The sequence below is a fragment of the Bradyrhizobium sp. cir1 genome, from assembly GCF_014198245.1.
GTDB lineage: Bacteria > Pseudomonadota > Alphaproteobacteria > Rhizobiales > Xanthobacteraceae > Bradyrhizobium.
On sequence record NZ_JACIHE010000001.1, the window covers coordinates 1 to 113,917 of the forward strand.

Genomic DNA, 113,917 nt, shown 5'->3' on the forward strand with positions numbered 1-113,917 from the left:
TTACGATCTCGGCTATTTCGATCTCGAACAGAAGACCTTGCAACCTCTCGACAACCCGTTCGGTCCGAAGCCCATCACCGATGTCTCAGCCACGACCACGGCGCCCTGACGGAGACGCGCTCTTGTGCATTCTTGGCATGGAAGGCCACTTGCTTGGCTCCGCTGTCGCGGTCAACCCCCGGAGCCCGAAGGGGCGCGGCACGCGCGGGGTTGACGGCGATAGCGCGAGCCGAGCAAAAATAGCCGTGCCATGAATGCGTCACGCTGAAATGCAGCAGATTGCAGGCCATCGGCCTCAATTTGAAGCGAACTTGGAGCAGACGACTTTGAAACCCCGCGACAACCCGATCGGCACGAGGTTGTCACCCATCTCTTAGGTACGTTTCGTTACCCATGTCTCCGGGCCGGACAGAGCGAAGGCTGGTGGGCGGTCACGGATTCGAACCGCGGACCCTCTCGGTGTAAACGAGATGCTCTAACCAGCTGAGCTAACCGCCCCACGGCGCCTCTTTAGCGCTCCGGCGGGGGGAGGAGCAAGGGGCGAGCGCGCCGCGAGCTGGCCCCAATTTGCGGCTCGGTCAGGGTTTTCAGACCGGACACGAGCAGCCCTGCGACGAGCCCGCTGCAGGGGGAACTCACTTTCGCAAGCGCGTTTCGCGTCGTCCGACCAAGGAGGCGGCAATGGTGCTCGCCGCCGCTGTGCGGTGCCTCGGCCTGGAGTTCCACGTCAGGCCGTCTTGGTGAACATCGTCAGGACACCGTCGGCGATGTTGATCGCGACGACCTGTGACGAGCTCAAGCCCTTGGCCTTGAGCACGGAGGCGGCCTGCGGTGTGGCGTCGATGGACTTCCGGAGCGACTGGATGTCTTCATCGCTTGTGTGCGCCACGAGTTCATCGACCTTCGCGCGCACGGCCGGCTGCAATTCCTTGACGTCCACAACCTGTATGCTCCGGATCACCGTGCTGGACTGTGTGGACGGCTGTTCCGTGCCGGGTTGCGACGATGCGCCCTGCGCCTGCACCAGAGCAGGTGTTCCGAGGGAGAGAGCTGCAACGATGACGGATGCCGTGAAGCTGCGCATGGTCATGCCTTTCCGGTTTGAGGAACGGCGAAACCTATCGACGAAATCTGGTTGGCATCTGGTTCCGATGCGGCCGTTCGGTGAAACCAATGCGGCCGTAGTGTGCACAGATGAGACGCGCTGCGCGGGCTCCGGTGATGTCTAAGGCAAGGGGTTAGCTCAGCTGGTTAGAGCATCTCGTTTACACCGCGAGGGTCCGCGGTTCGACTCCGTGACCGCCCACCATTGCGACTGGCCTGGCTGGCAAGCGGCGGTCAATTGCAGATTTCTACGTTGCTGCCAACGTCACAGGCGGCCGCGCGGGCGTAGGCCGGAGCGCAGCCGGCAACTGGCGTTGGTTCCGGAAAGAGTGCGCCAAGCATCCCGACGTGATATCGCCGCTATGCCGGTGCATGCGACCCGACCGGGGTGGCGGCGGGCATCGCGCGGACGGGAACGATCGGGGACATTATGCAACAGCCAAGCGGACACGAGCAAAACGCCGACCAGATCGCCTATTGGAATGGCCCTAGCGGGCAGCGCTGGGCCGACCGGCATGCGGTGCAGGAGAAGCTGCTCGGGCCGATCGCCGATGTGCTGATCGACCGCGCCGGACCAAGTCCGGGCGAGCGCGTGATCGATGTCGGCTGCGGCTCCGGTGCGGCGACGGTGGCGTTCGCAAAGGCGGTGGCGCCTGATGGCTTCGCGCTCGGGCTCGATGTGTCCGAGCCGATGCTGTCGCAGGCGCGGGTGCTGGCGCCAAAGGGGCTGCCGCTCGATTTCGTGCTGGCGGATGCGACGGTGCATCCGTTCGAGCCGGCGAGCTTTGACCTCCTGGCCTCGCGCTTCGGCGTCATGTTCTTTGCCGATCCCGTCGCGTCCTTCGCCAATCTCCGCCGTGCACTGAAACCCACCGGGCGGCTCGCCTTCGTCTGCTGGCGCGAGCCGAAGGAAAATCCCTGGATGATGGCGCCGCTGATGGCGGTCTATAAGCACGTGCCGAAGATGCCGCCGGTTGGGCCGGAGGAGCCGGGCCCGTTCGCCTTCGCATCCGAAGAGCGCGTGGTGCGCATCCTTGAGGGTGCCGGCTTCGTGGACGTCGCAATGGAGCCGCTCAATCTGGCGATGGATATCGCGATCGGCGGCGGCCTCGACGCCGCCGTCGAGGGCTCGCTCCAGATCGGCCCGGCGAGCCGTGCGCTGCAGGGCCATCCGCCGGAAACCTATGAGGCCGCCAAAGCCTCGATCCGCGAGGTGCTCGCGCCGTTCCTGAAGGGGCAGAACGTGGCGCTGCAGGGCGCAATCTGGATCGTGACGGCGAAGGCGGGGTAGGCGCCGCTCTCACCACGCCGTCATTGCGAGGAGCGCTTGCGACGAAGCAATGCAGACCGTTTCCGCGGAGACAGTCTGGATTGTTTCGCTACGCTCGCAATGACGACGTGGATGGACCTGTGAGCCCTCACACCACATCATCCGGCGCCAGCGCGCAGCCATTGTCGGGATGCGTCTCGACCTGAAGTGTGGTGTGGCCGATGCGGAAGGATGCCTTGAGCATCCGCGCGGTCTCCATCAGGAACGCATCGCCGGCCCCGTCGGGCATGACGAGATGGCAGGTCAGCGCCGTCTCGGTGGTCGAGATCGGCCAGACGTGGAGATCGTGGATCGCGGACACGCCCGGGCGCGCCAGCAGGAGCGCCCTGATCGCGGCGAGGTCGGTGCCCTTGGGCGCGGCCGCCATCGACATGTCGATCGAGCCGCGCAAGAGGCTGGTGGTGCTCCAGAGGATGGTGGCGCAGATGACGAGGCCGGTGACGGGATCGAGCCAGAGCCAACCGGTCCAGACGATCAGCGCGGCCGAGACGACGACGCCGAGCGAGACGGCGGCATCCGCCGCCATGTGCAAGTACGCGCCTTCGATGTTGATGTCGTCCTTCCGTCCGCGCGCGAACAGCATGGCGGTGAAACCGTTGATGAGGATGCCGATGCCGGCGACCACCATCACCGTGACGCCCGCGATCGGCTCCGGCTCGCGCAGGCGCAAAATCGCTTCCCAGCCGATCGCGCCGGTCGCAACCAGCAGCAATACTGCATTCGCCAGCGCCGCCAGGATGGTGGAGGCGCGCAGGCCGTAGGTGAAGCGGCCGCTCGGCGCGCGCCGCGCCGCGATCGAGGCGCCCCAGGCAACGACGAGGCCGAGCACGTCGGAAAGATTGTGGCCAGCATCCGCGAGCAGGGCAGTGGAGTTGCCGATATAGCCATAGACCGCCTGGGCCACGACCAGCGCGGTGTTGAGGGTGATGCCGATGGCAAATGCTTTGCCGAAGCTGGCGGGCGCATGGACATGACTATGGCTGTGGTCGTGACCATGGCCGTGATCATGCGAATGGCCGGCATGGTCATGATGGTGATGGCCGTGATGGTCGTGGCTGCCCAAATCTAGCGCTCCCCGGACGCCGCCAAATCAGGCGCTATTCTAGGCGTTTCGTGCGCGCCGTCACGCCGGAACAGCAGGTAGAGCGCCGGCAGGACCAAGAGCGTCAGCACGGTCGAGGAGATGATGCCGCCGATCACGACGGTTGCGAGCGGCCGCTGCATCTCGGCGCCGGCGCCGGTGGCGAGCGCCATCGGCACGAAGCCGAGCGAGGCGACGAGGGCCGTCATCAGCACCGGGCGAAGGCGTGTCAGCGCGCCCTCGCGCACCGCCTCCGCAATGGGCCGCCCCTCGCTGCGCAGCCGCTCGATGAAGGCGATGATGACGAGGCCGTTGAGCACGGCGACGCCCGACAGCGCGATGAAGCCGACCCCGGCGCTGATCGACAGCGGAATGCCGCGCAGCAGCAGCGCCGCGACGCCGCCGGTCAGCGCCAGCGGCACGCCGGAGAACACCAGCGCCGCATCGGCCGCCGATCCCATGCCCATGAACAGCAGCAAAAACACCAGCAGCAGCGCCACCGGCACCACGATGGTTAGCCGTTTGGTGGCGGAGACCAGCTGCTCGAACTGGCCGCCCCAGCCGATCCAGTAGCCCGGCGGCAGCTTGACCTTCTCGGCGACGGCCGCTTGCGTCTCGGCGACGAAGGAGCGCAAATCGCGTCCGCGGACGTTGGCCATCACCACGACGCGGCGCTTGCCGTTCTCGCGGCTGATCTGGTTGGGGCCCGGCGTGATCTCGATCGCCGCAACGGACGAGAGCGGCACGTAGCGCGGCGTCGTCCCTGATGTCCCCGGCCAGGCGGTTTTCGTGACGGCCGCGACGTCCTCGCCCGGCGGCAGCGGGATCGGCAGCGACTTGATCGTATCGGGGTTGGCACGCAGGCTTTCCGGCAGCCGCACCACGATGTCGAAGCGCCGGTCGCCCTCGAACAGCTTGCCGACCGGCTTGCCGCCGATCGCGATCTCGACGAGGTTTTGCACCTCGCTGAGGCTGAGGCCATAGCGCGACAGCGCCTGGCGGTCGAGCTTGACGGTGAGGATCGGCAGGCCCGCGATCTGCTCGGTCTTGACGTCGGCGGCGCCCTCGATGCCGCGCACGACGCCGTTGACCTGCTGGGCGATGCCTGCAAGCACGTCGAGATCGTCGCCGAAGATCTTGACGCCGACGTCGCTGCGAATGCCGGCGATGAGCTCGTTGAAGCGCATCTGGATCGGCTGGGTCATGCCATAGGCGGTGCCGGGCAGGGTATTGGCGGCACGTTCGAGCTCGGCCACGACCTCGTCCTTCGGCTTGGCCGGGTCGGGCCATTCCTCGCGCGGCTTCAGCGTGACATAGGTGTCCGCGACATTCGGCGGCATCGGGTCGTTGGCGATCTCGGCGGTGCCGATCCTGGAGAAGATGGTCGCGACCTCCGGCACCTGCTTGACCGCCTTCTCCAGCCGTAGCTGCATGTCGGCGCTCTGGGTCAGGCTGGTGCCGGGAATCCGGATGGTCTCGATGGTGATGTCGCCTTCGTCGAGGCTCGGAATGAACTCGCCGCTCATGCGCGTTGCGGCAAAGATGCTGCCGGCGACGATCAGCACTGCGCCGAGCGCGACACTGCCGCGATAGCGGATCGCGCGGTCGAGCAGCGGCACATAGAACCGCTTGGCCGCCCGCATGAAGACGTTCTCCTTCTCCGAGACCTTGCCGGTGACGAAGATGGCAACCGCGGCCGGAACGAAGGTGACCGACAGCAGCGCCGCGCCGGCGAGCGCCATCAGCACGGTCAGCGCCATCGGCGTGAACATCTTGCCTTCGGTCCCGGTCAGGGTGAGCACCGGCAGGTAGACCACGGCGATGATCAGCGTGCCGAACAGGCTCGGCTTGATGACCTCGCTGGCACCAGTGCGGATGGTCTGCAGGCGTTCGTCCAGCGTCAGCAGCCGGCCCCGGCGGTGCTGCTCGGCGGCGAGCAGCCGCAGGCAGTTCTCGACGATGATGACCGCGCCATCGACGATGATGCCGAAGTCGATCGCGCCCAGACTCATCAGGTTGGCGCTGACCTTGCTCTCGACCATGCCCGTGATCGTGAACAACATCGACAGAGGGATGACGCAGGCGGTGATCAGCGCGGCGCGGATGTTGCCGAGGATCAGGAACAGCACCGCGATCACCAGCGCCGCGCCCTCGATGAGGTTCTTCTCGACGGTCTGGATGGTGGCTTCCACCAGGTTCGTGCGGTCGTAGACGGCACGCGCGATCACGCCGTCGGGGAGCGATTTCGCGATCTCGCTAAGCCTGGCCTTCACGCGCTGGGCCACAGTCCGGCTGTTCTCGCCGATCAGCAGCATGGCGGTGCCGAGCACGGTCTCGCTGCCATTCGTCGAGGCCGCGCCACTGCGCAGATCCTGACCTTCCTGGACGTCGGCGACGTCGCGGATGCGCACCGGCACGCCGCCGCGCGAGCCGATCACGATGTCCCTGATGTCCTCGATATTGGCGACCTGACCGGGCGCGCGAACGAGATATTGCTCGCCGTTGCGCTCGATATAGCCGGCGCCGACATTGGCATTGTTGGCGGCCAGCGCCGTCATGATGTCGCGGAAGCCGAGCTTGTAGGCCATCAGTCGGCCCGGGATCGGCAGCACGTGGAATTGCCGCTCATAGCCGCCGATCGAGTTGACCTCGACCACGCCTGGAATGGTGCGCAGCTGCGGCTTGATGATCCAGTCCTGGATGGTGCGCAGCTCCGTCGGCGTGAATTCGACCCCCGTCGGCGACTTCGCGCCCGCCTTGGCCTCGACCGAGTAGACATAGATCTCGCCGAGCCCGGTCGAGATCGGCCCCATAGCGACCTCGGTGCCTGCAGGAAGCTGCTCCTTCGCCTGCTGGATGCGCTCGTTCACGAGCTGGCGCGCGAAATAGATGTCGGTGCCGTCCTGGAACACGACGGTAACCTGACTCAGGCCGTAGCGCGAGATTGAGCGGGTGTAGTCGAGCCTGGGCAGGCCGCCCATTGCGGTCTCGAGCGGGAAGGTGATGCGCTGCTCGGCCTCGAGCGGCGACAGGCCCGGCGCGCGGGTGTTGATCTGGACCTGGACATTGGTCACGTCGGGGACGGCGTCGATCGGCAGGCGCGTGAAATTCCAGGCGCCAAGGGCACCGGCCGCGAGGGCGAGCAGGACCACCAGCCAGCGCTGGCGGACGGAGAAGGCGAGGAGGGCGTCAATCATGATCGGCATCTCCCTTGCCCATCTCCGCCTTGACCACAAAGCTGTTCTCGGCGACGTAGCGCTCGCCGGTTGAAAGGCCGGCGCGGATCTCGACGAATTTCGGGTCGGCATCGCCAAGCTCCACCGGGCGCGCCTCGATCTTGTCGCCGTCCTCGCGGACGAACACGATGGTCTTGTTCTCCAGCGTCTGGATCGCGCTTCGGCGCACGGCGACCGCGACATTGCGGGCGGCGAGGATCAGGCGTGCCGTGACGAACAGACCGGGGCGCAGGCGGCCGTCGGGATTGGGCAGCACCACGCGGGCCAGCGCGGTCTGGGTCTCGCTCGAGCCGATCGGCGCCATGTAGGTGATCGTGCCCTTGATCTCGCCGCGGCCGTCGTCGGGGTCGATCAGAACTTCGTCGGTGATGCGGACGCGCTTCAAATCCTGCCGGTAGATCGACAGATCGACCCAGATGGTGGAGAGATCGGCGACGACGAAAGCCGGCTTCTGCTCTGAAGCATATTCGCCGAGCGAGATCTGCCGCTCGATCACGGTGCCGGCGAGCGGCGCCTTCAGCTCGTAGACCGTGAGGCTCTGGTTGCTCTCGATCGCCGCCAGCAGGTCGTCCTTGGCGACCTTGTCGCCGATCCGTTTCTGGATCGATTTTGCAATTCCGGGAAAGCGGGGAGTGACCTGAACGACCGCCTCCTGGTTGGCGCGCAGGATGCCGTTGAACGACAGCGTGTCGGTCAGCGTCGCGCTCGCGGCCTCTTCCAGCGTCACGCCGGCGGCCGCCAGCTTGACGTCCGAGATGCGGATGCGGTCGGCGCCGTGCTCGTCCTGCTCGACATGGTCGTTCGGTTTCTCCGGCTTCTTGTCAGCGGCATGCTCCGTCGGCGCGCTTTTGACTGGGGCAAGCAGGGAGTAGCCGTAAGCACCGAGCGCGGCCGCAATGATGGCGACGAGGATGGTGGAGGATGTCTTCATCGCGCGCTCTCCCGGGCCAGCGCAAAGGGATTGCCGACGAGGCCTTCGATGGTCGCAACGCCGGCATGGAAATTCTGCAACGCCTCCTGCTCGCGCAGCCGCGCCTGGGTGACGCTCGCCTGAGCGTCGAGCACCTCGAGCAGGGTGAAGCGGCCCTGGCCGTAACCTTGCGAGATCGCCTCGGACGCCTCGACGGCCTTGGGGATGGCGGTCTCGCGCAGCACCGTGAGCTCGCGCAGCGAGCCCTGCAGCGAGTCGTAGGCGCGGCCGGCAATCACGATCAGCGTGTTGCGGTTGGCCTCGCGCTCGGCTTTGGTCTTGGCGAGGCTCTCCTGCGCGGAGAGGATGTTGCCCTGGTTCTGGTCGAACACGGGGATCGGCACCGAGACGGTGAGGCGTGCCGCGTCGTCATTGGTCTCGTTGAAATGACGCCAGCCCGCAGCGATCCGCACGTCTGGATAGGGTTTGAGCCGGGCCATCAGCAACTCGGCATTGCGCTGGGCATAGACGGCGGTCCAGCGCACCAGTTGCGGATTGGCGTCGATGGCGGTGACCACCGACTGGAACGTGGGCGGGCGCCCGGTGGTGTCGAGCCGGCCGGAGACCTCGCCGAATTTCGCCGAGGGATCGCCCATCAGCACCGCAAGCTCGCGCCTGGCGCTCGCCAGCGTCGCCTTGAGGCGTTCGCGGTCGGCCTTCACCAGCGCGGAGGCGACCTCGGCGCGGCCGGTTTCGGCCGGCGAGGAGGCGCCGGCTTCGACGCGGCGGCGGAGCAGCGGCGTCAACTGGTCGATCGCGGTAATCTGCTCGTCGAGGATCTGGATCCGCCGCTGTGCGCCGAGCACGCTGAGGAAGGCGATCGCGGTCTCCGACAGCACCTCCAGCCTGACCGCCTTGCGCTGGATCGCGGCGACCTCGATGCCGGCCTGTCCGGCGGCGATCCTGGCGTCGCGCTTGCCGAACAGCTCAAAGGCCTGGCTGATCTGGAGCGTCGTCTCGGCCGACCTGGTGCCGCGATAGATGCCGGAGCCGAACGAGTTGTCCTGCTCGTACGACAATTCCGGATTGAGCAGCGCGCCCGCCTGGATGCGCTGACCCGTGGCGATGCCGACATCGCGCTCCGCCGCCGTCAGGCGTGGGCTCGCGGCCAGCGCGCGCGAGAGCGCCGCGCGCATGGTCAGCGTCTGGGCGTGGGAGGTAAGCGCCAGGGGCGGGCTGATGAGAATAGCCAGCGCGCACGCGATGCGCGCAGCCGTTCGTCTGCGAAACATGAAAAAGACCCGTGAAGAAGAACCGATGGGCGCGCGCGGCGCCCGGCTGATCCGTTCAGGTCAGGTGTTTTGGAGGCGGGGAGTCGGTATCGGGCGCGATGCCGGCAAGCGACGGCTGCCGCTGCGGGACCGGCGGGCCCATCACGTCGGCCGCGGCGTCCGACTGCACCGGCTGTACCGCGGCGACGGAGAAGCAGCCGTGGCAGTGATGGCCGGCGAGCGCCTTGTGGTCGCCATGGCCGGCCGGGCCGTCGCCGAGGATCGAGGCGATCTCCGAGCCGCCGGAGGGGCTGGTCACATCGATGTCATGGGCGCCATGAAGCGCGCCCGAGAGCAGATACAAGACCGCGACGACCACAGCCACGAGCCCGCGCCAATTGCGCGTCGAGCTCAGTCTGAAGGGCCGGCGGTTCAACACCACGAATTCACTCTCGCTGTCGGTCCGGCTGGCCTAGCATGGCAGCGGGAACAGTGTCGACCCGCAATAGTGTTACGTGTGGGGGAACTCAACGTCGCAGCCGCACAGGTCTCATGCGACTGCGACCGGCTCGCGACATGGCCGAGCTCATTCGGCTGCCTCCCGGACTTGCTCAGATGCGACAACCGCGTCGCCTGAGCGCAGCCCAAATCCCTTCACCAGCCCGAAAATCGCGGGGATCACGATCAGCGTCAGTAGCGTCGACGAGATCATGCCGCCGATCATGGGCACGGCGATGCGCTGCATGATCTCCGATCCCGTTCCGCTGCTCCACATGATCGGCAGCAGGCCGGCCATGATCGCCACCACCGTCATCATCTTCGGGCGGACGCGCTCGACCGCGCCTTCCATGATGGCCTTGTCGAGATCCTCGCGGGTCAGGACGCGGCCGGCGCGCGCGCAGCGCGCTTCGGTTTCGGCAAGCGCGTGGTTGAGATAGATCAGCATCACCACGCCGGTTTCGGCCGCCACGCCCGCGAGCGCGATGAAGCCGACGGCGACCGCGACCGAGAGGTTGAAGCCGAGCCACCACATCAGCCACAAGCCGCCGACGAGCGCGAAGGGCAGGGACAGCATCACGATCATGGTCTCGGTGATCGAACGGAAGTTGAGATAGAGCAGCAGGAAGATGATCAGCAGCGTCACCGGCACCACGATCTTCAGCCGCGCGGTGGCACGTTCCAGATATTCGTATTGTCCGCTCCAGACCACGTAGTAGCCGGGCGGAAACTGGATGCTCGCCTGCACCGCTGCCCGCGCATCGGCGACATAGCCGCCGAGGTCGCGGTCGCGGATGTCGACATAGATGTAGGTGGCGAGCTGCCCGTTCTCGGTCCGGATCGAGGTCGGCCCGCGCGCCGGCGTGACGCTGGCGACCTCGCCGAGCGGGACGGCGCCGCCTGATGGCATCGGCACCAGGATGTCGCTGGCGATGGCTTTCGGATTGTCGCGCAGGTCGCGCGGGTAGCGCATGTTGACGGTGAAGCGCTGCCGGCCCTCGACCGTCGTCGTCACGGCCTGGCCGCCGAGCGCGGTGGCGATCGTGTCCTGCACGTCCTGCACCGCGATGCCATAGCGCGACAGCGCCTCGCGGTCCGGCGTGATCTCGAGATAGTAGCCGCCGAGGCTGCGCTCGGCATAGGCCGAGGACGTGCCGGGCACGGCCTTGAGCACCTGCTCGATCTGCCGGGCGAGCTTGTCGATCCCGACGAGATCGGTGCCGATGACCTTGACGCCCACGGGCGTGCGGATGCCGGTGGAGAGCATGTCGATGCGCGCCTTGATCGGCATGGTCCAGGCGTTGGAGACGCCGGGGAACTGCAGCGCCTTGTCCATCTCGGCGATCAGGCTGTCGATGGTCACGCCGGCGCGCCATTGCTCCTTCGGCTTGAGGTCGACGATGGTCTCGAACATCTCCGACGGGGCCGGATCGGTCGCGGTGGCGGCGCGGCCGGCCTTGCCGTAGACCGAGGCGACTTCCGGAAACGAGCGGATGATCCGGTTCTGGGTCTGCATCAACTCGGCGGCCTTGGTCACGGAAATGCCGGGCAAGGTCGTCGGCATGTAGAGCAGCGTGCCTTCGTTGAGGTTCGGCATGAACTCGGAGCCGAGCCGGCCGGCCGGCCAGATCGAGGCGGCGAGTACGCCGAGCGCGAGCAGGATCACCGGGATCCGCGCCCGCAGCACGCCTGATATCACCGGCCGGTAGATCCAGATCAGGAAGCGGTTGATCGGGTTCCTGTGCTCCGGGATGATCCTGCCGCGGACGAAGATCACCATCAGCGCCGGCACCAGCGTCACCGACAGCAAGGCTGCCGCCGCCATCGCAAAGGTCTTGGTGAAGGCGAGCGGGCTGAACAGCCGGCCTTCCTGCGATTCAAGCGTGAAGATCGGCATGAACGAGACGGTGATGATCAGGAGGCTGAAGAACAGCGCCGGGCCGACCTCGGCGGCGGCCTCGATCAGGATCGCGACCCTGGATTGGCCGGGCTCGGCGCGCTCGAGATGCTTGTGCGCGTTCTCGATCATGACGATGGCGGCATCGATCATGGCGCCGATCGCGATCGCAATGCCGCCGAGGCTCATGATGTTGGAGCCGATGCCGAGCAGCTTCATGGCCCCGAAGGCCATCAGCACGCCGACGGGGAGCATCAGGATGGCGACCAGCGCGCTACGGACATGCAGCAGGAACACGATGCAGACGAGCGCCACCACGATGCTCTCCTCGAGCAGCGTGTGCCGGAGCGTGTCGATCGCGGCCTTGATCAGGTTGGAGCGGTCGTAGACCGGGACGATCTCGACCGATTTCGGCAGGCTGGTCGCGATCTCCTTGAACCGCTTCTTGACGTTCTCGATCACGTCTAGCGCGTTCATGCCGAAGCGCTGCAGCACGATGCCGCTAGCCACCTCACCCTCGCCGTTGAGCTCGGCGATGCCGCGCCGCTCGTCCGGCCCGAGCTCGACGCGGGCGACGTCGCGCAGCTTGACCGGCGTTCCGTTGTCGGTCTTCAGCACGATGTTGCCGATGTCGTCGACGCTTTTCAGATAGCCCTTGCCGCGGATGACATATTCGAACTCGGACAGCTCGACGGTGCGGCCGCCGACGTCGGCATTGCTGGCGCGGATGGCCTCGCGCATCTTCTGCATGGTGATGCCGAGGTCGCGCATGCGCTGCGGATCGAGGATGACGTTGTACTGCCTGACGAAGCCGCCGATGCCGGCGACCTCAGCAACCCCTTCCGCCCTGGCGAGCGCGAATTTCAGATTCCAGTCCTGGATCGTCCGCGTTTCCGCAAGGTTCAGCTCCTTGGACATCACGGCGTATTGGTAGACCCAGCCGACGCCGGTGGCGTCGGGTCCGATCGTGGGCGTGACGCCGGCGGGCAGTCGGGAGGCGGCGCCGTTGAGGAATTCGAGCACGCGCGAGCGGGCCCAGTAGATGTCGGTGCCGTCCTCGAAGATGACGTAGACGAAGGAGACGCCGAAGAAGGAGAAGCCGCGCACCACTTTCGACTTCGGCACCGTCAGCATCGCGGTGGTGAGGGGATAGGTGACCTGGTCCTCGATCACCTGCGGCGCCTGTCCCTGATATTCGGTGTAGACGATGACTTGGGTGTCGGAGAGGTCAGGAATGGCGTCCAGCGGCAGATGGAGCAGGGCATAGAAGCCGGCGGCTGCGGCAAACCCGGTGCCGAACAGCACCAGCAGCAGGTTGCGTGCCGACCAGGCGATGATGCGCGCGATCATGGCTTGGCTCCCATCGCGTGGCTGGCGTGCGCGTCAGTGCCTTGCGCGTTGGTGCCTTGAGCATTAGCGGGTTGGGCGTTGCCGCCTTCGGCGAGCCCCTTGAGGGCTGCCTTGAGGTTGCTCTCGGCGTCGATCAGGAAGTTGGCGGAGGTGACGATGGCGTCGCCCTCAACAAGGCCGTCGCGGATCTCGACATAGCCGTCACCGCGCCGCCCCAGCTTGACCTCGCGCGGCTCGAAGCGGCCCTGTCCCTTGTCGACCAGGACGGCCTGGCGGCTGCCGGTGTCGAGCACCGCGCTTTCGGCGACGCTGAGCACCGGCGCCGGATTGCCGGTATCGATTTCGGCATCGACATACATGTCGGGAAGCAGCGCAAGATCGGCGTTGGCGAGCTCGATCCGCAAGCGCGCCGTGCGCGTCTCCTTGTTCAGCTGCGGGTAGATCACGCTGATCCGGCCCTTGAAATCCCGGCCTGGATAGCTGCGCGCGCGTACCGTCACGGGCTGGTCGACGGCGATGCCGCCGAGGTCGCGCTCGGCGACGTCGACGGTGGCCCACACCAGCGAGATGTCGGCGATGCGAAACAGGATGTCGCCGGGCTGGGCGCGCATGCCGTCGATCGCGTTGCGCTGGAGCACGATGCCGTCACGCGGCGACGACCACTGGATGGTGATCGGGACCGAGTGGCTCTTCTCCATCTCGGCGATGACGGGCTCGGGGACGTCGAGGTTAACCAGCCGCTGCCGCGAGCCCCGGCCGTAGGGCTCGATGCCTGCGGTGGTCTTCGAGGTGATGGTGGCAAGATATTCGGCCGCCGCGGACGACACCGCCGGACTGTAGATCTCCATCAACGGCTGCCCCCTGGTCACGCGGCTTCCGGTGGTGACGTCGGCGACCTTCTGCACAAAACTCTCGGCGCGCATGGCAATCACCGAGATCCGGCGCTCGTCGAGCTGGATCGTGCCGGGCGCGCGCACCAGCATCCGCAGCCGGCGCAGTTCGGCCGGCTCGGACTTGACGCCGCTGCGCTGGATCTTGCCGGGCGACAGCTTCACCGAGCCGTCGTCGATGTCGTCGCCCTCATAGACGGGGATGTAGTCCATCCCCATCGAGTCCTTCTTCGGCACCGGCGAGGTGTCGGGCAGGCCCATCGGGTTGCGGTAATATTTGATCTTGCGATCGCCCTTGTGCTCAGTCCCGTGCTCGGCTGTGCTCATCGTTGCCGGCTGGTCGGAGGCGTCGGACGGCGCCGGCACGGCGACATAGTCGCGGCCGTCGTCGGTCTTCTTCGGCGTCGGCGAATAGAGCGGCTTGCCGTCCGGGTCCTGGTAATAGAGCGGGGCGGGCGCATCCGCCGCGTTGGCGGCGGACAAGACTGGATCGTCGTTCGGCGGCAGCCGGCTGCCGGCGAACAGCGCGACGCCTGCCGCTGCGACAACCGCAGCGGCACTGCCGATAAGGCGGCTCCTGCTCATTGCTCGGCCGTGACGACGAGCTTGTTGTCGACCGTGCCGCTTTCGCCCTGCACCTTGGCGCCGAGCGAAAGCTGCCAGCGTCCGGCCATGCCGAAGGTCGCCTTGAAACGGTAGGTGCCGGGCTCGCTGCCCGGCACCGGCGTGACCTTGGTGGCCATCTCCTGCATCCCGTCGGGCGCCATGTCGAGCCGGCTGGCGAACACCACGGCATCAGGCACCGTCTTGCCGGAGGTCTTGTCGACCAGCCGCACCGTCACGATGCGATCGGCGCCGGCCTTGACGGTCGGCTGCACGAGCTGGAATTCGTAGTTCTTGATCTCGGCGCGCGCGGCAGTCGCGAACGTGGTGGCGATCAGCGCGGCCATGGCGGCACGCGCGAGGTTGGAGGTTGTCATGTTTTCAATTCCTCGATGGGTCTGATGGGAGCCGCACGCAACGACGTGACGTGTTGCGGACGGCAGGCAGCGATGCGCGCCGGTTGCGGCACGCATGTTCACCAGGCGCCCAGGCGCCTGTCAGACGATCGATCGAGGTGGGTGGTCCGGAGGTGGGCGGACGAGGCCGTCGACGATGGCATCATCGAGCGGCCGAAGCAGCGCGAGAGGACGCGCATAGCGGATTGCGGTTGCGACCGCAGGCCCGGACTGCAACACCTTCAGCATGCAGATCGCGAGGAGCGGGCAGTCCTGGCACTGCTTGCTGTTCTGCTCGTCGGGGCAGCACGGCATGTCGGCCGACATGTCCTGCGCGTCGGTCATCTGCATGTCGCTCGCCATCAGAGGTTCCGCCGCTGCTGGTGGTGTCACCAGCGGCGCAGCCATCAGCCCCGCGGTCACGAGGACCGCGAGAACAAGCCTGAGGATGCGACGAGCCATCATGGTGCGACACTCTCACACGGTGGCAACACTGGAAAGTCCCCCGCTTCACAAGTGTGAGAGCAGGGAGCGCTGGTGGTTAACCGTTTCGAGCGATCGCGGAGTACCATGTTATTGCGCAATCCTAATGGGATTTGGGGCCTCCCTGATAACGCCATCTGGATGCGTCGACCGTCGGCGCGGTGGCGGGCGGCGCAGGAACTTGCGGATCATAGGCCAACGCAGAATACGGGCCTTGCGGTAGGACAAACGCTCTGGATTGCGTGGTTTGCCTGGCCTCATTAGGCCAATAGCTCCTGTCGGAAATGGTCGAACCCGCATTGGCGCTGGCCGGTACGGCCACGAGAAGCGAGAGTGCGAGAAGGCTTTTCGTCAACATAGTTCCGGCTCCATCATTTGTGCGGAAGCGCCTCCGTTGCGCTTCTCTTGAGGAGTTCGGAGCCATTCGCGAGATGGTTACAGGCTCACGCCGACGTGAGTGCGGCCTCTTACCAGCGCAACAGCCGGGGTCCCAACAATGCGCCTGCGAGGGTGCACAGCACGATCGTACCGCCATACCAGAGCGCGACGAAGGGCAGTGAGTCGTCGGTGCAGTGAAGCGCATAGGCCGTCGCGCTCATGCCACCTGCGACGAGCCCGCTGAAGGCACCTGTGCGGACCAGATTGGTCGGAGCCGCCTGTCGCACGGCCCAGATGACGACGGCAAACGGGACGACCGCGATGATCGGAATCGAGATGAGGCATTCGAGCCATTGATCGCCCATCACCATCCCGTCCCAGTGTGAACTCGGCGCCTGCCCAAGGCTGACGCCGGCAAGCAGGAGGATTGCCACAAAAGGCAGTGCCGCGAGGCCCGGGGATACTCTTCGTTCCCCGCCAGGCCGCGCCAGCCGTGCCAGATAGACCGCCGCCGCGCCTGTGGTGCCGAACGCGAATACGATCTTCAGGAGCAGAAAAATCAGGGTGCGTGGCGTGGTCAGGTCGGTGCGGACACCAAGTGCCAAAAACGCGACGCCGATCGCAATGGCCATTCCAACCACGAGCGCAATGCCGACGCTGCGGTTGACCTGCCGCCGGTTGACCGGTTCGACACCCGCGCTGAGCGCGCTGATCAGCTCGTCCGTCTTCATGTTTGCGTCCTCTGTGCGATCAACGCCGCCAGGGCCTTCAGCCCGCGATGAATATTGACCTTCACGCCCGATTCCGAGATGCGGCAGCGCTGTGCCGCTTCAGCGACGCTCAGCCCGTCGAGTTTCACGGCCTCGATCGCGCATTGCATCTTTTCCGGCAGGTGTTTGAGCAACCGCCTGAGATCGAAGCTGCTCTCGGCGCTGAGGTGATCGTCATTGGCAATGACGTCGCCCGCCTCGTCGATCGGCACGTCGGTCACCGAGGCCCGGTTTCGGCGGAGAAAATCGATCAGCTTGTAGCGCGCGATCGCGTGCACCCAGGGCGTCAACGGCTCTGCAGGATCGTAGGTGTGACGCTGGATGTGGATCGCCAGCACCGCCTCCTGAACCAGATCCTCGGCTTCCGTGGCACCCCGGCCTATCCTGGCAAGCTTGCCCTTGTAATAGGCGCGCAAATGGCGGCTCAGCCGCTCAAGCAGCACGCGATGTGCCGCGGCGTCGCCGTCCTGGCTGGCGAGCATCAATGCCCTGAGCTCGGTTTCCGGTGATCTCATACCCACTTGGCTTTAGTTCGGCCGTTCCGCCGCGCCGGTTACACCCGGTTTGAAAGATTCTCATTTTTCTTTTGGACGGGAAACGCGCGAGGGGCGGATTTGCATCTGGACCAGACGCGGAAAGGCCCCAGCCCGGGGCTGACCGGCTGAGGCCTTATGTGAATGTGATCACAATCTTCGTCCTTGGGACTTGGATCAGCAACTTGCCCCGCGCCGGATCGTTCCGTGGGCCTGGAGTTATTTCGCGCCCATTGCCGGGATGAGGGCGCCCCTATGCCTTCTCCTCCCAGATCATGGCGAGATGGACGATGGTCTGCACCGCCTTCTCCATGTCCTGCCGGCTGACCCATTCGAGGCGCGAGTGGAAGGCGTGCTCGCCGGCGAAGATGTTGGGGCAGGGCAGGCCCATGAAGGACAGGCGCGAGCCGTCGGTGCCGCCGCGGATGGCGGTGCGCATCGGGCGCAGGCCGGCCCGGCGGATCGCCTCGATCGCGTATTCGAGCACATGCGGGTGACGGTCGATCACCTGCTTCATGTTGCGGTACTGCTCCCTGACCTCGAACGTGTAGGTCGAGCGCGGATAGTCCTTCATCACGTCCTTGACGATATCCTCGAGCAGCGCCTCCTTCTCCTTCAGCCCTTCCTCGGTGAAGTCGCGGACGATGAAGGAAAGCGTTGCCTGCTCCAGCGCGCCGTCGATGCCGATCGGATGCAGAAAGCCCTGCTTGCCCGAGGTGGTCTCGGGCGAGCAGCCTTCCTTCGGCAGCCGCTCGACGATGGCGGCCGCGATCTTGATCGCGTGCTCCATCTTGCCCTTGGCGTAGCCGGGATGGGCGCTGACGCCGTTGATGGTGATGGTGGCGCCGTCGGCCGAGAAGGTCTCGTCCTCGACGCAGCCGGCGCTCTCGCCGTCCATGGTGTAGCCGAAATCGGCCCCCAGCTTCTTCAGGTCGACATTGTCGACGCCGCGGCCGACCTCCTCGTCGGGCGTGAACAGGATCTTGATGGTGCCGTGCTTCAGTTGCGGATTGTTGATGAAGAAATGCGCGGCATCCATGATCTCGGCGACGCCGGCCTTGTTGTCGGCGCCCAGCAGCGTGGTGCCGTCGGTGGTGATGATGTCGTTGCCGATCTGGTTCTTCAGTGCCGGATGTTCAGTGAAGCGGATCACCTGGCTGGTGTCGCCCGGCAGCACGATATCGCCGCCGCGATAGTTCTTCACCATCTGCGGCTTGACGTCCTTGCCGGTGACGTCGGGCGAGGTGTCCATGTGCGAGCAGAAGCAGATCACCGGTACCTTCTTGTCGGTGTTGGCCGGGATGGTGCCGTAGACATAGCCGTAATCGTCGAGATGGGCGTCAGCGACGCCCATGGCCCTCAGCTCGGCGGCGAGCACGCGGCCGAGATCCTTCTGCTTCTCGGTCGAGGGCGAACTGGGGGATTCCGGATCGGACTGGGTGTCGATGGTGACGTAGCGCAGGAAGCGCTCGGTCACGGTGTGCGAAAAGGTGAGGGAGGACATTTCTGGTCAAACCGCCGGGGCTTTTGGGAGCAGGTCTTAGGGAAGCAGGCGGTATACCAGAAAGCGGGCCGCGATGCGGCGGAACGGAATCGGGATCAGGCTTAACGAAAGGTCACCTCAGATCGCCTCTTTGAGTTCCTTGACCGGGCGGAATGCGACCTTCTTGCTGGCCTTGATGTGGATGGCTTCGCCGGTACCGGGATTGCGGCCGGTGCGGGCGGCGCGCTTGCGGACCTGGAGGATGCCGAGGCCGACGATGCGGACCCGGTCGCCTTTCTTCAGGTGCTTGGTGATCAGATCGACCATGTCGGTGAGGACGGCCTCGGCGTGCTTCTTGGACAGGTCCTGGCTCTCCGCGATATCGGCGGCGAGGTGCTTGAGCGTGATGGTGGCGGGAGCGGCTGCCTTCTTAGCCAAATCCTTCTTAGCCATGTCTGGCCTCCTCAATTGCAGGGGAAGCCCCGGAAAGGCCGGGAAAGCGTGGGGATCCCCTCTTAAATCGTGGAAGGCGTAGACGATTCGGGCGCGGGCTGACTATGCCACGGGTTCCCGACAGCCGCCGACGATGGCCCACAGCCGCGAAAGGCGTCGAGAAGTTCGGGCTAAGGCTATGAAGGGATTGCCAAAATGGCGCGAGAGACGGGGCTCGAACCCGCGACCTCCGGCGTGACAGGCCGGCGCTCTAACCAACTGAGCTACTCCCGCGTGGCTCGCTGAACGCGCGCGGAACGAGGGGGGACTTAAAGGCGGGGCTTGGTGAAGTCAAGGACGTTGCGCTTCGCCGGCACATCTCGGCTAAGCATTGCTCTGGAAAACGAAAAAGGCCGCCCGGAGGCGGCCTCGGGTCAGGTCCGAAGCAGGGCTTATCAGCGAATCTCCGACGTACCCGCGTTGGTGATCGCGACAGGCTTGCCGGCCTTGATCACCTGGGTCGACTGGGCGGTCTGGCCGTAATCGGCGTTGGTACGGGCAGCAATCCCGAAACCGGCCACTGCAATGCCGGCCACCAGCGCCACCACCACGATCTTCAGGTGGGTCGCACGATCAGCAGAGTGAATCGAGTGGTTCATATCAGCCTCCCGACGGGCTTTGCCGCCGTCTATGGGCTCTTCTTGTAAGGATCATCTGTTTCCGGATGGTTTCGCGGGTTCCGCAAAATGGTTTCATCTGGCCGCCCGGCTGGTTTCGCCTCCTAATCGCATTTGAGGAGATCGGCCGGCCGCGGCGGCTCAGGCTTGGCACGCCCCAGCTTTCTTGGCAGAGGTGGACGATGAACCAGACACCGAGCAGGGACGGGTGGACTGCCCCCGAGCCTGGCGAGAGCGAGCCTGCGCCGGTCACCGCGATGCTGTCCTCGCGGCTGATGGTGCTCGCCAATTTGCTCAAGCGCGGCGCCATCCTGCGCTACAAGCGCCTCACCGGATTGTCCTCCGTCGAGTTCGGGCTCGTCGCCTCGCTCGGCCGGCGCCCGCCGATGAGCGTGGCGCGGCTCGCCGAGGCCGTCGGCCAGGACAAGGGCCAGATCAGCCGTGCGCTGGCCAATCTGGTGTCGCGCAAGCTGATCGCGAAGTCGGCAAATCCGAAGGATAGTCGCGAGGTGCTGATCTCGCTCACCGCGGCGGGCCTCGCCGCGCATGATGCGATCGTCGAAGGCGCGCAGGAGCGCAACCGCCGCCTGCTGGAACATCTGAGCCCAGCCGAGTTCGACATGCTGTTGCAGCAGGTCGATCAGCTCACGGCGATCGCTGCCGAGATGCTCGAGAGCGAGAAGAATGCGCGCTGACGTTCCGATAGTCCCCGGGAACAATGGATCTCTTCTAAGAGTCTCTCTAAGAGGCTTTCAATTAGGGAAATCGCGCGCCCTCACATAAGCGTCACCGCAAGCGTATGCCGTCCCGGGGACACGGCGGCATGACGCATCAAACATGCAGCTTTGGGGTGGCGCGTTGAACAGTCTTGGAATGCTGCGGTCGGCCGTGTTGGCGACCGCATCCGCTTGGGTTTTGGTGCCGCAGGCATCGTTTGCACAATCATCCACGCAGAGCGGCGCGCAGAACCTGCCGTCCGTGACCGTCACCGCACCGGAAGCGCGCCGCCGCGCACCCCCGTCCGCCGCGCGCAGTGCGCCGCGGCGATCGGTGCAGGCCATCAACAGAAGCAAGCCGCAGCCGCAGCGCAACGTCGGCTTCGTCGAGACGCCGCGCGGCCCGGTGCGAGGCTACGTCGCCGGCCGCAGCTCGTCCGGCACCAAGACCGACACGCCGATCATGGAGACACCGCAATCGGTGTCCGTCATCGGTGCAGAGCAGATCCGCGACCAGAAGCCGAACAAGCTCGACGAGGTCCTGCGCTACACCGCCGGCGTGCGGGCAGGGACCTTTGGCGCGGATACGCGCAACGACTGGTGGCTGATCCGCGGCTTCAAGTCCGACGACGTCGGGCTGTTCCTCGATGGCATGCAGCTGTTCTACACCTCCTATGCGAGCTGGAAGCTCCAGACGCCCAACATGGAGCGCGTCGAGGTGCTGCGCGGACCGTCAGCGGTGCTTTACGGCGGATCGAGCCCGAGCGGCATCGTCAACGTCATCAGCAAGATGCCGCCGGCCGAGCCGATCCGTTACGTCGAGACCGGCGTCAACAATTTCGGCAACGCCTATGTCGGTTTCGATTTCGGCGGGCCGATCGCGACGCAGCCCCAGGATGGCAAGCTGTTCTACCGCGTCGTCGGTCAGGTCCAGAACGGCCCGACGCAGGTCAACTTCACGCCCGACAACAACTACTTCATCGCGCCGTCGGTGACCTGGAAGCCCGATGCCGACACCACGTTGACGGTGCTGGCGTCGGCCTCCAGGCAGGACACCCGCGGCATCAACTTTCTGCCCTATGTCGGCACAGTCACCAATGCTTCGTTCGGCAAGATCCCGACCAGCTTCTTCGCCGGGGATCCCAGCGTCGACAAATTCACGCGCGAGCAGGAGATGCTCGGCTATCAGTTCGAGCGCCACCTCACCGACGATCTGACGTTCCGGCAGAACGCGCGCTTTGCCCATGTCGACATCACCTATCGCGGTTACGTCGGCAATGACTACGGCAACCAGGCGACGGCCACGCTCAACCGCTACAATTGGTATGCGAAGAACACGGCCAATCAGGCCGATCTCGACAACCAGCTGGAATATCGGTTCAACACCGGCCCGGTGAGACACACGATGCTGTTCGGCCTCGATCTCAAGGGGTATCAGATCGACGACTATCAGGCCTTCGGGTTTGGCGTGCCCTCGATTAGCATCTTCAATCCCGTCTATGGGGCAGCCGAAACTCCGCTCCCGAGCGCGCCGTTCCGCAACTTCCTCATCACGCAGAAGCAGGCCGGCACCTATCTTCAGGACCAGATGAAGCTCGGCAATTTCACACTGGTGCTGAGCGGCCGCAACGACTGGGTCGAGACCACGCAAGACGCCCGCGACACCGGCGCAAATGTTGCCAGCCGCAATGACAGCAGGTTCAGCGGGCGCGCCGGCCTGATCTACAATTTCGACAACGGCATTGCGCCCTACGTCTCCTATTCGACGAGCTACAATCCGATCATCGGCCTGAACGCGCAGAACCAGTTGTTCGTGCCGGAAACCGGCAAGCAGGCCGAAATCGGCGTGAAGGTCGCGCCGAAGGGATTCGACGGCTATTTCACCGCCTCGCTCTTCGACCTGAAGCGCCAGAACGTCGCGACGACCACCGTGACCACGCCGGTCTTGCAGACCCAGACCGGCGAGGTGACCTCGCGCGGCATCGAACTCGAGGCGGTGGCCAATGCCACGAAGGAGCTGAAGCTGATCGGCGCCTTCACGGCCTATCATTTGTTCAACAGCCGGGATCTCGACCCGTCGCTGGTTGGCAAGACGCCGACCAACACGCCTGAGATGCTGGTGTCGGGCTGGGCCGACTACACCTTCAAGGACGGACCACTTGAGGGCTTCGGCTTCGGCGGCGGCGTCCGCTACATCGGCTCGTCCTGGGCCGATACCGCCAACACCCTCGAGGTTCCCGCAGTGGTGCTTGGCGACCTCGCGCTCCACTACGAATGGCAGAACTGGCGCACGGCGCTGAACGTGATCAACCTGACCGACAAGATCTATGTCGCGAGCTGCGCGTCGGCCACGTCCTGCTTCTACGGCGACCGGCGGCGCGTCACCGCCAGCGTTTCGTACAAATGGTGAGGCAGAGGATGAGGAGAGGCGAGGGTAGCTCCGGGCGCCCCTGATCTCGACCATCCCGAGGCTCTACCGACCTGACGACCGCTGATCTTCCATCGGGAGATCGATGAGCTCTCGGGCCATGCCCCCCGGCCCGAAGCTCATGCGAGCGCGGCGCGCGCGACGCCCTGGCAAGTCGCCGACGCCGCGCTCGCGATCGCCCCCGGGGTGGATGCCGCGCCGACACATTCGCCGGACGAGGCCCGGTCCCGTCGTGACGCATGGCTCGTCCGACCCGCCGCGCCTGTGGATACGCATCTTCCCTTGCCCCGCTTGCCGAGCAATATGTCGCCTGGGTGACGGAAAGGGCCACGACGGACCATTGCCCGGGTCTTGGGTGCGCTGCCGCAGGAAAAACCCGAGCATTTTGACCGGATGCCGTGCGGCAAATCGCGGTCTTAGTCCGCGCACCGCAATCTCAGAACAGCCGCCGTGCAAAACTGTGGTCGCCCTTGCTGGACATGGCGATCTGCTCCATACCAGCCGCGGGGTGATTCCGGGATTTTCACCGTTCTGGGGGCGGCAAAGGGCCTAAAAAGAGCGTGTCTTGCGCCCATTGGTGCACTGCGCTAAGGCTCAGAATAATTCCAAATCGGGACGAATCCGCGGCTCCCCCGACGTCGCGGGAAAAAGGGCTCGTCAATGAGCGGCATTCTACAGAACTATCTTCCACTCGTCGTCTTTATAGGGGTAGCGGGCCTCATCGGCCTCGTGCTGCTGATCGCGCCGTTCATCGTGGCGTTCCAGCAGCCGGACCCGGAAAAGCTGTCGGCGTATGAGTGCGGTTTCAACGCCTTCGACGACGCGCGAATGAAGTTCGACGTCCGCTTCTATCTGGTCGCCATCCTCTTCATCATCTTCGACCTCGAGGTGGCGTTCCTGTTTCCCTGGGCGGTGGCGTTCGGCAAGCTCGGCGCGACCGGCTTCTGGTCGATGGTGGTGTTCCTCGCCGTGCTGACGGTCGGGTTCGCCTATGAATGGAAGAAAGGGGCACTGGAATGGGATTGAACACTGCACCGCCCGCCGGTTCGGTCGTTGCACCGGCCCCCAAGGGCATCCTGGATCCGTCGACCGGCAAGCCGGTCGGGGCCAATGATCCGTTCTTCCTCGAGGTCAATTCCGAGCTGTCCGACAAGGGCTTCTTCGTGGCCGCGACCGACGACCTCATCACCTGGGCGCGCACCGGCTCGTTGATGTGGATGACCTTCGGTCTCGCCTGCTGCGCCGTCGAGATGATGCAGGTGTCGATGCCGCGCTACGACGTCGAGCGCTTCGGCTTCGCCCCGCGTGCCTCGCCGCGCCAGTCCGACGTGATGATCGTCGCGGGAACCCTGACCAACAAGATGGCGCCCGCGCTGCGCAAGGTCTACGACCAGATGCCGGAGCCGCGCTACGTCATCTCGATGGGCTCCTGCGCCAATGGCGGCGGCTACTACCACTATTCCTACTCGGTCGTGCGCGGCTGCGACCGTATCGTGCCGATCGACATCTACGTGCCGGGCTGCCCGCCCACGGCGGAAGCGCTGCTCTACGGCGTGCTGCTGCTGCAGAAGAAGATCCGGCGCACCGGCACCATCGAACGCTAAGGTTTTACGTCATGGACGACGGCAAGCTCGAGGCCCTTGGGCAAACGATCGTTAGCGCGCTTCCGGGCGCCGCCACCGGTCACACGGTGGCCTTCAACCAACTCACGGTTGATGTCGAGGCCGGCAAGATCGTCGAGGTGGTCAAGTACCTCCGCGACGATCCGAGCTGCCGTTTCGTCAACATCACCGACGTGACCGCGGTCGATTACCCCTCGCGCGAAAAGCGCTTCGACGTGATCTATCATTTCCTGTCACCGACCCTGAACACGCGGATCCGGCTGCGTGTCGCCGCCGACGAGACCACGCAGGTTCCGTCGCTGATCGACGTGTTCCCTGGCGCCGACTGGTTCGAGCGCGAGGCCTACGACCTCTACGGCGTGTTCTTCGTCGGCCATCCCGACATGCGCCGCATCCTCACCGATTACGGTTTCGAGGGGCACCCGCTGCGCAAGGATTTTCCGCTCACCGGCTTCGTCGAGGTCCGCTACGACGACCAGGAGAAGCGGGTGGTGTACGAGCCTGTCCGGCTCAACCAGGAATTCCGCAAGTTTGATTTCTTGTCGCCGTGGGAAGGCGCGGACTATCCGCTGCCTGGCGACGAAAAGGCGGGGCCGAAGGTCTGATCATGAATGAACAACCTGAGAACCTCAGAAACTTCACCATCAATTTCGGTCCGCAACACCCGGCGGCACACGGTGTGTTGCGTCTCGTGCTGGAGCTTGACGGCGAGATCGTCGCGCGCGTCGACCCGCATATCGGCCTGCTTCACCGCGGCACCGAAAAGCTGATCGAGCAGAAGACCTATCTCCAGGCGATCCCGTATTTCGACCGCCTCGACTACGTCGCGCCGATGAACCAGGAGCACGCCTTCTGCCTCGCCGCCGAAAGGTTGCTCGGCATCGAGGTGCCGCGCCGCGGCCAGCTCATCCGCGTGCTCTATTGCGAGATCGGCCGCATCCTGTCGCACCTTCTCAACGTCACCACGCAGGCGATGGACGTCGGCGCGCTGACCCCGCCGCTGTGGGGCTTCGAAGAGCGTGAAAAGCTGATGGTGTTCTACGAGCGCGCCTCGGGCAGCCGCATGCATGCGGCCTTCTTCCGCGTCGGCGGCGTGCATCAGGACCTGCCGCAGAAGCTGGTCGACGACATCGAGGCCTGGTGCGATCCGTTCCTGAAAGTGGTCGAGGACCTCGACCGCCTGCTGACCGCCAACCGCATCTTCAAGCAGCGCAACGTCGACATCGGCGTGGTGCCGCTGAAGGAAGCCTGGGAGTGGGGTTTCTCGGGCGTGATGGTGCGCGGCTCGGGCGCGGCCTGGGACCTGCGCAAGTCGCAGCCCTATGAGTGCTACGCCGAGATAGATTTCGACATCCCGATCGGCAAGAACGGCGACTGCTACGACCGCTACCTGATCCGCATGGAAGAGATGCGTCAGTCCATACGCATCATGAAGCAGTGCATCCAGAAGCTGAACGCGCCGGAGGGGAAGGGCCCCGTCGTCGTCGCCGACAACAAGGTCGCCCCGCCGCGCCGCGGCGAGATGAAGCGCTCGATGGAAGCGCTGATCCATCACTTCAAGCTCTACACCGAAGGCGTCCACGTGCCGGCTGGCGAGGTCTATGCCGCGGTCGAGGCGCCCAAGGGCGAGTTCGGCGTCTATCTGGTCTCGGACGGCACCAACAAGCCCTACAAGTGCAAGATCCGCGCGCCCGGCTTTGCCCATCTGCAGGCCATGGACCACATCTGCCGCGGCCATCTGCTCGCCGACGTCTCGGCGATCCTGGGCTCGCTCGACATCGTGTTCGGAGAGGTCGATCGGTGATGGCGCAGGCGCCAATCCAGTTTGACCGCGCCTCGGGGGCCCTTGAAGGGGCCAACCTGTGGGAGCGGACGGCTGCCTTGGCGCTGGTGACGGGATCGAAGATCTCCTCGCACTTCTCGCACATGGGCTACATCGCCTGCGCCAACCTGCTGGCGAAGACGCTGCCCAAGCGCAACATCGCGATCAAGCTCAACCCCGACGCCGTGTTCGAATTTCCCTACGGCGACGGCTACTGGAGCAAGCTGCTCAACCGCTCCTATAACTACGAAGACGAGCTCGAGCTGCTGTTCGCCGATAGCGTCGACGTCGACTACACGCTGCTCGATTGCGGCGCCAATTACGGCTACTGGTCGGTGCTGGTGTCGAGCAGGCCGTTCGGCTCGCACAAGGCGATCGCGATCGAGCCGTCGGGCCAGAACTATCCGAAGCTCGCCAACAACGCCCGCGTCAACGGCGATCGCTTCGAGACCATGAAATGCGCCATCGGCGCGGCCCGCGGCACTGCGCGGCTCTCCGGCACCAAGCACGAGGCCTTCAGCATCGCCGGCGACCCGTCGGCAGGCGGCGAAGAGGTGCCGGTCATTGCGCTGGATAATCTGATCGACGACGGCAGGATCGCCGCCAGCGGCAAGTACCTGATCAAGCTCGACGTCGAGGGCGTCGAGATCGAAGCGATCAAGGGCGGCGCCCGGCTGCTCCAGGCCGACAGCGTCGTCATGTGCGAGGAGCACGGCAGCGACCGCAGTCACGCGGTGTCGCGCTACATCCTCGAGCAGACCCCGCTGAAGCTGATCGTGTTCGATCCGCGCAGCAACCGGATGGAGACCGTGACCGAGCTGTCGATCCTCGACCGCATCAAGGTCTCGACCCACGTCGGCTACAACGTTTTCGGCACCGCAAGCGCATTCTGGCAGGACAGGATCGACGCCCTGAATGCCAAGACCGCGCGCCGCCTGCAGTGAGAGATTGAAGAGATGTCCGTTCGCCGATTAGCACCGAAGGAAGTCCAGCCCGCGAGCTTCGCGTTCACGGAGGAGAACCTCGCGTTCGCCAGGCAGCAGATCGCGAAATATCCGGCCGGGCGCCAGGCCTCCGCCGTCATCGCCATCCTGTGGCGGGCGCAGGAGCAGCACGACGGCTGGGTCTCGGAAGCCGCGATCCGCGTCATCGCCGACATGCTCGACATGCCCTATATCCGCGTGCTGGAAGTGGCGACTTTCTACACCATGTTCCAGCTCGCCCCGGTCGGCAAGAAGGCCCATGTCCAGGTCTGCGGCACCACGCCGTGCCGCCTGCGCGGCGCCGAGGATCTCATCCACGTCTGCGAGCACCGCATCCATCACGAGCCCTTCCATCTCTCCAAGGACGGCAATTTCAGCTGGGAGGAGGTCGAGTGCCTGGGCGCCTGCGTGAACGCGCCGATGGTGCTGATCGGCAAGGACACCTATGAGGACCTGACCAAGGAAAGCTTCGGCAAGGTGCTCGACGGCTTTGCTTCGGGCAACCCGCCCAAGCCCGGCCCGCAGAACGGCCGCCAGTTCTCGGCGCCGATCACCGGGCCGACCACGCTGAAGGAGACCACCTGATGCGTGGTCTCTCGTCGCCTTCGGTGCAGGGGAACGGTGCCATGAAGAAGTGGGGCTTCATCGCGATGCATGCCGGCGTCGCGGCTGCCTTCATCTTTCTCCTGCAACGCTTCAGCCTGAACGCGTCGCTGGAATCCAGTCTGCTCTGGGCGCTGACCTTCGCCGTCTGCGCCGCCGGACTCGCCTACAAGCAGTCCAATCGTTGATCGGAAAGCACTGATATGCTCGAGGACAAGGACCGCATCTTCAAGAACCTCTACGGCCTCCACGACTGGGGGCTCGAGGGTGCGCGGCGCCGCGGCGCCTGGGATGGTACGAAGAACATCATCGACAAGGGCCGCGACTGGATCATCAACGAGATGAAGGCCTCGGGCCTGCGCGGCCGCGGCGGCGCCGGCTTCCCGACCGGTCTGAAGTGGTCCTTCATGCCGAAGGAATCGACCGACGGCCGGCCGAGCTATCTCGTCGTCAACGCCGACGAGTCCGAGCCCGGCACCTGCAAGGACCGCGAGATCATGCGGCACGATCCGCATCTGCTGGTCGAGGGCTGCCTGATCGCGAGCTTCGCGATGAACGCGCATGCCTGCTACATCTATGTCCGTGGCGAGTTCATTCGCGAGCGCGAGCGCCTCCAGGCCGCGATCGACCAGGCCTACGAGGCCAAGCTGATCGGCAAGGACAACGTCAACGGCTGGCCGTTCGACCTCTACGTCGCCCACGGCGCCGGCGCCTATATCTGCGGCGAGGAAACCGCGCTGCTCGAAAGCCTCGAGGGCAAGAAGGGCCAGCCGCGCCTGAAGCCGCCATTCCCGGCGAACGTCGGCCTGTTCGGCTGCCCGACGACGGTGAACAATGTCGAGTCGATCGCCGTTGCGCCGGACATTCTCCGCCGCGGTGCGGCCTGGTTCGCCGGCATCGGCCGTCCGAACAATGTCGGCACCAAACTGTTCTGCATCTCCGGCCATGTCGAGCGGCCCTGCAACGTCGAAGAGGCCATGGGCATTCCGTTCCGTGAACTGATCGACAAGCATTGCGGCGGCATCCGCGGCGGCTGGGACAACCTCAAGGCCGTGATCCCCGGCGGCTCGTCGGTGCGCATGGTGCCGGCCGAGCAGATCATCGACACGCCGATGGATTTCGACAGCTTGAGCAAGCTGCGCTCGGGCCTCGGCACCGCGGCCGTGATCGTGATGGACAAGTCGACCGACCTGATCCGCGCCATCGCCCGCATTTCGTACTTCTACAAGCACGAGAGCTGCGGCCAGTGCACGCCGTGCCGCGAAGGCACGGGCTGGATGTGGCGCGTGCTCACCCGCATGGCCGAGGGGCGCGCCCACAAGCGCGAGATCGACATGCTGCTCGAAGTCACAAAGCAGGTCGAAGGCCACACCATCTGCGCGCTCGGCGACGCGGCGGCCTGGCCGATCCAGGGCCTGATCACGCACTTCCGTCACGAGATCGAAGCGCGCATCGATCAGTATTCGCATAAGGCCGATGTCGATGACATCGGCGTCCGCGATCCCGTGAACATGGTCGCGGCGGAGTAAGAGACATGACCAAGCTCATCATCGACGGCAAAGAGATCGATGTCCCCGCCGAATACACGCTGCTTCAGGCGTGCGAGGCGGCCGGCGCCGAGATTCCGCGCTTCTGCTATCACGAGCGGCTGTCGATCGCCGGCAATTGCCGGATGTGCCTCGTCGAGGTGAAGGGCGGCCCGAAGCCGGTCGCCAGCTGCGCCTGGGGCGTGCGCGACTGCCGTCCGGGTCCGAAGGGCGAGCCGCCGGAGATCTCCACGCGTTCGCCGATGGTGAAGAAGGCGCGCGAAGGCGTGATGGAATTCCTTCTCATCAACCATCCGCTGGACTGCCCGATCTGCGACCAGGGCGGCGAGTGCGATCTGCAGGACCAGGCGATGGGCTATGGTGTCGACACCAGCCGCTTCGCCGAGAACAAGCGCGCCGTCGAGGACAAATATCTCGGTGCGCTGGTCAAGACCTCGATGAACCGCTGCATCCAGTGCACGCGCTGCGTCCGCTTCTCGGCGGAAGTCGCGGGCGCGCCCGAGATGGGCGCCACCGGCCGCGGCGAGGACATGGAGATCACGACCTATCTCGAGCATGCGCTGACATCGGAGCTGCAGGGCAATCTCGTCGACATCTGCCCGGTCGGCGCGCTGACCTCAAAACCCTACGCGTTCGCGGCGCGTCCCTGGGAGCTCGGCAAGACCCAGTCGATCGACGTCATGGACGGCGTGGGATCGGCGATCCGGGTCGACACCCGCGGCCGTGAAGTGATGCGCGTGCTGCCGCGTATCAACGAGGCCGTGAACGAGGAGTGGATCTCCGACAAGACCCGACACATCGTCGACGGCCTGCGCACCCAGCGCCTCGACCGGCCCTATATCCGTGAGGCCGGTAAGTTGCGCGCGGCAAGCTGGACCGAGGCCTTCGCCACGATCGCCGCGAAGGCGGCGCGCACCGACGGCAAGCGCATCGGCGCGATCGCCGGCGACCTCGCCGGTGTCGAGGAGATGTTCGCGCTGAAGGACCTCTTGGCCAAGTACGGCTCGAACAATCTGGCGGTGCAGGGCGGCGACGCCTTCGACCCCGCGCTCGGCCGTGGCTCCTATATCTTCAATCCGACGCTGGTCGGCGTCGAGCAGGCGGACGCGCTGCTTATCATCGGCGCGAATCCGCGGAAAGAGGCGGCCGTGTTCAACGCCCGCATCCGCAAGCGCTGGCGCGCCGGCGGCTTCAAGGTCGGCGTGATCGGCGCCAAGGCCGATCTGACTTACGACTACGATCATCTCGGCGCGGGCACCGAGACGCTCGGCGAGCTCGCGGCCGGCAAGCACTCTTTCATGGACGTGCTGAAGAACGCCAAGCACCCGATCATCCTGGTCGGCGCGGGCGCGGCCGCCCGTCACGACGGCGCCGCCATTCTCGCAGCTAGCGCCAAGCTCGCGCTCGATATCGGCGCGGTCAAGGACGGCTGGAACGGGTTTGGCGTGCTGCACGAGACCGCCTCGCGCGTCGGCGCGCTCGACATCGGCTTCGCCGCAACCGCAGGTGGGCTGAATGCCGCGCAGATGACGACGTTCGGCACGCTGGACCTGCTGTTCCTGCTTGGCGCCGACGAGATCAAGGCGCCGGACGGCACCTTCGTCGTCTATATCGGCACCCATGGCGATCGCGGCGCGCACCGCGCCGACGTCATCCTGCCGGCCGCCGCCTACACCGAGAAGTCCGCGATCTACGTCAACACCGAAGGCCGTGTGCAGATGACCGGCCGCGCCGCGTTCCCGCCGGGCGAAGCCCGCGAGGACTGGGCGATCATCCGTGCGCTGTCGGAAGCGCTCGGCAAGAAGCTCGGCTATGACTCGCTTGCCGCGCTGCGCCAGGCGATCTTCAAGGCCGTGCCGCATCTGATCCGTCTCGACCAGATCGAGGCCGGCTCCGCCGACCAGGTCAAGAAGCTGGCGGGGAAGGGCGGTTCGCCCGAGAAGGCGCCGTTCAAGCCGCTGGTCGAGGACTTCTATTTGACCAACCCAATCGCGCGTGCGTCCGCCGTGATGGCGGAATGCTCGCGGCTTGCCTCCGGGCAGATGCTGACCGCAGCGGAGTGAGCGTGATCTGATGGAATTCTTCGAAAGCGCATTCTGGACCGGGTTCCTCTGGCCGCTGATCATCATGGTTGCGGAGAGCGTCCTGGTGCTCGTCGTCCTGCTCGTGGCGATCGCCTACATCCTGCTCGCCGACCGCAAGATCTGGGCGGCGGTGCAGATCCGCCGCGGCCCGAACGTGGTCGGCCCCTGGGGCCTGCTGCAGTCCTTCGCCGACCTGCTGAAGTTCGTGCTGAAGGAGCCAATCATCCCGGCCGGCGCCAACAAGGGCGTGTTCCTGCTGGCGCCACTGGTGTCCTGCGTGCTCGCGCTCGCGGCCTGGGCGGTGATCCCGACCAATCTCGGCTGGGTGATCTCCGACATCAATGTCGGCGTCCTCTTCATCTTCGCGATCTCGTCGCTGTCGATCTACGGCATCATCATGGCCGGCTGGTCGTCCAACTCGAAGTACCCGTTCCTGGCCGCGCTGCGCTCGGCAGCGCAGATGGTGTCCTATGAAGTCTCGATCGGCTTCGTCATCATCACGGTGCTGCTGTGTGCCGGCACGCTGAACCTGTCGGCGGTGGTCGAGGCCCAGCATGCGCGCGGCCTTGCCAGCCTGATCGGGCTGCCGCAGCTCACCATCCTGAACTGGTATGTCTGGCCGCTGTTCCCGATGTTCGTGGTGTTCTACGTCTCGGCGCTGGCGGAAACCAACCGTCCGCCCTTCGACCTCGTCGAAGCGGAATCCGAGCTCGTCGCCGGCTTCATGGTCGAGTACGGCTCGACGCCGTATCTGCTGTTCATGCTCGGCGAGTACGTCGCGATCGTCACGATGTGCGCGCTGGCGACGATCCTGTTCCTCGGGGGCTGGCTGCCGCCGGTGGATCTGCCGCCCTTCAACTGGGTGCCGGGGATCATCTGGTTCTCGCTGAAAGTGTTCTTCATGTTCTTCCTGTTCGCGATGGCGAAGGCGATCGTGCCGCGCTACCGCTACGATCAACTGATGCGCCTCGGCTGGAAGGTGTTCCTGCCGCTGTCGCTGGCGATGGTGATCGTGGTGGCCGGCGTGCTGCATTTCGCCGGCATCGCGCCGAAGTGAGGGCCGTCATGGGTATCAACATCAACGCCACTGCACGCTCGCTTCTGCTGTCGGAATTCGTCTCGGCGTTCTTCCTCGCCATGCGCTATTTCTTCCAGCCGAAGCCGACGCTGAACTATCCGTTCGAGAAGGGCCCGATCTCGCCCCGCTTCCGCGGCGAGCATGCGCTGCGCCGCTATCCGAACGGCGAAGAGCGCTGCATCGCCTGCAAGCTGTGCGAAGCGGTCTGCCCCGCGCAGGCCATCACCATCGAGGCCGGCCCGCGCCGCAACGACGGCACCCGGCGCACCGTGCGCTACGACATCGACATGGTGAAGTGCATCTATTGCGGCCTCTGCCAGGAGGCCTGTCCGGTCGACGCCATCGTCGAAGGTCCGAACTTCGAGTTCGCGACCGAGACCCGCGAGGAACTGTTCTATGACAAGGCCAAGCTGCTCGCCAACGGCGATCGCTGGGAACGCGAGATCGCGAAAGCGATCGAGCTCGACGCGCCGTACCGGTGAGGTGAGGGCATGATCCTTCCCGCGCTGTTTTTCTATCTCTTCGCCGGCATCTGCGTTGCCTCGGCCGTGATGGTGATTGTCTCGCGCAATCCCGTGCACTCCGTGCTGTACCTGATCCTGGCCTTCGTCAACGCCTCCGGCCTGTTCGTGCTGATGGGCGCCGAGTTCCTCGGCATGATGCTGATCGTCGTCTATGTCGGCGCGGTCGCGGTGCTGTTCCTGTTCGTGATCATGATGCTCGACGTCGACTTCCTCGAGCTGCGCGAGGGCTTCATCGAGTACCTGCCGGTGGGCCTCGTCATCGGCGGCATCTTCATGTTCGAACTGCTGCTCACCGTCGGCTTCTGGGTCATCAACCCCGGCGTCGCCAAGACGATCACGGCGGCGATCCCGGCCAACGTTTCCAACACCGAGGCGCTCGGCCTCGTGCTCTATACGAAGTACATCCACTACTTCCAGCTCGCGGGCATGGTGCTGCTGGTCGCCATGATCGGCGCCATCGTGCTGACGCTGCGGCACAAGGCGAACGTGAAACGGCAGGACATCAACGTTCAGAACGCGCGCACGCCTGAGATGGCGATGGCGATGCGCAAGGTGGCGCCGGGGCAGGGGCTCTCGGATGCCGATGTGGCGGAGTGGGTGAAATGACGATCGGGCTCGGACATTATCTGGCGGTCGGCGCGATCCTGTTCACGCTCGGGATCCTCGGCATCTTCCTGAACCGCAAGAACATCATCGTCATTCTGATGTCGATCGAGCTGATCCTGCTCTCGGTCAACATCAACCTCGTGGCGTTCTCGACCTTCCTCGGCGACATCGTCGGCCAGGTCTTCGCGCTTCTGGTGCTGACTGTTGCGGCCGCTGAAGCCGCGATCGGTCTCGCCATCCTGGTGGTCTATTTCCGCAACCGCGGCTCGATCGCGGTTGAGGACGTCAATCTGATGAAGGGCTGAGCTCTCAAATGGTTCAGGCAATCGTTTTCCTGCCTCTGCTGGGCGCCATTCTGGCCGGCCTGATCTCGCTGGTCGGCGCGCATGCCCGCAACCCCTCGGGCGACGAGGTCGAGCATCACGGCGACCACGGTCACGGCGCGCACGCCCATGCGTCCGATACGATCAACGAGGATGCCTCCGTTATCCACGAGAGCCACCACGAGCCCGGCGACGGCCATGACGGCCACGGCCCGGTCGAGCCGGCGGCGGCGGGCTCGCGCGGCGCCGAGCTGATCACGACGGGTCTGCTGTTCGTCGCGGCGGCGCTGTCCTGGATGACGCTGGTCGATGTCGGCTTCATGCACCATGACGCCCGCATCCAGCTGCTGCCTTTCATCTTCTCCGGCGACCTCCAGGTCTGGTGGACGCTGCGCGTCGACACGCTCACCGCCGTGATGCTGGTGGTGGTGACGACCGTGTCCTCGCTCGTGCACCTCTATTCCATCGGCTACATGGACGAGGATCCGTACCGGCCTCGCTTCTTCGGCTATCTCAGCCTGTTCACCTTCGCCATGCTGATGCTGGTGACCGCGGACAACCTGGTCCAGCTGTTCTTCGGCTGGGAAGGCGTGGGTCTGGCCAGCTACCTGCTGATCGGCTTCTGGTACCAGAAGCCGTCGGCGAATGCGGCGGCCATCAAGGCCTTCGTGGTCAACCGCGTCGGCGATTTCGGCTTCGCGCTCGGCATCTTCGCGGTCTTCATGTTGGCCGGCTCGACCGATTTCGAGACCATCTTCCATGCCGCACCCGGTCTCACCGGCAAGACCATCAACTTCCTCGGCTGGCACGCCGACGCGCTGACCCTGACCTGCCTGCTGCTGTTCATGGGCGCGATGGGCAAGTCGGCGCAGTTCTTGCTGCACACCTGGTTGCCGGACGCGATGGAAGGCCCGACCCCGGTCTCGGCGCTGATCCACGCCGCGACCATGGTTACCGCAGGCGTCTTCATGGTGGCGCGCCTGTCGCCGCTGTTCGAGCTCGCCCCGACCGCCCAGGCTGTTGTGATGTTCTTCGGCGCCACCACGGCGTTCTTCGCGGCCACGATCGGCCTCGTCCAGAACGACATCAAGCGCATCGTCGCCTACTCGACCTGTTCGCAGCTGGGCTACATGTTCGTGGCGATGGGAGCAGGGGCCTATTCGGTCGGCATGTTCCACCTGTTCACGCACGCCTTCTTCAAGGCGCTGCTGTTCCTAGGCTCCGGCTCGGTGATCTACGCGATGCACCACGAGCAGGACATCCGCAACATGGGCGGCCTCTGGCGCAAGATCCCCTACACCTATGCGGTGATGGTGGTCGGCACGCTGGCGCTGACCGGCTTCCCGCTCACCGCCGGCTACTTCTCCAAGGACGCGATCATCGAGTCCGCCTACGCCTCGCACAATCCGTTCGGGGTGTACGGCTTCCTGATGACGGTCGTCGCCGCCGGCCTGACCTCGTTCTACTCCTGGCGCCTGATCTTCAAGACGTTCCACGGCGAGCCGCATGACGAGCATCATTACGAAGCCGCGCATGAGGCCCCCCTCTGGATCCTGATCCCGATCGGCGTGCTCGCGGTCGGCTCGTTCGTCGCGGGTCTGCCGTTCAAGGAGCTGTTCGCCGGCCACGGCGTCGAGGAGTTCTTCCGCGAGTCCGTGAAGATGAACCCGCACATCATCGAGGAGATGCACCACATCCCCGAGACCATCGCCTTCCTGCCGACGGTGATGATGGTGCTGGGCTTCCTCGTCTCGTACCTGTTCTACATCCGCCGGCCCTACATCCCCGTTCGGCTCGCTCAAGAGCAGCCGATGCTGTACCAGTTCCTGCTCAACAAATGGTACTTCGACGAGCTCTACGACGTCATCTTCGTTCGTCCGGCGAAGTGGATCGGCTATCAGCTCTGGAAGAAGGGCGACGGCTTCGTCATCGACGGCTTCGGGCCCGATGGCGTCTCCGCCCGCGTGCTGGACGTCACCCGCAACGTCGTGAAGATCCAGACCGGCTATCTCTATCATTATGCATTCGCCATGCTGATCGGTGCCGCCGGCCTGATCACCTGGTTCATGTTCGGCTTTGGAGGCCAGTAAATGACAACCTGGCCCATTCTTTCGGTCACGACGTTCCTGCCGGTGGTCGGCGCGCTGATCGTCTATCTCAGCCGCGGCGATGACGAGGCGGCCAAGCGCAATTCGCGCTGGATCGCGCTTTGGACCACGCTGATCACCTTCGCGGTGTCGGTGCTCCTGGTCATGCGCTTCGACCCCAGCAGCGCCGACTTCCAGTTCGTCGAGAAGGCGAGCTGGCTCGCCACCGGCATTACCTACCACATGGGCGTCGACGGCATTTCGCTGCCCTTCGTGATCCTGACCACCGCCCTGATGCCGTTCTGCATCATCGCGAGCTGGAAGGCGATCACCAACCGCGTCCGCGAATACATGATGGCGTTCCTGATCCTGGAAACGCTGATGGTCGGCACCTTCTGCGCGCTCGATCTCGTGCTGTTCTACCTGTTCTTCGAAGGCGGCCTGATCCCGATGTTCCTGATCATCGGCGTCTGGGGCGGTCCGCGCCGGGTGTATGCCTCGTTCAAGTTCTTCCTCTACACGCTGCTCGGCTCGGTCTTGATGCTGCTCGCCATCATGGCGCTGTACTGGAACGGCGGCACCACGGACATTCCGGCCCTGATGCACACTGCCGTGCCGCGGTCCTTGCAGACCTGGGCCTGGCTTGCCTTCTTCGCCTCCTTCGCGGTGAAGATGCCGATGTGGCCGGTGCACACCTGGCTGCCCGATGCGCACGTCGAGGCGCCGACCGCGGGCTCCGTGGTCCTCGCCGCGATCCTGCTGAAGATGGGCGGCTATGGCTTCCTGCGCTTCTCGCTGCCGATGTTCCCGCTGGCCTCGCACGACTTCGCGCCGCTGATCTTTACGCTCTCGACCATCGCCATCATCTACACCTCGCTGGTGGCCCTGATGCAGGAGGACATGAAGAAGCTGATCGCTTACTCGTCAGTGGCGCATATGGGCTTCGTCACCATGGGCATCTTCGCGGGCACCATGCAGGGTGTCGCCGGCGGCGTGTTCCAGATGATCTCGCACGGCATCGTCTCCGGCGCGCTGTTCCTCTGCGTCGGCATTGTCTACGACCGCCTGCACACCCGCGAGATCGCGGCCTATGGCGGCCTCGTCAACCGGATGCCGCTCTATGCGATGACCTTCATGGTCTTCACGATGGCCAATGTCGGTCTGCCCGGAACGAGCGGCTTCGTCGGCGAGTTCATGACGCTGCTCGGCACCTTCAAGGTCTCGATCCCGACCGCGTTCTTCGCCAGCTTCGGCGTGATCCTCTCGGCGTGCTACGCGCTGTGGCTCTACCGCAAGGTGGTGTTCGGGGCGCTGGTCAAGCCGTCGCTGATGAGCATGAAGGATCTCACCTTGCGCGAATGCGTGACGCTGTTCCCGATGATCGCGCTGACGATCCTGTTCGGCGTCTATCCGAAGCCGGTGCTCGACATGTCGGCCGCCTCGGTCCAGCAACTCGTCAACAATTACAACTCCGCTGTGACGGCCGTGAAGGCCGCCGCACTGCTCCAGTGATCGGGCAGGTCAGGATATCGCCATGAGCTTTTCGACTGCAGGTTATCAACTGGCGCCGGTGCTGCCCGAGCTCGTGCTCGCGGTCGGCGCCATGGCGCTTCTGATGCTCGGGGCCTATCGCGGGCAGGGGACGACCAGGACCGTCACCTCGCTGGCGGTCCTGCTGCTGGTCGTGGTCGGCGTGCTCGTCTACGCCCAGCCCGCGGGCAAGCAGGTGACCTTCGGCGGCAGCTTCATCGTCGACGACTTCGCGCGCTTCATGAAGATCCTGGCCCTGATCGGCTCGGCGGTGACGCTGGTGCTGTCGACCGAGTTCCTGTCCGATCCGTCGCGCCGCATCTTCGAGTATTCGATCCTGGTGCTGCTCTCGACGCTCGGCATGATGGTGCTGATTTCGGCCGGCGATTTGATCTCGCTGTATCTCGGCCTCGAGCTGATGTCGCTGGCGCTCTATGTCGTCGCCGCCTCGAACCGCGACAACGCCAAGTCGACCGAAGCCGGCCTGAAGTATTTTGTGCTGGGCGCGCTGTCCTCGGGCATGCTGCTCTACGGCGCCTCGCTGATCTACGGCTTCACCGGCACCGTGAGCTTCACCGGCATCGCTACCGCCGTGACGGCCGCGAATGTCGGCCTGGTGTTCGGCCTCGTCTTCCTGCTCGCCGGCCTCTGCTTCAAGATCTCGGTGGTGCCGTTCCACATGTGGACGCCCGACGTCTACGAGGGCGCGCCGACGCCGGTGACCGCCTTCTTCGCGTCCGCGCCGAAGGTCGCTGCGCTCGCCGTCTTGACCCGCGTCACGCTCACCGCCTTCCCCGGGATCGTCTCGCAGTGGCAGCAGATCCTGGTGTTCGTCTCGATCGCCTCGATGGCGCTCGGTGCCTTCGCGGCGATCGGCCAGAGCAACATCAAGCGCCTGATGGCCTATTCCTCGATCGGCCACATGGGCTTCGCCCTGGTCGGTCTTGCTTCCGGCACGGTCGAGGGCGCGCAGGGCGTCTTGATGTACATCGTGATCTATGTCGCGATGACGCTCGGTTCGTTCTCGATCATCCTCGCCATGAAGCGCAACGGCCAGGCCGTCGAGCAGATCAGCGATTTCGCGGGCCTGTCGCGGACCAACCCGCTGCTCGCCTTCATGTTCGCGATGCTGCTGTTCTCGCTCGCCGGCATTCCGCCGCTCGCCGGCTTCTTCGCCAAGTGGTACGTCTTCGTCGCCGCCATCAAGGCGAACCTGTTCACGCTCGCCGTCATCGGCGTGCTGACCAGCGTCGTCGGCGCCTACTACTATCTCGCCATCGTCAAGACGATGTACTTCGACGAGCCGGCCGGCCAGGTCGACCCGGTGCGTGTCGAGGTGAGGACGGTGCTCGCGGTCGCGGGCGTGTTCAACATCCTGTTCGCGCTGTTTGCGGGTCCCGTGGTGAGCGTCGCCTCCGCCGCGGCAAAGTCGCTGTTCTAGGATGGGGTTCGCGCTCGGTCCTCGCGCACTCTCGGCGGGCTACAAGCTCGCGGCTTTCGAACGGACCGGCTCGACCAATACCGACGCGATCGAGCACGCCAGGGCCGGCGAACGCGGCCCGATGTGGTTCGTCACATCGGAGCAGACCGCCGGCCGCGGCCGCCGCCAGCGCCCCTGGATCGCCCCGAAGGGCAATCTCGCCGCCAGCGTCCTCGAGGTCCTCGACATCGCACCAGCGGTTGCCGCCACCATCGGGTTTGCGGCGGGGCTCGCGGAGGAGGCCGCCCTGGAGAAGGTCAGCCTCGAGGCCGCGCTGCGCCTCGGCGAGGGCCGGCCCAGATACGCGCTGAAATGGCCGAACGACGTCCTCGCCAACGGCAAGAAGCTGGTCGGCATCGGCCTGGAGGCGGAGGCGGTCGGCGACCGCCTTGCCGTCGTCGTCGGCATCGGCACCAACGTCGTCGCAGCGCCCGAGGGCACGCCGACGCCCGCCGTGTCGCTCGCAGCCCTCGGCGTCCAGATCAGCGCGGAGGAGCTGTTTACGGCCCTGTCGGACGCCTGGGTCGAGTTCCGTGGCATATGGGACAATGGCCGCGGCTTTGCCGATATCCGTAAACTGTGGCTCGAGCGCGCCGCTGGTCTCGGCGAGCGGGTCGCGATCCATACGGGGACGACGACGCTGGAAGGCATTTTCGACACCATCGATGACACCGGCTGCCTGATCGTCCGCACCGCGGAGGGCCGGCGCGTGCCGGTGGCAGCCGGCGAAGTGTTCTTCGGCCCGGCCCGCTCGGTGGGGGCTGCTTGATGGCGAGGCCCGACGAACTGGTGTTTGCGCCGCTCGGCGGCGTCGGCGAGATCGGCATGAACCTGTCGATCTATGGCCTGGGCAACCGTCACCAGCGTTCTTGGCTGGCGGTCGATCTCGGCGTGTCCTTCGGCGACGAGGAGCATTTGCCCGGCATCGACCTGATCATGCCCGACATCAGCTTCCTGGAGAAGGAACGCAAGAACCTGATGGGCCTCGTGCTGACGCACGCCCATGAGGATCATTTTGGCGCCATCATCGATCTCTGGCCGAAGCTGAAATGCCCGATCTACGCCACGAAATTCAGCGCCGCGCTGTTCGAGGCCAAATGCGCCGCCGAGCGCAATGCGCCAGAGATTCCGGTCACCGTGGTCCCGTCGGGCGGCCGGGTCGATATCGGCCCGTTCAACGTCGAGTTCATTCCGGTCGCGCACTCGATTCCAGAAGCGCATGCGCTCGCGATCCACACCGAAGCCGGCATCGTGCTGCACACCGGCGACTGGAAGATCGACCCGACCCCGACGCTGGGAGCGCCGACCGACGAGAAGCGGCTGCGCGAGCTCGGCGAGGAGGGCGTGCTCGCCCTGATCGGCGATTCCACCAATGCCGTGCGCGACGGCCGCTCGCCGTCGGAGGCCGAGGTCGCCAAAACCATCATCGATCTCGTCAAATCGGCCAAGGGCCGCGTCGCGGTCACGACCTTCGCCTCCAACGTCGCCCGCGTGAAGGCCGTCGCTGACGCTGCCAGGGCAGCGGACCGCGAGGTCGTCGTGGTCGGCCGCGCCATGGAGCGCGTGGTGCAGGTCGCGCGCGAGACCGGCTATCTCGACGGCGTGCAGAATTTCCGCTCGCCCGAGGTCTACGGCCACCTGCCGCAGGACAAGGTGCTGGCGCTCTGCACCGGCAGCCAGGGCGAGCCGCGCGCCGCGCTGGCGCGCATCGCCAATGACGATCATCCCGAGATCACCCTGAACCGCGGCGACAGCGTCATCTTCTCCTCGCGCACCATTCCCGGCAACGAGAAGGCCGTCGGCTCGATCATGAACAATCTGGTGCTCCAGGGCGTCGAGATCATCACCGACCGCGATGCGCTGGTCCACGTCTCCGGCCATCCGCGCCGCGACGAGCTGCGCGAGCTGATCTCCTGGGTGAAGCCGCAGCTCCTGATCCCCGCCCACGGCGAAGCGCTGCACCTGCACGAGCATGCAAAGCTCGCCCGCGCCGCCGGCGTGCCGCGCGTGCTGGTCTGCCGTAACGGCGACCTCGTCAAGCTCGGGCCCGGCGATCCCGGCATCGTCGGCGAGGTGCCCTCGGGCCGGCTCTACAAGGACGGCACGATCCTGGAGGACTCCAAGTCCCGTGCCGTGGTCGAGCGCCGCCGCATGGCCTTCTCCGGCTGCGCCTTCGTCGCCATTGCCATGACTGCGCAGGGGGAACTGGCCGACGAACCCGAGGTCGATCTGGTCGGCATCCCCGAGAAGAACAGGGCGGGCGAGACCTTCGACGACCTCGTCTTCGACGCCGTCATGTCCACGATCGAGGGGCTGCCGAAGGCGCGCCGCCGCGATCCGGACGCGCTGGCCGAGTCGGTGCGACGCGCCGTCCGGGCTGTCATCAACGAACATTGGGGCAAAAAGCCCCCCTGTCTGGTACACGTCCTGACAGTGTAGAATAGGCGCGGTCTCCGGATCATGCGCTGAGGGAGAAGAAACATGCTGGGTCGCCTCAACCATGTCGCGATCGCGACCAAGGACGCCGTCAAGGCCGCAAAGATCTACGGTGCGGCATTCGGCGCCCAGATCTCGGAAGCCGTGCCGCTGCCCGAGCACGGCGTCACCACCGTGTTCGCGACACTGCCCAACACCAAGATCGAGTTCATCGAGCCGCTCGGCGAAACCTCGCCGATCGCAAAGTTCATCGAGCGCAATCCCGACGGCGGCATCCACCATGTCTGCTACGAGGTCGTCGACATCATCGTTTCGCGCGACACGCTGGTGAAGGAGGGGGCAAGGGTGCTCGGCGACGGCGTGCCGAAGATCGGCGCCCATGGCAAGCCGGTGCTGTTCCTGCACCCGAAGGATTTTTCCGGCGCGCTGGTCGAAATCGAGCAGGCGTAAGGCCCCATGGCCATCCAGATCTCGACCGCGCTTGCGATCTACTTCGTCATCTGGTGGATCGCGCTGTTCCTGACGCTGCCGTTCGGCGTGCGCAGCCAGCACGAGGACGGCGTCGGCGCCCCCGGCACCGATCCCGGCGCGCCGATCCTGACGCGGATGGGGCGCAAGCTGATCTGGACCACGATCATCTCGGCCATCATCTACGGCCTCGGCATGGCGGCTTACCATGCCGGCTATCTCTCGATCGAACGCCTGTCGAAATTGATGGGCATGCCGTTTTAGAGGTGTAAGGGACGAAGGATATCAACCAAGCTCGTCATTGCGAGCGCAGCGAAGCAATCCAGAGTCTTACCGCCGAGGGATTCTGGATTGCTTCGCTGCGCTCGCAATGACGGCGGAGATAGTTCGTATATTGGGGGAACGAATGACTTTTCAGAGGATCGTCGTCGCGCTTCTGGTGCTGATCGTCGCCGGGATCAGTGCCATCGGCTATTTCGAATGGAAGATCGCCGTTCAGGCCCGGACGCTGAAGGCGTTCGTCGAGGGCTACGTCTTCAACGAGGCGGTGATGGCCTGCGAGCAGGCCAGGAGCTCGACGCCCTTCAAGTGGAATGGCGGCAAGAGCACCTCGGTGATCGGCCTGAACTCGGTCAAGCCAGACAAATACAACGTCGTCGCCAGTTACACGCTGGTGGCGGATAGCGTCTATTGCGATTACGATCCGATCAAAAGAAAGGCCGAGATCGGCTCGAGCTTCCTGGAGCGGGAGTAACGATCCGGCCATGCCAAGCATGATCCGGAAAAGTGCGAAGCGGTTTTCCGAGAAAGATCATGCCCAAATACGTGGGGTGGGATCGTCATGGCGCAGGCGGGGGACTACCGGATTCTGCATGAGGCGGCACTGCGGGACTATCTCGCGGGCCTTCCGGACCTCAAGGCGCTGCTCGGCGGCGATCCCGCGTCCTGGGTGATCACCGAGGTCGGCGACGGCAATCTCAACCTCGTCTTCATCGTCAAGGGCGCGCGCGGCGGTGTCGCGGTGAAGCAGGCGCTGCCTTACGTCCGCCTCGTCGGCGAGAGCTGGCCGCTGCCGCTGTCGCGGGCCCATTACGAATATCTCGCGCTGTCCCGGCAGGCCCAGCTCGCACCCGGCCTCGTGCCGGCCCTGCTGCATCACAACGAAAAGCTGGCGCTGACGGTGATGGAGCTGCTCGAGCCCCACATCATCATGCGCAAGGGGCTGGTCGCGGGAGCGCGCTATCCGCGCTTCACGGACGACATCACCACCTTCACGGCGCGGACGCTGTTCTTCACCTCCGACCTCGCGCTCTCCGCCGCCGAGAAGAAGGAGGGCATCGCCGCTTTCGCCGGCAATCACGCGCTGTGCAAGATCACCGAAGACCTGATCTTCACCGATCCCTACCGCATCGCCGAGCAGAATCGCTGGACCGCGCCGTACCTCGACGGCCTCGCCGCCGATCTGCGCGACGACCTGGAGCTGCATGTCGCGATCTCCCGGCTGAAGCTGAAATTCATGGCGAGCCCCGAGGCGCTGCTGCATGGCGACTTCCACACCGGTTCGATCATGGTCACGGACAGCCAGACGCGGGTGATCGACCCCGAATTTGCGTTCTACGGCCCGATCGGGTTCGACGTCGGCGCCGTGCTGGCCAATCTGCTGATGGCCTTTTTCGCGTCCGCCGGCCACGAGCGCGCGCCGGGCGAGCGGGCCGCGTTCGAGGGCTGGGTGCTGGAGGCGGTCGAGCAGGTCTGGACCGGATTCGCCGGCAAGTTCCTCGATCTCTGGCGCGCCGGCGCGGCCGGTGACGCCTATCCGCCCTCGCTCTTTCCAGGCGAGAAGGGCGCCGCTCGGCTGGAGGCCGAACGGCAGGCCTACATGCAGCGCCTGTTTGCCGACACCGTCGGCTTCGCCGCAGCCAAGATCATCCGCCGCATCTTCGGCCTCGCCCACAACTTCGATTTCGAGCTGATCGAGGATCCGCGGAAACGGGCTGAGAGGGAGGCGCGGGCGGTCCGGCTGGCGCGCGCGATGATGGTGGAGACGGGAGCATTTCGGACGATCGGCGACGTCACCGGCGCCGCGCGAAAACTGCGGGACTGGATGCCGGAGTTTGCGAACGGCTAGAGGTTCATGCGGCTCAATAAAGCCGCATCGGCAGCAGGGCGCCGTCCGTGCCGGCCAGCAGACCCCAGGTCTCGTTCGCCGCGACCTCGAACTCCCGGCTCTCTGCCGCACCGCCGTCGACCTTGAGCGTGACCTTGTACCTGCCGGGCGGCAGATCGATCTTCTGGCTGTCCGGCAATTTGCCTGCGGCACCGTCGGAGTTAGCCAGCTTTTCGCCGGCGTGCGCCGCCCGCTTCCGATTCTGGATGGTTTGAGGGTCTCGCCGCGGAGCACGACCTCATCTTGAGGGTTTTTCCCCCCGGGCGGGCGTCTTGGAGGATGTGTTGCCAGGAACTGCGGCATCCAAGACGAAAAGAGATGCTTGCACTCGACGTGCCGCGGGTGGTCAACTCCGTGACTGGAATACGCCTGTCGTGCCGGAGGGGATATGATGTTCAGGAAAGTGGCGCTCGTCGCTGGTTTGGGACTGGCGCTCGTCGCCACAGCGCAGGCCCAGACGCCGCGCAAGGGCGGAACCATCCGGATGACGGCGCCCTACGGCTCGAGCTTCACCAGCCTCGACATTCACACCACGCAGCGCGCCCAGGACGAGATCTACGCCAAGGCGCTGCACCGCTCGCTCTACATCTGGAATTCCGCGCAAGGAAAGCCCGTCCTGGAACTCGCCAGGGAGGACGTGGTCTCCGGAGGAGGTCTCGTTCACACCTTCAAGCTGCGCGACGATGCCTATTTCCACAATGGCCGCAAGATGACCGCCGACGACGTCATCTGGTCCTACAACCGCATCATGGACGGCACAAAAGCCTTTCCCGGCGCGCGCTATGTCCGCGTGATCGAGGGCGCCGCCGCGGTCGAGAAGGGCCAGGCCAAGGAGATCTCCGGCCTGAAGAAGATCGACGACTTCACCATCGAGATGAAGCTGACCGAGAAGGTCGATCCGGGCTTCTACTTCTTCACCGCGCTGACCTCGATCTATCCCGCCGACGAGGCCGCCAAGGAGGGCTTCATCCAGAAGCCGATCGGTCTCGGGCCCTTCAAGTTCGTCGAGCACGTGCCGGGATCGCGCATCGTGCTGGAGCGGTGGGACCGGTTCTACAAGCCCGGCAAGCCCTACGCCGACAAGGTCATCGTCTCGGTCATGGGCGAGGCCGCGGCACGCGATGTCGCCTTCCGCAACAAGGAGATCGATACCTCGGTGCTGGGACCTGCGCAGTACGTCGCCTACCAGTCCGACGCCGACCTCAAGGGCACCATCGTCGAGGTCGCCGAGGTCTTCACGCGCTACATGGGGATGAACACCTCGTTCAAGCCGTTCGCCGACAAGCGGGTCCGGCAGGCGATCAACTACGCGATCGACACCGACCTGATCATCAACAAGCTGGTCAAGGGCAAGGCCTATCGCGCCACCAGCTGGCTGCCGCTGACTTCGCCGCTCTACGACAAGACCATGAAGCCGTATCCCTTCGATCCGGCGAAGGCCAAGCAGCTGCTCGCGGACGCGGGCTATCCCGGCGGTTTCGAGTTCGAATGGACCACCAGCCAGAACGAAAGCTGGGGCCTGCCGATCGTCACGGCCGTGATCCCGATGCTGGACAAGGTCGGTATCAAGGCCAAGGTCAAGCAGGTCGAGACCGCGGTGCTGGCAGAGGTGGTTCGCACCGGCGACTACCAGGCCTTCATCTATTCCCAGCAGACCGGCCCGGATCCCCAGGCAGCACTGAAATGCTTCCACTCGGCGACGCCGCAATCGGCCTGCAACTACATGAACTTCAAGAACGCCGACTTCGACAAGTTGATGGACGAGGCCGGACAGGCCGATGACGTCGCCAAGCGCGGCCAGCTGCTGCAGAAGGCCAATGCGCTGCTCTATGACGAAGCGCCGGTCTGGTTCTTCAACTACAACAAGGCGGTGATGGCGGTGCAGCCCTGGCTCAAGGGAGTTCAGCTGAACGCGACGGAGCTGACCCATCAGAGCGTCGAGGACCTCTGGGTCGACGAGACCTCGCCCGCGAAGTGACACGCGCGCTCCCTCCGGCGCAACGGGCGATGGAGGGAGCGGGGAAAAGTTGAGATGCTCGCGTTCTTGATCCGTCGCCTCCTGCAGACCATTCCGACCGTGCTTGCCGTCGTGCTGCTGGTCTTCGTGCTGTTCAGCGTCGTTCCCGGCAGCATCGTCTCGACCATGAGCGACGACAGCGATCCGCAGGTCGAGCTGCGCATGAAGAAGCAGCTCGGCCTCGACCAGCCCGTCTATGTGCGTTTCGGCGCCTATGTCGCAAGACTCGCGACCGGTGATCTGGGGGCGTCGTTCCGGACGCGTGAGCCGGTGACGACCATGATCGCCAAGCGGGCATGGCCGACGCTGCAACTGATCTTCGCCTCCATGGCATTTGCGGTTCTGCTCGGCGTGCCGCTCGGCTTCATCGCGGCCTTGCGGCCGGGCAGCCTCGTCGACACCGTCTCGATGGTCCTGGCGGTGTCGGGCCTGTCATTGGCCAAATTCTGGCTCGGACTGCTCTTGATGTACCTGTTCGCGCTCAAACTCGGCTGGCTGCCGAGTTTCGGCTATGGCGATGGCGGCCTCAAAAATCTGATCCTGCCGGCCGTGACGCTCGGCGTCTCGCCAATGGCGCTGCTGGCCCGGACCACGCGCGCGGCAGTCCTCGAGATCATGACCGCCGACTTCGTCCGCACCGCGCGCTCGAAGGGCATGAGCGAGACACGCGTCGTGAAGTGGCACGTGATGCGCAACGCGCTCGTCCTCATTCTCACCACCATGGGCCTGCAATTTGGCGCGCTGATGGGGCAGGCGGTCGTCGTCGAGAAACTGTTCTCCTGGCCGGGCATCGGCTCGCTGCTGGTGGACAGCGTCCTGCAGCGCGACATTCCGGCCGTCCAGGGCTCCATTCTCGTGGTGGTGCTGTTCTTTCTCGCGATCAATCTGCTGATCGACGTGCTCTACGGCGTGATCGATCCCAGGATCAGATACGCATGAAGCTCCGCGCCAATCTCGTCATCGGCGGGTCGTTGTTCGCGCTCGCGATCATCGTCGGCCTGCTCGCGCCCTGGCTGGCGCACACCGACCCCGTCATGGACGCCAATCTGATGAATGCGGAGGAGCCCCCGAGCTGGACCTGGTGGTTCGGCACCGACGGGCAGGGCCGCGACATCTATTCCCGTGTCCTTTACGGCGCACGCGTCTCGCTCACGGTCGGCATCGTCTCCCAGCTCATCAACAGCGTCATCGGTGTAGGGCTGGGCCTGAGCGCCGGCTATTTTGGCGGCTGGTGGGACGATGTCGTCAACGCCCTGACCAATCTGATGCTCGCGATCCCCTCGCTGATCTTCGCGCTCGCCATCATGGCGGTGCTCGGCCCCGGCCTCACCAGCCTGTTGATCGCACTCGGGCTGACCAACTGGTCCTTCACCTGCCGCCTCGCACGGGCCTCGGCGCTGTCGCTGCGGAACCAGGGCTATGTCCAGGCCGCAACCGTGCTCGGCTACGGCGATCTGCGCATCATGATCACGCAGCTGCTGCCGAACATGCTCGGGCCGATCGTCGTCATCGGCACGCTGGGCATGGGCAGCGCGGTCCTGTCCGAGGCTGCACTGTCGTTCCTCGGCCTCGGCGTCCGCCCGCCCTTTCCGAGCTGGGGCAGCATGCTCTCGGAGGCCCGCGACCAGATCACGACGGCGCCGTGGCTCTCGCTGTTTCCCGGCCTTGCGATCTTCCTGACGGTGCTCGGCCTCAATTTGCTCGGCGATGGCCTGCGCGACATCCTCGATCCCCATTCACGGAGCCGGCGGACATGACGGGCGTGCCGCTGATCGAGGTCGAGGATCTCCGTATCGATCTCGATGATGGATCGAGGCGCGTTGCGGCGGCCGAAGGCGTTTCGTTCCGCATCGATCGCGGCGAGACGTTCGGCCTCGTCGGCGAGTCCGGCTGCGGCAAGAGCATCACGGCGCTCGCTCTGATCGGCCTGTTGCGGTCGCCTTTGTCGATCGGCCGCGGTGTCATCCGGTTCGATGGACGGGAGATCCAGAGCCTTTCCGCCGCCGGGCAGCGGGAGCTGCGCGGCAACCGCATCGCCATGATCTTCCAGGAGCCGATGACGGCGCTGAATCCGGTCTCGCCGGTGGGACGGCAGATCGCCGAGATGTTCGTGCTGCACAAGGGCAAGAGCTGGCGGGAAGCCAACCAGCTCGCGGTCGAGGCGCTCGCGAGTGTCCGTGTGCCCGCGCCGGAGCGGCGCGTAAAGGACTATCCGCACCAGCTCTCCGGCGGCATGCGCCAGCGCGTGATGATCGCCATTGCGCTCGCCTGCGGTCCGGACCTCCTGATCGCCGACGAGCCGACCACGGCGCTCGACGTGACCGTGCAGGCGGAGATCATCGAGCTGATGCGGAATCTATGCGCCGAGCGGGGAACGGCGATCCTGATGATCAGCCACGATCTCGGCCTCGTCGCCAATGTCTGCCGCCGCGTCGCCGTCATGTATGCCGGCCGCATCGTCGAGCAGCGCGGCTCGGCCGACATCTTCCGCGCGCCGTCGCATCCCTATACCCAAGGCCTGGTCGACTCGCTGCCGCGGCTCGGCAGCCGCGCCGCGCTCGGACGCACCAGGCTCAAGGAAATCGCGGGCGTCGTCCCCGCGATCACCAGTTTTCCGGACGGCTGCCGGTTCAATCCGCGCTGCGCGCAAGCCACGGATATTTGCCGGACCGTCGCGCCGGGGACTGATTTGCTGGAGGGCGGCGGGCTGGTGAGGTGTCACCACCATGCATGAGCCGCAGGGAAGGCCGGACGACGATGTCGTTCTCAGCGTCAGGGATCTCGCGGTTCATTTTCCGCTGGGAGGCGGCTTGTTCGGCCGCGAGCGGCGGCTGCTCCGTGCCGTCGACGGCGTCGATCTCACGCTGAAGCGGGGCGAATGCCTCGGCCTCGTCGGTGAGTCCGGGTCGGGCAAGTCGACGGTCGCATTGTCGATCCTGGGCCTGGTGAAGCCGACGCGCGGCCGTATCGTAGTGGACGGACAGGTCGTGACGGATGGGCCATCCGGCGATCGCAAGGCACTGGCCCGTACCGTGCAGATCGTGTTTCAGGATCCCTACGCCTCGCTCAATCCGCGCCAGACCGTCCGCCGCACCCTGGAGGATCCCCTCCGTGTGCACGGCGTGACCGCGAAAAGCGAGATCGAGGACCGCGTCGCGACCATGCTCAAACACGTGGGCCTGCGACCCGAGCAAGCCGACCGCTACCCGCATGAATTCTCCGGCGGCCAGCGCCAGCGCATCGGCATAGCGCGCGCGCTGATCCTCAATCCCAAAATCGTCATCTGCGACGAGCCGGTCTCGGCGCTCGACGTCTCGATCCGCGCCCAGATCATCAATCTGCTGCTGGAGCTGAAGGACACGCTCGGCCTGTCCTACATCATGATCAGCCACGACCTCGGCGTCGTCGAGCACATGAGCGACCGCGTCGCCGTGATGTATCTCGGCCGCATCGTCGAGAACGGCGACTGGCGTGAGATCTTCGAACGGCCGGCGCACCCGTACACGCAAGCCCTGATCGCCGCCATCCCCGATCCCCTGCGCCATGCCCCGCTGGCAACGACCGGCGGCGACCTTCCCAACCCGCTCAATCCGCCGAACGGGTGCGCCTTCAGCCCACGCTGCCGTTACGCGGAGGCGGTGTGTCGGAGCGAGCCGGGGCCGGTACTGGAGACGCGTGCCGACGGGCATGCGGTGCGGTGCTGGCGGGCTGACGAGATTGCGGGGCGGATGGCGCTGGCGACGACGGAAAGCGGGATCTCGCTAAGATAGAGAGCGCATCTCCCGTTCGCCAACGCTCAGGGCCGGATTTGAGTTGCAGGCGATCCTTGAATGAGGAGACCGCAGCACTGATGGCTTGGCGTAAGGTGGTTGGCGGCAAGCCTGTCGTAGCGCGTCTGCCTATCAAGGCTTCTCGAAGCCACGGCCGCTGGCTGCTTATCCTTCGTCGACGCAATTCCGTATCGGGTTGGCACCCGTGCTATCTTCCCCGGCGTGCGGGCGGCGGAGGCGGAAGATTGCGCTGCCAGATGGTCCCATTGTCAAACTGGATTAGCATTCCGTCAGGTGAATAGACCGCGCTCAGATTGAAGGCATCGATCCAGATCCGGTTTGCTGGCGAGTACCAGTCCGGCCAAGCACGAGACGGCACACCGGCCTCGGTCAACAAGTTGAGCTCAGTCCCATTCTGCGTGACGTACGCCGGCAACTCTCCTCGGCACATCTGGATGCATCTGTAGATACCGGTAAGATTGATCGACTGGGCCGAGGCGCCGGCGGGCGCGATTGCAGCCATCACGCTGGCGACTAGCAGCAGGGGCTTGATGGTCATGAACTCGCTCCTACAAAGACTTTGCTTCTGCTATTGCTTGTTTCGGTTCTTGCTCGCCCCTCTGAGCGGCGTGGTCGATGCCAGCGCATTCGCCGCGTCCGTCATCTGGATGCACGTAAGGAGATCGACGTAGCTTTGGGCCCCGCCTGATACGGCCTCGCCCTCGCATGAATCGCGAACAGCCGGCCTGGTCGCCGTCCATATTGTTCCAAGTTGCTGTTGCGCGGCCCTTTCGTCGCGCATGCAATCCGCATCGCTCTGTGCCAACGCCAATCCCATTGCTTTATCAGTTTCAGACGTCGTCTTGCAGAGCGCTTCGATCTTCAATTCGGGAACACGATCGGAGATCGGTATCAACGAATGACTACCGAGCATTGCAAGGGAAAACAGAATGACTTTCATCTATCTCTCCGTTCCTAAAATTGTCCCGGCTGTGCCGGCGGAGCCGGCCAATTGGATCTGAGGTTGCTACGATTGCCGCGATCGAAGAGGTCTTGTCGTAAAACCGACCCAAGCGTGGCTGGGGAGATCGGCCCCTGTGAGGGCGACGCTCGAACCTTCGCGTCAGGTGCGCGAGCCTGATTGCTCGCCGCAGGAGCGGGCGTAACCAAGCCAATGGAGAGACCTGCAAGTAAGACAATAAAGCGAGCGTCAATTACGGCTGTACACCGTCGGACGCTCCGTAGCACGGAGGTCTCGTTCAGTAACAAGGCGGATATGGATAGTAGCCGCAGCGCGGCGCATAGGCTCCATAAGCAGCCCCCACCGCCGCGGCTCCGACCGCCGCTGCACCCGCGTAATATGCGCCTCGAAACGCTGTTCGGCGTCCGACCCCCGCAAACGACATAGGTGTGAATGGACGGCCGATGATGTCGATGAAGACCGAAGCAGCACCATCTGCGCCCTTGATGTCGCCCTCGAGAACATCGACGTCAAACGCCAGGTTTTCACCTTCGAGCTTCGGATTCTTCAAGACGACGACCACGTCGCGCACGCCGCCACCGTCCTTCTGGAATGCAGACACCGTCGCGTTTGGCGGGTCCTTTTGGAAATTGTCGCTGCCAGCTCCCCAATCTTCGACGATACGACTCGTGAGATCATGACCGGCAGCACGCACCGGGCGATCGGCAAAGACGATCGCATTTGGGGAAACGCCGGTCAGAACCAGCTTGTTGCCCTGCAATACGGCGCCCCGGGAGTTCAGCACGAAAAGTGATGGCACCACCTCGGTCTTGGCTGCGCCGATGGTTTTTTGCAGCGGAACGTGAGGGGGAGGCGCCGTTTGGGCGGATAAAGCGCCCGTCATTCCGAAAGCTGCGACAGCTAGAATAGCGACGCGCGATGCACTAAAGAACATATGAAATCTCCTGCAATCAACAAACGTCCCGCGCAGCGAGCCACGGCATTTCATGACAGACGTTGATTTAGATCAACCTCGGCGGGTGCCGGGCAGGGGCCAGCCGACACGATGGCGCGCGATCAACGTGAGAGCTCGATGGGGACTGCGTTACTGCTGAATGCGGTTCAGATAGTCCACGATGGACAGTGCTTCAGCGCGTATGTAGGCCTCCTGATCATAGGGAGCGTCGACATAGTGTTCCGCTGCTTTCACGGCCCATCGCTTGCCCCAGATCGGCATGTCGCGCGAGCCATGGGCGGAGATCTCGGTCCGTCCGTCGATCACCTTGATGACGCGATCGACCGGAAACACTCCGCCATTCTTCTTGGACAATGAGCTCAAATCGGATGGCGCGACCTTGAGGCTCGTGACGTAGGGGCCATTCCCCTTGGCGTCCAGCCCATGACAAACGGCGCATTGGACCTCATACGCCTGCTTGCCTGCATCGACCGGCTTGCCCGGCTGGGCGAAGGCGGTGATCTCGGTGGCGGCGAGAATGATGGCGGCAATTGAAAGCTTCTTCATAGGCGTCCTCCCACTTTCAACATCCCATTTTTCGAAGGGATTTGTGGTGGTCACCATGATCCAAATCAATGCAATCGTTGCAAGGAGTCCGGAACACTCTTACAGACGAGAAGATGCGGATGCCAGCCGAGCTGCCGCTTCATACTTCTATCGGGAGAGCGTGATTTGTTGCTTCACTACTACGCTCGCAATGACGAGATCGGTGCGACGTCAAAAACTCTTGAGGAGGACTGCCGCCGATGTGCTCGCCGCCACGATGACATCATGCTCCTGTTTTGCCCGACGAGTCAAATGCGCTTCGCTAAATCCGCAATTTCGCGACTTCGTCGGCAAGTCATTGATTCCGCTGGCCCCGGCTACTTTGCATGGGGTTGTTTTCGCATTTTGGTTTCGACGGCCGTCTACTCCGCCGCTTTTTCCCGTAGCCGCTGTGCATAGACGTTGATGATCAGCGCCGCCAGCAGGATCAGGCCGCGGATCAGGATCTTCAGGAAGCTGTCGATGTTGACGTGGTCGAGGCCGTTATTCAGGACACCGAGAACAAAGAGCCCGACGATGGTGTTGCCGATGCCGCCGCGGCCGCCGAACAGGCTGGTGCCGCCGACGACGACGGCGGCGATGGAGTCGAGCAAATAGGTGTCGAACTCGTTCTGCTGCGCGCTGCCGAAATGGGCGACGCCGAGCATGCCGCCGATGCCGGAGCACACTGCCGAGATCACCATCACTGCGCCGAGGATCAGCTTGACGTTGAGGCCGGAATATTCGGCCGCCTCGCGATTTCCGCCGACCATGTAGACGTAGCGGCCGAAGCGCGTGTAGGTCAGCACCAGATGGCCGCCGAGCAGCATGATGGCGGCGACGATGACGATCCAGGGAATGCCGCCGATCGAGCCCGATCCGAGCATCGTGATCAGGCCCGGTACCTTGTAGGCGATCTGGCCGCGCACCAGGAGCGCGGAGATGCCGGCTGCGATCTGCATCATCGCCAGCGTCATGATGAAGGAGGGGATGCCGATCACGGTCAGCCCCAGCGCGTTGACGAGGCCGAGCAGGGCGCAGAGCAGGATCGACAGGATGATCGCGATCGCGCCGGGCAGGGGGATGTTGGCGATGTTGACGTAGGAGTCCTGCAGCGTGAAGTAGGCAACCGCAATGCCGGTGACGTTGGCGATGCTGGCGATCGAGAGATCGATCTCGGCGCACAGGATCACGAAGGTGAGGCCGACCGCGATGATGCCTGTTACCGACACCTGCGTCAGGATGTTGCCGAGATTGTCCAGTGTCGCAAAGGAAGGGCTGGCGAAGGCGAAGAAGGCGGAGAGGAAGATCAGCGTCAGGAACGGGGCAATGTTGCGCATCTGCGAACGCAGGAAGGGCGCAAGACCCCGCGCCCGATGGGCTTCCGCAAAGGCCGTCTCACTGCTCGCCATTGTGCTTCTCCGTCACGCCGCTTCCAGCAGGCGGTCCTTGCTGACCGGCTCGTTCTTGAACTCCCGCACCAATGCGCCGCGCTTGAGCACGAGGATGCGGTCGGCCAGCGACAGCACCGTTTCCGGCTCGGTCGACAGCACGATGATCGCGAGCCCCCTGGCGCGGAGGTCGCGGACGATGTTGATGACGTCGTTCTTGGCGCCGACGTCCATGCCGCGGGTCGGCTCGCACAGCACCAGCAGTTTTGGCGGGTAGGTCAGCCATTTTGCCAGCGCGACCTTCTGCTGGTTGCCGCCGGAGAGCATGCCGAGATCGAGGCCGACCACGGGCGGCCTGATCTGCAATTGCTCGACCTGACGCTTGGCGATGTCGCGCTCCTGTGTGGGCTTGAGCAGCAGGGACGAGATGCGGTCGAGAATGCTGATCGAGATGTTCTTGTAGACCGGCTCCTGGTGAAACAGCATGTCGCGCCGGCTCTCCGGCACCAGCGCCACGCCGGCGCGACGCGCCGCCGCCGTGCTGGCGAAGGTCTTGGGCGTGCCGTCGACCGCCAGCGTGCCGCTGTCCGGCTTCAGCTTGCCGAACAGGATGCGCGACAGTTCCTGCTGCCCGCAGCCCATAAAGCCGTAGATGCCGAGCACCTCGCCGGCGCGCGCCTCGAAGGAGACGTCCTTCAGGCTGCGCGCCAGCGACAGCTGATCGGCCTTTAGAACCACCGTGCTGTCGCGTGGCTGCGGCAGCATCAGGTCGTCCGTATAGCTGTGCTCGAGCGCCTCGCCGCCGCGGCCGATCATGGCCTCGATCAGCGCGCCCTTGCTGGTTGCCGCGCTCGCGGTTTCCGCGACCTTCCGCCCGTTGCGAAACACGGTCACCGTGTCGGAGACAAGCAGGATGTCCTCGATGAAATGCGAGATGAAGACGATTGCAGTGCCGTCCTCGCGCAGCCGCCGGAGCGCTGTGAAGAGACGCTCGACCTCGGGCGGGGAGAGGGCGGAGGTCGGCTCGTCCAGGATGACGATGCGCGCGCCGGAGAACAGCACGCGGGCGATCTCGATCAGCTGCTGCAGCCCGATCGGGAGGTCGCCGAGTCTGGACATCGGATCGACGTCGATGCCGAAGCGGGCGAGCTGCTCGCCGGCCTCGCGCGCCATCCGCCGCCATTGCACGAGGCCAAGACGGTTGGTCGGCTGGTTGCCGAGGAAGACGTTCTCCGCGACCGTGAGGTCGGGGGCGACAGAGAGCTCCTGATGCACCATGGCGATGCCGGCCGCGTGCGCGTCGCGGGCCGAGCGGAAATGCGTCTCTTGCCCGCCGATCAGGAAGCGGCCGGAGAACTCGGTGTGCACGCCCGCGATGATCTTCATCAGCGTGCTTTTGCCGGCGCCGTTCTCGCCGACGAGACCGTGGATCTCGCCGGGAAGAAGCGCGAAGTCGACACCACGAAGCGCTTCGACGCCGCCGAAGCTCTTCGTGATACCCTTCAGTTCAAGGATGGGCGAACGATCCTCTCGCATCAGATCAGGAAGTGGTCTTCCATCCATTGCATGCCGGGCGCGTTGGCCTTGGTCACGACCGGACCGTCGGTGACGACGTTCTTCGGGATTCCCTGTCCGCTCTTCTCGCCGCCGACCACCGCGGAGACGCCCGCGATGATGGCGCCACCATGGATGCGGCAGGATGGATTGCGGACGGTAGCGAACATGCGGCCCTCGCTGACCGCCTGGATCGCCGGCGGCATGGCATCGACGCCGCCGATCAGGATGTTGGTGCGGCCCCGCGCCTTCATGATGTTGGCCGCGGCAAGCGCCATGTCGTCATTGTGGAAGAACGCCGCGTCGATCTGCGGATATTTCGTGAGGTACGTTTCCCAGAGGCGGGCGGTCTTCGACACGTCCCAGTCGGCCGGCTGGGTGTCGAGCACCTCGATCCCCGGGAATTGCTTGACGACCGAGTTGAAGCCCTTGGCCCTTCCTTGCGCGCCGGTATGTCCGAGCGCGCCCTGCGTCATGATGATCTTGCCCTTGCCGCCCATGGCGTTGCACAGCGCCTGCGTCACCGAGGCGCCCATGAACTCGTTGTCGGGGGCGAGGAAGGAGTGGACGTTGATCTGGTCGAGCGGGGCAATCAGCGTGTCCATGTCGATCACGGGCGTGCCGGCGTCGATCATCTTCTGCACCGGCTGGGTGAGGGTGCCGATGCCGAACGCCTGGATCGCGACGAAGTCCCATTTCTGGGATGCCATGTTGTCGATCGCCGCGCGCTGCTTCACCGCGTCGAGCTGGCCGTCGAACCAGGTGACCTCGACGTTGAACAGCTTGCCCCAGAATTCCGCCGCCTGCTTGCCCTGTGCGCACCAGGTGGCCTGGAGGCCGGCGTTGGAAAACGCCGCCTTCAGCGGCTTCTCGCTGCGTCCGACTTCGGCGGCCAGCGCCGGATTTATGCCCATGCTGCCGAGGATGGCAGCCCCGGCGCCGGCGGTCGCTGCCGCCTGAAGAAGATCGCGCCTCGTCGTCGAGAAATCTTTCGTCCCGGACATCGCTCGCTCCCATATATTTTGTCGTCGGCGCGTCATTTGCTTGCGCGGCCGATGTCCGAAAGTCTCTCACAAGAGTTGTTGGCACTCAATCTGCAATCGGCCGCAGCGTCGCTGCTGCCCGCGCGTTGGTGTGATGGCGAAGAAGGCGATGAACAGCTCGCGCGAGGTGCGGCAGCGCAAAGCGTCAGGCCGGAATGCCGGCGTATGACATCCGGAAACGCGACCGATGTTCCGGGCGGTCGGCGCAGCGCTGTGCCGCGATCTCAAAACTCTGTTCGATCGGATTGGGGGAAGCATTCATCGCCATTGAAGCCATGCGGGCAAAAAAAGAGCGGGGCCCTGGCCCCGCTCAAAAATTGTGTCGACCCTATTATCCCCGATCTTAAGATTTGATCTTGATTGACGGGGCGACGCTGCGTTTTGCGCGCCAGGGGCTCCTCCCGAGACTTGGACCACCAGGCCTCGACCTCGCGGTCAGCGCCTGAGCAAGAGGATGCTAGATCAACTTTTCTCACTTGTCATCATTTTCGGCAACGATTGTTCAAAATAAGAGCAGTTGACGCAATGATCGGGCTTTTAGCCATCTAAGCATATGACAAATATAAGAAATCTGTGGATGTCTGGGGGTGGTTTGGCTGCCTCAAATGCCGGACCCTGTCCCGCGGGAGGGGGCTCCGATCACAGATTTCTCGAAATTTGCGCTGGGCCAAGCCAGCGGCGGAACTGACCTCGACTCGGGTGCCGGCGCGGTGTTTAGTTAGCGCACGAACGAACGGTTCGGTGGATGCGCGCGCGGCTGCAAAAATTCTTACCTCTGGTCCTACTCGCCCTTGTGATGCAGGTGCTGGCGCCGGTTGCCGCTTGTCTCGCGGCAGGCCAGGCCGTTGCCGATCCGCTGTCCGCCGCTGTCATCTGCCATAGCGCGGGCGACCAGGGTGGCGGCCAGACCGGCTCGCCGACCGCGCATGCCGGTGCCTGTGCACTCTGCTGTCTGGCGCAGGCGAACGCATCGCTCGATTCGCCGCCGCAGCCGGCGTTCGCCATTCCCTTCCGCCACGCTGAACGCGTGGTGTGGCACGTGGCGGACGTATCGGCCGTTCTCGCCCACAAGGGCTCAAGCGCCCAGGCGCGCGCACCTCCTCGAATTTCCTGACGACCTCCACCGCCGCCGCGGCTCCTCCGCTGGCGATCGATGCTGTCGAACAGCCGGGAAGAAAGCCGGCGTCAGGAATGCCCCATGTTACGTTGTCATGCCCGCCGCGGCGTGAGCGTCGTTGCCGTTCAGGCGGCACTGCTTGCGTCGTCGAGCGGAGTTTTCGCCCAGAGCAGCGCCGTGCTGCCGCCGGTTACCGTCGATGCACCCGCCGCCGTGAAGCCCAAGCCGCGCAAGCCGTCGGTGCAGACGACTGCCGCTCGGGGCCTGTCGTCGAAGCCCGCCAGCGAGCGGGCAACTCCCATCGTCACGGGCGAGCAGGGGGCGGGCAGCACCCGGCCGTCGCTGGAGCCGCCGGCTGCCGTGGCGCGCTATCAATTGCCGCAGCGCTCGGTCGGCATTACGGCAAAGGAGGTCGATGAGACGATCAACCTCAAGGACCCCGAGGACGCCGTCAAATACATGCCGAGCCTGTTCGTGCGGAAGCGCAACGACGGCGACAACCAGGCGGTGCTGGCGACGCGAAGCTGGGGCGTGAATTCCAGCGCGCGCACGCTGATCTATTACGATGACCTCCTCATCTCGGCGCTGATCGGCAACAACAACACGAACTCCTCGCCGAGGTGGAACCTGATCTCGCCGGAAGCGATCGGACGGGTCGATTACCTCAACGGTCCGTTCGCGGCCGCCTATCCCGGCAACTCGATCGGCGGCGTGTTGCTGATCTCGTCAAAGATGCCGGACAAGCCGTTCGCGGTCGCCAAGGAAACCGTGTCCGTGATGCCGTGGATTCAATACGGCACCAAGGACACCTACGTGACCAGCCAGACCAGCGCCGCCGCAGGCAATCGCGATGGCAAGCTGTCCTGGCTCGTCAGCGCAAATTATCTCGACAGCTACCAGCAGCCGCTGACCTACACGACGAGCGCAACAATCCCGGCCGGCACGATCGGTGCTTTCCCGGCCAAGAACAAGGTCGGTCAGGAAGCCGACGTCGTCGGCACCGGCGTTCTCGCCCATTCGCAGCAGACATCAGCCAATCTGCGGCTGGCCTACGATCTGTCGCCGCTGGTGCAGGCAACCTATTCGCTCGGTATCTGGAACAACCACCAGGTATCGGATCCGCAGACCTATCTGCGGTCGACGGCAACGGGACTGCCGACCTTCAATGGCATCACGACCTTCGCGAACGCCAAGTACATATGGGACCAGACCCATATGAGCAACGCGGTCGTGATCAAGAGCGACACCAAGGGCATTTTCGATTTTGATCTGTCCGCCTCGAGTTACAACTATCTCGAGGACACGCAGCTCAATCCCTACACGGTCACGTCAGGCGTCGGCTTCTCGCAGAACGGCAAGATCCAGCATATGGACGGCACCAATTGGCAGAACGCCGATGCCAAGGGCATCTGGCGGCCGTTCGGTTACGGTGGGGCGCACGAGGTCAGCTTTGGCGTCCATGGCGACCGGTATCGCCTGGAAAATCCGACTTATGGTTCGACGGTCTGGTATCAGGCTTCGACGAGCACGGGACAGGTCTACGCGAACAGTCAGGGCGAAACCCGCACCGGCGCGCTCTGGTTTCAGGACGCCTGGAAACTCCAACCCAATCTGAAACTGACGTTGGGCGGGCGGCTTGAGACCTGGCAAGCGCTCGATGGTCAGAACATCGTGACTCTGGCGAACGGGGCAGGTGTCATTACCTCGTCGTTCACAAAGAACCAGCCGGGTCTTGCTTCGACGAATTTCTCGCCGAAAGCTTCGCTGTCCTACGATCCGAACAAGGATTGGAACATCACGGTCAATTTCGGCGAGGCTAATCGGTATCCGACGGTTCTCGAGCTCTATCAGAACGTCACGGTCGGCAACACGATTACGGTCGCCAATCCTTTCCTGAAGCCTGAGCAGGATTTCACGGGCGAACTCAACGTCGAGCGTCACTGGAATGACGGCCGTGTCAGGCTGACCCTGTTCAGAGAGCGGACCAACGACGCGATCATCGCTCAGACCAACATGATCAACGCCACCCAGAGTGCGACGACATTCAGCAACGTCGATGCCATCAGGATGCAAGGTGTGGAATTATCTGCTGACAAGGACAATGTCATCATCGAGGGCTTGCAAGTCTTCGGCAGCGTGACCTACGTCGACTCCAAAATCCTGGCGGACGCGGGCTGGGCTGGCAGGGACCCGCTGACGAACGTGCCGACCACCGCAGTCGGCAAGCGCGTCCCCTATGTCCCAGATTGGCGCGCTAAGTTCGGCGTGACCTACCGGCCGAACGAGAATTGGGCCTACACAGTTGCCGCTCGCTACAGCGGCAAGCAGTACTCGACGCTGGACAACACGGATCGCATCTCCCACGTCTATGGCGCGTTCGATAACTTCTTCGTTGTGGACTTGAAGATCCACTATAACGCGACGAAGAACTTCGCATTCGACTTCGGCATCGATAATCTCTTCAACGAGCAGTACTTCCTGTTCCATCCGTTTCCGGGGCGAACTTTCGTTCTCGCCGGCAAGTACACGTTCTGACGGGTGGGGCAATGTTCACGACAAGAAAGGCAAATGACATGACCAAGCTCTCACGCATCCTCGCGCTCGTAACGCTCTCCGCCGCAATGTTCGCCGCCCCCGTCCGTGCCGAGGACGTCAAGGCCGGCGATCTCGTCATCTCGCAGGCGTGGAGCCGCGCGACGCCGGGCGGCGCCAAGGTCGCGGGCGGATATCTGACCATCGAGAACAAGGGAACGGCCGCGGACAGGCTGGTCAGCGTTTCCGCCGATATCGCGGGCAAGGCCGAGGTTCACGAGATGGCGACGGACAATGGCGTGATGAAGATGCGCCCGCTCGATAAGGGGCTGGTGATCGATCCCGGCAAGACCGTGAAGCTGGCGCCCGGCGGCAATCATTTGATGCTCCAGGAGTTGAAGGGGCCGTTCAAGCAGGGCGACAAGATTCCGGTGACGCTTCAGTTCGAGAAGGCCGGCAAGGTCGCCGTCTCCCTGGACGTGCAGGGCGTTGGCGCGCAGGCGCCGGGCGATGGCGGGCAGATGATGAAGAAGATGCACGACCATTCGGGAATGAAAATGTGACGAGCATGATCTTGCTTCCGGGAGAACGAAGATGCTGAAGATGTCCTGGCTCATTCTTCCTGGCGTGCTCGCCGCTTCGCCCGCGGCGGCGCATGTCTTTCTGGAGAGCAAACAGGCCACCGTCGGGGCGTCCTACAAGGCCGTGTTCGCGGTACCTCACGGCTGCGCGGGCTCGCCGACGGTCAAGATCCGCGTGCAGGTCCCGGAAGGGGTGATCGCGGTGAAGCCGATGCCGAAGGCGGGCTGGACCATTGATGTTGTCGAAGGCAAATATGCCGCCGAGTACGACTATCACGGCAACAAGCTCTCCTCCGGCGTCAAGGAGGTTGCATGGTCCGGTGGCAAGCTGGCGGACAAGAACTATGACGAATTCGTCATGCACACGGTGCTGACCGACGCGCTCAAGCCGAACACGACGCTGTATTTCCCCGTGGTCCAGGAATGCGAGACCGGCGTCAGCCGCTGGATCGAAATTCCGGCGGAAGGGGCAGGGCATTCGCACGAGGGCAAGTCGCCGGCGCCTGGTGTGAAGCTGCTGCCCAAATCTTGATGCGCCTCCTCGCCGCGCTCGCGACGCTGTTCCTCGTTGCCGGCTTTGCAACCGGCGCGTCGGCGCATGCCGCGCTCGTCTCGGTCGACCCGGCGAGCGGCAGCATTCTGAAAACCGCGCCGAGGGCGGTGGAGCTGCGCTTCAACGAAGCGGTGACGCCGGGCGCAATTCTGCTGATCGACGGCGCGGGCCGGACGCGGGACGACGCGCGCATCGAGGCATCGGGCGAGGCCATTTCGGTTGTGATGCCGCCGGACCTGCCGCAGGGAACGGCCGTGGTCAGCTATCGCGTGACCTCGCAGGACGGCCATCCCGGCGCGGGATCGGTGATCTTCTCGGTCGGTGCTCCGACGGCGACGAAGCCGCCCGCCCGTGCGGACGGCGAATTGAACGCGCTGATCTGGCTGGCACGGATCGGTCTCTATCTCGGCCTGTTCGTCGGCGTCGGCGGCGTGTTCTTCGCACGCTGGATTGCATGGTCGATGACGGGCACGACAGTGCCGTTCATGGCGCTCATCATCGGCATTCCGAGCGCGATCGTCTCTCTCGGCCTGCAGGGCCTCGACCTTCTTGGCCTGCCGCCAGCGGCGCTCGTGACGGCGGCCCCTTGGCAGGTCGCATTCGCGACCAGCGCCGGCCCCGCGCTACTCATTGCGGTCGCATCGATGCTGTTCGCGATGATGGCGCTGCGCAGCGCATGGTATGCGCGCGCCTTTGCGATGATCGCATTCATCGGTGTTGGCCTGTCACTCGCCGCGACTGGACACGCCGCGACGGCACCGCCCGAGGTCTTGCTGCGGCCGGCAATCTTCCTCCATGGCCTCGGCGTCGCCTTCTGGATCGGGGCCCTCGCGCCGCTCGCCGCGCTGGTGTCGAAGCCGGCGACTGCGGCACTGCCGGTCGTAAACCGCTTTTCGCGTATTGCCGTGCTGGCCGTCGGTGTATTGGCGTTGACCGGCCTTGGCCTCGCCATCGTTCAGCTCGAAAGGCCGTCTGCGCTGGTTGAGACGCGTTACGGGGCCATCCTGTCGGTCAAGCTTGGTCTGGCCGTCCTGCTGCTGGCGCTTGCCGCGCTCAATCGGTTCCGGCTGACGTCGGCTCTGGCGCGGGACGAGAAAGCCGCGCCTGCATTGAAACGTTCGATCCTGCTCGAAAGCGCCATCGCCCTCGGCATCTTCGCGCTCGTTGCCGGCTGGCGTTTCACGCCGCCGCCGCGGACCATTGTTCCCGAGACGCCGCTGGCGATCCACATCCACACCGACAAGGCGATGTTCCAAGTGCTGGTCTCGCCGGGGAAGCCCGGCGTCGACGACTTCGTGCTCCAGCTCATGACCGGCGAGGGGGCGCCGCTTGGGGCGAAGGAGGTGACGTTGACCCTGAGCCTGCCGGAGCGCGGCATCGAGCCGATGGCGCGGGCCGCCGCACTCGGGCCGGACGGCTACTGGCATGTGCGCCGGGTCGAGCTGCCATTCGCCGGCCGCTGGCATGTGCGGATCGATGCGCTGGTGACCGATTTCGAGCAGATCACGCTGGAAGACGATCTTGAGGTGGCGGCGCCGTAAAGGCGTCCCGCTGCGGCTCAAGCTGAATCTGAAGGCAACGGAAAAATGACAAGGAATTCCGCTGCGTTAGCGGCTTTTCCTGATTCCCGGTCTTGTGTTTTCGCTCCCAATCCGGTTTCACTGCAACCCCTCACTGATTCCCAGAGTGTTGCCATGCGGTTGTCGCGGTTCTTTCTGCCCATCCTGAAGGAAAATCCGAAAGAGGCGGAGATCGTCTCGCATCGGCTGATGCTGCGCGCCGGCATGATCCGGCAGGAGGCCGCCGGCATCTATGCCTGGCTGCCGCTCGGCTTCCGCGTGCTGAAGAAGATCGAGCAGATCGTGCGTGAGGAGCAGGACCGTTCCGGCGCCATCGAGGTGCTGATGCCGACGCTTCAGCTCGCCGACCTCTGGCGCGAGAGCGGCCGCTACGACGCCTACGGTCCGGAGATGCTGCGTATCGCCGACCGCCACAAGCGCGAGCTGCTGTACGGGCCGACCAACGAGGAGATGATCACCGAGATCTTCCGCGCCTATGTGAAGTCCTACAAGAACCTGCCGCTGAATCTCTATCATATCCAATGGAAATTCCGCGACGAGCAGCGTCCGCGTTTCGGCGTGATGCGCGGCCGCGAGTTCCTGATGAAGGACGCCTATTCGTTCGACCTCAACGAGGCGGCGGCGCGCGTTGCCTACAACAAGATGTTCGTCGCCTATCTGCGCACCTTCGCGCGGATGGGGCTGAAAGCGATTCCGATGCGCGCCGAGACCGGCCCGATCGGCGGCGATCTCAGCCACGAGTTCATCGTGCTCGCCGAGACCGGCGAATCCGGCGTGTTTATCAATCGCGACGTGCTGGACCTGCCGGTGCCCGGTGAAGACGTCGACTATGACAGCGACCTGACGCCGATCATCAAGCAGTGGACCTCGGTCTATGCCGCGACGGAAGACGTTCACGATGCGGCCCGGTTCGAGCAGGAAGTGCCGGCGGACAAGCGGGTCAACACCCGCGGCATCGAGGTCGGCCAGATCTTCTATTTCGGCACCAAATATTCCGAGCCCATGAAGGCGCTGGTGGCGGGCCCTGATGGTGTCGACGTGCCGATCCATGGCGGCTCCTACGGCGTCGGCGTCTCGCGCCTGTTAGGCGCCATCATCGAGGCCTGCCATGACGATGCCGGCATCAAATGGCCCGAGGCCGTCGCCCCGTTCCGCGCGGTGGTGCTCAACCTCAAGCAGGGCGATGCCGCGGTCGATGCGGCCTGCGAGAAGCTCTATGCCGAGCTCCAGGCAAAGGGCGTCGACGTGCTCTACGACGACACCGACCAGCGCGCCGGCGCCAAATTCGCTGCCGCCGACCTGATCGGCATCCCCTGGCAGATCATGATCGGGCCGAAGGGGCTCGCCGACGGCAAGGTCGAGATCAAGCGGCGCAGCGACGGCTCCCGCGAGACGATGTCGCCTGCGGACGCGGTCGCAAGACTTGTGGGCTGATAAGCCTGGTCGGCTGAATATTGTTCATCGCCCGATATCGCGGCCGCCAATCCGGCCACAATTGACCCCGAATCATGGGATTATCGAGCGATGGACGAGACCATGACTGAAACCGTGCAAACCGCGCCTTTTGCGCCATTCGAGTGGATGCTGTCGGCGCGCTACCTGCGGGCGCGCCGCAAGGAGGGATTCATCTCGGTCATCGCCGGGTTCTCGTTCCTCGGCATCATGCTGGGCGTGGCGACGCTGATTATCGTCATGGCCGTCATGAACGGCTTCCGCAAGGAACTGCTCGACAAGATCCTGGGGCTGAACGGCCACATCCTGGTGCAGCCGCTGGAATCGCCGCTGACGGACTGGAAGGACGTTGCCGACCGCCTCAGCCAGGTGAAAGGTATCCGGCTCGCCGCGCCCGTGGTGGACGGCCAGGCGCTGGCGTCCTCGCCGTGGAACGCCTCGGGCGTCCTGGTGCGCGGCATCCGCTCCGATGATCTCAACAACCTCACCTCGATCGCCAAGAACATCAAGCAGGGCTCGCTCGAGGGTTTTGACGAGGGGCAGGGGGTCGCGATCGGCCGGCGCCTTGCCGACCAGCTGTCGCTGCATGCCGGCGACAGCATCACGCTGGTGGCGCCCAAGGGCGCAGTCACGCCCATGGGCACGACGCCGCGTATCAAGCCGTACAAGATCGTCGCCGTGTTCGAGATCGGCATGTCCGAATACGATCTCGGCTTCGTGTTCATGCCGCTCGCGGAGGCGCAGGCCTATTTCAACCGCAGCAACGACGTCACCTCGATCGAGGTGTTCACCACCAATCCCGACCAGATCGTCGCCTTCCGCCAGGCCGTGACGGAAGCGGCGGGACGGCCGGTGTTCCTGGTCGACTGGCGGCAGCGCAATTCGACCTTCTTCAACGCGCTCCAGGTCGAGCGCAATGTGATGTTCCTGATCCTGACCATGATCGTGCTGGTCGCAGCCCTCAACATCGTCTCCGGCCTCATCATGCTGGTGAAGGACAAGGGCAGCGACATCGCGATCCTGCGCACCATGGGCGCCTCGCAGGGCTCGATCATGCGCATCTTCCTGATCACGGGCGCCTCGATCGGCGTGGTCGGCACGCTGGTCGGGTTCGTCGTCGGCCTCGTGATCTGTCTCAACATCGAGTCCATCAGGCAATTCCTGTCCTGGCTGACCAGCACCGAGCTGTTCTCGCCAGAGCTCTACTTCCTGTCGAAGCTGCCCGCCGAGATCGATATCGGCGAGACCACGGCGGTCGTCATCATGGCGCTGACGCTGTCGTTCCTGGCGACGCTGTACCCGTCCTGGCGCGCCGCGCGCCTCGATCCCGTCGAAGCGCTCCGGTACGAGTGAGGGGCTGATGGAGCAGCAGGGGGCGGAAGACGTACCGGTCATTTATCTCCACGAGATAAAGCGGCAGTACTTGCAGGGCGAGGTGCCGCTGACGATTTTGGACGGCGCCAAGCTCGCGCTGTGGGCGGGACAGTCGGTCGCGCTGGTGGCGCCGTCAGGCTCGGGCAAGTCGACGCTGCTGCACATTGCCGGGCTGCTCGAAGCGCCGGACTCCGGCGAGGTCTATGTCAACGGCGCGCCGACCTCGCAGTTGCCCGACATCGAGCGCACCCAGCTGCGCCGCACCGATATCGGCTTCGTCTACCAGTCGCACCGGCTGCTGCCGGAGTTCTCGGCGCTCGAGAACGTGATGATGCCGCAGATGATCCGCGGCCTGAAGAAGTCCGAGAGCGTCAAGCGCGCCAAGGAGATCCTCGGTTATCTCGGCCTCGGCGACCGCATCACCCATCGTCCCGCGGAGCTGTCGGGCGGCGAGCAGCAGCGCGTCGCCATCGCGCGCGCGGTGGCCAATGCGCCGCGCGTGCTGTTCGCGGACGAGCCGACCGGCAACCTCGATCCGCACACGGCCGATCACGTCTTCCAGGCCCTGATGCAGCTGGTCAAGGCAACCAAGGTTTCCATGCTGATCGCGACCCACAACATGGAGCTCGCCGGCCGCATGGACCGGCGCGTCTCGCTGTCGGACGGCCAGGTGATCGAGCTCGAATAAAACTGCGAAAACAACCCCATGCACAGTAGCCTGCGATTGCCGGCTACGCGCGGGGGTGATGTCTCCCAGCCATTTGACCTGCCGGGCAAATCCGCCGCGACGGCGCACCGCCGCGGCGGGCGGGCCAGTTACGGCCTGATGACCGTCAATTTGAATGGCCCGCCATTGGCCGCGGCATGCGCCACCGCCTCATTGGCATGATCGAGGTCGAAGGCCGTCGTCTCGTATTCCTCCAGTCGCAAAAGCCCTGAGCGCACCAGCGCGATCAGGCGGGCCGCTGCATCCGGCGGATACATCCAGACGCCGTGGATGCTGATGCAGTTGCGCATGATCCAGGGGTAGGGCAACTCAAGTCCTGCGCCGCCGGCCATGCCGACGCCGCCCATCAGTACGACGCGGCCATAGGCGCGCACCGTCAGGACCGCCGAGCGCACGACAGTCGGGCTCACCGAGGGCGGCATGATGTCGAACACGCAGTCGATCGGGCCCGGCGCGGCGCGCTTCATGGCTTCGCGGTCATCGTCCTCGTTACCGGTGAGCTTGACCGGCTTCACGCGGGCACCGAAACGGCGGACGAGGTCGGCGAGGATTTTTTCGTTGCGGCCCGGCGTCACCACGCAGGCTGCGCCCATCGCCAGCGCAACGGACACTGCCGCGCTGCCGAAGTTGCCAGTGGCCCCGCTGACCAGCACGGTCTCGCCTGGCTGAAGGTTCGCCGCGAGGAACCCGCCATAGGGCACCAGCAGCGTACCCAGCGCGCACCATTGCGTCGCTTCCTCTGATGTGATCGTGCCGAGGCGTTTGACGTTCTCCGTCGGCACGCGCATCTGCTCGGCAAACGAGCCGTGACGAAAATGCTGTTGCAGGCGCATGCCGCCGGGACCGGCGGCGGTGAGGCCTTGCAGGGCGATATCGGGCGCCACGGCGTCGTCGCGCGAGCGCACCGTCGGGTCGCAGAACACCCAGTCGCCGATCGCAAGCTTGGTCGCGTCCGGGCCGATCGCGCGGACCCGGCCGATGCCGCCCGGGCCTGGGATGATCGGAAGATCGAGCGCGTAGTTGCGTTCCCCGCTGAAGACCTCGTTCATATAGGACAGCACGCGCGTGGCGACGACGTCGATGACGACCTCGCCGGTGCCGAGCACCGGGTCGGGGGCAGTCTCGATCGCCAGCGGCGAGCCGAAGGATTTGAGCACGGCAGCTTTCATGATGTTCACCTCAAAATGGGATGAGGCAAATGTGCGCCGTCTCGGACGGGTCAGAAAGGCCTGGTATTATCCTAGTATTATCCAGACCCTCCATCGCCGGGGGCGATACCATGGCCGCCCCGCGCCGCGTCGAATTCGGCGATTTCCCCAGGTCCCGCCGAGTTCGACCGGCGCCAGCACAGCGCCAACCGGTTCTCCTACTCAACGCAGCGACTTGAATGCCGCCCGCATCTCCGCGGCGAAGAGCTGTGGCTGCTCCCATGCTGCGAAATGGCCGCCCTTGTCGACCTCGTTGAAGTAATGCAGCGTCGGATAGGCGCGCTGCGTCCACGTCTTCGGCGCGCGATAGATCTCGGCGGGGAACACTGTTACCGCGACTGGGACCTTGATCTCCGTGGTCCTCTGCGCGGCGGAGCTGAAGTTGTTGTTGTTGTTTTCCCAGTAGAAGCGGCTCGCCGACGCGCCGGAGTCGGTCAGCCAGTACAGCGAGATGGCGTCGAGGATTTCGTCCTTCGTGAGCACGCGCTCGGGCTCGCCGTTGCTGTCCGTCCACTCGGCGATTTTCTCGTACATGAATGCAGCAAGCGTCGCAGGCGAGTCGCAAAGCCCGTAGCCGATCGTCTGTGGGCGCGTCACCATCATCGCCCCGTAGGCCGCACTTCGAGCAAAGAACTTGCTCAAGGTCTCGAACGCCACGCGTTCTGGCTCCGGAAGGCCGACAGGCGGCGCGTCGCCGGCGTTAATTCCCTTGACGTATTCGGCAGGTACGGTGGGCGGCATATTGACGTGGATACCTAATAGGCCGGCGGGCTGCTGACGCGCAAGCGCGTCGGAGATGACCGAGCCGTGGTCACCGCCCTGTGAGACATATCGGGTGTATCCGAGCCGCTTCATGAGCACGTCCCAGGCGCGAGCCACACGCTCAGGGCCCCATCCGAGTTCGCGCGGTTTCGCCGAAAAGCCGTAGCCGGGAATCGAAGGGATGACGACGTGAAAGGCATCGTCCGCGTGCGCGCCGTGCGCCACCGGGTCGGTCAGCGGCCCGATGGTCTTGATCATTTCGAGGATCGAGCCCGGCCAGCCGTGCGTGATAACGATGGGCAGCGCGCCGGGGTGGCGCGAGCGGACATGAATGAAATGGATGTCGAGACCATCGATCTGCGTGATGAACTGCGGCAGTTGGTTCAGTCGCTTCTCGATCTTGCGCCAGTCGTAAGAATTGGCCCAGTAGTCGCAAAGTGCTTGCAGCCGCGCGAGCTGCACGCCCTGTGATGTGTCGGGCACCGTCTCGCGATCGGGCCAACGCGTTGCGCCGATACGCCGGCGCAAGTCGTCGAGGGCCGAGTCTGGGATGTTGATCGTGAACTCACGGATGCGGGTGTCGCCTGCGGCGCTTTCAGCGACTTGTGCGGATGACGCACTTGCCGCGAACGGAAAGCTGAGACCCATAGTACCGATCAGCGACGTCGCAATGAAGCTTCGCCGACCGATTCCAGTGTTCGTGACAGACATAAATCATTCTCCAGTTCTCTCGTCTCCCTTGGAGAGAGCGAGGGGGAGACAGCACCGCACCCATGTGCCGCAATGTCGTGCAACGACGATTTGAGACATCCGAGATAAGGCCGTGCAGTTCATCTGCCCTCGTTCTTTGCAGGGTCACATTGGATCGCTCGGATCACCGGTCGCGGGCAGCCCGGTCGCGAGAAGCGCGCCGGTGCACGAGGGCCTGCGAACCGAGACCGCTGTACAGGGATCGAAAGACGCGCGCTTTCGATATCGCACGTCTTTCTGTCTATTCCACGAAGGATGCCTGGCGTTGCCTGCGTTGTCGTTGCTTGAATTGCGAGCCGGTTGCGCACGGCCAGACAGTACGCGCGCGGCGCGACGTCGACGATGGCCTCGCCGGTGTCGAGCACCGGTTCGGTGGCCATTCTCGATCAGCAGCGGCGAAGCCGGGGATTCGAGCATGGCAGCTGTCGTGACGTGCACCTCAAGGTGTGGTGAAGCGAAGATGCGCCGCTCTTGAAGGATCAGGAGGGCCTGGTATTATCCTAGTATTTGGACTCTCCATCGAGGACACTGATCATGGCTGACCCACGCCGCGTCGAATTCGGCGACTTCCTCAGGTCCCGCCGTGAAAAGCTGTCACCGAAGACCGTTGGCCTTCCGGCAGGCCGCCGGCGCCGCACCGCAGGGCTCCGCCGCGAGGAGGTCGCCCATCTCGCCGGCATCGGCGTCGACTGGTACATCCGCCTCGAGCAGGGCCGCACCGTCAGCCCTTCGGTCACGACGATCGACGCGCTGGCCCGCGCGCTGCGCCTCTCGAAGACCGAGCACGCGCATCTCAAGGCGCTGGCGCGCGATGGCGCCAGGGGCGCCTTCGTGCGGGAGACCGTGCCGGCGCCGATCCAGCGGATGATCCAGAGCCTGACGCAGCCGGCCTACATCACTGGGCGGCGCTGGGACGTGCTGGCCTGGAACGAGGCGGCCGAGGTGGTCTTCGGGTTCGGGCAGTTGCCCGAGCAGGATCGCAACACGCTGCTGCTGGTGTTGACCAACAAGCAGACGCGAAAATTCTACGGCGCGAGCTGGACCGATGTGGCCAGGAGCATGGTCGCGATGTTCCGCGCCACCCACGACGTCTGGGCCGGCGATCCCGCCTTCACCGAGCTGCTCACGCGGCTGCGTCAGGGCAGTCCGGAATTCGTCAAATGGTGGGAGGCGCATGATATCCGCAGCACCTCGTCGGGCCTCAAGACCATGAACCATCCGACCAAAGGCCTGCTCCGGTTCGAGCACACGAGCTTCCAGGCCAACGACGATCCCGCGCTGAAGCTCGTGATCTACACGCCGGTGTGAGGCGTGAAGACACGGAGGTCCACCGCCGGCTTTCAGCGGCGCCCGGGGCTGCATCAATGCTTCAGCGTCTCGACCTCGAAAGTGAACCTGACCTGCATCACGGGGCCGCCGGCGTCGCGGACCTCGATCGCCATGTGGCGCGTGCCATTCACGGGAGCGGACGAGCAGGCCTCGTCTCGCGCCATATCGGCCAATGACTTGGCGGCCTCGACCTGGGCTGCTCGAAGGCCGGAAAGCTCGAGACCTTCCTCGTCGAGGGCCAGCTCATCGTCGTCCCGAAGATCGAAATAGTAACGTGGCATCCTCAGATCTCCAATGCCAGTCGCTCACCAGCGCTTTCGCGCCACGTCTCTTCACGTTGCGCGTTATTGGCCTTTCTCTGCCGCTTCGCAGCGAGCTGCCAGCAGGCGTCGTGGGCGAGCGGATCGAGCGCGGCATCGTTCCGCCTGGAGGCGTCACGACTCGCATCGGTCCCATCGCGCGAAGCTCCCGCGATGCGTCCTCTTTAACATAAGCTAATGCCGGCACACTCGTTCCTCCCGGAACCAACGCAAGAGCTGTGCGAATTTCGATCCGACAGGTTCGGTCAGTGTTGCTGTCTGAAGCATCGGCGGACGTCTTGAGCCGTCGCATTGAAGGCTTCGGCCGGGATCGTTCACTTCACCTGATAGCGCCGAAGATAGCCGGGCGGAAACATCGCCGCATTCTTGAGCGCGTCGAGATCACCGATCGTCAAGGTGCGATCCTTCAGGATGATCAGGCCGGTCGCCCGCAGCTCCTGGAGCGTGCGGTTGAGATGAACCACCGACAGGCCGGTGGCGTCGGCCAGATCGGTCTGGGTCACCGGAAGCGCGCAGGAGTTGCCGTCGACCAGTCCCACGGGTCGAAGCCGTTCGAAGATTTCACAGAACAGATGGGCCACGCGCTCGAAGGCCGCGCGCCGGCCGAGGTTGACGATCCATTCGCGCTGGATCGCGCTGTTCAGCGCCGTCTCGCACATGAAAGCTTCGGCCAGCGTGCGGTGGGCCGCCATCAGCTGTTCGAAGCGCGCGCGCTTGATCTCGGCGTAGGCAACCGGCGTCACCGTCGTAATCGAATGATCCATGGTAGACAGGAGATAAGCGTGGGCGTCGCAGGTCTCGCCCGGCAGGATGAAGTTGACGATCTGACGACGCCCGTCCTCCAGCGTCTTGTGGCGGTACAGCCAGCCCGAGAGCACGAGGCGGACGCTGTCGACGGGATCGCCTTCGGCGATCAGGTCCTCGCCAGGCCCGGCACGCAGCAGACCTTCGAGAATGGCATGTTCCAGCGCAGCGGCGTCCTCTTCGGACAGCGGGCGCAAGGCGTTGAAGCGGCGGAGGACCGCCTGCGCTATACCGCCATCGGTCCCGTGAGAGCGCATCATCCCTCCATCGACGGCGTATGGAAGGTGCGCCTGGCCAGGGGGATCGCGATCAAGCACATGAGGCCGGACGCGTTGAACGACATGGTCGTCTGCCCCTTCAACTCGAACGCAAGGGTGCGCTCCAGAAGCTCGGTGCCAAACCCCTTGCGCGGCGGCGGTGTCACCGCCGGACCGCCGCGCTCACGCCATTCGAACAGCAGTTGCGGGGGCTCGACGGCCCCGTCGATGCGCCACGAGATATCGAGCCGACCGCCGGGCTGGCTCAACGCGCCGTATTTGAGCGCATTGGTCGCAAGCTCGTGGATTGCGAGCGCAAACGTCTCTGCGGCCTTCGGCTGGAAGCGGACCGCGGGCCCGGACGCGCGCACCTGCTCGCCCTCATGGGCATTATAGGCCAGTAGTTCCTCGATCACCAGATATTCGAGATCGACGCCGCCCTCCGGATCGCGGGTCACAAGCGCCTGGGTGCGCGCGAAGGCATTGAGACGCCCGTCGAGATGGGCGGCATATTCCTCGACCGTAGAGCTCGTCTCCGCGGAGCGGCGCGCGATCGACCGCACCACGCCCAGCGTATTGCGGACGCGGTGCTGAAGCTCGGCGAGGAGAAGGCGCTGCCGCTCCTCTGCGCGGGTGACCGCGGTGACGTCGATGAAGGTGATCACGACGCCGGCGATGAAATTGTCGATGCTGCGATACGGCAGGATGCGAACGATGTAGCGCGTGCCGCTGTCGGGTGCGGTCAGTTCGCGTTCGGCGCTGGCAAGCGTGCGCAGCACGCGGCGCACGTCGTCGTAGAGCTCCTCGATCGGAATGCGCGCCTTGATGTGGGCGATCGGGCGGCCAACGTCGGTCTCGACCAGATGCAGGATGTGCGTGATCGCTGGGGTGAAGTTCATGACGCGGAGATCGTTGTCGAGGAAGACGGTTGCGATCTGCGTGCTTTCGAGGAAGTTCTTGAGGTCGCTGGTTGCGCGGGTCAGTTCCTGAACCCGGTGCGCCAGCTCGCCATTGACGGTCGTCAGCTCCTCGTTGACAGATTGCAGCTCCTCGCGGGAGGTCTCCAGCTCCTCGTTGGCGGATTGCAGCTCTTCATTGAGCGATTGGTACTCTTCGTTCGAGGACTTCAGCTCTTCGTTGGTGCTTTCGAGCTCCTCGATCGTCGCCTGGAGACGTTCGCGGGTCGCGCGCAATTCGCCTTCGAGCCGCTCGACATGTTCGGTCCGCACCAGCGCACCGGGGTTGTTCTCAGGAGCATCTGCGCCCTGCGCCGGGCCGTCCTTGAACAGGACGATGAAATTGCGATGGCCGCCGGCGCCATCCTGGATCGGCTCCACCGTGATATCGACGGGAACGCGATGGCCGTTGACGCCGAGCTGGACGTGCTCGGCTTGGGCGGACTCGTTGGTTTCCGATGCACGGGAGAGGGCGGTGCGCAGCTCCAGCCTGAGATCGCGATGCACCAGCTGGAGCAGATCGAGCGAGGCGGCGCCGGCCGTCGGCTCGATATAGCGTCCGGTGCGCCCGGAGAAATGCAGGATCTGGAAATTGTCGTCGGTGATCACGTAGGCGGGCGCATAGCGCTCAGCGATGCGCTGGGCGCGGCGCTCGAGGCCCACGTCCGGCCCGAACGAGCGGACCGGCGGCACCTCGACCGGCGCGCGCCCGGCCGCGGTCGAGATTGGAAATTCCGGCGGCAGCCGCGTGCCGGTATCGAGCTTCCTAAAGATGCGGGCCCGGCGATCGACCGGTGCAAACAGCTTGGGGTGCCGCGTCACGTTCTCGGAATTGCCGAGGAACAGGAAGCGCTCGGGCAGCAAAGCGAAATGGAACAGCGGGATCACCCGGTTCTGAAGCTCGGCGTTGAGATAGATCAGCAGGTTGCGGCAGGAGACGAGATCGAGCTTGGAGAACGGGGCATCCTTGATCACGTTGTGCTGGGAGAAGATGCACATCTCCCGCAATTCCTTCACCACGCAATAGGTGTCGCCCTCGCGCACGAACCAGCGCGCCAGGCGCTCGGGAGACATGTCCTGCTCGATATTGATGCGGTAGCGCCCGACGCGGGCGGTCGCGAGCGCCCGGCCGTCGATGTCGGTCGCGAAGATCTGCACCTGCGGAGAGGAATCGAGCGTAGCCATGTGCTCGCGCAGCAGGATGCCGATCGAATAGGCTTCCTCGCCGGTGGCGCAGCCCAGCACCCAGACGCGAACCTGCTGGCCGCTTCCCTTGCCCTCGAAGATCTTTGGGATGATCTGGGTTTCGAGCACCTCGAACTCGCGCTTGTCGCGGAAGAACTCGGTGACGCCGATCAGGAGGTCATTGAAGAGATGATGGGCCTCGTCCTTGTCGTTGCGCAGGAAGTCGACATAGGAGGTGATCTCCTCGAGCTGCACGACCTGCATGCGCCGCTGCACGCGGCGCAGGAAGGTGTTCTGCTTGTAGCCGTGGAAATCGTTGCCGGTCTTGTTGCGCAGGATGTCGGCGATGCGCGACAGCGAGGTCGCCGCCGCAGCCAGGACCTCGTCGAAGCCCTGCTTCTCCTCGAGCCGCCGCAGATGGCGGGCATAAACCTGGATGTGCTCCGGGATGTCCTCGGGCGGCAGGACGTAATCAGCGATCGCCGCCGGTCTGTTGCTGTCGACCAGATGGTCGGACTCCTCGCTGGCGAGCTTCTCGGCAATTGCAAGCCCGCCATGGTCCTTTAGCGTGGCGGCGCCGAGCGTGCCGTCGCCGCCGGTCCCGCTCAAGAGAACGCCGATGGACTGCTCGGCGCGCTCTTCGGCGAGCGACACCAGGAAACTGTCGATGGTGGCCCGCTCTCCCGGCCCCTGTTCGGCCTTGCGCACCGCAAAACGCCCGTCCTGGATCGTGGTGATCATGGCCGCCGGGCTGTGATAGATCGTGCCCCCTTGCACCGCCATCGCATCGCGGATATCGGCGAAACGCGCGCCGTCGGCACGCTGGACGATGCTGCGCAACCGTGCCTCGTCGAGCGCCTCGGCGTTCTGAAGGACGAGGACGATCGCCTGGTCTTCACCCAATGCCAGCTTGGCGAAAAATCGCTCGATACTGTCGATCGCGGCGGCCGATGCCCCCACGCCGATGATCAAAGGGGCCTTGGCCTGAGGTTCCGCGTCCCCCGGTGCCTTGCCGACTTCGTCCATGATTGCCGCTACTCTCGCTGCCCGGACCAACGGATTCCGGTCTCTGCAAATAGCAGAAATCGACGCGATCCTAACAGCTAAAAGCGGAAAACGTTCGCCTTGGCCGAGCCTAGATTCCGGGGGGGGGGGGCCTCTGCATGGCCGCGCGGACCATCGCCCGGACTAGGTGATCGGCGGCACAAGATCGACCTCCTGTTGGAGATAATTCACCCTCTGAATGATGAGGGTGCGGTGCCGTTCCCATTCCACCAGGGTCTGCTTTAGCAGGTCCACCAGCCGTTCCGCCTGCCCGGAATCGTAACCGCCGGCCTGCAGATCGCGGACCCGGTCTTCCTGCTTGTGGATCCGCCGCCAGCCTTCCTCGATATCGAGGTCAGCCTTCGCCAGAAGGCGCTGCTCATTGAGGAGCTGCTGCTCGCGCTCGGCAAGCGAAACGGCCATGGCGACGCTCACCTCTCTCGCTAACGGTTCGGAAGATCAAGCGATTGTAGCACGACGCGCCTGATCATGTCGGCATATTCGCGATATTCGGCGGCGCGCAGCGCGTACATCTCGGCGATTGCGGGTCTGCCGTTGCGACGGCCGTCCGCGGCCATGCGTTGCACCAGTTCGGCCCGCTCGTCGATGATCCTGAGCGCGACACGGAGCGCCTCGTCGACTTGCCCTTCCTGCTCCTTGGCGAGGGCATCAGCGGTGTAGGCGTGGCCGACCTGACAGCGAAACCGCATCGGATGAGCCTCTTTCACGTCGGAAAGGACGCCGCCGCAGGCGGGGCAGGTCAGCGCCGCCGGATCGGCAATGTCGGCCAGGATTGCGGAGCCGATCCTTTCGCCCGCGGCGATTTCCACCTCCAGGCGGATATCCGGAGCGATCGGAAGCGCGGCCCCCGGCGCTTCCCGGGCAAGCTCGGAAAGGACGTCGCCGAGCCGCGCAGCGGGAACGCAGAGGTCGGCGGTGGCCGCCTCCAGCGCGCGCTGCGGCATCTCCGCCGCGATCGCCTCCAACGGATCCTGCACGATCGTCATTCCGCCGCAGCGCTTGATCGCGTTGAGGCCGGCAGCCCCGTCCGAAAGCAATCCGCTCAGCACCACCCCGATCACGCGCGGGCCGTGATGCAGGGCCGCCGAGCGGAACAGTGCGTCGATCGCGGGCCGCACCATGTTCTCGCGCGGGCCGCGCCCGAGGCGAATATGATCGCCTGACAACAGCAAGTGATGGTCGGGGGCGCCGAGATAGACATGGCCGCGCTCGAACTTCATGCCGTCTGTGGCCTGATGCACCGGCAGCCTGCCCGCGCCGGCGGCGACGGTGGACAGGATGCCGATGCCCTGCGCAGGAAGGTGAAGGACGATAAAGACGGCTGCTGGAACATCCGGATGCAGATCTGCCAGGATCTGTTTCAGCGGCGCCGTGGCTCCGGAGGAACCGCCGATGACAATGATGTCGCGGTTGCTCATGGAACCCGCCATTCAATGCTTCGTTTGCACCAAGACGGCCTTGAGGCCTATGTTCCTATCCATCGCCGGGTGCTGGAGGAAACATGGCACTATCGCCAACGTTGTCGCGCAGGAATGCCCCGTTGTCGGGATGTCGCATCCTCGTGGTCGAGGACGAGTATTTCCTGGCCGATGACATCAGCCGTGCGCTGCGGTCGGCGGGCGCGGAAGTTGCCGGTCCGGTCGGCGAGCTCGACGATGCGCTCCCGATCATCAACGACGGCGGCATTCTCGACGGCGCAGTGCTCGACGTGAACATTCGCAGCGAGATGGTTTTCCCGGTTGCGCAGGAGCTCAGGGCGCGCCAGGTGCCGTTCGTGTTCACGACCGGCTACGAGAAGGTCAGCATTGCTCCACAATTTCGTGATGTGGTGCTGTGGGAAAAGCCGATCGACATCGCAGCGATGGTCCGCGGCCTGACCGGGTTGATCGAGAAGCCCAAGACGTGAGGCGCAGCGTCGCGCCATTGCGCAGCCCGTTCATGATCCAAGTGAGGTTCGAATGATCTACACCGCCCGCACAGGCGATGCACAGCTCCTGTCCTTTTCGCGCGAACTGGTTCGCGATGCCCTCAAGATACTGCGCAATAGCGAGCACATCGCAAGAGCGCAGCGCGTCCGGGATGAACTGGCTGCGGTTGCGCCGGCTCGCGGGGAGGGCGATCCGGCCTGAAGCGCGATGAGATCGGGATGAAGCGTCAGCGCGCTTTAGGTTGTTGTTTACGCATGATCTCTCCGGAAAACCGCTTCGCACTTTGCGCTAACGCGGCCCTTCGGGTCCGGATCATGCTTTAGAGCAGGCGGCTCCAGGTCAGCCACGCAGTCACGGCAAGGCAGAGGGCGATCCCGAGATAGGGCAAGGCTTGCGACAAGCCCTGCGAGATGGCCTGGCGCAACGAGCCATCCGTCAAGCCACCATCATCCATATGATCGCTCCCAGCATCACCAGGAAACCCAGCATCGCGGTCGCGATGAAAACCCGTTCGACGCGATCCATCGTCATCGTAGTGCCCTCATCCCGGACGCGATTTTGACGTTTCGCCGCGCGGCGCGCATTAGGCTATGTGAATCGCCAGCGGGATTCCGGATCAACGTTCCCGGGAGCTCGGCGCCATGCCGCTTGAACGCTCCAGCTTCATTTGCGTCATGGCGACGCCGGATAGTGCGAGCAGCCCGCCGACGATCAGTTTCGGCGTCACCTGCTCGCCGAGGAAGATCACGCTCGACATCAAGGCGAACACAGGAAGCAGCAGGCCGAAAGGAGCGACGCGGCCCATGGAGCAACGGGCGATCAGCCAGAACCAAAGGCCAAACCCCACAATTCCGCCGATGAAGATGGTGTAGGCGAGCGCCAGCCAGCCACGTCCGTCCGCCGTGCCGAGGCTCGTCGCCTGACCGTATTCAAGCAGTAGCGACATCAGCATCACCTGTGGCACGGTGAGCAGCGACGACCATCCCATCAACATCAGGGGATCGAAGGGGCCGTAGCGTTTCGTCAGGACGTTGGACACGGCGAATGCGAAGGCGGCCCCGACCACCAGCAGCAGCGGAAGCGGTTTTGCCGACAGGCCGGGCCCCGCTGCGAGCACGATCACGCCGAGGAATGCGAGCGCCACGCCGGCAGAGCTGGCGAGCGACGGCCGCTCCGCGAGCAGCGGCCAGGCCAGCAGGACGGTGAAGGGCGGGGCGAGCTGATAGGCAACGGCCGACATGCTTCCCGAGCCGAGCCCAAGGCCGACATAGAACAACCCGAAGTTCAGCCCACCGAGGAAAATCGAAATGGCTGCGACAGGGCCGAGCTGCTGGCGCGTGGGTCTTTTGACGAACGGAACGAGCAGCAGCGCGATCGCCAGGAAGCGCAGGGCGAGGAAGAAGAGGGGCGGAAATTCCGTGACGCCGACCTTGATGACCACGAACTGATAGCCCCAGAGCAGGGAGACGGCCACCGCGCAGATGATCTGGATCGCGGACATTGCATTGTTCCTTTCAAGACCGATCGGTCTAAATATCGACGCGCCAATGCCGGAGGGCGTCTGCGAATGGTTACCTCACGAAGCGGTCGAGCAGGGCGTCAGCGGTAGCTTGCGATGCGGCCCGTGCCGGCGCCGTCTTGCTGACCACGCGCAGCCCTTCGACGAAACAGACGAGAATGCGGGCGGCGCTTGCAGGCTCGACGCCGTCGGCCAGCCTGCCTGCCGTCTTGGCACGGGACAATGCATCCACCAGCCTCGTCTCCATCGTCTTGAAGAAACCCGCGGCGCGTCGCGCGACCTCGGCGTCCTGCCCGGCCAGTTCCATGGCCGTGGCCACAAGCAGGCAGCCGCGGCGTCCATGGGGGCCGCTGGTGCGGTCGACATAGCCGGCAAGGAAAGCCCGCAAGCCATCGACCGGATCCCTGTCCGTGGCGAGTTCGACGTCCATCCGTGTGATGGCTTCGGCGATGTAGCGGTCGAGCGCGAGCAGGAACAGCGTGTGCTTGTCGCCGAACGCGGCGTAGAGGCTGCCGCGCGACAGTTTGGTCGCGCGAAGAAGGTCCGGCAGCGCGGTGGCGTGATAGCCGCGCGACCAGAACACATCCATCGCGCATGCGACGGCCGCGTCCATGTCGAAACTGCGCGGTCGGCCGCGGGGCGATTGCATCGGGGTCTGGCGGGCCATCGTGGATATATAGACCAATTGGTCTATATATCGCAAGTGGACATTTCGGCCCCGCGCTTACGGCACTGCGGCAGCCGGAGCGGGTACGCTGACGTTCGGCACCGTGGCCGACCAGGGGCTGATCGGGTTGAGCGCCGACAAGGCGGCGAGGAAGCGGCGAATGCGCGGCGCGGCATCGCCATCGATCTCACCCTCGATGGCGATCCAGCGGTCGCAGCCCGGCCCGCACGCATCAGGCGCCCCTTGGCGAGATAGATCGTCAGCGTGGACGCAAATCCGGCTTTCTCGGACGGTATTTCCGCGCGCAATGCGCCGGGAAGCGAGAGCGCGGCGACGACGAGCAGGATACGGGCTAGCATGAAATGATCGACTATGCGGTGCAAACCGATGTCGACGCTATACGACGCTTGGCACTTTCACAACTTGCGGTGGCACGCCGATTGACGCTTTATTTCGAAGCTTCGCCTGGGCCGTGGTGACGTCATGCCACGGAATCCTCGTGAACCGCCGAACGGCTTCGGAGATCCGGAGCCAGCGACGGCGCGAGCGGAGCAGCGTCGCCTCGCGCGGTGAGTCCGACCGGAGCAGGTCCGGCATCGCGCCGCGCGACGGCCCAGATCAGCAAACCGAGAAGCGCGAGTGCAGCGCCGACGGGACCGGTCGAGGTCCAGCCTAGCCCTTCGCGGATCGCAAGGCCGCCGAGGAAGGGGCCGAGCGCGTTGGCGGTGTTGAACGCCGAATGGTTCAGCGCGGCCGCGAGCGCCTGCGCGTCACCTGCGACGTCCATCAGCCGCGTTTGCAGGATGGCGCCGAGCGAAACGCTGGTGCCGATGGCGAAAACGTCGGCCGCCAGTAGCCAGGGATTGTGGGCGGCAAGCGGAAACACCAGCAGCGCGACGGCTGCAAACAGCAGGATGATGCCCGCCGTCGGCATCAGGGCGCGGTCGGCAAAGCGTGGCACGAACAGATTGCCGAGCGTAGCGCCGATACCGAATACGGCGAGGAAGAACGGAATGGCCGCGGGGCTGACCCTGGTGACCTCGATCAGCGTCGTCGCAAGATAGGTGTAGACGGCAAACATGCCGCCAAAGCCGATGGCGCCGATTGCCAGCGTGATCCAGACGCGGCCGCTTCTGAGAGCGCCGAGCTCGCGCAACGGATCGGACCTGCCGGCCCGGTCGCGCGGCGCGAACAGGCCGCACAGCAGCACGGTGAGCAGCGCCAGCGCCGACACGAGACCAAAGCTCGCGCGCCAGCCGACCGCCTGACCGATCAGATTGGCCAGCGGCACGCCGATGATGGTGGCGCAGGTCAGGCCAAGCATCACCTGGCCGATCGCCTGCGAGCGGCGCTGTTGCGGAACCAGCGAAGCCGCGACCAGCGCGGCGATACCGAAATAGGCGCCGTGCGGCAGCCCCGAGAGGAAGCGCGCCGCGATCATCCAGCCGAAGTCGGGTGCGAGCGCGGTGAGCGCGTTGCCGAACGCGAACACGGCCATCAGGACGAGCAGCTGCGTGCGCCGGGCGAAGCGGGCACCCAGCACCGCGATCAGCGGCGCGCCCAGCACGACTCCGAGCGCGTAAGCACTGATCGCGTGCCCTGCGGTCGGCTCGTCGACGTGGAGGTCGGCGGCGAAAAACGGCAGCAGGCTCATCGATGCGAATTCGGTGGTCCCGATCGCAAAGCCGCCCATCGCGAGCGAGACGAGGACGATAGCGAGGTGAGGGGGAGTGGCGGCCGCGGTTGAATTGGCGCGGGGCGAGGTCGCGTGAGGCGAGATCGTCATGAGTCCTGCATTGCTGGCGTCAACGGGAACCAGCCCAGCGAACGTCGCCATCCCTGCAAGATTTCTCTGTCGTACTTAAACCCGGATCAGTCTGCGTCAACACTTCAGGCTCAGCGCAGGGCGGGCCGCATATCAGCGTCCCGATTTGCGTGTGCCGACTGCTAGCCAGGCGCTGCGCATCTCACCGCGATAGGCCGTAGCCCGGCGCAAGCGTGCGCGGACGATTCTGATACGCGTAGGGATCGTCACTCTGTCCGCCGAAATAGGGATTGGCGATGCAGGTCAGCGCGCGGCCCGATGCGCTTGCCTGACACTGCGCGTAGGTGTCGAACCTGCAATTGCTCAGTCCCGGCCATTCATCACCCGTAAGGCAGAACGCGTGATGCGTACCAAATGCGCGCGCGGGCGTGCTTGCGCTGAGCGCAAATGTGGCGATTGCGAGCGAAAATGTGGCGGCAATGGGGAAAGCAATTCGTGCTCGCATTCGTAATCTCCAATCACACAATTGTGCGCGCGACGATGTTACGCGCGCATGCAGTTTATCTCGTCTCGTCGACATTGGAACTGCTGAAAACTCTTGTTTCAAAGGGTTTCCAGCGCGCTCTGATAAATCTTCATTAATGAAGCGCGGGCCTTTGGCGTGAACTGTTGCGTCGAGGTTACAGCAATTCCGTCGATCACTGTTATGACGACACCACGGCCAGGGGGCCTAACGACGAAACTGGAACGGGATTGAAATGAAGAAGAATTTGTTGCTTGCCGCTGTGAGCCTCGTCGCGCTCAGCGCAGCTGCACCGGCGCTGGCTGCCGACCTCGCGGCGCGTCCGTACACCAAGGCACCCGCGATGGTCGCCACGATCTACGACTGGAGCGGCTTCTACATCGGCATCAACGGCGGCGGTGGTTCGTCGCACGCGACCTGGGACTTCGTCGGCGTTGGTCGCGAGGGTTCGCACGATGCGACCGGCGGCACGGTCGGTGGCCAGATCGGCTATCGCTGGCAGTCGGGCCAGTGGGTGTTCGGCGTGGAAGGCCAGGGCAACTGGGCCGACTTCTCCGGCGACAATCTGAGCGCGCTGTTCGCCACTCGTAATCGCACGAAGATGGACGCGTTCGGCCTGATCACCGGCCAGGTCGGTTATGCCTGGAACAACGTCCTCGTGTACGTGAAGGGCGGTGCGGCTGTGGTCAGCGACAAGTACGAGATCTATGGCCTCGGCGGCGGGCTGCTCGCGTCGACCAGCGACACCCGTTGGGGTGGCACGGTTGGTGCCGGCCTCGAGTACGGCTTCGCGCCGAACTGGTCGGTTGGCGTCGAGTACAACCACATCTTCCTGTCGGACAAGGATGTCACCTTTGCCGGCTTCGCTGGCACCGAGCGCATCCGTCAGGACGTCGACATGGGCCTCGTCCGCCTGAACTACAAGTTCGGCGGCCCGATCCTCGGCCGTTACTGATACCGATCGCTCTTTTGAGCGGCTATCGAAAGCCCCGGCCATCGGCCGGGGCTTTTTTTTATTGCGTGAATTCAGCGAGTTAACCATCGCGTTGCGAGATTACGAGCCAGGCTTGACTCCCGTGAACGAAATGAGAACAATGTTCTTCATACGTTCTAGCAAGGGAGCGAGACCATGTTCAGGATTTTCGTGGAAGAGGCGGCTGCACTGGCGTCCATCACGCTGTTCGTCGGGATGATCGCGATCTGGGCCCAGGTCATACCGCAGCTCTAGACCTGCGGTTTTGTAAACCGGTGCTGCTCTTCACCGGTGCCCCCTTGGGGAAAAGCGGGACGACGCGGCGAAGCGGCCGCTCCGGCGTGGACTCTGGCGGCGCGAGACCCCACCATTGTGAAGCGAGTCGGCAAGAGAGGCGGATGGCGGGTGCATGATCCCCTCGGAGCCGGCGACCGCTCCATCTCATCTGCAAGAGGCCGTCACGCGACCATGCCGAGCGCCGGATTTGTCCACCTTCACGTTCACTCGGCCTATTCGCTGCTCAAGGGCTCGATCAAGATCGCCAAGCTCGCCGAGCTTGCAAAGAAAGATCATCAGCCGGCCCTTGCGCTGACCGACACCGACAATCTGTTCGGGGCGCTGGAGTTCTCCGACAAGATGGCGGGCTCCGGGATCCAGCCGATCGTCGGCTGCGAGCTCGCGATCGACTTCGCAGACCAGGATCCCAATGCACGCAACTCCATTGGCCCGTCGCGCGTCGTTCTGCTGGCGGCGCAGGAGCGCGGTTATCGCAGTCTGATGCGGCTCAATTCGCGGGCGTTCCTGGAAACGCCCGACAGCCACGCCCCGTTCATCAAGTTCGATTGGCTCGAAGGCGAGACCGAGGGTCTGATCGCGCTCACGGGCGGCCCCGACGGGCCGATCTCGCTGGCGCTTGCCGGCGGCCACGCCGATCTCGCGGCCGCGCGCTGCGAACGTCTGGCCGGCCTGTTCGGCGATCGGCTCTATATCGAATTGCAGCGCCACAACACCGACAAGGAACGGCGCGTCGAAAGCGGCTTGATCGACATTGCCTATGCGAAGGGCCTGCCGCTGGTTGCGACCAACGAGCCGTATTTCGCGTCGACCGACGACTACGAAGCGCATGACGCGCTGCTGTGCATCGCCGGCGGCCGGCTGATCGCCGAGACCGATCGCGTGCAGCTCACGCCCGATCATCGCTTCAAGACCCGCGCCGAGATGGCGGTGCTGTTCGCCGACATTCCGGAGGCGCTGGCCTCCACGGTCGAGATCGCCGAGCGCTGCTCGTTTCGTCCGATGACGCGCAAGCCGATCCTGCCGTTCTTCACCGTCGGCGCCGCGGCGAGCTCGGACGCCGCCGCGGTCGAGGCGGCCGAACTGAAGCGGCAGGCGGAGGAGGGGCTCGCCAACCGCCTGCGCGTGCACGGCCTGTCGCAAGGCACGACGGAAGAGGCCTACAACAAGCGTCTGGCGTTCGAGCTCGACGTCATCATGCGCATGAAGTACGCGGGCTACTTCCTGATCGTCTCCGACTTCATCAAATGGGCGAAGTCGCAAGGGATTCCGGTCGGGCCGGGCCGCGGCTCCGGCGCAGGCTCGCTGGTCGCCTGGGCGCTGACCATCACCGACCTCGATCCGATCAAGTTCGGCCTGCTGTTCGAGCGCTTCCTCAATCCCGAACGCGTCTCGATGCCGGACTTCGACATCGACTTCTGCCAGGACCGCCGCGGCGAGGTGATCCAGTACGTCCAGCAGCGCTACGGCCGCGACCAGGTCGCCCAGATCATCACCTTCGGTACGCTGCAGGCGCGCGGTGTGCTGCGCGACGTCGGCCGCGTGCTGCAGATGCCCTATGGCCAGGTCGACAAGCTCACGAAGCTCGTGCCGCAGAATCCGGCGGCGCCGGTGACGCTGGCTGCCGCGATCGAGAGCGAGCCGAAGCTCCAGGCGTTCCGCGACGAGGACCCGGTGGTGGCGCGCGCCTTCGACATCGCGCAGCGCCTCGAAGGCCTGACCCGCCACGCCTCGACCCACGCGGCCGGCATCGTGATCGGCGATCGGCCTTTGAGCGAACTGGTGCCGATGTACCGCGATCCGAAGTCGGATATGCCGGTGACCCAGTTCAACATGAAATGGGTCGAGCCGGCGGGCCTCGTGAAGTTCGACTTCCTCGGTCTGAAGACGCTGACCGTGCTCGATGTCGCCTGCAAGCTGCTCAAGCCGCGCGACATCCACATCAATCTCGCCACGCTGCCGATCGACGATGCCGAGAGCTACCAGATGCTGGCGCGCGGCGAGGTGGTCGGCGTGTTCCAGGTTGAAAGCCAGGGCATGCGGCGGGCGCTGGTCGACATGCGCCCGGACCGTTTCGAGGACATCATCGCGCTGGTCGCGCTCTATCGCCCGGGCCCGATGGCGAACATCCCGACCTATTGCGCGCGCAAGCACGGCGACGAGGAGCCGGAATATCTGCATCCCGTGCTGGAGCCGATCCTGAAGGAAACCTTCGGCGTCATCATCTACCAGGAACAGGTGATGCAGATCGCGCAGGTGATGTCGGGCTATTCGCTCGGCGACGCCGACCTCTTGCGCCGCGCCATGGGCAAGAAGATCCGCGCCGAGATGGACAAGCAGCGCGACATCTTCGTCGCCGGCGCGGTCAAAAACGGCGTGCCGAAGGGGCAGGCCGAGACCATCTTCGAGCTGCTCGCCAAGTTCGCCGACTACGGCTTCAACAAGAGCCACGCGGCGGCCTATGCGCTGGTGTCCTACCACACCGCCTACATGAAGGCGCATTATCCGGTGGAGTTCATCGCAGCGTCCATGACGCTCGATCTCAACAACACCGACAAGCTCTCCGAATTCCGCTCCGAGGCGCAGCGCCTCGGCATCAAGGTCGAGCCGCCGAACATCAACCGCTCCGGCGCGACCTTCGAGGTCGGCGAGAAGACGATCTACTATGCGCTCGCAGCGCTGAAGGGCGTCGGCATCCAGGCGATCGAGCAGATCATCGAGGAGCGCACGAAGAACGGTCTTTTCACCTCGCTCGCCGACTTCGCCGCGCGGGTCAATCCGCGCGCGATCAACAAGCGCATCATCGAAAGTCTGGCCGCCGCCGGCGCCTTCGATACGCTGGAGCCGAACCGGGCGCGGGTCTTCGCCGGTGCGGACGCGATCCTCGCCGCTTGCCAGCGCGCGCACGAAGCCGCGACCATCGGCCAGAACGACATGTTCGGAAGCTCGGCCGACGCGCCGACCATCATGCTGCCGCAGATCGAGGCGTGGCTGCCGGCCGAGCGGCTGCGCCGCGAATACGACGCGATCGGCTTCTTCCTGTCGGGACATCCGCTCGATGATTACGCCACTGTGCTGAAGCGGCTGCGCGTGCAGAGCTGGGCCGAGTTCTCGCGCGCGGTGAAGACCGGCGCCACCGCCGGCAAGGTCGCGGCGACCGTTGTGTCGCGCATGGAGCGGCGCACCAAGACCGGCAACAAGATGGGCATCATGGGCCTGTCGGACCCGACCGGGCATTTCGAGGCGGTGCTGTTCTCCGAAGGCCTCGCGCAATATCGCGACGTGCTGGAGCCGGGCGCCGCGGTGCTGCTCCAGCTCGGTGCCGAGCTCCAGGGCGAGGACGTGCGCGCGCGCGTGCTGCATGCCGAGCCGCTCGACGACGCTGCGGCCAAGACGCAGAAGGGCCTGCGCATCTTCCTGCGCGACACCAAGCCGCTCGACTCGATCGCCAAGCGTCTCGCCGGACCCGAGATCGCGGCCTCGAACGGCGCCGCGCCGAAGGTCGGCAGTCCCGGCATCGCGCCGCGCTCCAATGGCGACGGCGAGGTCTCGCTGGTGTTGATGCTCGACCTCGAGACCGAGGTGGAGATGAAGCTGCCCGGCCGGTTCAAGGTCTCGCCGCAGATCGCCGGCGCGATCAAGGCGGTCGCGGGCGTGGTGGACGTGCAGCAGCTGTAGCTGCCATACGCGCGTTGCGACGGGCCGTCATTCGACAAGTGTCATAATGGATCGGTTGCAACCTTGCGCTGATTCTGCTCGCGGAGTTGCAGGCTGTCGAGTAAGATGCACGGAACGATAGCCGCTCCATTAACGAGGGCGGCGCGATGGGCAGGAGCAATGCATGTGCGAGAATTGCGCCAATGGTCGTGGCGTCCACATTGGCCCTTCGCGGAGATCGTTTGTCCACGTCACCGTCTCTGCGATCGGCCTGGCTTTCGCCGGAAAAGCTTTCGCGAAAGAGACCAAGCCGCCGCCCAAGCCGCAGAACGTGCTGTCGCCCGACGCTTCGTTGAAGCGGCTGATGGAGGGGAATGCGCGCTACGTTGACGGTGTGTCGCGGCGTCACGATTTCAAGCATGAGCGCGAGGCTGACGCTGAAGGCGATCAAGGACGACAAGCCGCCGCCGGGACACATCCCTTCGCTGGTCGATGCGATCGCGCCCGCTGCAAAGGCTGCAATGCAGCAGGGTGGTAACGTGCTCGACAAGGCGATCCGGCAGAACGTTGTCGACAACGTCGCCAAGCTGAAATCGGCCGCGCCGATCCTCAATGCAGCTGCCGAGCAGGGCAAGATCAAGGTCGTCGGCGGCATCTACCGGCTCACGACCGGGACGGTCGATCTGATTGCGCAGGGCTGAGCGAACTGGCCGCTCCTGCCGTCTTATGGTCGTGAGGCTTACGCGGAACTGACGCAACAGGGCTGTGGTCGGCAGGCGCCATGTCACCGCCTCAATCCAAGCCTTTCGTGACCACGCCTTTCGTTCAACTGCCATTCAGCTGGCCGCGCGCCTGATGCGCGGCGGCACCTCAACAACAGAAGCGGGCACAAGCCATGCGTGGGACGCTCAAAGTCTTCATCTGCCTTCTCCTGCCGATCGTGGTCCTTGCCGCGGGCGCGCCGCAGCGGGCGCGTGCGCAGCAGCAGGAAAAGCGCATCGCGCTCGTGGTCGGCAACGCCGCCTATGCCAAGTCGCCGCTGGCGACGACCGCGAACGATGCCGGCCTGATCGCGCAGACGCTGCAGGCGGCGGGCTTTGACGTCGTCGGCGCCCGCGATCTCGACGGCGACACGCTGCGCAAGAGTTTTCGCGACTTCGTCCAGAAGGCGCAGGCGTCGGGACCCGGCACCGTCGCGATGGTCTATCTGGCCGGCTATGGCGTGCAGCTCGCCGGCGAGAATTATTTCATCCCGGTCGATTCCAACATCACCCGCGACACCGACATTCCGACCGAGGCCTTGCGCATCAGCGATTATGCACGCCAGCTTGCGGCCATTCCGCTCAAGGCCAACATCGTCGTGCTCGATGCAGCCCGCGCGCAGCCTTTCATCGAGGGCGGGCAGCCGATCGCGAGCGGGCTGGCGCTGGTCGAGCCCGATCCGAACATGCTGATCGCGTTCAATGCCGCGCCCGGCACGGTGGCGCCCGAGGAGCCGGGACCCTATGGCATCTACGCGCAGTCGCTGGCGGAGATGATCCGCACCGGCGGGTTGTCGTTGGCTGACGTGTTCGACCGCGTCCGCCTGCGTGTCAACGAGGCCAGCAAGGGCGCGCAGGTGCCCTGGAACGAGCAGAAGATATCGGCGCCATTCTCCTTCTTCGAGCGCGGGCCCGATGCGCCGCCGCCGGAGACGGCACCGGACCAGGTCGCCGCGATCCGCAGCAAGCCGATCCGCGATCTCGGTGCGCAGGATGCTTATGCTGCCGCGCTCTCGCGCGACACGCTGCCGGCCTATGAGGAGTTTCTCGCGGCCTATCCGAACGATCCGATGTCCAAGCGCGTGATGGTGATCGTCGCGGCGCGCCGCGAGGCGATCACCTGGCGGCGGACCTATCGTGCCGACACGCCGGACGCTTACTGGTCCTATCTGCGCCGCTATCCGCGCGGGCCTCATGCCGGCGACGCACGGCGCAGGCTTGCGATCCTGACCGCGCCGCTCGAGCCGCCGCCGAGCTTTGCCATGCTGGATTACGACGTGCCGCCACCGCCGCCGGAGGAGGTGGTCTATGTCGATCGCCCGGTGCTGTATTTCAGCGACCCCGATTTCGGCTTCGCGCCGCCGCCGCCGCCGCCGGTCTACTATCTGCCGCCGCCGCCGCCGGATTTCGTCGTGCTGCCGCCGCCGCTGCCCGTGGTCGGCCTGTTCGTGCTGCCGCAGCCCGTGTTCGTGCCGATCCCGGCGTTCTACAGCCCGCCGGTCTATGTCGCGCCGCCGCCGAACAACATCATCTACCAGAACATCCATAACACCACGGTCATCAACACCGTGATCAACCAGGCGCCGGCACCGGCGCCTGCTGCCGGAGCCGGCGCAGGACCGGCCAATCTGGCGCCGGCGGTTGCCGGCCGCGCCAACCCGGTGGCGCCTGCCGTGCCGCAGGCGGTGATGCAGCGCGCCGCCCTGATCCAGCAGGGCAAGGCGCCGTTGCCGCCGAGCGCGACGATCCAGCCGACCGCAAAGCCGGGGACACCAGCGGCGACGCCGGCGAATGTTGCGCCGACCGCAGCGCCGTCGCCGTCGGTCGCACCGCAAGCCAAGCTGCCCCAGGCCAACACGCTGCCGGTTCCCGGGGCCCATGGCGGTCCGCCGGCGCCGCCGGCCGGGGCAGGGCCCCTGCCGGGCGGCAGGCCCGCGCCGACCGCAGTTGCGCCCGGAGGGACGCCGCCAGCTCATCCGGGGGCGCCGACGGCTGCAGCGCCTGGCACAACGCTGCCCGGCCATCCCGGTGCGCCCAATGCGGCCGTTACGGCTGCGCCCACCACGGCAAGCCCGACTGCTGCCCCCGGCCAGCCGCCAAAGCCGCCGGTGGCACAGACCCCGGCCGGGGCCGGGCCCCTGCCGGGTGGCAAGCCCGCGCCGACTGCAGTTGCGCCCGGAGGGACGCCGCCAGCTCATCCGGGGGCGCCGACGGCTGGTGCCCCCGGCACAAAGCTGCCTGGCCATCCCGGTGCACCCAATGCGGCCGCTACGGCTGCGCCCACCACGACAAGCCCGACTGTTGCGCCGGGCCAGCCGCCAAAGCCGCCGGTGGCACAGACGCCGGCCGGGGTAGGGCCTGCCGATCGCGCCAAGTCCGCAACCCGCGAGTCGCCCGGCACGCCTCCGGCTGCGGTCGGACGGCCGGTTGCGCCACCGCCCTCGGCTGCGCATGAGCCGATCAGGCCGCAGAATCGGCCATCAGCCGTTCCACCGCAGGCGGCGAGACCTGTTGCACCGCCGCCGCAGCCTCAGGCCGTGGCGCGGCCCACCCCGCCGCCTCCGCCGCGCATATCCGCGCCGCCACCACGGGTGGCTGCGCCTCCGCCGCCGCGGCCCGCTCCGCCGCCGGTCGCTGCGGCCCGTCCAGCGCCGCCACCGCCTCCTGTTGCGCGGCCGGCTCCCCCGCCGCCGCCGCCCCGGGTGGCCGTGGCCCCGCCGCGTCCGGCGGCACCTCCGCCACGCCCGGCGGCCCCGCCGCCCGCCGCAAAGAAGTGCCCGCCCAATCAGCCGAAGTGCTAGATGGTAGGGCGGTATTGACGGAATAGCGGCCTCTCGCGGGCGGAAACCGCCCCCGAAAGGCCCTTATTTCCTTGCTTCTGGCCGAAATTGCGCTATAGAGCGCGCCATCTCACACGGAAGCATGGCTCACAAGGCCGTCCGGTGGCAGCCGGGGCGACAGCGCTCCGATTTGCTCACACGCTTCCGGAGGAACCAACCGGAGAATTAGAACGATGGCACTACCCGATTTCACTATGCGTCAGCTGCTCGAAGCTGGCGTGCACTTTGGTCACCAGTCTCACCGCTGGAATCCGAAAATGGCACCGTTCATCTTCGGTGCTCGCAACAACATCCACATCGTCGACCTCGCGCAGACCGTGCCGATGCTGCACACCGCCTTGCAGGCGGTCAGCGACACCGTCGCCAAGGGCGGCCGCATCCTGTTCGTCGGCACCAAGCGGCAGGCGCAGGACGGCGTCGCCGACGCTGCCAAGCGCTGCGCGCAGTATTTCGTGAATTCGCGCTGGCTCGGCGGCACGCTGACCAACTGGAAGACGATCTCGGCCTCGATCAAGCGCCTGCGCCATCTCGATGACGTGCTCTCCGGCGGCGATGCCAGCTCCTACACCAAGAAGGAGCGCCTGACGCTTCAGCGCGAGCGCGACAAGCTCGACCGCTCGCTCGGCGGCATCAAGGACATGGGCGGTCTGCCCGACCTGATCTTCGTGATCGACACCAACAAGGAAGACATCGCGATCCAGGAGGCCCAGCGCCTCAACATCCCGGTCGCCGCGATCGTCGACACCAATTCGGATCCCAAGGGCATCACCTATGTGGTCCCGGGCAATGACGACGCCGGCCGTGCGATCGCGCTCTATTGCGACCTGATCGCGCGTGCGGCGATCGACGGAATCTCGCGCGCCCAGGGCGATTCGGGCATCGACATCGGCGCCTCGGTTCGTCCGGCCGCCGAAGAGCTGCCGGTTTCGTCGGCGAGCGGCTTCCAAGGCCTTGCCGGTCCGCGCGGCACCGCCGACGATCTCAAGAAGCTCCCGGGCGTGTCGGGCGCAATCGAGAAGAAGTTCAACGACCTCGGCATCTTCCACTACTGGCAGCTCGCCGAGCTCGACCACGACACCGCGCACAAGATCGGCGAAGAAGTCGGTCTGCCGAGCCGCGCAGATGCCTGGGTGGCCAAGGCCAAGGCGCTGACCGCGGAAGCGGAATAGTCAAAAAGAGCGATGGGTTGGCCGGATAGGATCCGGCCACCATTTCAGTTGACGCGAATCCCTGAGATGGACCGCGGCGGGGCGATTTGATGCCACGCCGCGGCAAACCGGCAGGCACAAAGGATTTTCAACGATGGCAACGATCACAGCTGCGATGGTCAAGGACCTGCGCGAGTCGACCGGCGCGGGCATGATGGACTGTAAGGCCGCGCTCACCGAAAACGACGGCAACATGGAAGCGGCGCAGGACTGGCTGCGCAAGAAGGGCCTGTCGAAGGCCGCCAAGAAGTCGGGCCGCGTCGCGGCCGAGGGCCTGATCGGCGCGCTCACCAAGGACACCAAGGGCGTCGTGGTCGAGGTCAACTCCGAGACCGACTTCGTCGCGCGCAACGGCCAGTTCCAGGGCCTCGTCAAGATGATTGCCCAGGTCGCCTTCGACGTCGGCGCTGACGTCGAGAAGATCAAGGCCGCCAAGGTCGGCGACGTCACGATCGAGGCCGCCATCAATGACGCGATCGCCACCATCGGCGAGAACATGACGCTGCGCCGCGCCGCTTCGCTCGAAGTGAAGCAGGGCGTGGTGTCGCACTATGTCCACGGCGCGGTCATCGACGGCGCCGGCAAGATGGGCGTGATCGTTGCGCTGGAATCGCCGGGCAAGGCCGACGAGCTCGCCGCCCTCGGCCGCCAGATCGCGATGCATGTCGCCGCCACCAACCCGCTGGCGCTCGATCCGTCCGGCCTCGATCCGGCCGTGGTCAAGCGCGAGAAGGACGTGCTCGCCGACAAGTACCGTCAGCAGGGCAAGCCCGAGAACGTGATCGAGAAGATCGTCGAGTCCGGCCTGAAGACCTACTACAAGGAAGTCTGCCTGCTCGAGCAGGCCTTCATCCACGACACCGGCAAGTCGGTGGCGCAGGCGGTGAAGGAAGCTGAGGGCAAGGTCGGCGGCGCAGTGAAGATCGCCGGCTTTGTGCGCTATGCTCTCGGTGAGGGAATCGAGAAGCAGGAAAGCGACTTCGCAGCCGAGGTCGCGGCGGCCAGCGGCAAGAAGTAAGCGCCGGAACGTTCCTTCCGGCGTGCCGCCGGAAGCGGCGCCCGGACAAGGAAAGTGCTCATGACTGATCCGGTCTATCGTCGCGTCGTGATCAAGCTGTCCGGCGAATATCTCGCGGGACAGCAGGGGTTTGGCATCGATCAGCCGACCGTCGACCGGGTTGCGGACGACCTGATCGCCGCCCGAAAGCTCGGCACCGAGGTGGCGGTCGTGATCGGCGGCGGCAACATGGTTCGCGGCGTCGAGGTGTCCGCCCGGGGGGTCTCGCGCACCACCGGCGACACCATGGGCATGCTCGCCACCATGATGAACTGCCTCGCGCTGGAAGCGGCGATCGAGCGCAAGGGCACGCCGGCACGCACGCTGTCGGCCTTCGTCATGCCCGAGATTTCCGAGTTGTTCACCCGCACTGCGGCGCACAAATACCTCGCCGAAGGGCGGATCGTGCTGCTCGGCGGCGGAACCGGCAATCCGTACTTCACCACCGATACGACCGCGGTGCTGCGCGCCGCCGAGATCGGCGCGGAGGCGGTGCTAAAGGCGACCAATGTCGATGGCGTCTACTCGGCCGACCCGAAGAAGGATCCGACGGCCACGCGGTTCGACCGGCTGACGCATTCGCAGGCGATCGCAGGCGGCTACAAGGTGATGGATGCGACCGCCTTCGCGCTTGCCCGCGAGACATCCCTGCCTATCATCGTGTTCTCGATCGCGGAGCCGGGCTCGATCGGTGCGATTCTGCGTGGCGTCGGCCACGGAACCATCGTCGCCGGCTGACGGCTCAGCTGCCGCGCCCTCAAGGGAAGGGCGCGGTGAGGTCGCCGGGATTTTGAAGGAGAAACGTGATGCCCACGGGTAATTTCGACCTCAACGAAGTGAAGCGCCGCATGCAGGGCGCCGTCGCCTCGCTCAAGCACGAGCTTGGCGGCCTGCGCACGGGGCGCGCCTCGGCCTCGATGCTCGATCCCGTGCAGGTCGACGCTTACGGCAGTCACATGCCGCTCAATCAGCTCGCCACCGTCAGCGTGCCCGAGCCGCGCCTGATCTCGGTGCAGGTCTGGGACAAGTCGATGGTCAAGGCGGTGGAGAAGGCGATCGTCGATTCCAATCTCGGCCTGTCGCCCGCGACCGAAGGCCAGGTGCTGCGCCTGCGCATCCCCGAGCTCAACGAGGAGCGGCGCAAGGAGTTGGTGAAGGTCGCGCACAAATACGCCGAAGCCGCCAAGGTCGCCGCGCGCCACGTCCGCCGCGACGGCCTCGACGTCCTCAAGAAGCTCGAGAAGAATCACGAGATATCGGAGGACGACCAGAAGCGTCACGCCGACGAGGTGCAGAAGGCGACCGACGGCACCATCGCCGAGATCGACCAGCTGCTGGCCGCCAAGGAAAAAGAAATCCTCACCGTTTAAGGCATCGCCTTCATGTCCAACGCCGCCGCGCCCGCAACGGAAGGACCCGACCGGTCCGAGGCGCCCGCGCATGTTGCCATCATCATGGATGGCAACGGGCGTTGGGCGGCCGCGCGCGGCTTGCCGCGTGCGGAGGGGCATCGCCGCGGCGTCGAGGCCCTGCGCCGCGTGGTGCGCGCCTCGCACGAGCTCGGCATCCGCTATCTCACCATCTTCTCCTTCTCATCGGAGAACTGGTCGCGTCCGGCGAGCGAGATCGGCGATCTCTTCGGTTTGCTTCGCCGCTTCATCCGCAACGATCTGGCGAGCCTGCATCGCGATGGCGTCAAGGTCCGCATCATCGGCGAGCGGGACGGGCTCGAAAGCGATATCTGCTCGCTGCTCAACGAGGCCGAGGAATTGACGCGCGACAACACGCGTCTCACGCTCGTCGTCGCCTTCAACTACGGCTCACGGCAGGAGATCGCGAAGGCGGCGCAGAAGCTGGCGCGCGAGGTTGCCGAAGGCAAGCGCGATCCTGCCACGATCGACGCCGAGACGCTCGGCGCGCATCTCGATGCGCCCGACATTCCCGATCCCGATCTCATCATCCGCACCAGCGGCGAGCAGCGCCTCTCGAACTTCCTGATGTGGCAGGCCGCCTATAGCGAGCTCGTGTTCGTGCCGATTCACTGGCCCGATTTCGACAAGGCGGCGCTGGAAGGCGCGATTGCCGAATTTGCCAGGCGCGAGCGCCGTTTCGGCGGCCTGGTCGCGAAAAACGCCTCGTGAGCGAACCCGACGCCGCATCGGCAGGCGCCAAGCCTGCCCCGAGCAATCTGGTGATGCGGGTCCTCGCAGCGCTGGTGCTGGCGCCGTTGGCCATTGCGATTGCTTATGCCGGCGGCTGGCTGTGGGCGCTTCTCGTCACCCTGGTCTCGATCGGGCTGTTCGCGGAATGGCTGATGGTGGTGGGCGCGGGATCGGCCGCGCTGACCGGGGCCGGGACGGTCGTGATCGCCATGATGGGGGCCGCCGTCGCTTTTGGCGCGCTCAAGACCGCCGTCATCACCGGCCTCATCGGCGGTGCGATCGTGACGCTGATCGCGCGAGCCAAGTTCTTATGGGCAGCCACCGGCTTCGCCTATGCATCGGCGGCGCTGCTGGCCTCGATCCTGGTGCGGAAGGATCTCGTCAACGGCTTCGCCGCGCTGATGTTCGTGCTGCTGGTGGTGTGGGCGACCGATATCGGCGGCTATTTCGCCGGCCGCGGCATTGGCGGACCGAAGCTGTGGCCGCGGGTGAGCCCGAAAAAGACCTGGGCCGGAGCCCTCGGCGGCTTTGCCGCCAGCCTTGCGGTCGCCGCCGGCTTTGCGGCTTGCGGGGTCGGGAAGGCGGTCCCGCTGCTGCTCGTCAGTGCCGTGCTCTCGGTGGTGTCGCAGCTGGGCGACCTGTTCGAGTCCGCGGTGAAGCGGCGGTTCGGCGTCAAGGATTCCAGTCACTTAATTCCTGGCCATGGCGGGCTTATGGACCGCCTGGACGGCTTTGTTGCCGCCATCCTGGCGGCCTGGTTTATCGGCTTTCTCCGTCATGGTGTGCATAGCGCCGGAAGCGGTCTTATGGTTTGGTGAGGATATGAGCGCCGTTCCCTTGCGTAATAACAGGCTTGCTGCGTCCGACATTCGCAGCGTCACAGTCCTCGGTGCCACCGGCTCGATCGGCGACAGCACGATGGATCTGCTGCGCGCCTCGCCCGAGCGCTACCGCGTCGAGGCCTTGACGGCGAACGGCAATGTCGAAGCGCTGGCCAAGCTCGCGAAGGAATTCAACGCACGCTTCGTGGCGATTGCGGACAGCTCGAAGCTCGGCGAGCTCAAGGCTCTACTTGCGGGAACGAGCACCGAGTGCGGCGCCGGTGAAAGCGCGGTGATCGAGGCCGGCGCGCGTCCCGCGGATTGGGTGATGGCAGCCGTCAGCGGCGCTGCCGGGCTGAAGCCGGCTCTCGCCGCGGTCGATCGCGGCGCGCATGTCGCGCTCGCCAACAAGGAATGCCTCGTCTGTGCCGGCGATTTCTTCATGCAGCGAGCGGCGAAAGCAGGCGCCTGCATCCTGCCGGCCGATTCCGAGCACAATGCGCTGTTCCAGGCGCTCGCCTCGGGCAATCGCGACGAGCTCGTGCGCGTCATCATCACGGCGTCGGGCGGCCCGTTCCGGACCTGGAAGCCGGCCGACATCGAGCAGGCGACGCTCGAACAGGCGCTGAAGCATCCGAACTGGAGCATGGGCCAGAAGATCACGATCGATTCCGCCTCGATGATGAACAAGGGGCTCGAGGTGATCGAGGCGTCCTATCTGTTCGCGCTCTCGCCCGACGAGATCGACGTGCTCGTGCATCCGCAGTCGATCATCCACGGCATGGTCGAGTTCTCCGACCGCTCAGTGATGGCGCAGCTCGGCGCGCCCGACATGCGCACGCCGATCGCCCACTGCCTCGGCTGGCCCGACCGCATCAAGGGCCCGGCGGCCAGGCTGGACCTCGCCAAGATCGGCCAGCTCACCTTCGAGGCGCCGGACTTCGAGCGGTTCCCGGGACTACGGCTGGCCTACGAGTCGCTCCGGACCGGGAAGGGGGCCACGACGGTCTACAATGCCGCCAACGAGGTCGCGGTCGCCGCCTTCATCGCCGGCAAGATCCGCTTCGGCGCGATCGCGCGGCTGGTCGAGGCGACCCTTGATGACTGGATCCGCGGAGGCAACCAGGCGCCCCTGACGTCCGCCGATGATGCAATCTCTGTTGACCATGTTGCTCGAAATAGAGCCGCCGCCCTATTGCCTCAAATTGCCTTAAAGGCATCCTAGTTGGTTCGGGGCCAGGGCCTTTGCGGCGCTGGGTGAGGAAAATCGATGATCGACTTTTTTGTTCATAGTTTCAATACATTGAGCCATGGGCTCCTCGGCTACGCGGTTCCCTTCCTGTTCGTCCTGACCATCGTCGTGTTCTTCCACGAACTCGGCCATTTCCTGGTCGCGCGCTGGGCGGGCGTTCGGGTGTTGACCTTTTCACTCGGCTTCGGACCCGAGCTGATCGGATTCAACGACCGGCACGGCACCCGCTGGAAGATCTCGGCGATCCCGCTCGGCGGCTACGTCAAGTTCTTCGGCGATGAGAGCGAGGCCTCGACCCCCTCGGCCGAGACGCTTGCGGCCATGACGGCCGAGGAGCGCGCCGGCAGTTTCCACTTCAAGAAGGTCGGCCCGCGTGCGGCCATCGTCGCGGCCGGACCGATTGCCAATTTCATTCTGGGCGCGCTGATCTTCGCCGGCATGGCCCTGTACTATGGCAAGCCGAGCACGATCGCGCGCGTCGACGGCGTCGTCGCCGATGGCGCGGCGGCCGCGGCCGGTTTCAAGATCGGGGACGTCGTCGTTCAGATCGACGGCAAGCCGATCGAGAGCTTTGCCGATATGCAGCGAATCGTTGCGATGAACGCCGGTTCGGCGCTTGCGTTCCAGGTGAAGCGTGACGGCGCCATCGTGTCGCTGTCGGCGACCCCGGCGCTGCTCGAGCGTAAGGATCCGTTCGGGAACAGCCACCGTGTCGGCGTGCTCGGCGTCGAGCACAAGTCGCAGGCCGGCGAGGCCTCGACCGCACCCGTCGGTGTCGGTGAGGCGTTCAAGATCGGCGTGGAGCAGGTCTGGTTCATCATCACCAGCACCTTCAAGTTCCTGGGCTCGCTGTTTGTCGGACACGGCAACCCGAACGAGGTCAGCGGCGTCCTTGGCATCGCGAAGATGTCGGGGCAGGCGGCCAGTGCCGGGTTCCAGTTCGTGATCAACCTCTGCGCAGTGCTGTCGGTGTCGATCGGTTTGTTGAACCTGTTCCCGATCCCGCTGCTCGATGGCGGTCACCTTATGTTCTATGCAGCCGAAGTGGTTCGCGGCCGGCCCTTGTCCGAGCGGACACAGGAGATGGGGTTCCGAATCGGGCTGGGTTTGGTGCTGATGTTGATGGTGTTTGCGACCTACAACGACATCCTGCGGATGGCAGCTTCCTGATAGGGGCTTTTTTGTGGCGTTGCTGTTCAGCAACGTCCCGGAATGAAATTGAAATTACGACGCTTTCGGCCGTTTGCGGCGTCGGCGAAATTGGCTACAAGCGGCCAGAACTTGGGGAATCTCCAGACCGGCGTTGGGGTGGGTCTGGCACGGAATGATAAGGGCGCGTTGCGCATGAAGTTTGGACTGCGACTCCGGGGGGGCTTGCTCGCAACCCTGATCATGTTCGGCGCGCCGGTGGTTGCCCCGGTCGGGGCTGTTTTTGTGTCTTCGTCTGCGCTTGCTCAGACCGTCCAGTCGATTTCCGTCGAAGGAAATCGCCGCGTCGAGGTGGAGACGATCCGCTCCTATTTCAAGCCGGGTCCGGGCGGCCGCCTGGACCAGGGCGCCATCGATGACGGCCTCAAGGCGCTGATCGAGACCGGCCTGTTCCAGGACGTCCGGATCAATCGCGGCCCCGGCGGCCAGATCGTCGTCTCCGTGGTGGAAAACCCGGTGATCGGGCGCATCGCCTTCGAGGGCAACAAGAAGATCAAGGACGAGCAGCTCACTGCCGAGGTCCAGTCCAAGGCGCGCGGAACCTTCTCCCGCGCCATGGTGCAGTCCGACACGCTGCGAATCGCTGAGATCTACCGCCGCTCCGGCCGCTACGACGTGCGCGTCACGCCCGAAGTCATCGAGCAGCCGAACAACCGCGTCGATCTCATCTTCACGATCGTGGAAGGCTCCAAGACCGGCGTGAAGTCGATCGAGTTCGTGGGTAACGTCGCGTTCTCGTCCTACCGCCTGCGGGACGTCATCAAGACGCGCGAATCGAACCTTCTCAGCTTCCTTGCCAGCGGCGACATCTACGATCCTGATCGTGTCGAGGCCGACCGCGACCTGCTGCGCCGCTTCTATCTCAAGAACGGTTTCGCCGACGTTCAGGTCGTGGCCGCACTCACCGAATACGATCCGGAGAAGAAGGGCTTCAACGTCACCTTCAAGATCGAGGAAGGCTCGCAGTATCGCGTCGGCGCGGTCGACTTCCGCTCCAGCATTCCGAACTTCGATCCGTCTTCGATGCGCGGCTATTCGCGCGTCGGTGTCGGCTCGCTCTACAACGTCGAATCGGTCGAGAAGTCGGTCGAGGAGATGCAGATCGAAGCCTCGCGCCGCGGCTATGCCTTCGCCGTGGTCCGTCCCGGCGGCGACCGCAATTTCGAGGCGCACACGGTGTCCGTCGTGTTCAACATCGACGAGGGCCCGCGCACCTATATCGAGCGCATCAACCTGCGCGGCAATAGCCGCACGCGTGACTACGTCATCCGCCGCGAGTTCGACATCTCCGAGGGCGATGCCTACAACCGCGCCCTGGTCGACCGGGCCGAGCGGCGCCTGAAGAACCTCGACTATTTCAAGAGCGTCAAGATCACGACGGAGCCCGGCTCGTCGAGCGACCGCGTCATCCTGATCGTCGACATGGAAGAGAAATCGACCGGCGACTTCTCGATCTCGGGCGGTTACTCCACGACCGACGGCGCGCTGGCCGAAGTCTCGGTCTCCGAGCGCAACCTGCTCGGCCGCGGCCTGTTCGCCAAGGCGTCGGTGACCTACGGCCAGTACGCGCGCGGCTATTCGCTGTCGTTCGTCGAGCCGTATCTGCTCGACTATCGCGTCGCGCTCGGCCTCGACCTCTATCAGCGCCAGCAGCTGTCCAACAGCTACATCTCCTACGGCACCAAGACGCTCGGCTTCTCGCCCCGTCTCGGCTTCTCCTTGCGTGAAGATCTGGCGCTGCAGCTGCGCTACTCGATCTATCAGCAGGAAATCACGCTGCCGTACTATCTGGCGAACTGTAACAACAATCTGGGCACGTCGGCGTTCAATCCGAGCCCTGCGTTTGCCAATGCGAACGGTATCAGCCTAGCCTCGACCAACGGCCTCGGCTGTTACAGCGACGGCGAAGCCTCGCTGCCGGTGCGCAAGGAGCTTGCCAACGGCAAGACCCTGACCTCGGCGCTCGGCTACACGCTGACCTACAACACGCTGGACAACAACAAGAACCCGACCGACGGTCTGCTCGTCGACTTCCGCCAGGATTTCGCCGGCGTCGGCGGCGATGTCTCCTACCTGAAGTCGGTGATCGACGCGAAGTACTACACTCCGCTGGTGTCCGACATCGTCGGCCTCGTGCACGTGCAGAGCGGCATGCTGAACAAGATCGGCAGCAATGATCTGCGCATGCTCGATCACTTCCAGATGGGCCCGAACCTCGTCCGCGGCTTCGCCCCGAACGGCATCGGCCCGCGCGACATCAACCCCTACGACACGCAGGACGCGCTCGGCGGCACCAAGTACTGGGGCGCTTCGCTCGAATTGCAGATGCCGTTCTGGTTCCTGCCCAAGGAAGTGGGTCTGAAGGGCGCGGTCTATGCCGACGCCGGTGGCCTCTACGACTACAAGGGGCCGACGACATGGTCCGTTACCAACGAAATGACCACGCCGTCCAACTCGGGCTGTACTGCGTCGACCGTCAATCCGGCGACCCCCGGAACCTGTACCGGCCTGATCTATGACGACAGCAAGGTGATCCGCTCGTCAGTGGGCGTCGGCTTGATCTGGCAGTCGCCGTTCGGTCCGCTGCGCTTCGACTACGCCGTGCCGCTCAGCAAGGGCAAGTACGACCGTACCCAGGAGTTCCGGTTCGGCGGCGGCACCACCTTCTAATTCGAACAGCACGTCATGATCCGGTCCCTCAGTTTTCCTGGGGGACCGATCTCCAAAAAGATCGTGCTCAATCCATGAGATAAGGCATGATGCGGCCTGACCGCTTCATGCCGAAGCCGGACCGCGACGGGGTGGAATGGCGCAGCCGACCTTCTTCACAAAGCCGCCTGCCACAGCGCTGGCCGACATTGCCACGCTGACCAAGGCGCAACTGGTCGATCCTGAGAGGGGCGGCCACGTCATCACGGGCCTGGCTTCGCTCGACGAAGCCGGCCCGATGCATCTGGCATTCTTCGACAACCTCAAATATGCCGATCAGCTCAGGGCAACCAAAGCGGGGGCCTGCCTGGTCAGTCCGCGCTTCGAGGCCGAGGTCCCCGCGCATGTGGCCGTGCTGCGCGTGGCGCAGCCGTTCCGCGCCTTCGTCAGGATCGCGCGGGAATGGCACGGCGATGCGCTGAGGCCGCAATCCTGGGTCGGCAATGACCGCATCGCGCCGTCGGCTATCATCGACGCCACGGCCCGGCTCGAGGACGGCGTGATCGTCGATCCCCTGGCCGTCATCGGTGCGGATGTCGAGATCGGCAGCGGCACGGTGGTCGGCGTCGGCGCGGTGATCGGTCCTGGCGTCAAGATCGGCCGGGACTGCAATGTCGGCGCCCGCACCGCGATCCAGTGCGCCCTGATCGGCAACAACGTCCTGATCCATCCGGGCTGCTCGATCGGCCAGGACGGCTACGGTTTCATCTTCTTCGGCCCCGAGGGCCATCTGAAGGTGCCGCAGACCGGGCGCGTGCTGATCCAGAACGACGTCGAGGTCGGCGCCAATACCACGATCGACCGCGGGTCTTTGCGGGATACGGTGATCGGTGAGGGCACCAAAATCGACAATCAGGTCCAGATCGGCCACAATGTCACGATCGGGCGACACTGCCTGCTGGCGGCCCAGATCGGCCTCGCGGGCAGCCTGACCATCGGCGACAACGTCGCGCTCGGAGCGAAGGTGGGCATCAACAATCACCTCAAGATCGGCGATGGCGCCCAGGTCACGGCGATGAGCGGGGTCAAGGACGACATCCCGCCGAACGGTCGCTGGGGTGGCTTCTTTGCCAAGCCGACCAAGCAGTGGTTCAAGGAAATTATCGCGGTGGAGCGCCTGGTACGCGACAGCAAGGCCGATCCGAAGGACGAGGGACGGGAATGACGGAGGAATCGCCTATCAAGTTCGAGCTGGTGGACATCAACGCGATCCTCCAGACGCTGCCGCACCGCTTTCCGATGTTGCTGATCGACCGCGTGATCAACATCCGCGCCGATTACAGCGGCATCGGTATCAAGAACGTCACCTTCAACGAGCCGGCCTTCCAGGGGCATTTCCCCGAGCGCCCGGTCTATCCCGGCGTCATGATGATCGAGGCGATGGCGCAGACGGCGGGCGTGATCGGCATCAAATCGGTCGAGGGCACCGAGAAGCCGCGTGCGGTGTATTTCCTCACCATCGACAAGTGCAAGTTCCGCAAGCCCGTGCTGCCCGGCGATACCATCGAGTATCACATGCGCTCGCTCGGCCGCCGCAAGACGATGTGGTGGTTTCACGGCGATGCCAAGGTCAATGGCCAGGTGGTTGCGGAGGCCGACGTCGGCGCCATGCTGACGGACTGAGGGAGCAGCTGCGCGAGGAGATTCAGGCGTGGCAGTCGTAGCGGCTGCCGGCCATCTCGCGTCTGATATTCCTGTTGAAGAACTGCCCCATCGACGGTGCGCCGAGGAGGCGCTCGACCGTGTCGGCCGCCACGCCGCAATAGCGGTCATAGGCGCCGCCCGCCGCGACGACGAGATCCTGCCGCGTGCGATCGTAGCAGACCCGCTGGAGCACTGTGCTGCGGGTGATGTCGCGGCACTCGAAGGTCCCGAGATCGACAAGATGGCGCTCGCCGGTCTCGACCGTTTCGGAGACGATCGGCGCAGCCGCGAGCTGCGCGAGCAGAAGTGCCAGGGCCCTGACCATGATAACTTCAAGCTCCACATGAACACGTTGAAGGGCCGGGACGGCGGCCTCATCCAGCACTTGAAACACGGCGAGATGATACGTCACTGGACAGATCGGGCATAGTCGCGCTAACCAGCGGAAAACCTAGCGACTTCAACACATAAGCAGACCTTTTTGATGAGTAAGATTGATCCCACCGCACGGGTCGCGGACGGCGCCGTGATCGGCGACGGCACCGAGATCGGGCCCTTTTGCATCATCGGCCCGAACGTCGTGATCGGCGCGAACTGCAAGCTGATCGGGCAGGTCACGATCATCGGCCACACCTCGGTCGGCGACGGATGCGTGATCTCGCCATTCGCAGTGCTCGGCGGTGCGCCCCAGGATCTCAGCTACAAGGGCGAGCCGACCCGGCTCGAGATCGGCTCGGGCTGCACCGTCCGGGAAGGTGCGACGATGAACGTCGGCACCATCAAGGGCGGCGGCCTGACGCGCGTCGGCAACGGTGGCTACTTCATGAACAATAGCCATGTCGGCCATGACTGTATGGTCGGCGACAATGTGATCTTCGCGACCTCGGCGACGCTTGGCGGTCATTGCGAGATCGGTGACGCCGTCTATATCGGTGGCCTGTCCGCGGTGCATCAGTTCACGCGCATCGGCCCGTATGTGATGGTCGGCGGCGTCTGCGGCGTGCGCGACGACGTCATCCCGTATGGGCTCGTCAATGGCCAATATGCGGTGCTGGAGAGCCTCAACCTGATCGGCATGAAGCGCCGCAAGTTCACCAAGCAGCGGCTCGCGACGGTGCGCGGCTTCTACCAGAAGCTCTTCCACGGGCCCGGCACGTTCGCCGAGCGGCTCGAGGCGGCGCGGCCGCTCGCGGGGGAAGATCCGGCGATCGCCGAAATCCTCGACTTCATCGGCAAGGGCAAGCGCCCGCTCTGTCTTCCCGCCATCGCGAAGTGACGCTGGGATGGCCGCGGACATGACATCGGCGGCTTCGGAGATTTCATCGCCGGTCGGCGTGGTCGCCGGCGGCGGTGCGATGCCGTTCGCGGTCGCCGAGTCGCTTGCCGCGCGCGGCATCACACCGGTGCTGTTTCCGCTGCGCGGCGCCTGCGATCCGGCGCGGGTAGAGAAATTCCGCCACCGCTGGATCTCAGTCGGCCAGCTCGGCCGCGCCATGCGGCTGTTCCGCGAGGAGGGCTGCCGCGACCTGATCTTCATCGGCACCCTGGTGCGGCCTTCGCTGTCCGAGATCCGGTTCGACTTCAAGACACTGCGCCTGCTCGGCAACGTCATCCGCGCCTTTCGCGGTGGCGACGATCATCTGCTGTCGGGTGTCGGCCGCATCCTCGAGCAGGACGGCTTTCGCATGGTCGGCATCAAGGACGTCGCGCCTGATTTGCTGATGCCCGAGGGCTGCATCAGCCGCGCATGGCCGAATGACAATGCAAAGGCCGACATCGAGCGCGGGCGCGCGGTACTGACGGCACTCGGCCCGTTCGACATCGGCCAGGCTGCCGTCGTGATCGACGGCCATGTGGTGGCGGTCGAGGACATCGAGGGCACCGACGCGCTGCTCGCGCGCGTGGCGCGCCTGCGCGAGGAGGGGCGCATCCGTGCCGCCTCCGGCCGCGGCGTGCTGGTGAAGGCACCGAAGAGCGGCCAGGATCTGCGCTTCGACCTGCCGACGATCGGCCCGCGCACCATCGAGGGTGTCGTGAAGGCCGGCCTTGGCGGCATCGCCGTCATCGCCGGCAACACGATCGCCGCAGAGCCGCAGGCGATGATCGCGCTTGCGGACGCCAAATATCTCTTCATCATCGGCCTGCCCAAATGATGCAGGCTCGCGATCCCAAGCGGAAGATCTTCCTGATCGCGACGGAGGAATCCGGCGACCGGCTCGGCTCGGCCCTGATGAAGGTGCTGCGCCAGCGTCTCGGCGACGGCGTGCAATTCGTCGGCGTCGGCGGCCGCACCATGGTGCGCGAGGGGCTGGAGACGCTGTTTCCGATCGAGGAGCTGTCGATCGTCGGTTTCGCCGCGGTGGCGCAGCAATTGCCGAAGATCCTGCGGCTGATCCGCCAGACCGTCGACGCCGTGACCGAGTCCGCGCCGGACGCGCTCGTCATCATCGACAGTCCGGACTTTACCCATCGCGTCGCCCGCCGCGTGCGTGCGCGCAATCCTGCGATCCCGGTCGTCGATTACGTTTCGCCGCAACTCTGGGCCTGGCGGCCGGGACGGGCGCGAACCATGCTCGGCTATGTCGATCACGTGCTCGGCCTGTTGCCGTTCGAGCCGGAGGAATACCGCAAGCTCGGCGGTCCGCCCTGCAGCTATGTCGGCCATCCCCTGATCGAGCAATTGTTCTCGCTGCGGCCGAATGTGGAGGAGCAGAAGCGCCGCAACAGTGAGCCGCCGGTGCTGCTGGTGCTGCCCGGCAGCCGCCGCAGTGAGATCCGGCATCATCTCGAGGTGTTTGGCGCGGCGCTCGGCCGGTTGCAGGGGCAGGGACGCGCCTTCGAGTTGATGCTGCCGACCATGCCGCATCTCGAAGCCACCGTGCGCGAAGGCATTGCGAGCTGGCCGGTCAAGCCGCAGATCGTGATCGGCGAGGCAGAGAAACGCGCCGCCTTCCGCATCGCGCATGCCGCGCTGGCGAAGTCCGGCACGGTGACGCTCGAGCTCGCGCTATCAGGCATTCCGATGGTGACGGCTTATCGTGTCGGCGCGATCGAGGCTTTCATCCTACGCCGTGCGATCCGCGTCTCCTCGGTGATCCTCGCCAACCTCGTGATCGGCGAGGATGTCATTCCGGAGTATTTGCAGGAGGACTGCACGCCGGAGAAGCTCGCGCCGGCGCTGTCCGAGGTGCTGACCGACACGCCGCTGCGCCGGCGGCAGGTCGAAGCCTTCGCCCGGCTCGATCAGATCATGTCGACAGGCAACAAGTCGCCAAGCGTGCTCGCCGCCGACGTCGTGCTGGCGACGATGCGGAAGGCGCGGCGATAAGCGACGGTCTTGTAGGGTTGGCAAAGGGAAGCGGGCCCACCATTTCGTTTTCGGTCCGGTAGGCACGCTTCGCTCTGCCCACCCTATGGGATGGCGCAAACAAAAACGGCGCGATCGTGAGATGGCGCCGCTTGAGTGGCCCGTGATGGCCGGTTCTTACTTGCGATCCTTGATCGGCACGTAGTCGCGTTTGGCGACGCCGGTGTAGAGCTGGCGCGGACGGCCGATCTTCTGCTGCGGGTCCTCGATCATCTCGCTCCACTGGCTGATCCAGCCGACGGTGCGGGCGACCGCGAACAGCACGGTGAACATCGAGACCGGGAAGCCCATCGCCTTCAGCGTGATGCCCGAATAGAAGTCGACGTTCGGGTAGAGCTTGCGATCGATGAAGTACTGGTCGCTGAGCGCGATCTTCTCGAGCTCCAGCGCCACCTTCAGCATCGGATCGTCGCCATGGCCGGTCTCCTTGAGCACGGCGTGACACATCTTCTGCATGATCTTGGCGCGCGGATCGTAGTTCTTGTAGACGCGATGACCGAAGCCCATCAGGCGGACTTCAGAATTCTTGTCCTTCACCTTGGCGATGAATTCGGGAATCTTGTCGACCGTGCCGATGTCGTAGAGCATGTTAAGCGCGGCTTCGTTGGCGCCGCCATGCGCCGGGCCCCAGAGGCAGGCGATGCCGGCCGCGATGCAGGCGAACGGGTTGGCACCCGAGGAGCCGGCGATGCGCACCGTCGAGGTCGAGGCGTTCTGCTCGTGGTCGGCGTGCAGGATGAAGATCTTCTCCAGCGCGTCGGCGAGAACCGGGCTGACCTTGTAGTCCTCGCAAGGCACCGCGAAGCACATGTTCAGGAAGTTCTCGGCAAAGCCGAGCGAGTTCTTCGGATACACGAAGGGCTGGCCGACGGTATACTTGTAGGCCATTGCAGCCAGCGTCGGGATCTTCGCGACCATGCGCATGGAGGCGATCATGCGCTGCTTGGGATCGTTGATGTCGGTGGAGTCGTGATAGAACGCCGCAAGAGCGCCGACCGCCGCCACCATGATCGCCATCGGATGGGCGTCGCGGCGAAAGCCCTGGAAGAAGCGGGCCATCTGTTCGTGCACCATCGTGTGATGGGTCACGCGGTAATCGAAATCCCTCTTTTGCTCAGCCGTCGGCAGGTTCCCGTAGAGCAGGAGATAGCAGGTCTCGAGGAAATCGCCGTGCTCGGCGAGCTGCTCGATCGGATAGCCGCGGTATTCCAGCACGCCGGCATCGCCGTCGATATAGGTGATCTTGGACTGGCAGCTCGCGGTCGAGGTGAAGCCGGGATCATAGGTGAACAGACCCGACTGGCCGTAGAGCTTGCCGATATCGACGACATCGGGCCCGATGCTGCCGCTGAGGATCGGGAGATCGAAGTTCTTGTTTCCGACCGTCAGCGTGGCGGTCTTTGGGCTTGGTTTTGCGTCCATCAGAGGTCCCCGATGTATGGTGAAACGGGCCGGACCCGGAAGGCCCCGATGAGATGGCGGGGCATGCCGGATGTTCCAGAAGGTACGGGGGAGATGGGTATATTATTGCTGTGTGCGCTGCAAGATCACCCGCACGCATGGCCTACTTACGTCGTAGATTGATCCTTGAGGCGCCCCAGGCTTTCTTGGCGTCCCAGCACGTCCAAAACCTCAAATATACCAGGCGACGTGGTCCGTCCGGTCAGCGCCGCCCGCAAGGGTTGCGCAACCGCGCCGAGCTTGAGACTATTTTCCTCAGCAAAAGCGCGCAGCGCGGCCTCCGTGGTGGCGCCGCTCCACGTCTCGACTTTCTCCAGCGCGGAATGAAGCTGGCCGATCAGCTTGCGGTTCTCAGGCGTCAGCAGCGCCTGCGCCTTGGGATCGAGCTGCAGCGGCCGGTCGGCGAAGATGAAATAGGCGCCGTCGATCAGCTCGATCAGCGTCTTGGCGCGCTCCTTCAGGGCCGGCATGGCCTTGAGAAGCTGCGCCCGCGTGGTGTCGTTTAACTTCGCCTTAATCTCGTCGCGGCTGGGCACGATATGATCGAGCACGTCCTCGAACATCCTCACGAGTGATTGATCGTCGGCGTGACGGATGTAATGGCCGTTGAGGTTTTCCAGCTTGGCGAAGTCGAAGCGGGCGGCGGCCCGGCCGACGCTGGCGAGGTCGAACGCTTCGATCATCTCCTCGGTCGAGAAGATTTCCTGGTCGCCGTGGCTCCAGCCGAGGCGAACGAGATAGTTGCGGAGCGCGGCCGGGAGGTATCCCATGGCGCGGTAGGCATCGACGCCAAGCGCGCCGTGCCGCTTCGACAGCTTCGAGCCGTCCGGGCCGTGGATGAGGGGGATGTGGGACATGCTCGGCAGCGCCCAGCCCATCGCGTCGTAGATCTGCTTCTGGCGGGCGGCGTTGATCAGATGGTCGTCGCCGCGGATGACGTGGGTGACGCCCATATCGTGGTCGTCCACGACCACCGCGAGCATGTAAGTCGGATTGCCATCGCCGCGCAAAAGCACGAGGTCGTCGAGGTTCTCGTTCTGCCAGACCACGCGGCCCTGGACCTGGTCCTCGATCACCGTCTCGCCGGTCTGCGGCGCGCGCAGGCGGATGGTCGGCTTGACGTCGCCCGGAGCCGTGGCCGGGTCGCGGTCGCGCCACATTCCGTCATAGAGGCGGGTGCGGCCCTCTGCGCGCGCCTTCTCGCGCATCGCGGCGAGCTCCTCGGCCGTGGCGTAGCAGCGATAGGCCTTGCCGTCGGCGAGCAGCTGCTCGGCGACCTCGCGGTGACGGGCAGCCCGGCTGAACTGGTAGATGACCTCGCCGTCCCAGCCGAGCTCGAGCCATTTCAATCCGTCGAGGATGGCGCCGATCGCCGCCTCCGTCGAGCGCTCCCGGTCGGTGTCCTCGATCCGGAGCAGCATCTTGCCGCCATGCTTCTTGGCGTAGAGCCAGTTGAACAGCGCCGTGCGGGCGCCCCCGATATGGAGGAAGCCGGTCGGAGAGGGGGCAAAGCGGGTGACGACGGAATCGGTCATTCTTGGCAGGGCCTATGCATTGGAGGCGGTGGTGTATAGCAGGACCGGAGCATAACTAAAGCCCGACGGCGGACGGCTTGAGGCCGTACTTAAGCCCTTGGCGCGGCCACGCGAATTTGGCAGAAGGACCGCTGATTTCCCTACAGGATTTTCGTAATGACAGAACCGGTGGCGACTGAGGTTGGGCGCGATTTCATTCGTGACATCATCCAGGCCGACCTCGACCAGGGCAAGTACAAGGAGATCGTGACCCGGTTCCCGCCGGAGCCGAACGGCTACCTGCATATCGGTCACGCCAAGTCGATCGCCCTCAATTTCGGCATCGCCCAGGAGTTTCCGGGCCGCTGCCATCTGCGCTTCGACGACACCAACCCGGTCAAGGAAGAGCAGGAATATATCGATTCCATCCAGGCCGATGTGCGCTGGCTCGGCTTCGACTGGGGCAAGAACCTGTTCTTCGCCTCGGACTATTTCGACCGCCTGTACGAATGGGCGGAGAAGCTGATCCAGGACGGGCTCGCCTATGTGGACGACCAGACCCAGGAGGAGATCCGCCTCTCGCGGGGCACGCTGACCGAGCCCGGCAAGAACTCGCCGTTCCGCGACCGCCCGGTGGAGGAGAACCTCGACCTGTTCCGCCGCATGAAGGCCGGCGAATTCCCCAACGGGGCGCGCGTGCTGCGGGCCAAGATCGACATGGCCGCGGGCAACATCAACCTGCGCGACCCCGTGCTGTACCGCATCCTCCATGCGCACCATCCGCGCACCGGCAACGCGTGGTGCATCTATCCGAGCTACGACTATGCCCACGGCCAGTCGGACGCCATTGAATGCATCACGCATTCGATCTGCACGCTGGAGTTCGAGGACCACCGGCCGCTCTACGACTGGTTCATCGAGAAGCTGCCGGTGCCCTCAGAGCCGCACCAGTACGAGTTTGCGCGGCTGAACCTGACCTATACGCTGCTGTCCAAGCGCGTGTTGACCCAGCTCGTCCGCGACGGCCATGTCGCCGGCTGGGACGATCCGCGCATGCCGACCATGGCGGGCATGCGCCGTCGCGGTGTGCCGCCGGCCGCTTTACGCGAATTCGTCAAGCGCATCGGCGTTGCGAAAGCCAACAGCGTGGTCGATGTCGGGATGCTCGAGTTCTGCATCCGCGAGGAGCTGAACCGCACCTCGCAGCGGCGCATGGCGGTGCTGAAGCCGCTCAAGGTCGTGATCGAGAACTATCCGGAAGGAAAGACCGAAGAACTCGAAGCGATCAACCATCCCGACAACGCCAGCGCCGGCACGCGCAAGATCACATTCGGCCGCGAACTCTATATCGAGCAGGACGACTTCATGGAGAACCCGCCGAAGAAGTTCTTCCGCCTGTCGCCGGGCAACGAGGTGCGGCTGCGCTATGCCTACTTCGTCAAGTGCACCGGCGTGGTCAAGAACGACGCAGGCGAGGTGGTGGAGCTGCGCTGCACCTACGACCCCGCAACCAGGGGCGGCAACGCGCCCGACGGCCGCAAGGTCAAGGCGACCATGCACTGGCTGCCGGCCGCGACGTCGGTGCCCGCGGAGATCCGCATCTACAACCAGCTGTTCTCCAATCCGAGCCCGGATGCCTCGAATTTCGCGGCCGATCTCAATCCGAATTCGCTGGAGATTCTCTCCGATGCGCGAATCGAGGCTTCCGTTGCCGAGAGCAATTCCACCGAGCCGATGCAGTTCGAGCGCCAGGGCTATTTCGTGCGCGACAAGGACTCGACGCCGGGCAAGCCGGTGTTCTCGCGCACCATCGGCCTGCGCGACACCTTTGCGAAGGAAGTCGCGAAAGGCTGAGGCAAATGAGCAGCGAAGCCGACGCCATCGTTTCCGCCATCATCGCGAAATGGTGCGCCGGCTTCGCAAAGCTCGATGCAGCGGCGCTGTCGTCGCTGTATGCGAAGAACGCGTTCTTCCTCGGCTCCAACCCGAAACTCTATCGGGGCAGGGGCGGGGTGGCGGACTATTTCAATGGCCTGCCGCGATGGCGCCAGCCGAGCGTCGGCTTCTCCGAGGTGGCTGCGGCTCAGGTCGTGCCCGATGTGATTAACATGGCCGCGATCGCATCATTCGACCTCGACGAAGAGGCCGTGCCGCTCTCGGTCAAGCTCACCTGGGTGATCGTGCGCGAAGACGGCGACTGGAAGATCGCGAGCCACCACGTGTCGTCCAGGGCTGCCCTGATCTAGCGCCGGAGGCGTACTTCATCGCAACCGCTTCATCCGGTCGCTACAGCTTGTAGCCGATCTTCCTCAGGAGGTCCTTCCGCCACGCAATGTCGGCGTCGGTCTCGATACCCAGCGGTGAGGCGCCATCCACTACGCCGAGCACGCCACGGCCGAGCTCCGTTTGCGCGACGATCACCTGCGTCGGGTTGGCCGTCGCGCAGTAGATGCGGCAGACCTCCGGCACCGAGCGCACGGCAGCCAGGACGTTGACCGGAAAGAAGCCGTCGCCCAGGAAGATCAGAAAAGTGTGGCCGGCGCCGATGGCCAATGCGTTGTTGCGGGCGTGAGTGAGGGCCGCTTCGTCATTGCCCGACCAGCGCACCAGCCGCTTGCCGGAGGCCTCGCAGAAGGCCAGCCCGAAGCGGATGCCCGGAACCGTGCCAACGAGCGCCTCGTGGAGGTCTTCCACGGTCTTGATGAAATGCGACTGACCGAAGATGAAGTTGGCCGCGTCCGGCTTGACGATGGGTACGACGGTGAGTTCCATGGTCGCGCTCCTCCAGGGGAGAGCTACACGATGCATGTTAGGCCGACGGAAAGCGATTGTCAGCCGCTGCCCGAGCCGCTTCGTGGAACCGGCGGACTCGCTCCAGGTCCTTGGCATGCGAACCGTCCTGATCCGTCTTCGTCTTGGAGTCGACGCCGGCTGGACGGACAGTTCGGATCGCTCCTGCGACGTTGTCCGGTCCGAGTCCGCCTGCGAGGACGACCGGAACACCGACGACCTCGACGATGCGGCGACTGATATTCCAATCATGCGTCACGCCGAGCGCACCGATCTGCTTGTCCGTGGACCGATAGCTGTCGAGCAGCAGAAAGTCTGCAATGCCAACGTAGCTCTGGGCAATCGCGACGCTTTCCTCGGAGAACACCGGTATGCTTCTCATCACGACGATCCCGGGCAACATGCGTTTGAGCGAAACAACATCTTGCGGGGAAAGCAGTTCGGCGCTGGCTCCCAAATGGACGATCGCGGGGTTGAGCTCGCGCGCCCGCGACGCAATCAAGGAGAGATCGCGGGTCAGAAACAGTGCCGAGAATTTCGATGGCGGTACAATTGCCGCGCCGATCTTGGAAGCCGCCGAGATCGGCAGTTCGCGCGGAAATTGGCCGTCTCCGACGAGCACGCCGATATGGTCGACACCAATGGCCGAAAGTGCTGACGCCTCTTCGGGGGTGGAGATTTCATAAATCTGGGTCAACATCGCGCGTAACCTCTCCGAGTCTCAGGCGCAAGATGCCCCGAACGCCGCCATCACCTCGGCCAGCATCCGCTCCTGCTCTCCCGCATAGCGCGGAGAGAAGTGAAAGGGCTCGACGCGGCGGACATTGGCTTCCCGCGCGATTTCTCCGGCAGCCGTGGTGGTAAGATGAGCCCGGTCCCGCGCCAACGCGGCGTCCGCGTCCGCAAACGCCGCCTCGATGAAGAGGATGTCCGCATTCTGAATCAGCGCCACGATGGCGGCACGATTGGCCGGCGTGTCGGCAACGTCGGTCACATAGGCGATTTTCTGCCCGGCAGTGACCGTCACGATGTCGCGCAGGCTTGCGAGTGGCACGAGTCGATCCGACTTGGCCGCTTCTTCGATACGGATCAAATGATCGTCGGCGCGACGCTCGACGACGGCCTTCTTCAGCGAGAGCAACCAGGGACCGACGGGTAGCCCGCGCTCCGACAGCCTGTTCTTCCAAACGTTGACATGGGCCGCTTCCTGCAGTGCAAAGCCGAGGCAGGGCGTGCCATGCTCAAGTATCGCGGCTGACACGCGATGGGTCGGTTCTTTGCAGAGTACGCCCGCAATGGTCTTGCGAGAGACGGATGGCTCTGCCGCGAAGCCCTTCCTCAGCCGGAACCGCGTTGTGGAGATGGAATTTTCCGCTCCAAGTTCGCTGACATCGAAAACAAGATCGCAGGGATAGTTTTCGACCAGGTTCCAGCGATAGGCCCGAAGCTTGTGGAAGACGTGCTCGGCAAAGCCGGGCGGACCGAACAGCTGCACCGATTTCTCGTGCCCGACGAGCAAACGCAGCAGATGGTCGAAGCCAACGAAATGATCGATATGCGCATGCGAGACAAAGACCTGGTCGACGCGTCGGATCTTCCGTGGCGCCAGGGAGGCAATCTCTCCAATATCGAACAGCAGACTTCGCTTCTCGAACAGCGTTTCGACATAGACCGTCGGATCGCCGTAGCGACCGTTGACCAGGCTCGGATGGAAAAGCGGTCGCATGACGAGCTATTCTGCTGCAACAGTCCCAATGCGTCTCCCCTCATCTTAGGGGACGGATGGATTCCGCACCAGGCAGGACCGAGCTAGAATACATCATTCGGATCGAGGAGAGAGCCATGAAACTCGTTTCAAGCGCCTTCGCCGATGGTGCCGCAATTCCGCGACGGTTTACCTGTGATGGCGAAAATCTTTCGCCACCTCTGCAATGGAGCGACGCGCCGGAGGGGGCGCGGAGTCTTGTCCTGCTCTGCGACGATCCCGATGCGCCTGCCGGCAAATGGCATCATTGGGCAGTCTACAACATTCCGCCGGCGGTCACGGAATTTGCGATCAACGCCGCGCAGAACGCCAGAATGAAGCAAGCCGTCAACGATTTTCGGAAGGTGGGCTATGGCGGCCCGTGTCCACCGCATGGCCATGGGCCTCATCATTATCACTTCCGACTGCTTGCCCTCTCGATTGAGAGCCTGCCGGCAAAGGCCAATGCATCCTGCGGCGACATCGAGCGAGAGGCGCGCAAACACGTGATCGCGGAAGCGACCCTCGTCGGTTGGTATGAGAGGTAGGCGAAAGAATGCCCTAGATGTCGTAGTAGAGATGGAACTCGTAAGGATGCGGTCGCAGCCGGATCGGGTCGACCTCCTTCTTGCGCTTGTAGTCGAGCCAGGTTTCGATCACGTCGGCGGTGAAGACATCCCCGCGTAGCATGAATGCGTGATCGCGCTCGAGCGCGTCGAGCGCCTGGTCCAGCGATCCCGGCGTGGACTTCACCTCCTTCGCCTCCGCAGTCGGGAGGTCGTAGAGATTCTTGTCGATCGGGCTGCCAGGGTCGATCCGCATTTCGATACCGTCGAGGCCGGCCATCAGCATTGCAGCGAAGGCCAGGTAGGGATTACAGGACGGATCGGGTGAACGAAACTCGACACGCTTTGCGCGCGGATTCGGCGAATACATCGGAATCCGGCAGCAGGCGGAGCGATTGCGCTGGGAGTAGACGAGGTTGATCGGAGCTTCATAACCCGGCACCAGGCGCCGGTAGGAGTTCGTGGTGGGGGCGCAGAGCCCGCACAACGCCCAGGCGTGGCTCAAAAGCCCGCCGATATAGTAGCGCGCGAGCTGGCTCAGCTCGGCGTAGTCGCCCTTGTCGTAGAACAAATTCGTCTCGCCCTTCCAGAGCGACTGGTGAACGTGCATGCCCGAAGCGTTGTCCTCGAACAGCGGCTTCGGCATGAATGTCGCGGTCTTGCCATGCTGATGTGCGGTGTTCTTGACCACGTATTTGTAGATCATCAGATTGTCGGCCATGCGGGTCAGCGTGGTGAAGCGCATGTCGATCTCGTTCTGGCCGCCGGTCGCGACCTCATGGTGATGGGCCTCGATCTGGATCCCCAGAGATTCCATCGTCAGCACCATTTCG

The 113,917-nt window shown here is 64.7% G+C and carries 103 protein-coding genes, 3 tRNA genes and 1 pseudogene (1 of these 107 cut by a window edge); 63 read left to right on the forward strand and 44 right to left on the reverse strand.

Annotated elements, in window-relative coordinates; all coding sequences use genetic code 11:
* Positions 1-421: 421 nt before the first annotated feature.
* A tRNA-Val gene (locus GGD63_RS00005) sits at positions 422-498 on the reverse strand.
* A 229-nt stretch (positions 499-727) separates the two neighbouring features.
* The gene (locus tag GGD63_RS00010) at positions 728-1,090 is read right to left on the reverse strand and encodes a hypothetical protein (protein ID WP_183238878.1); all 363 of its coding nucleotides are present in this window, start codon (positions 1,088-1,090) and stop codon (positions 728-730) included.
* A gap of 145 nt (positions 1,091-1,235) precedes the next feature.
* Between GGD63_RS00010 and GGD63_RS00015 the strand changes: the two genes are divergently transcribed.
* A tRNA-Val gene (locus GGD63_RS00015) sits at positions 1,236-1,309 on the forward strand.
* A gap of 225 nt (positions 1,310-1,534) precedes the next feature.
* Entirely contained in the window at positions 1,535-2,395 is an 861-nt protein-coding gene (locus GGD63_RS00020) for a class I SAM-dependent methyltransferase (RefSeq protein WP_183238879.1), read from the forward strand.
* Between the two features lie 127 nt (positions 2,396-2,522).
* On the opposite strand, the gene GGD63_RS00025 is transcribed toward GGD63_RS00020, so the two are convergent.
* From GGD63_RS00025 to GGD63_RS00095, 15 genes are all read right to left on the reverse strand, one after another.
* Positions 2,523-3,497, reverse strand: coding sequence for a cation diffusion facilitator family transporter (locus GGD63_RS00025; RefSeq protein WP_183238880.1), 975 nt, complete (start codon positions 3,495-3,497; stop codon positions 2,523-2,525).
* A gap of 2 nt (positions 3,498-3,499) precedes the next feature.
* On the reverse strand, positions 3,500-6,712 hold the full coding sequence (gene ihpC, locus GGD63_RS00030) for a divalent metal ion exporter subunit IhpC (RefSeq protein ID WP_183238881.1): 3,213 nt from the start codon (positions 6,710-6,712) through the stop codon (positions 3,500-3,502).
* The gene (ihpB, locus tag GGD63_RS00035; RefSeq protein WP_183238882.1) at positions 6,705-7,682 is read right to left on the reverse strand and encodes a divalent metal ion exporter adaptor subunit IhpB; all 978 of its coding nucleotides are present in this window, start codon (positions 7,680-7,682) and stop codon (positions 6,705-6,707) included. Before ihpB ends, ihpC begins: the two co-directional genes overlap by 8 nt.
* Entirely contained in the window at positions 7,679-8,953 is a 1,275-nt protein-coding gene (gene ihpA / locus GGD63_RS00040) for a divalent metal ion exporter subunit IhpA (protein ID WP_183238883.1), read from the reverse strand. The genes ihpB and ihpA overlap by 4 nt, the downstream gene beginning before the upstream one ends.
* A 55-nt stretch (positions 8,954-9,008) precedes the next feature.
* A complete protein-coding gene (locus GGD63_RS00045) occupies positions 9,009-9,374 on the reverse strand; it encodes a hypothetical protein (RefSeq protein ID WP_183238884.1) in 366 nt (121 codons plus the stop codon).
* A gap of 144 nt (positions 9,375-9,518) precedes the next feature.
* Complete coding sequence (locus GGD63_RS00050; protein WP_183238885.1) at positions 9,519-12,677, reverse strand: efflux RND transporter permease subunit; 3,159 nt, start codon at positions 12,675-12,677, stop codon at positions 9,519-9,521.
* Positions 12,674-14,152, reverse strand: coding sequence for an efflux RND transporter periplasmic adaptor subunit (locus GGD63_RS00055; protein ID WP_183238886.1), 1,479 nt, complete (start codon positions 14,150-14,152; stop codon positions 12,674-12,676). Before GGD63_RS00055 ends, GGD63_RS00050 begins: the two co-directional genes overlap by 4 nt.
* A complete protein-coding gene (locus GGD63_RS00060) occupies positions 14,149-14,547 on the reverse strand; it encodes a FixH family protein (protein WP_183238887.1) in 399 nt (132 codons plus the stop codon). Before GGD63_RS00060 ends, GGD63_RS00055 begins: the two co-directional genes overlap by 4 nt.
* A 120-nt stretch (positions 14,548-14,667) precedes the next feature.
* Positions 14,668-15,030 (reverse strand): hypothetical protein, encoded by a 363-nt coding sequence (locus tag GGD63_RS00065; protein WP_183238888.1) that lies wholly within the window; start codon positions 15,028-15,030, stop codon positions 14,668-14,670.
* Between the two features lie 485 nt (positions 15,031-15,515).
* Positions 15,516-16,157, reverse strand: a complete 642-nt coding sequence (locus GGD63_RS00070) for an NrsF family protein (RefSeq protein WP_183238889.1) — start codon at positions 16,155-16,157, stop codon at positions 15,516-15,518.
* Positions 16,154-16,711 (reverse strand): sigma-70 family RNA polymerase sigma factor, encoded by a 558-nt coding sequence (locus GGD63_RS00075; protein ID WP_183238890.1) that lies wholly within the window; start codon positions 16,709-16,711, stop codon positions 16,154-16,156. The genes GGD63_RS00070 and GGD63_RS00075 overlap by 4 nt, the downstream gene beginning before the upstream one ends.
* Positions 16,712-16,982: 271 nt before the next feature.
* Entirely contained in the window at positions 16,983-18,233 is a 1,251-nt protein-coding gene (pepT, locus tag GGD63_RS00080; RefSeq protein ID WP_183238891.1) for a peptidase T, read from the reverse strand.
* Between the two features lie 117 nt (positions 18,234-18,350).
* Positions 18,351-18,665: an HU family DNA-binding protein gene (locus GGD63_RS00085; protein WP_183238892.1), complete on the reverse strand. Its 315-nt coding sequence runs from the start codon at positions 18,663-18,665 to the stop codon at positions 18,351-18,353.
* 196 nt (positions 18,666-18,861) lie between these two features.
* Positions 18,862-18,938 (reverse strand) — tRNA-Asp (locus GGD63_RS00090).
* Positions 18,939-19,099: 161 nt separating this feature from the next.
* On the reverse strand, positions 19,100-19,303 hold the full coding sequence (locus GGD63_RS00095) for a hypothetical protein (protein ID WP_183238893.1): 204 nt from the start codon (positions 19,301-19,303) through the stop codon (positions 19,100-19,102).
* A 200-nt stretch (positions 19,304-19,503) separates the two neighbouring features.
* Here GGD63_RS00095 and GGD63_RS00100 point away from each other — a divergent pair, with 200 nt between their 5' ends.
* The 24 genes from GGD63_RS00100 (at position 19,504) to mtnK (ending at position 43,786) form a co-directional block, all read left to right on the forward strand.
* Positions 19,504-20,016, forward strand: coding sequence for a MarR family winged helix-turn-helix transcriptional regulator (locus GGD63_RS00100; RefSeq protein WP_183238894.1), 513 nt, complete (start codon positions 19,504-19,506; stop codon positions 20,014-20,016).
* 178 nt (positions 20,017-20,194) lie between these two features.
* Positions 20,195-22,447, forward strand: a complete 2,253-nt coding sequence (locus GGD63_RS00105; protein WP_183238895.1) for a TonB-dependent siderophore receptor — start codon at positions 20,195-20,197, stop codon at positions 22,445-22,447.
* Between the two features lie 678 nt (positions 22,448-23,125).
* Positions 23,126-23,491: an NADH-quinone oxidoreductase subunit A gene (locus tag GGD63_RS00110; protein WP_008136158.1), complete on the forward strand. Its 366-nt coding sequence runs from the start codon at positions 23,126-23,128 to the stop codon at positions 23,489-23,491.
* Positions 23,482-24,069: a NuoB/complex I 20 kDa subunit family protein gene (locus GGD63_RS00115; protein ID WP_409334037.1), complete on the forward strand. Its 588-nt coding sequence runs from the start codon at positions 23,482-23,484 to the stop codon at positions 24,067-24,069. Before GGD63_RS00110 ends, GGD63_RS00115 begins: the two co-directional genes overlap by 10 nt.
* An 11-nt stretch (positions 24,070-24,080) precedes the next feature.
* A complete protein-coding gene (locus GGD63_RS00120; protein WP_183238897.1) occupies positions 24,081-24,692 on the forward strand; it encodes an NADH-quinone oxidoreductase subunit C in 612 nt (203 codons plus the stop codon).
* Between the two features lie 2 nt (positions 24,693-24,694).
* Positions 24,695-25,891 carry an NADH-quinone oxidoreductase subunit D gene (locus tag GGD63_RS00125; RefSeq protein ID WP_183238898.1) on the forward strand — a complete coding sequence of 399 codons (1,197 nt, stop codon included), beginning with the start codon at positions 24,695-24,697 and terminating at the stop codon, positions 25,889-25,891.
* Entirely contained in the window at positions 25,891-26,853 is a 963-nt protein-coding gene (locus GGD63_RS00130) for an FkbM family methyltransferase (protein WP_183238899.1), read from the forward strand. The genes GGD63_RS00125 and GGD63_RS00130 overlap by 1 nt, the downstream gene beginning before the upstream one ends.
* Positions 26,854-26,865: 12 nt before the next feature.
* A complete protein-coding gene (gene nuoE, locus GGD63_RS00135; protein WP_183238900.1) occupies positions 26,866-27,477 on the forward strand; it encodes an NADH-quinone oxidoreductase subunit NuoE in 612 nt (203 codons plus the stop codon).
* Entirely contained in the window at positions 27,477-27,683 is a 207-nt protein-coding gene (locus GGD63_RS00140; protein WP_183238901.1) for a hypothetical protein, read from the forward strand. The genes nuoE and GGD63_RS00140 overlap by 1 nt, the downstream gene beginning before the upstream one ends.
* A gap of 15 nt (positions 27,684-27,698) precedes the next feature.
* A complete protein-coding gene (gene nuoF, locus GGD63_RS00145) occupies positions 27,699-29,024 on the forward strand; it encodes an NADH-quinone oxidoreductase subunit NuoF (RefSeq protein ID WP_183238902.1) in 1,326 nt (441 codons plus the stop codon).
* A gap of 5 nt (positions 29,025-29,029) precedes the next feature.
* On the forward strand, positions 29,030-31,105 hold the full coding sequence (gene nuoG / locus GGD63_RS00150; RefSeq protein ID WP_183238903.1) for an NADH-quinone oxidoreductase subunit NuoG: 2,076 nt from the start codon (positions 29,030-29,032) through the stop codon (positions 31,103-31,105).
* Positions 31,106-31,115: 10 nt separating this feature from the next.
* Entirely contained in the window at positions 31,116-32,183 is a 1,068-nt protein-coding gene (nuoH, locus tag GGD63_RS00155; RefSeq protein WP_084302793.1) for an NADH-quinone oxidoreductase subunit NuoH, read from the forward strand.
* Positions 32,184-32,197: 14 nt separating this feature from the next.
* The gene (gene nuoI, locus GGD63_RS00160) at positions 32,198-32,686 is read left to right on the forward strand and encodes an NADH-quinone oxidoreductase subunit NuoI (RefSeq protein WP_026232873.1); all 489 of its coding nucleotides are present in this window, start codon (positions 32,198-32,200) and stop codon (positions 32,684-32,686) included.
* A gap of 9 nt (positions 32,687-32,695) precedes the next feature.
* Entirely contained in the window at positions 32,696-33,334 is a 639-nt protein-coding gene (locus GGD63_RS00165) for an NADH-quinone oxidoreductase subunit J (protein WP_183238904.1), read from the forward strand.
* A complete protein-coding gene (nuoK, locus tag GGD63_RS00170; RefSeq protein ID WP_008547737.1) occupies positions 33,331-33,639 on the forward strand; it encodes an NADH-quinone oxidoreductase subunit NuoK in 309 nt (102 codons plus the stop codon). Before GGD63_RS00165 ends, nuoK begins: the two co-directional genes overlap by 4 nt.
* An 8-nt stretch (positions 33,640-33,647) precedes the next feature.
* Positions 33,648-35,747: an NADH-quinone oxidoreductase subunit L gene (gene nuoL, locus GGD63_RS00175; protein ID WP_183238905.1), complete on the forward strand. Its 2,100-nt coding sequence runs from the start codon at positions 33,648-33,650 to the stop codon at positions 35,745-35,747.
* The gene (locus GGD63_RS00180; RefSeq protein WP_183238906.1) at positions 35,748-37,256 is read left to right on the forward strand and encodes an NADH-quinone oxidoreductase subunit M; all 1,509 of its coding nucleotides are present in this window, start codon (positions 35,748-35,750) and stop codon (positions 37,254-37,256) included.
* A gap of 22 nt (positions 37,257-37,278) precedes the next feature.
* Positions 37,279-38,715, forward strand: a complete 1,437-nt coding sequence (gene nuoN, locus GGD63_RS00185) for an NADH-quinone oxidoreductase subunit NuoN (protein ID WP_183238907.1) — start codon at positions 37,279-37,281, stop codon at positions 38,713-38,715.
* A gap of 1 nt (position 38,716) precedes the next feature.
* Complete coding sequence (locus GGD63_RS00190; RefSeq protein ID WP_183238908.1) at positions 38,717-39,523, forward strand: biotin--[acetyl-CoA-carboxylase] ligase; 807 nt, start codon at positions 38,717-38,719, stop codon at positions 39,521-39,523.
* Entirely contained in the window at positions 39,523-41,193 is a 1,671-nt protein-coding gene (locus GGD63_RS00195; RefSeq protein ID WP_183238909.1) for a ribonuclease J, read from the forward strand. The genes GGD63_RS00190 and GGD63_RS00195 overlap by 1 nt, the downstream gene beginning before the upstream one ends.
* A 42-nt stretch (positions 41,194-41,235) precedes the next feature.
* Positions 41,236-41,640, forward strand: coding sequence for a methylmalonyl-CoA epimerase (gene mce / locus GGD63_RS00200; RefSeq protein ID WP_183238910.1), 405 nt, complete (start codon positions 41,236-41,238; stop codon positions 41,638-41,640).
* A 6-nt stretch (positions 41,641-41,646) separates the two neighbouring features.
* Positions 41,647-41,922, forward strand: coding sequence for a DUF1467 family protein (locus tag GGD63_RS00205; protein WP_183238911.1), 276 nt, complete (start codon positions 41,647-41,649; stop codon positions 41,920-41,922).
* A 142-nt stretch (positions 41,923-42,064) separates the two neighbouring features.
* Positions 42,065-42,412, forward strand: a complete 348-nt coding sequence (locus GGD63_RS00210) for a hypothetical protein (RefSeq protein ID WP_183238912.1) — start codon at positions 42,065-42,067, stop codon at positions 42,410-42,412.
* An 87-nt stretch (positions 42,413-42,499) separates the two neighbouring features.
* On the forward strand, positions 42,500-43,786 hold the full coding sequence (gene mtnK / locus GGD63_RS00215) for an S-methyl-5-thioribose kinase (protein ID WP_183238913.1): 1,287 nt from the start codon (positions 42,500-42,502) through the stop codon (positions 43,784-43,786).
* Positions 43,787-43,799: 13 nt separating this feature from the next.
* On the opposite strand, the gene GGD63_RS00220 is transcribed toward mtnK, so the two are convergent.
* Positions 43,800-43,964 (reverse strand): hypothetical protein, encoded by a 165-nt coding sequence (locus GGD63_RS00220; protein WP_246785327.1) that lies wholly within the window; start codon positions 43,962-43,964, stop codon positions 43,800-43,802.
* A 249-nt stretch (positions 43,965-44,213) separates the two neighbouring features.
* On the opposite strand from GGD63_RS00220, the gene GGD63_RS00225 reads away from it, so the two are divergent.
* From GGD63_RS00225 to GGD63_RS00245, 5 genes are read left to right on the forward strand one after another with little or no spacing between them, the layout of a single operon-like run.
* Positions 44,214-45,803 carry an ABC transporter substrate-binding protein gene (locus GGD63_RS00225; protein ID WP_183238914.1) on the forward strand — a complete coding sequence of 530 codons (1,590 nt, stop codon included), beginning with the start codon at positions 44,214-44,216 and terminating at the stop codon, positions 45,801-45,803.
* Positions 45,804-45,857: 54 nt separating this feature from the next.
* Positions 45,858-46,781, forward strand: a complete 924-nt coding sequence (locus GGD63_RS00230) for an ABC transporter permease (RefSeq protein ID WP_183238915.1) — start codon at positions 45,858-45,860, stop codon at positions 46,779-46,781.
* Positions 46,778-47,599, forward strand: a complete 822-nt coding sequence (locus tag GGD63_RS00235; RefSeq protein ID WP_183238916.1) for an ABC transporter permease — start codon at positions 46,778-46,780, stop codon at positions 47,597-47,599. Before GGD63_RS00230 ends, GGD63_RS00235 begins: the two co-directional genes overlap by 4 nt.
* Positions 47,596-48,576 (forward strand): ABC transporter ATP-binding protein, encoded by a 981-nt coding sequence (locus GGD63_RS00240; RefSeq protein ID WP_183238917.1) that lies wholly within the window; start codon positions 47,596-47,598, stop codon positions 48,574-48,576. Before GGD63_RS00235 ends, GGD63_RS00240 begins: the two co-directional genes overlap by 4 nt.
* Positions 48,569-49,612 (forward strand): ABC transporter ATP-binding protein, encoded by a 1,044-nt coding sequence (locus GGD63_RS00245; RefSeq protein WP_183238918.1) that lies wholly within the window; start codon positions 48,569-48,571, stop codon positions 49,610-49,612. The genes GGD63_RS00240 and GGD63_RS00245 overlap by 8 nt, the downstream gene beginning before the upstream one ends.
* A 208-nt stretch (positions 49,613-49,820) precedes the next feature.
* Here GGD63_RS00245 and GGD63_RS00250 read toward each other — a convergent pair whose 3' ends face one another.
* The 7 genes from GGD63_RS00250 to GGD63_RS00280 all read right to left on the reverse strand — a co-directional run bounded on the left by GGD63_RS00250 (position 49,821) and on the right by GGD63_RS00280 (position 56,062).
* The gene (locus GGD63_RS00250) at positions 49,821-50,171 is read right to left on the reverse strand and encodes a hypothetical protein (protein WP_183238919.1); all 351 of its coding nucleotides are present in this window, start codon (positions 50,169-50,171) and stop codon (positions 49,821-49,823) included.
* 30 nt (positions 50,172-50,201) lie between these two features.
* A complete protein-coding gene (locus GGD63_RS00255) occupies positions 50,202-50,573 on the reverse strand; it encodes a hypothetical protein (protein ID WP_183238920.1) in 372 nt (123 codons plus the stop codon).
* 298 nt (positions 50,574-50,871) lie between these two features.
* On the reverse strand, positions 50,872-51,528 hold the full coding sequence (locus tag GGD63_RS00260; RefSeq protein WP_409334038.1) for a hypothetical protein: 657 nt from the start codon (positions 51,526-51,528) through the stop codon (positions 50,872-50,874).
* Positions 51,529-51,678: 150 nt separating this feature from the next.
* On the reverse strand, positions 51,679-52,095 hold the full coding sequence (locus GGD63_RS00265; protein ID WP_183238921.1) for a c-type cytochrome: 417 nt from the start codon (positions 52,093-52,095) through the stop codon (positions 51,679-51,681).
* Positions 52,096-52,496: 401 nt separating this feature from the next.
* Positions 52,497-53,525, reverse strand: a complete 1,029-nt coding sequence (locus tag GGD63_RS00270) for an ABC transporter permease (protein ID WP_183238922.1) — start codon at positions 53,523-53,525, stop codon at positions 52,497-52,499.
* A 12-nt stretch (positions 53,526-53,537) separates the two neighbouring features.
* Positions 53,538-55,040, reverse strand: a complete 1,503-nt coding sequence (locus GGD63_RS00275; RefSeq protein WP_183238923.1) for a sugar ABC transporter ATP-binding protein — start codon at positions 55,038-55,040, stop codon at positions 53,538-53,540.
* The gene (locus tag GGD63_RS00280; protein ID WP_183238924.1) at positions 55,040-56,062 is read right to left on the reverse strand and encodes a sugar ABC transporter substrate-binding protein; all 1,023 of its coding nucleotides are present in this window, start codon (positions 56,060-56,062) and stop codon (positions 55,040-55,042) included. Before GGD63_RS00280 ends, GGD63_RS00275 begins: the two co-directional genes overlap by 1 nt.
* 784 nt (positions 56,063-56,846) lie before the next feature.
* Between GGD63_RS00280 and GGD63_RS00285 the strand changes: the two genes are divergently transcribed.
* The 8 genes from GGD63_RS00285 (at position 56,847) to GGD63_RS00320 (ending at position 65,978) form a co-directional block, all read left to right on the forward strand.
* Positions 56,847-57,215 carry a DUF2946 domain-containing protein gene (locus GGD63_RS00285; protein WP_183238925.1) on the forward strand — a complete coding sequence of 123 codons (369 nt, stop codon included), beginning with the start codon at positions 56,847-56,849 and terminating at the stop codon, positions 57,213-57,215.
* A gap of 84 nt (positions 57,216-57,299) precedes the next feature.
* A complete protein-coding gene (locus GGD63_RS00290) occupies positions 57,300-59,753 on the forward strand; it encodes a TonB-dependent receptor (RefSeq protein WP_246785328.1) in 2,454 nt (817 codons plus the stop codon).
* Positions 59,754-59,791: 38 nt separating this feature from the next.
* The gene (locus GGD63_RS00295; protein WP_183238927.1) at positions 59,792-60,313 is read left to right on the forward strand and encodes a copper chaperone PCu(A)C; all 522 of its coding nucleotides are present in this window, start codon (positions 59,792-59,794) and stop codon (positions 60,311-60,313) included.
* A 31-nt stretch (positions 60,314-60,344) separates the two neighbouring features.
* A complete protein-coding gene (locus tag GGD63_RS00300; protein ID WP_183238928.1) occupies positions 60,345-60,863 on the forward strand; it encodes a YcnI family protein in 519 nt (172 codons plus the stop codon).
* Positions 60,863-62,425: a CopD family protein gene (locus tag GGD63_RS00305; RefSeq protein WP_183238929.1), complete on the forward strand. Its 1,563-nt coding sequence runs from the start codon at positions 60,863-60,865 to the stop codon at positions 62,423-62,425. The genes GGD63_RS00300 and GGD63_RS00305 overlap by 1 nt, the downstream gene beginning before the upstream one ends.
* A gap of 153 nt (positions 62,426-62,578) precedes the next feature.
* Complete coding sequence (gene proS, locus GGD63_RS00310) at positions 62,579-63,898, forward strand: proline--tRNA ligase (protein ID WP_183238930.1); 1,320 nt, start codon at positions 62,579-62,581, stop codon at positions 63,896-63,898.
* A 90-nt stretch (positions 63,899-63,988) separates the two neighbouring features.
* A complete protein-coding gene (locus tag GGD63_RS00315; protein ID WP_018642337.1) occupies positions 63,989-65,269 on the forward strand; it encodes a lipoprotein-releasing ABC transporter permease subunit in 1,281 nt (426 codons plus the stop codon).
* 7 nt (positions 65,270-65,276) lie between these two features.
* Positions 65,277-65,978 (forward strand): ABC transporter ATP-binding protein, encoded by a 702-nt coding sequence (locus GGD63_RS00320; RefSeq protein ID WP_183238931.1) that lies wholly within the window; start codon positions 65,277-65,279, stop codon positions 65,976-65,978.
* A 128-nt stretch (positions 65,979-66,106) separates the two neighbouring features.
* On the opposite strand, the gene GGD63_RS00325 is transcribed toward GGD63_RS00320, so the two are convergent.
* Both GGD63_RS00325 and GGD63_RS00330 read right to left on the reverse strand, forming a co-directional pair.
* Positions 66,107-67,186: a zinc-binding alcohol dehydrogenase family protein gene (locus GGD63_RS00325; RefSeq protein WP_183238932.1), complete on the reverse strand. Its 1,080-nt coding sequence runs from the start codon at positions 67,184-67,186 to the stop codon at positions 66,107-66,109.
* Positions 67,187-67,387: 201 nt separating this feature from the next.
* Positions 67,388-68,698, reverse strand: a complete 1,311-nt coding sequence (locus GGD63_RS00330) for an epoxide hydrolase family protein (RefSeq protein WP_183238933.1) — start codon at positions 68,696-68,698, stop codon at positions 67,388-67,390.
* 573 nt (positions 68,699-69,271) lie between these two features.
* Between GGD63_RS00330 and GGD63_RS00335 the strand changes: the two genes are divergently transcribed.
* Positions 69,272-70,045 (forward strand): helix-turn-helix transcriptional regulator, encoded by a 774-nt coding sequence (locus GGD63_RS00335; RefSeq protein ID WP_183238934.1) that lies wholly within the window; start codon positions 69,272-69,274, stop codon positions 70,043-70,045.
* 53 nt (positions 70,046-70,098) lie between these two features.
* Here GGD63_RS00335 and GGD63_RS00340 read toward each other — a convergent pair whose 3' ends face one another.
* The 5 genes from GGD63_RS00340 to GGD63_RS00360 form a co-directional block, all read right to left on the reverse strand.
* Positions 70,099-70,347 carry a DUF6894 family protein gene (locus GGD63_RS00340; RefSeq protein ID WP_183238935.1) on the reverse strand — a complete coding sequence of 83 codons (249 nt, stop codon included), beginning with the start codon at positions 70,345-70,347 and terminating at the stop codon, positions 70,099-70,101.
* A gap of 353 nt (positions 70,348-70,700) precedes the next feature.
* Positions 70,701-71,450: a Crp/Fnr family transcriptional regulator gene (locus GGD63_RS00345; protein WP_183238936.1), complete on the reverse strand. Its 750-nt coding sequence runs from the start codon at positions 71,448-71,450 to the stop codon at positions 70,701-70,703.
* On the reverse strand, positions 71,447-74,614 hold the full coding sequence (locus GGD63_RS00350; RefSeq protein WP_183238937.1) for a CheR family methyltransferase: 3,168 nt from the start codon (positions 74,612-74,614) through the stop codon (positions 71,447-71,449). The genes GGD63_RS00345 and GGD63_RS00350 overlap by 4 nt, the downstream gene beginning before the upstream one ends.
* Before the next feature lie 162 nt (positions 74,615-74,776).
* Positions 74,777-75,055 carry a hypothetical protein gene (locus GGD63_RS00355; RefSeq protein WP_183238938.1) on the reverse strand — a complete coding sequence of 93 codons (279 nt, stop codon included), beginning with the start codon at positions 75,053-75,055 and terminating at the stop codon, positions 74,777-74,779.
* Positions 75,056-75,075: 20 nt separating this feature from the next.
* Complete coding sequence (locus GGD63_RS00360; RefSeq protein WP_183238939.1) at positions 75,076-76,071, reverse strand: chemotaxis protein CheB; 996 nt, start codon at positions 76,069-76,071, stop codon at positions 75,076-75,078.
* 83 nt (positions 76,072-76,154) lie between these two features.
* Between GGD63_RS00360 and GGD63_RS00365 the strand changes: the two genes are divergently transcribed.
* Positions 76,155-76,559, forward strand: coding sequence for a response regulator (locus GGD63_RS00365; protein WP_183238940.1), 405 nt, complete (start codon positions 76,155-76,157; stop codon positions 76,557-76,559).
* Between the two features lie 52 nt (positions 76,560-76,611).
* On the forward strand, positions 76,612-76,782 hold the full coding sequence (locus tag GGD63_RS00370; protein WP_183238941.1) for a hypothetical protein: 171 nt from the start codon (positions 76,612-76,614) through the stop codon (positions 76,780-76,782).
* Positions 76,783-76,900: 118 nt separating this feature from the next.
* On the opposite strand, the gene GGD63_RS40535 is transcribed toward GGD63_RS00370, so the two are convergent.
* The 5 genes from GGD63_RS40535 to GGD63_RS00390 all read right to left on the reverse strand — a co-directional run bounded on the left by GGD63_RS40535 (position 76,901) and on the right by GGD63_RS00390 (position 81,037).
* Complete coding sequence (locus GGD63_RS40535) at positions 76,901-77,035, reverse strand: hypothetical protein (RefSeq protein WP_283811911.1); 135 nt, start codon at positions 77,033-77,035, stop codon at positions 76,901-76,903.
* A 162-nt stretch (positions 77,036-77,197) separates the two neighbouring features.
* Complete coding sequence (locus tag GGD63_RS00375) at positions 77,198-78,082, reverse strand: DMT family transporter (RefSeq protein WP_183238942.1); 885 nt, start codon at positions 78,080-78,082, stop codon at positions 77,198-77,200.
* Positions 78,083-78,152: 70 nt separating this feature from the next.
* A complete protein-coding gene (locus GGD63_RS00380; protein WP_183239659.1) occupies positions 78,153-78,749 on the reverse strand; it encodes a TetR/AcrR family transcriptional regulator in 597 nt (198 codons plus the stop codon).
* A gap of 499 nt (positions 78,750-79,248) precedes the next feature.
* Positions 79,249-80,553 carry an MFS transporter gene (locus tag GGD63_RS00385; protein WP_183238943.1) on the reverse strand — a complete coding sequence of 435 codons (1,305 nt, stop codon included), beginning with the start codon at positions 80,551-80,553 and terminating at the stop codon, positions 79,249-79,251.
* A 181-nt stretch (positions 80,554-80,734) separates the two neighbouring features.
* Positions 80,735-81,037: a DUF3551 domain-containing protein gene (locus GGD63_RS00390; RefSeq protein WP_183238944.1), complete on the reverse strand. Its 303-nt coding sequence runs from the start codon at positions 81,035-81,037 to the stop codon at positions 80,735-80,737.
* 253 nt (positions 81,038-81,290) lie between these two features.
* Here GGD63_RS00390 and GGD63_RS00395 point away from each other — a divergent pair, with 253 nt between their 5' ends.
* From GGD63_RS00395 to fabZ, 15 genes and pseudogenes are all read left to right on the forward strand, one after another.
* Positions 81,291-82,010, forward strand: coding sequence for an outer membrane protein (locus tag GGD63_RS00395; protein ID WP_183238945.1), 720 nt, complete (start codon positions 81,291-81,293; stop codon positions 82,008-82,010).
* A 486-nt stretch (positions 82,011-82,496) separates the two neighbouring features.
* The gene (gene dnaE / locus GGD63_RS00400; RefSeq protein WP_183238946.1) at positions 82,497-86,000 is read left to right on the forward strand and encodes a DNA polymerase III subunit alpha; all 3,504 of its coding nucleotides are present in this window, start codon (positions 82,497-82,499) and stop codon (positions 85,998-86,000) included.
* Positions 86,001-86,163: 163 nt separating this feature from the next.
* Positions 86,164-86,680 (forward strand): annotated as a pseudogene (locus tag GGD63_RS00405) (carbonic anhydrase).
* 194 nt (positions 86,681-86,874) lie between these two features.
* Positions 86,875-89,541 carry a caspase family protein gene (locus tag GGD63_RS00410; RefSeq protein WP_183238947.1) on the forward strand — a complete coding sequence of 889 codons (2,667 nt, stop codon included), beginning with the start codon at positions 86,875-86,877 and terminating at the stop codon, positions 89,539-89,541.
* Between the two features lie 212 nt (positions 89,542-89,753).
* Positions 89,754-90,749 (forward strand): 30S ribosomal protein S2, encoded by a 996-nt coding sequence (locus GGD63_RS00415; protein ID WP_183238948.1) that lies wholly within the window; start codon positions 89,754-89,756, stop codon positions 90,747-90,749.
* Between the two features lie 133 nt (positions 90,750-90,882).
* Positions 90,883-91,806 carry a translation elongation factor Ts gene (gene tsf / locus GGD63_RS00420; protein WP_183238949.1) on the forward strand — a complete coding sequence of 308 codons (924 nt, stop codon included), beginning with the start codon at positions 90,883-90,885 and terminating at the stop codon, positions 91,804-91,806.
* A 60-nt stretch (positions 91,807-91,866) separates the two neighbouring features.
* A complete protein-coding gene (pyrH, locus tag GGD63_RS00425; RefSeq protein WP_183238950.1) occupies positions 91,867-92,583 on the forward strand; it encodes a UMP kinase in 717 nt (238 codons plus the stop codon).
* Positions 92,584-92,651: 68 nt separating this feature from the next.
* The gene (frr, locus tag GGD63_RS00430; RefSeq protein WP_183238951.1) at positions 92,652-93,215 is read left to right on the forward strand and encodes a ribosome recycling factor; all 564 of its coding nucleotides are present in this window, start codon (positions 92,652-92,654) and stop codon (positions 93,213-93,215) included.
* Positions 93,216-93,227: 12 nt separating this feature from the next.
* Entirely contained in the window at positions 93,228-93,986 is a 759-nt protein-coding gene (locus tag GGD63_RS00435; protein ID WP_183238952.1) for an isoprenyl transferase, read from the forward strand.
* Entirely contained in the window at positions 93,983-94,825 is an 843-nt protein-coding gene (locus GGD63_RS00440) for a phosphatidate cytidylyltransferase (RefSeq protein ID WP_183238953.1), read from the forward strand. Before GGD63_RS00435 ends, GGD63_RS00440 begins: the two co-directional genes overlap by 4 nt.
* Before the next feature lie 4 nt (positions 94,826-94,829).
* Positions 94,830-96,053, forward strand: coding sequence for a 1-deoxy-D-xylulose-5-phosphate reductoisomerase (gene dxr, locus GGD63_RS00445; protein ID WP_183238954.1), 1,224 nt, complete (start codon positions 94,830-94,832; stop codon positions 96,051-96,053).
* 45 nt (positions 96,054-96,098) lie between these two features.
* Positions 96,099-97,250 (forward strand): RIP metalloprotease RseP, encoded by a 1,152-nt coding sequence (gene rseP / locus GGD63_RS00450; RefSeq protein WP_183238955.1) that lies wholly within the window; start codon positions 96,099-96,101, stop codon positions 97,248-97,250.
* A 174-nt stretch (positions 97,251-97,424) separates the two neighbouring features.
* Positions 97,425-99,959, forward strand: a complete 2,535-nt coding sequence (bamA, locus tag GGD63_RS00455; RefSeq protein WP_183238956.1) for an outer membrane protein assembly factor BamA — start codon at positions 97,425-97,427, stop codon at positions 99,957-99,959.
* Positions 99,960-100,095: 136 nt separating this feature from the next.
* On the forward strand, positions 100,096-101,163 hold the full coding sequence (gene lpxD / locus GGD63_RS00460; RefSeq protein ID WP_183238957.1) for a UDP-3-O-(3-hydroxymyristoyl)glucosamine N-acyltransferase: 1,068 nt from the start codon (positions 100,096-100,098) through the stop codon (positions 101,161-101,163).
* Entirely contained in the window at positions 101,160-101,621 is a 462-nt protein-coding gene (fabZ, locus tag GGD63_RS00465) for a 3-hydroxyacyl-ACP dehydratase FabZ (RefSeq protein WP_183238958.1), read from the forward strand. Before lpxD ends, fabZ begins: the two co-directional genes overlap by 4 nt.
* A gap of 22 nt (positions 101,622-101,643) precedes the next feature.
* On the opposite strand, the gene GGD63_RS00470 is transcribed toward fabZ, so the two are convergent.
* Positions 101,644-101,967: a KTSC domain-containing protein gene (locus GGD63_RS00470; RefSeq protein ID WP_183238959.1), complete on the reverse strand. Its 324-nt coding sequence runs from the start codon at positions 101,965-101,967 to the stop codon at positions 101,644-101,646.
* Positions 101,968-102,126: 159 nt separating this feature from the next.
* Here GGD63_RS00470 and lpxA point away from each other — a divergent pair, with 159 nt between their 5' ends.
* From lpxA to lpxB, 3 genes are read left to right on the forward strand one after another with little or no spacing between them, the layout of a single operon-like run.
* Positions 102,127-102,918, forward strand: coding sequence for an acyl-ACP--UDP-N-acetylglucosamine O-acyltransferase (gene lpxA / locus GGD63_RS00475; RefSeq protein WP_183238960.1), 792 nt, complete (start codon positions 102,127-102,129; stop codon positions 102,916-102,918).
* A gap of 19 nt (positions 102,919-102,937) precedes the next feature.
* A complete protein-coding gene (locus GGD63_RS00480) occupies positions 102,938-103,795 on the forward strand; it encodes an LpxI family protein (RefSeq protein WP_183238961.1) in 858 nt (285 codons plus the stop codon).
* Positions 103,792-104,970 carry a lipid-A-disaccharide synthase gene (lpxB, locus tag GGD63_RS00485; RefSeq protein WP_183238962.1) on the forward strand — a complete coding sequence of 393 codons (1,179 nt, stop codon included), beginning with the start codon at positions 103,792-103,794 and terminating at the stop codon, positions 104,968-104,970. The genes GGD63_RS00480 and lpxB overlap by 4 nt, the downstream gene beginning before the upstream one ends.
* 156 nt (positions 104,971-105,126) lie before the next feature.
* On the opposite strand, the gene gltA is transcribed toward lpxB, so the two are convergent.
* Both gltA and gltX read right to left on the reverse strand, forming a co-directional pair.
* The gene (gene gltA / locus GGD63_RS00490) at positions 105,127-106,431 is read right to left on the reverse strand and encodes a citrate synthase (protein WP_183238963.1); all 1,305 of its coding nucleotides are present in this window, start codon (positions 106,429-106,431) and stop codon (positions 105,127-105,129) included.
* A gap of 146 nt (positions 106,432-106,577) precedes the next feature.
* The gene (gltX, locus tag GGD63_RS00495) at positions 106,578-108,005 is read right to left on the reverse strand and encodes a glutamate--tRNA ligase (RefSeq protein ID WP_183238964.1); all 1,428 of its coding nucleotides are present in this window, start codon (positions 108,003-108,005) and stop codon (positions 106,578-106,580) included.
* A gap of 156 nt (positions 108,006-108,161) precedes the next feature.
* Here gltX and GGD63_RS00500 point away from each other — a divergent pair, with 156 nt between their 5' ends.
* Positions 108,162-109,838, forward strand: a complete 1,677-nt coding sequence (locus GGD63_RS00500; RefSeq protein WP_183238965.1) for a glutamine--tRNA ligase/YqeY domain fusion protein — start codon at positions 108,162-108,164, stop codon at positions 109,836-109,838.
* Between the two features lie 5 nt (positions 109,839-109,843).
* Positions 109,844-110,230, forward strand: a complete 387-nt coding sequence (locus GGD63_RS00505) for a nuclear transport factor 2 family protein (protein WP_183238966.1) — start codon at positions 109,844-109,846, stop codon at positions 110,228-110,230.
* Positions 110,231-110,270: 40 nt separating this feature from the next.
* On the opposite strand, the gene GGD63_RS00510 is transcribed toward GGD63_RS00505, so the two are convergent.
* Genes GGD63_RS00510 through GGD63_RS00520 form a run of 3 tightly spaced genes read right to left on the reverse strand, consistent with a single transcriptional unit; the run spans position 110,271 to position 112,500 of the window.
* Positions 110,271-110,756 carry an adenosine-specific kinase gene (locus GGD63_RS00510; protein ID WP_183238967.1) on the reverse strand — a complete coding sequence of 162 codons (486 nt, stop codon included), beginning with the start codon at positions 110,754-110,756 and terminating at the stop codon, positions 110,271-110,273.
* Positions 110,757-110,793: 37 nt separating this feature from the next.
* Positions 110,794-111,474, reverse strand: coding sequence for a phosphoribosylanthranilate isomerase (locus GGD63_RS00515; protein WP_183238968.1), 681 nt, complete (start codon positions 111,472-111,474; stop codon positions 110,794-110,796).
* Positions 111,475-111,495: 21 nt separating this feature from the next.
* Entirely contained in the window at positions 111,496-112,500 is a 1,005-nt protein-coding gene (locus GGD63_RS00520) for an MBL fold metallo-hydrolase (protein ID WP_183238969.1), read from the reverse strand.
* A 116-nt stretch (positions 112,501-112,616) separates the two neighbouring features.
* Between GGD63_RS00520 and GGD63_RS00525 the strand changes: the two genes are divergently transcribed.
* Positions 112,617-113,066: a YbhB/YbcL family Raf kinase inhibitor-like protein gene (locus GGD63_RS00525; RefSeq protein ID WP_183238970.1), complete on the forward strand. Its 450-nt coding sequence runs from the start codon at positions 112,617-112,619 to the stop codon at positions 113,064-113,066.
* Positions 113,067-113,079: 13 nt separating this feature from the next.
* Here GGD63_RS00525 and glnA read toward each other — a convergent pair whose 3' ends face one another.
* Positions 113,080-113,917 carry the 3' portion of a type I glutamate--ammonia ligase gene (glnA, locus tag GGD63_RS00530; protein WP_183238971.1) on the reverse strand. The gene runs 593 nt beyond the window's last position, so the window shows 838 of its 1,431 coding nt (coding positions 594-1,431); its start codon lies off the right edge, out of view; its stop codon occupies positions 113,080-113,082.

Bases quoted from the DNA above. Each gene is read 5' to 3' on its own strand.
- GGD63_RS00385 (WP_183238943.1), bottom strand. From the start codon at position 80,553: ATGACGATCTCGCCTCACGCGACCTCGCCCCGCGCCAATTCAACCGCG.
- dnaE (WP_183238946.1), top strand. From the start codon at position 82,497: ATGCCGAGCGCCGGATTTGTCCACCTTCACGTTCACTCGGCCTATTCG.
- GGD63_RS00060 (WP_183238887.1), bottom strand. From the start codon at position 14,547: ATGACAACCTCCAACCTCGCGCGTGCCGCCATGGCCGCGCTGATCGCC.
- nuoH (WP_084302793.1), top strand. From the start codon at position 31,116: ATGGAATTCTTCGAAAGCGCATTCTGGACCGGGTTCCTCTGGCCGCTG.
- lpxA (WP_183238960.1), top strand. From the start codon at position 102,127: ATGAGTAAGATTGATCCCACCGCACGGGTCGCGGACGGCGCCGTGATC.
- GGD63_RS00065 (WP_183238888.1), bottom strand. From the start codon at position 15,030: ATGATGGCTCGTCGCATCCTCAGGCTTGTTCTCGCGGTCCTCGTGACC.
- GGD63_RS00110 (WP_008136158.1), top strand. From the start codon at position 23,126: ATGAGCGGCATTCTACAGAACTATCTTCCACTCGTCGTCTTTATAGGG.
- GGD63_RS00355 (WP_183238938.1), bottom strand. From the start codon at position 75,055: ATGGCCGTTTCGCTTGCCGAGCGCGAGCAGCAGCTCCTCAATGAGCAG.
- GGD63_RS00350 (WP_183238937.1), bottom strand. From the start codon at position 74,614: ATGGACGAAGTCGGCAAGGCACCGGGGGACGCGGAACCTCAGGCCAAG.
- GGD63_RS00295 (WP_183238927.1), top strand. From the start codon at position 59,792: ATGACCAAGCTCTCACGCATCCTCGCGCTCGTAACGCTCTCCGCCGCA.
- GGD63_RS00240 (WP_183238917.1), top strand. From the start codon at position 47,596: ATGACGGGCGTGCCGCTGATCGAGGTCGAGGATCTCCGTATCGATCTC.
- GGD63_RS00340 (WP_183238935.1), bottom strand. From the start codon at position 70,347: ATGCCACGTTACTATTTCGATCTTCGGGACGACGATGAGCTGGCCCTC.
- GGD63_RS00365 (WP_183238940.1), top strand. From the start codon at position 76,155: ATGGCACTATCGCCAACGTTGTCGCGCAGGAATGCCCCGTTGTCGGGA.
- gltX (WP_183238964.1), bottom strand. From the start codon at position 108,005: ATGACCGATTCCGTCGTCACCCGCTTTGCCCCCTCTCCGACCGGCTTC.
- GGD63_RS00320 (WP_183238931.1), top strand. From the start codon at position 65,277: ATGGAGCAGCAGGGGGCGGAAGACGTACCGGTCATTTATCTCCACGAG.
- GGD63_RS40535 (WP_283811911.1), bottom strand. From the start codon at position 77,035: ATGGATGATGGTGGCTTGACGGATGGCTCGTTGCGCCAGGCCATCTCG.
- GGD63_RS00415 (WP_183238948.1), top strand. From the start codon at position 89,754: ATGGCACTACCCGATTTCACTATGCGTCAGCTGCTCGAAGCTGGCGTG.
- GGD63_RS00370 (WP_183238941.1), top strand. From the start codon at position 76,612: ATGATCTACACCGCCCGCACAGGCGATGCACAGCTCCTGTCCTTTTCG.
- GGD63_RS00070 (WP_183238889.1), bottom strand. From the start codon at position 16,157: ATGAAGACGGACGAGCTGATCAGCGCGCTCAGCGCGGGTGTCGAACCG.
- nuoL (WP_183238905.1), top strand. From the start codon at position 33,648: ATGGTTCAGGCAATCGTTTTCCTGCCTCTGCTGGGCGCCATTCTGGCC.
- frr (WP_183238951.1), top strand. From the start codon at position 92,652: ATGCCCACGGGTAATTTCGACCTCAACGAAGTGAAGCGCCGCATGCAG.
- ihpB (WP_183238882.1), bottom strand. From the start codon at position 7,682: ATGAAGACATCCTCCACCATCCTCGTCGCCATCATTGCGGCCGCGCTC.
- GGD63_RS00380 (WP_183239659.1), bottom strand. From the start codon at position 78,749: ATGCAATCGCCCCGCGGCCGACCGCGCAGTTTCGACATGGACGCGGCC.
- rseP (WP_183238955.1), top strand. From the start codon at position 96,099: ATGATCGACTTTTTTGTTCATAGTTTCAATACATTGAGCCATGGGCTC.
- GGD63_RS00250 (WP_183238919.1), bottom strand. From the start codon at position 50,171: ATGACCATCAAGCCCCTGCTGCTAGTCGCCAGCGTGATGGCTGCAATC.
- GGD63_RS00010 (WP_183238878.1), bottom strand. From the start codon at position 1,090: ATGACCATGCGCAGCTTCACGGCATCCGTCATCGTTGCAGCTCTCTCC.
- GGD63_RS00225 (WP_183238914.1), top strand. From the start codon at position 44,214: ATGATGTTCAGGAAAGTGGCGCTCGTCGCTGGTTTGGGACTGGCGCTC.
- GGD63_RS00125 (WP_183238898.1), top strand. From the start codon at position 24,695: ATGAATGAACAACCTGAGAACCTCAGAAACTTCACCATCAATTTCGGT.
- GGD63_RS00520 (WP_183238969.1), bottom strand. From the start codon at position 112,500: ATGCGACCGCTTTTCCATCCGAGCCTGGTCAACGGTCGCTACGGCGAT.
- GGD63_RS00075 (WP_183238890.1), bottom strand. From the start codon at position 16,711: ATGAGATCACCGGAAACCGAGCTCAGGGCATTGATGCTCGCCAGCCAG.
- GGD63_RS00050 (WP_183238885.1), bottom strand. From the start codon at position 12,677: ATGATCGCGCGCATCATCGCCTGGTCGGCACGCAACCTGCTGCTGGTG.
- GGD63_RS00410 (WP_183238947.1), top strand. From the start codon at position 86,875: ATGCGTGGGACGCTCAAAGTCTTCATCTGCCTTCTCCTGCCGATCGTG.
- GGD63_RS00100 (WP_183238894.1), top strand. From the start codon at position 19,504: ATGAACCAGACACCGAGCAGGGACGGGTGGACTGCCCCCGAGCCTGGC.
- GGD63_RS00300 (WP_183238928.1), top strand. From the start codon at position 60,345: ATGCTGAAGATGTCCTGGCTCATTCTTCCTGGCGTGCTCGCCGCTTCG.
- GGD63_RS00055 (WP_183238886.1), bottom strand. From the start codon at position 14,152: ATGAGCAGGAGCCGCCTTATCGGCAGTGCCGCTGCGGTTGTCGCAGCG.
- GGD63_RS00130 (WP_183238899.1), top strand. From the start codon at position 25,891: ATGGCGCAGGCGCCAATCCAGTTTGACCGCGCCTCGGGGGCCCTTGAA.
- GGD63_RS00480 (WP_183238961.1), top strand. From the start codon at position 102,938: ATGACATCGGCGGCTTCGGAGATTTCATCGCCGGTCGGCGTGGTCGCC.
- GGD63_RS00265 (WP_183238921.1), bottom strand. From the start codon at position 52,095: ATGAAGAAGCTTTCAATTGCCGCCATCATTCTCGCCGCCACCGAGATC.
- GGD63_RS00210 (WP_183238912.1), top strand. From the start codon at position 42,065: ATGACTTTTCAGAGGATCGTCGTCGCGCTTCTGGTGCTGATCGTCGCC.
- GGD63_RS00230 (WP_183238915.1), top strand. From the start codon at position 45,858: ATGCTCGCGTTCTTGATCCGTCGCCTCCTGCAGACCATTCCGACCGTG.
- GGD63_RS00290 (WP_246785328.1), top strand. From the start codon at position 57,300: ATGTTACGTTGTCATGCCCGCCGCGGCGTGAGCGTCGTTGCCGTTCAG.
- GGD63_RS00280 (WP_183238924.1), bottom strand. From the start codon at position 56,062: ATGTCCGGGACGAAAGATTTCTCGACGACGAGGCGCGATCTTCTTCAG.
- GGD63_RS00360 (WP_183238939.1), bottom strand. From the start codon at position 76,071: ATGAGCAACCGCGACATCATTGTCATCGGCGGTTCCTCCGGAGCCACG.
- nuoG (WP_183238903.1), top strand. From the start codon at position 29,030: ATGACCAAGCTCATCATCGACGGCAAAGAGATCGATGTCCCCGCCGAA.
- GGD63_RS00195 (WP_183238909.1), top strand. From the start codon at position 39,523: ATGGCGAGGCCCGACGAACTGGTGTTTGCGCCGCTCGGCGGCGTCGGC.
- pepT (WP_183238891.1), bottom strand. From the start codon at position 18,233: ATGTCCTCCCTCACCTTTTCGCACACCGTGACCGAGCGCTTCCTGCGC.
- GGD63_RS00270 (WP_183238922.1), bottom strand. From the start codon at position 53,525: ATGGCGAGCAGTGAGACGGCCTTTGCGGAAGCCCATCGGGCGCGGGGT.
- GGD63_RS00140 (WP_183238901.1), top strand. From the start codon at position 27,477: ATGCGTGGTCTCTCGTCGCCTTCGGTGCAGGGGAACGGTGCCATGAAG.
- GGD63_RS00325 (WP_183238932.1), bottom strand. From the start codon at position 67,186: ATGAAAGCTGCCGTGCTCAAATCCTTCGGCTCGCCGCTGGCGATCGAG.
- GGD63_RS00180 (WP_183238906.1), top strand. From the start codon at position 35,748: ATGACAACCTGGCCCATTCTTTCGGTCACGACGTTCCTGCCGGTGGTC.
- GGD63_RS00275 (WP_183238923.1), bottom strand. From the start codon at position 55,040: ATGCGAGAGGATCGTTCGCCCATCCTTGAACTGAAGGGTATCACGAAG.
- mce (WP_183238910.1), top strand. From the start codon at position 41,236: ATGCTGGGTCGCCTCAACCATGTCGCGATCGCGACCAAGGACGCCGTC.
- nuoK (WP_008547737.1), top strand. From the start codon at position 33,331: ATGACGATCGGGCTCGGACATTATCTGGCGGTCGGCGCGATCCTGTTC.
- GGD63_RS00315 (WP_018642337.1), top strand. From the start codon at position 63,989: ATGGACGAGACCATGACTGAAACCGTGCAAACCGCGCCTTTTGCGCCA.
- GGD63_RS00245 (WP_183238918.1), top strand. From the start codon at position 48,569: ATGCATGAGCCGCAGGGAAGGCCGGACGACGATGTCGTTCTCAGCGTC.
- GGD63_RS00330 (WP_183238933.1), bottom strand. From the start codon at position 68,698: ATGTCTGTCACGAACACTGGAATCGGTCGGCGAAGCTTCATTGCGACG.
- GGD63_RS00375 (WP_183238942.1), bottom strand. From the start codon at position 78,082: ATGTCCGCGATCCAGATCATCTGCGCGGTGGCCGTCTCCCTGCTCTGG.
- GGD63_RS00085 (WP_183238892.1), bottom strand. From the start codon at position 18,665: ATGGCTAAGAAGGATTTGGCTAAGAAGGCAGCCGCTCCCGCCACCATC.
- GGD63_RS00515 (WP_183238968.1), bottom strand. From the start codon at position 111,474: ATGTTGACCCAGATTTATGAAATCTCCACCCCCGAAGAGGCGTCAGCA.
- mtnK (WP_183238913.1), top strand. From the start codon at position 42,500: ATGGCGCAGGCGGGGGACTACCGGATTCTGCATGAGGCGGCACTGCGG.
- dxr (WP_183238954.1), top strand. From the start codon at position 94,830: ATGAGCGCCGTTCCCTTGCGTAATAACAGGCTTGCTGCGTCCGACATT.
- tsf (WP_183238949.1), top strand. From the start codon at position 90,883: ATGGCAACGATCACAGCTGCGATGGTCAAGGACCTGCGCGAGTCGACC.
- GGD63_RS00255 (WP_183238920.1), bottom strand. From the start codon at position 50,573: ATGAAAGTCATTCTGTTTTCCCTTGCAATGCTCGGTAGTCATTCGTTG.
- GGD63_RS00390 (WP_183238944.1), bottom strand. From the start codon at position 81,037: ATGCGAGCACGAATTGCTTTCCCCATTGCCGCCACATTTTCGCTCGCA.
- GGD63_RS00305 (WP_183238929.1), top strand. From the start codon at position 60,863: ATGCGCCTCCTCGCCGCGCTCGCGACGCTGTTCCTCGTTGCCGGCTTT.
- GGD63_RS00115 (WP_409334037.1), top strand. From the start codon at position 23,482: ATGGGATTGAACACTGCACCGCCCGCCGGTTCGGTCGTTGCACCGGCC.
- bamA (WP_183238956.1), top strand. From the start codon at position 97,425: ATGAAGTTTGGACTGCGACTCCGGGGGGGCTTGCTCGCAACCCTGATC.
- lpxD (WP_183238957.1), top strand. From the start codon at position 100,096: ATGGCGCAGCCGACCTTCTTCACAAAGCCGCCTGCCACAGCGCTGGCC.
- fabZ (WP_183238958.1), top strand. From the start codon at position 101,160: ATGACGGAGGAATCGCCTATCAAGTTCGAGCTGGTGGACATCAACGCG.
- GGD63_RS00345 (WP_183238936.1), bottom strand. From the start codon at position 71,450: ATGATGCGCTCTCACGGGACCGATGGCGGTATAGCGCAGGCGGTCCTC.
- proS (WP_183238930.1), top strand. From the start codon at position 62,579: ATGCGGTTGTCGCGGTTCTTTCTGCCCATCCTGAAGGAAAATCCGAAA.
- GGD63_RS00435 (WP_183238952.1), top strand. From the start codon at position 93,228: ATGTCCAACGCCGCCGCGCCCGCAACGGAAGGACCCGACCGGTCCGAG.
- GGD63_RS00095 (WP_183238893.1), bottom strand. From the start codon at position 19,303: ATGAACCACTCGATTCACTCTGCTGATCGTGCGACCCACCTGAAGATC.
- GGD63_RS00510 (WP_183238967.1), bottom strand. From the start codon at position 110,756: ATGGAACTCACCGTCGTACCCATCGTCAAGCCGGACGCGGCCAACTTC.
- GGD63_RS00120 (WP_183238897.1), top strand. From the start codon at position 24,081: ATGGACGACGGCAAGCTCGAGGCCCTTGGGCAAACGATCGTTAGCGCG.
- GGD63_RS00260 (WP_409334038.1), bottom strand. From the start codon at position 51,528: ATGTTCTTTAGTGCATCGCGCGTCGCTATTCTAGCTGTCGCAGCTTTC.
- GGD63_RS00500 (WP_183238965.1), top strand. From the start codon at position 108,162: ATGACAGAACCGGTGGCGACTGAGGTTGGGCGCGATTTCATTCGTGAC.
- GGD63_RS00190 (WP_183238908.1), top strand. From the start codon at position 38,717: ATGGGGTTCGCGCTCGGTCCTCGCGCACTCTCGGCGGGCTACAAGCTC.
- GGD63_RS00205 (WP_183238911.1), top strand. From the start codon at position 41,647: ATGGCCATCCAGATCTCGACCGCGCTTGCGATCTACTTCGTCATCTGG.
- GGD63_RS00235 (WP_183238916.1), top strand. From the start codon at position 46,778: ATGAAGCTCCGCGCCAATCTCGTCATCGGCGGGTCGTTGTTCGCGCTC.
- ihpA (WP_183238883.1), bottom strand. From the start codon at position 8,953: ATGTTTCGCAGACGAACGGCTGCGCGCATCGCGTGCGCGCTGGCTATT.
- ihpC (WP_183238881.1), bottom strand. From the start codon at position 6,712: ATGATTGACGCCCTCCTCGCCTTCTCCGTCCGCCAGCGCTGGCTGGTG.
- nuoN (WP_183238907.1), top strand. From the start codon at position 37,279: ATGAGCTTTTCGACTGCAGGTTATCAACTGGCGCCGGTGCTGCCCGAG.
- gltA (WP_183238963.1), bottom strand. From the start codon at position 106,431: ATGGACGCAAAACCAAGCCCAAAGACCGCCACGCTGACGGTCGGAAAC.
- GGD63_RS00505 (WP_183238966.1), top strand. From the start codon at position 109,844: ATGAGCAGCGAAGCCGACGCCATCGTTTCCGCCATCATCGCGAAATGG.
- GGD63_RS00285 (WP_183238925.1), top strand. From the start codon at position 56,847: ATGCGCGCGCGGCTGCAAAAATTCTTACCTCTGGTCCTACTCGCCCTT.
- nuoE (WP_183238900.1), top strand. From the start codon at position 26,866: ATGTCCGTTCGCCGATTAGCACCGAAGGAAGTCCAGCCCGCGAGCTTC.
- GGD63_RS00165 (WP_183238904.1), top strand. From the start codon at position 32,696: ATGATCCTTCCCGCGCTGTTTTTCTATCTCTTCGCCGGCATCTGCGTT.
- GGD63_RS00470 (WP_183238959.1), bottom strand. From the start codon at position 101,967: ATGGTCAGGGCCCTGGCACTTCTGCTCGCGCAGCTCGCGGCTGCGCCG.
- lpxB (WP_183238962.1), top strand. From the start codon at position 103,792: ATGATGCAGGCTCGCGATCCCAAGCGGAAGATCTTCCTGATCGCGACG.
- GGD63_RS00335 (WP_183238934.1), top strand. From the start codon at position 69,272: ATGGCTGACCCACGCCGCGTCGAATTCGGCGACTTCCTCAGGTCCCGC.
- GGD63_RS00395 (WP_183238945.1), top strand. From the start codon at position 81,291: ATGAAGAAGAATTTGTTGCTTGCCGCTGTGAGCCTCGTCGCGCTCAGC.
- GGD63_RS00525 (WP_183238970.1), top strand. From the start codon at position 112,617: ATGAAACTCGTTTCAAGCGCCTTCGCCGATGGTGCCGCAATTCCGCGA.
- GGD63_RS00105 (WP_183238895.1), top strand. From the start codon at position 20,195: ATGCTGCGGTCGGCCGTGTTGGCGACCGCATCCGCTTGGGTTTTGGTG.
- pyrH (WP_183238950.1), top strand. From the start codon at position 91,867: ATGACTGATCCGGTCTATCGTCGCGTCGTGATCAAGCTGTCCGGCGAA.
- GGD63_RS00020 (WP_183238879.1), top strand. From the start codon at position 1,535: ATGCAACAGCCAAGCGGACACGAGCAAAACGCCGACCAGATCGCCTAT.
- nuoF (WP_183238902.1), top strand. From the start codon at position 27,699: ATGCTCGAGGACAAGGACCGCATCTTCAAGAACCTCTACGGCCTCCAC.